At 72.2% G+C, this 93247-nt stretch carries 85 protein-coding genes (1 of these 85 cut by a window edge); 32 read left to right on the top strand and 53 right to left on the bottom strand.

Features of this window, described 5'->3' with window-relative positions:
• Positions 1-83 precede the first annotated feature (83 nt).
• The 4 genes from ACZ7G1_RS10250 to ACZ7G1_RS10235 form a co-directional block, all read right to left on the bottom strand.
• Entirely contained in the window at positions 84-1811 is a 1728-nt protein-coding gene (locus tag ACZ7G1_RS10250) for an ABC transporter substrate-binding protein (protein ID WP_470872549.1), read from the bottom strand.
• Positions 1812-2000: 189 nt separating this feature from the next.
• Positions 2001-2093, bottom strand: coding sequence for an Ms4533A family Cys-rich leader peptide (locus ACZ7G1_RS10245; RefSeq protein ID WP_470872550.1), 93 nt, complete (start codon positions 2091-2093; stop codon positions 2001-2003).
• Between the two features lie 101 nt (positions 2094-2194).
• Positions 2195-3283 (bottom strand): DUF3152 domain-containing protein, encoded by a 1089-nt coding sequence (locus tag ACZ7G1_RS10240; protein WP_470872552.1) that lies wholly within the window; start codon positions 3281-3283, stop codon positions 2195-2197.
• An 879-nt stretch (positions 3284-4162) separates the two neighbouring features.
• Entirely contained in the window at positions 4163-5128 is a 966-nt protein-coding gene (locus tag ACZ7G1_RS10235; RefSeq protein ID WP_470872554.1) for an alpha/beta fold hydrolase, read from the bottom strand.
• 140 nt (positions 5129-5268) lie between these two features.
• On the opposite strand from ACZ7G1_RS10235, the gene ACZ7G1_RS10230 reads away from it, so the two are divergent.
• The 4 genes from ACZ7G1_RS10230 to ACZ7G1_RS10215 all read left to right on the top strand — a co-directional run bounded on the left by ACZ7G1_RS10230 (position 5269) and on the right by ACZ7G1_RS10215 (position 7083).
• The gene (locus ACZ7G1_RS10230; protein ID WP_470872556.1) at positions 5269-5484 is read left to right on the top strand and encodes a hypothetical protein; all 216 of its coding nucleotides are present in this window, start codon (positions 5269-5271) and stop codon (positions 5482-5484) included.
• Between the two features lie 146 nt (positions 5485-5630).
• Entirely contained in the window at positions 5631-6290 is a 660-nt protein-coding gene (locus ACZ7G1_RS10225; RefSeq protein ID WP_470872558.1) for a TetR/AcrR family transcriptional regulator, read from the top strand.
• 127 nt (positions 6291-6417) lie between these two features.
• On the top strand, positions 6418-6645 hold the full coding sequence (locus ACZ7G1_RS10220) for a DUF3107 domain-containing protein (RefSeq protein WP_402471575.1): 228 nt from the start codon (positions 6418-6420) through the stop codon (positions 6643-6645).
• Between the two features lie 168 nt (positions 6646-6813).
• Entirely contained in the window at positions 6814-7083 is a 270-nt protein-coding gene (locus tag ACZ7G1_RS10215; protein ID WP_470872560.1) for a hypothetical protein, read from the top strand.
• Between the two features lie 87 nt (positions 7084-7170).
• Here ACZ7G1_RS10215 and ACZ7G1_RS10210 read toward each other — a convergent pair whose 3' ends face one another.
• Positions 7171-7893, bottom strand: coding sequence for a ferritin-like fold-containing protein (locus ACZ7G1_RS10210; protein ID WP_470872562.1), 723 nt, complete (start codon positions 7891-7893; stop codon positions 7171-7173).
• A 485-nt stretch (positions 7894-8378) separates the two neighbouring features.
• Between ACZ7G1_RS10210 and ACZ7G1_RS10205 the strand changes: the two genes are divergently transcribed.
• Both ACZ7G1_RS10205 and ACZ7G1_RS10200 read left to right on the top strand, forming a co-directional pair.
• The gene (locus ACZ7G1_RS10205; RefSeq protein WP_470872564.1) at positions 8379-11441 is read left to right on the top strand and encodes a DEAD/DEAH box helicase; all 3063 of its coding nucleotides are present in this window, start codon (positions 8379-8381) and stop codon (positions 11439-11441) included.
• A 121-nt stretch (positions 11442-11562) separates the two neighbouring features.
• Positions 11563-12456 (top strand): alpha/beta fold hydrolase, encoded by an 894-nt coding sequence (locus ACZ7G1_RS10200; RefSeq protein WP_470872566.1) that lies wholly within the window; start codon positions 11563-11565, stop codon positions 12454-12456.
• On the opposite strand, the gene ACZ7G1_RS10195 is transcribed toward ACZ7G1_RS10200, so the two are convergent.
• Positions 12440-13369 carry an NYN domain-containing protein gene (locus ACZ7G1_RS10195; RefSeq protein ID WP_470872568.1) on the bottom strand — a complete coding sequence of 310 codons (930 nt, stop codon included), beginning with the start codon at positions 13367-13369 and terminating at the stop codon, positions 12440-12442. The two genes, ACZ7G1_RS10200 and ACZ7G1_RS10195, sit on opposite strands and share 17 nt — an antisense overlap.
• A 175-nt stretch (positions 13370-13544) precedes the next feature.
• On the opposite strand from ACZ7G1_RS10195, the gene ACZ7G1_RS10190 reads away from it, so the two are divergent.
• Positions 13545-13697: a hypothetical protein gene (locus ACZ7G1_RS10190; protein ID WP_017239951.1), complete on the top strand. Its 153-nt coding sequence runs from the start codon at positions 13545-13547 to the stop codon at positions 13695-13697.
• A 104-nt stretch (positions 13698-13801) separates the two neighbouring features.
• Here the strand turns inward: ACZ7G1_RS10190 and ACZ7G1_RS10185 are convergent, their stop codons facing one another.
• The 4 genes from ACZ7G1_RS10185 to ACZ7G1_RS10170 form a co-directional block, all read right to left on the bottom strand.
• Entirely contained in the window at positions 13802-14407 is a 606-nt protein-coding gene (locus tag ACZ7G1_RS10185; protein WP_470872570.1) for a MarC family protein, read from the bottom strand.
• Between the two features lie 312 nt (positions 14408-14719).
• Positions 14720-15580 carry a PHP domain-containing protein gene (locus ACZ7G1_RS10180; RefSeq protein WP_470872571.1) on the bottom strand — a complete coding sequence of 287 codons (861 nt, stop codon included), beginning with the start codon at positions 15578-15580 and terminating at the stop codon, positions 14720-14722.
• Positions 15581-15703: 123 nt separating this feature from the next.
• A complete protein-coding gene (locus ACZ7G1_RS10175; protein ID WP_470872573.1) occupies positions 15704-16342 on the bottom strand; it encodes a DUF6758 family protein in 639 nt (212 codons plus the stop codon).
• A gap of 124 nt (positions 16343-16466) precedes the next feature.
• Positions 16467-17051 carry a suppressor of fused domain protein gene (locus ACZ7G1_RS10170; RefSeq protein WP_470872575.1) on the bottom strand — a complete coding sequence of 195 codons (585 nt, stop codon included), beginning with the start codon at positions 17049-17051 and terminating at the stop codon, positions 16467-16469.
• 421 nt (positions 17052-17472) lie between these two features.
• On the opposite strand from ACZ7G1_RS10170, the gene ACZ7G1_RS10165 reads away from it, so the two are divergent.
• Positions 17473-18600 (top strand): magnesium and cobalt transport protein CorA, encoded by a 1128-nt coding sequence (locus tag ACZ7G1_RS10165; protein WP_470872576.1) that lies wholly within the window; start codon positions 17473-17475, stop codon positions 18598-18600.
• A 13-nt stretch (positions 18601-18613) separates the two neighbouring features.
• A complete protein-coding gene (locus ACZ7G1_RS10160) occupies positions 18614-19123 on the top strand; it encodes a hypothetical protein (protein WP_470872578.1) in 510 nt (169 codons plus the stop codon).
• On the opposite strand, the gene ACZ7G1_RS10155 is transcribed toward ACZ7G1_RS10160, so the two are convergent.
• Positions 19120-19878 (bottom strand): hypothetical protein, encoded by a 759-nt coding sequence (locus ACZ7G1_RS10155; protein ID WP_470872580.1) that lies wholly within the window; start codon positions 19876-19878, stop codon positions 19120-19122. The two genes, ACZ7G1_RS10160 and ACZ7G1_RS10155, sit on opposite strands and share 4 nt — an antisense overlap.
• Positions 19879-20170: 292 nt before the next feature.
• Between ACZ7G1_RS10155 and ACZ7G1_RS10150 the strand changes: the two genes are divergently transcribed.
• From ACZ7G1_RS10150 to ACZ7G1_RS10140, 3 genes are read left to right on the top strand one after another with little or no spacing between them, the layout of a single operon-like run.
• Entirely contained in the window at positions 20171-21454 is a 1284-nt protein-coding gene (locus ACZ7G1_RS10150; RefSeq protein ID WP_470872581.1) for a magnesium transporter MgtE N-terminal domain-containing protein, read from the top strand.
• Positions 21444-22007, top strand: a complete 564-nt coding sequence (locus ACZ7G1_RS10145) for a DUF1003 domain-containing protein (protein WP_470872583.1) — start codon at positions 21444-21446, stop codon at positions 22005-22007. Before ACZ7G1_RS10150 ends, ACZ7G1_RS10145 begins: the two co-directional genes overlap by 11 nt.
• 44 nt (positions 22008-22051) lie before the next feature.
• Positions 22052-23185, top strand: a complete 1134-nt coding sequence (locus ACZ7G1_RS10140; RefSeq protein ID WP_470872585.1) for an Mrp/NBP35 family ATP-binding protein — start codon at positions 22052-22054, stop codon at positions 23183-23185.
• A 54-nt stretch (positions 23186-23239) separates the two neighbouring features.
• Here the strand turns inward: ACZ7G1_RS10140 and ACZ7G1_RS10135 are convergent, their stop codons facing one another.
• The 5 genes from ACZ7G1_RS10135 to sigE all read right to left on the bottom strand — a co-directional run bounded on the left by ACZ7G1_RS10135 (position 23240) and on the right by sigE (position 27921).
• Positions 23240-23866 carry a hypothetical protein gene (locus ACZ7G1_RS10135; RefSeq protein ID WP_470872586.1) on the bottom strand — a complete coding sequence of 209 codons (627 nt, stop codon included), beginning with the start codon at positions 23864-23866 and terminating at the stop codon, positions 23240-23242.
• 74 nt (positions 23867-23940) lie between these two features.
• Entirely contained in the window at positions 23941-24384 is a 444-nt protein-coding gene (locus ACZ7G1_RS10130) for a sec-independent translocase (RefSeq protein WP_470872588.1), read from the bottom strand.
• A gap of 91 nt (positions 24385-24475) precedes the next feature.
• A complete protein-coding gene (locus ACZ7G1_RS10125) occupies positions 24476-26188 on the bottom strand; it encodes a S1C family serine protease (RefSeq protein ID WP_470872590.1) in 1713 nt (570 codons plus the stop codon).
• A 75-nt stretch (positions 26189-26263) separates the two neighbouring features.
• Positions 26264-27166, bottom strand: a complete 903-nt coding sequence (locus ACZ7G1_RS10120; RefSeq protein ID WP_470872592.1) for an anti-sigma factor family protein — start codon at positions 27164-27166, stop codon at positions 26264-26266.
• On the bottom strand, positions 27163-27921 hold the full coding sequence (gene sigE, locus ACZ7G1_RS10115) for an RNA polymerase sigma factor SigE (RefSeq protein ID WP_470872594.1): 759 nt from the start codon (positions 27919-27921) through the stop codon (positions 27163-27165). Before sigE ends, ACZ7G1_RS10120 begins: the two co-directional genes overlap by 4 nt.
• A 142-nt stretch (positions 27922-28063) precedes the next feature.
• On the opposite strand from sigE, the gene ACZ7G1_RS10110 reads away from it, so the two are divergent.
• A complete protein-coding gene (locus ACZ7G1_RS10110; protein WP_017239935.1) occupies positions 28064-28729 on the top strand; it encodes an O-methyltransferase in 666 nt (221 codons plus the stop codon).
• 146 nt (positions 28730-28875) lie between these two features.
• On the opposite strand, the gene ACZ7G1_RS10105 is transcribed toward ACZ7G1_RS10110, so the two are convergent.
• Positions 28876-29043, bottom strand: a complete 168-nt coding sequence (locus ACZ7G1_RS10105) for a DUF3117 domain-containing protein (RefSeq protein ID WP_009997451.1) — start codon at positions 29041-29043, stop codon at positions 28876-28878.
• Between the two features lie 309 nt (positions 29044-29352).
• On the opposite strand from ACZ7G1_RS10105, the gene chcB reads away from it, so the two are divergent.
• The gene (gene chcB / locus ACZ7G1_RS10100; protein ID WP_470872597.1) at positions 29353-30156 is read left to right on the top strand and encodes a 2-cyclohexenylcarbonyl CoA isomerase; all 804 of its coding nucleotides are present in this window, start codon (positions 29353-29355) and stop codon (positions 30154-30156) included.
• A gap of 21 nt (positions 30157-30177) precedes the next feature.
• Here chcB and ACZ7G1_RS10095 read toward each other — a convergent pair whose 3' ends face one another.
• Both ACZ7G1_RS10095 and ACZ7G1_RS10090 read right to left on the bottom strand, forming a co-directional pair.
• Positions 30178-30762, bottom strand: coding sequence for a DNA-3-methyladenine glycosylase I (locus tag ACZ7G1_RS10095; protein ID WP_470872599.1), 585 nt, complete (start codon positions 30760-30762; stop codon positions 30178-30180).
• Entirely contained in the window at positions 30759-31088 is a 330-nt protein-coding gene (locus ACZ7G1_RS10090) for a hypothetical protein (RefSeq protein WP_470872601.1), read from the bottom strand. Before ACZ7G1_RS10090 ends, ACZ7G1_RS10095 begins: the two co-directional genes overlap by 4 nt.
• Positions 31089-31191: 103 nt before the next feature.
• Here ACZ7G1_RS10090 and folP point away from each other — a divergent pair, with 103 nt between their 5' ends.
• Positions 31192-32052, top strand: coding sequence for a dihydropteroate synthase (gene folP, locus ACZ7G1_RS10085; protein ID WP_470872602.1), 861 nt, complete (start codon positions 31192-31194; stop codon positions 32050-32052).
• 37 nt (positions 32053-32089) lie between these two features.
• On the opposite strand, the gene ACZ7G1_RS10080 is transcribed toward folP, so the two are convergent.
• Positions 32090-32839 carry an LOG family protein gene (locus ACZ7G1_RS10080; RefSeq protein WP_017239929.1) on the bottom strand — a complete coding sequence of 250 codons (750 nt, stop codon included), beginning with the start codon at positions 32837-32839 and terminating at the stop codon, positions 32090-32092.
• Positions 32840-32948: 109 nt separating this feature from the next.
• Positions 32949-34043 carry a succinyl-diaminopimelate desuccinylase gene (dapE, locus tag ACZ7G1_RS10075; protein WP_470872605.1) on the bottom strand — a complete coding sequence of 365 codons (1095 nt, stop codon included), beginning with the start codon at positions 34041-34043 and terminating at the stop codon, positions 32949-32951.
• Positions 34044-34080: 37 nt separating this feature from the next.
• Between dapE and ACZ7G1_RS10070 the strand changes: the two genes are divergently transcribed.
• Together ACZ7G1_RS10070 and ACZ7G1_RS10065 are read left to right on the top strand one after the other, a co-directional pair.
• Positions 34081-35091 (top strand): VldE C-terminal domain-containing protein, encoded by a 1011-nt coding sequence (locus ACZ7G1_RS10070; RefSeq protein WP_470872606.1) that lies wholly within the window; start codon positions 34081-34083, stop codon positions 35089-35091.
• Positions 35092-35393: 302 nt separating this feature from the next.
• The gene (locus ACZ7G1_RS10065; protein ID WP_470872607.1) at positions 35394-35867 is read left to right on the top strand and encodes an ATP-binding protein; all 474 of its coding nucleotides are present in this window, start codon (positions 35394-35396) and stop codon (positions 35865-35867) included.
• A gap of 71 nt (positions 35868-35938) precedes the next feature.
• Here ACZ7G1_RS10065 and ACZ7G1_RS10060 read toward each other — a convergent pair whose 3' ends face one another.
• Together ACZ7G1_RS10060 and fdxA are read right to left on the bottom strand one after the other, a co-directional pair.
• Positions 35939-37036: a bifunctional succinyldiaminopimelate transaminase/glutamate-prephenate aminotransferase gene (locus ACZ7G1_RS10060; RefSeq protein ID WP_470872609.1), complete on the bottom strand. Its 1098-nt coding sequence runs from the start codon at positions 37034-37036 to the stop codon at positions 35939-35941.
• An 89-nt stretch (positions 37037-37125) separates the two neighbouring features.
• On the bottom strand, positions 37126-37446 hold the full coding sequence (gene fdxA, locus ACZ7G1_RS10055) for a ferredoxin (RefSeq protein ID WP_030207635.1): 321 nt from the start codon (positions 37444-37446) through the stop codon (positions 37126-37128).
• Between the two features lie 112 nt (positions 37447-37558).
• On the opposite strand from fdxA, the gene ACZ7G1_RS10050 reads away from it, so the two are divergent.
• From ACZ7G1_RS10050 to ACZ7G1_RS10030, 5 genes are all read left to right on the top strand, one after another.
• A complete protein-coding gene (locus ACZ7G1_RS10050) occupies positions 37559-38560 on the top strand; it encodes a GNAT family N-acetyltransferase (protein ID WP_470872611.1) in 1002 nt (333 codons plus the stop codon).
• Complete coding sequence (locus ACZ7G1_RS10045; RefSeq protein WP_470872613.1) at positions 38545-39462, top strand: transglutaminase family protein; 918 nt, start codon at positions 38545-38547, stop codon at positions 39460-39462. The genes ACZ7G1_RS10050 and ACZ7G1_RS10045 overlap by 16 nt, the downstream gene beginning before the upstream one ends.
• A 66-nt stretch (positions 39463-39528) precedes the next feature.
• The gene (locus tag ACZ7G1_RS10040) at positions 39529-41103 is read left to right on the top strand and encodes a serine/threonine-protein kinase (protein ID WP_470872615.1); all 1575 of its coding nucleotides are present in this window, start codon (positions 39529-39531) and stop codon (positions 41101-41103) included.
• Positions 41100-42677 (top strand): serine/threonine-protein kinase, encoded by a 1578-nt coding sequence (locus ACZ7G1_RS10035; RefSeq protein WP_470872617.1) that lies wholly within the window; start codon positions 41100-41102, stop codon positions 42675-42677. Before ACZ7G1_RS10040 ends, ACZ7G1_RS10035 begins: the two co-directional genes overlap by 4 nt.
• Positions 42678-42782: 105 nt before the next feature.
• A complete protein-coding gene (locus ACZ7G1_RS10030; RefSeq protein WP_470872619.1) occupies positions 42783-43007 on the top strand; it encodes a hypothetical protein in 225 nt (74 codons plus the stop codon).
• Positions 43008-43074: 67 nt separating this feature from the next.
• Here ACZ7G1_RS10030 and ACZ7G1_RS10025 read toward each other — a convergent pair whose 3' ends face one another.
• From ACZ7G1_RS10025 to ACZ7G1_RS10010, 4 genes are all read right to left on the bottom strand, one after another.
• Complete coding sequence (locus ACZ7G1_RS10025; protein WP_470872620.1) at positions 43075-45240, bottom strand: peptidoglycan binding domain-containing protein; 2166 nt, start codon at positions 45238-45240, stop codon at positions 43075-43077.
• A 175-nt stretch (positions 45241-45415) separates the two neighbouring features.
• Positions 45416-45889, bottom strand: a complete 474-nt coding sequence (locus ACZ7G1_RS10020; RefSeq protein WP_470872622.1) for a DUF6113 family protein — start codon at positions 45887-45889, stop codon at positions 45416-45418.
• On the bottom strand, positions 45886-46776 hold the full coding sequence (gene mshB / locus ACZ7G1_RS10015; protein WP_470872624.1) for an N-acetyl-1-D-myo-inositol-2-amino-2-deoxy-alpha-D-glucopyranoside deacetylase: 891 nt from the start codon (positions 46774-46776) through the stop codon (positions 45886-45888). The genes ACZ7G1_RS10020 and mshB overlap by 4 nt, the downstream gene beginning before the upstream one ends.
• Before the next feature lie 61 nt (positions 46777-46837).
• Positions 46838-47032 (bottom strand): hypothetical protein, encoded by a 195-nt coding sequence (locus ACZ7G1_RS10010; protein WP_367822525.1) that lies wholly within the window; start codon positions 47030-47032, stop codon positions 46838-46840.
• Positions 47033-47212: 180 nt separating this feature from the next.
• Between ACZ7G1_RS10010 and ACZ7G1_RS10005 the strand changes: the two genes are divergently transcribed.
• A complete protein-coding gene (locus ACZ7G1_RS10005) occupies positions 47213-49375 on the top strand; it encodes a S9 family peptidase (protein ID WP_470872626.1) in 2163 nt (720 codons plus the stop codon).
• A gap of 1 nt (position 49376) precedes the next feature.
• On the opposite strand, the gene ACZ7G1_RS10000 is transcribed toward ACZ7G1_RS10005, so the two are convergent.
• The 7 genes from ACZ7G1_RS10000 to ACZ7G1_RS09970 form a co-directional block, all read right to left on the bottom strand.
• Positions 49377-50414, bottom strand: a complete 1038-nt coding sequence (locus ACZ7G1_RS10000) for a hypothetical protein (protein ID WP_470872628.1) — start codon at positions 50412-50414, stop codon at positions 49377-49379.
• A gap of 206 nt (positions 50415-50620) precedes the next feature.
• Positions 50621-51727 carry an ABC transporter ATP-binding protein gene (locus ACZ7G1_RS09995; protein ID WP_470872630.1) on the bottom strand — a complete coding sequence of 369 codons (1107 nt, stop codon included), beginning with the start codon at positions 51725-51727 and terminating at the stop codon, positions 50621-50623.
• Entirely contained in the window at positions 51720-52703 is a 984-nt protein-coding gene (locus ACZ7G1_RS09990) for an ABC transporter ATP-binding protein (protein WP_470872632.1), read from the bottom strand. Before ACZ7G1_RS09990 ends, ACZ7G1_RS09995 begins: the two co-directional genes overlap by 8 nt.
• A 6-nt stretch (positions 52704-52709) precedes the next feature.
• Positions 52710-53705, bottom strand: coding sequence for an ABC transporter permease (locus ACZ7G1_RS09985; protein WP_470872634.1), 996 nt, complete (start codon positions 53703-53705; stop codon positions 52710-52712).
• Positions 53698-54621, bottom strand: coding sequence for an ABC transporter permease (locus tag ACZ7G1_RS09980; protein ID WP_470872636.1), 924 nt, complete (start codon positions 54619-54621; stop codon positions 53698-53700). Before ACZ7G1_RS09980 ends, ACZ7G1_RS09985 begins: the two co-directional genes overlap by 8 nt.
• A 92-nt stretch (positions 54622-54713) precedes the next feature.
• Complete coding sequence (locus ACZ7G1_RS09975) at positions 54714-56339, bottom strand: peptide ABC transporter substrate-binding protein (RefSeq protein WP_470872638.1); 1626 nt, start codon at positions 56337-56339, stop codon at positions 54714-54716.
• A 120-nt stretch (positions 56340-56459) separates the two neighbouring features.
• A complete protein-coding gene (locus tag ACZ7G1_RS09970) occupies positions 56460-57533 on the bottom strand; it encodes a peptidoglycan recognition protein family protein (protein ID WP_470872640.1) in 1074 nt (357 codons plus the stop codon).
• A 199-nt stretch (positions 57534-57732) separates the two neighbouring features.
• Between ACZ7G1_RS09970 and ACZ7G1_RS09965 the strand changes: the two genes are divergently transcribed.
• A complete protein-coding gene (locus tag ACZ7G1_RS09965; protein WP_470872642.1) occupies positions 57733-58116 on the top strand; it encodes a peptidoglycan-binding domain-containing protein in 384 nt (127 codons plus the stop codon).
• Positions 58117-58185: 69 nt separating this feature from the next.
• Here ACZ7G1_RS09965 and ACZ7G1_RS09960 read toward each other — a convergent pair whose 3' ends face one another.
• The 7 genes from ACZ7G1_RS09960 to ACZ7G1_RS09930 all read right to left on the bottom strand — a co-directional run bounded on the left by ACZ7G1_RS09960 (position 58186) and on the right by ACZ7G1_RS09930 (position 69106).
• On the bottom strand, positions 58186-59271 hold the full coding sequence (locus ACZ7G1_RS09960) for an ABC transporter ATP-binding protein (protein WP_470872644.1): 1086 nt from the start codon (positions 59269-59271) through the stop codon (positions 58186-58188).
• Positions 59264-60322, bottom strand: a complete 1059-nt coding sequence (locus ACZ7G1_RS09955; RefSeq protein ID WP_470872645.1) for an ABC transporter ATP-binding protein — start codon at positions 60320-60322, stop codon at positions 59264-59266. Before ACZ7G1_RS09955 ends, ACZ7G1_RS09960 begins: the two co-directional genes overlap by 8 nt.
• A gap of 14 nt (positions 60323-60336) precedes the next feature.
• On the bottom strand, positions 60337-61290 hold the full coding sequence (locus ACZ7G1_RS09950) for an ABC transporter permease (protein ID WP_470872646.1): 954 nt from the start codon (positions 61288-61290) through the stop codon (positions 60337-60339).
• The gene (locus ACZ7G1_RS09945; RefSeq protein ID WP_470872789.1) at positions 61283-62215 is read right to left on the bottom strand and encodes an ABC transporter permease; all 933 of its coding nucleotides are present in this window, start codon (positions 62213-62215) and stop codon (positions 61283-61285) included. The genes ACZ7G1_RS09950 and ACZ7G1_RS09945 overlap by 8 nt, the downstream gene beginning before the upstream one ends.
• 171 nt (positions 62216-62386) lie before the next feature.
• Positions 62387-64027, bottom strand: a complete 1641-nt coding sequence (locus ACZ7G1_RS09940; protein ID WP_470872648.1) for a peptide ABC transporter substrate-binding protein — start codon at positions 64025-64027, stop codon at positions 62387-62389.
• Positions 64028-64559: 532 nt separating this feature from the next.
• Positions 64560-66461, bottom strand: coding sequence for a translational GTPase TypA (gene typA / locus ACZ7G1_RS09935; RefSeq protein ID WP_470872649.1), 1902 nt, complete (start codon positions 66459-66461; stop codon positions 64560-64562).
• A 272-nt stretch (positions 66462-66733) separates the two neighbouring features.
• Positions 66734-69106 (bottom strand): ABC transporter family substrate-binding protein, encoded by a 2373-nt coding sequence (locus tag ACZ7G1_RS09930; RefSeq protein WP_470872651.1) that lies wholly within the window; start codon positions 69104-69106, stop codon positions 66734-66736.
• A 247-nt stretch (positions 69107-69353) separates the two neighbouring features.
• Between ACZ7G1_RS09930 and ACZ7G1_RS09925 the strand changes: the two genes are divergently transcribed.
• Genes ACZ7G1_RS09925 through ACZ7G1_RS09910 form a run of 4 tightly spaced genes read left to right on the top strand, consistent with a single transcriptional unit; the run spans position 69354 to position 73099 of the window.
• Positions 69354-69581 (top strand): hypothetical protein, encoded by a 228-nt coding sequence (locus ACZ7G1_RS09925; protein ID WP_470872653.1) that lies wholly within the window; start codon positions 69354-69356, stop codon positions 69579-69581.
• Positions 69582-69613: 32 nt separating this feature from the next.
• Entirely contained in the window at positions 69614-70444 is an 831-nt protein-coding gene (locus ACZ7G1_RS09920; RefSeq protein ID WP_470872655.1) for a hypothetical protein, read from the top strand.
• Positions 70445-70454: 10 nt separating this feature from the next.
• Positions 70455-72332, top strand: a complete 1878-nt coding sequence (locus tag ACZ7G1_RS09915; RefSeq protein WP_470872791.1) for a fumarate reductase/succinate dehydrogenase flavoprotein subunit — start codon at positions 70455-70457, stop codon at positions 72330-72332.
• Positions 72329-73099: a succinate dehydrogenase/fumarate reductase iron-sulfur subunit gene (locus ACZ7G1_RS09910; protein ID WP_470872657.1), complete on the top strand. Its 771-nt coding sequence runs from the start codon at positions 72329-72331 to the stop codon at positions 73097-73099. The genes ACZ7G1_RS09915 and ACZ7G1_RS09910 overlap by 4 nt, the downstream gene beginning before the upstream one ends.
• Here ACZ7G1_RS09910 and ACZ7G1_RS09905 read toward each other — a convergent pair.
• Entirely contained in the window at positions 73080-73919 is an 840-nt protein-coding gene (locus tag ACZ7G1_RS09905; RefSeq protein WP_470872658.1) for a transglutaminase-like domain-containing protein, read from the bottom strand. The genes ACZ7G1_RS09910 and ACZ7G1_RS09905 overlap by 20 nt on opposite strands.
• 88 nt (positions 73920-74007) lie before the next feature.
• Complete coding sequence (locus ACZ7G1_RS09900) at positions 74008-75144, bottom strand: glycoside hydrolase family 18 protein (RefSeq protein WP_470872660.1); 1137 nt, start codon at positions 75142-75144, stop codon at positions 74008-74010.
• A 12-nt stretch (positions 75145-75156) separates the two neighbouring features.
• Between ACZ7G1_RS09900 and ACZ7G1_RS09895 the strand changes: the two genes are divergently transcribed.
• Positions 75157-77265 carry a TPM domain-containing protein gene (locus ACZ7G1_RS09895; RefSeq protein ID WP_470872661.1) on the top strand — a complete coding sequence of 703 codons (2109 nt, stop codon included), beginning with the start codon at positions 75157-75159 and terminating at the stop codon, positions 77263-77265.
• A gap of 74 nt (positions 77266-77339) precedes the next feature.
• Positions 77340-78047: a PspA/IM30 family protein gene (locus ACZ7G1_RS09890; protein WP_470872662.1), complete on the top strand. Its 708-nt coding sequence runs from the start codon at positions 77340-77342 to the stop codon at positions 78045-78047.
• Between the two features lie 83 nt (positions 78048-78130).
• Here the strand turns inward: ACZ7G1_RS09890 and ACZ7G1_RS09885 are convergent, their stop codons facing one another.
• The 6 genes from ACZ7G1_RS09885 to ACZ7G1_RS09860 form a co-directional block, all read right to left on the bottom strand.
• Positions 78131-80701: a SpoIIE family protein phosphatase gene (locus ACZ7G1_RS09885; RefSeq protein ID WP_470872664.1), complete on the bottom strand. Its 2571-nt coding sequence runs from the start codon at positions 80699-80701 to the stop codon at positions 78131-78133.
• Positions 80702-80845: 144 nt separating this feature from the next.
• Entirely contained in the window at positions 80846-81268 is a 423-nt protein-coding gene (locus ACZ7G1_RS09880) for an ATP-binding protein (protein WP_470872666.1), read from the bottom strand.
• 143 nt (positions 81269-81411) lie between these two features.
• Complete coding sequence (locus tag ACZ7G1_RS09875; RefSeq protein WP_470872668.1) at positions 81412-81867, bottom strand: (deoxy)nucleoside triphosphate pyrophosphohydrolase; 456 nt, start codon at positions 81865-81867, stop codon at positions 81412-81414.
• A 40-nt stretch (positions 81868-81907) separates the two neighbouring features.
• Positions 81908-82087, bottom strand: coding sequence for an SPOR domain-containing protein (locus ACZ7G1_RS09870; protein WP_470872669.1), 180 nt, complete (start codon positions 82085-82087; stop codon positions 81908-81910).
• A gap of 155 nt (positions 82088-82242) precedes the next feature.
• Positions 82243-84000 carry a purine-cytosine permease family protein gene (locus ACZ7G1_RS09865; RefSeq protein ID WP_470872671.1) on the bottom strand — a complete coding sequence of 586 codons (1758 nt, stop codon included), beginning with the start codon at positions 83998-84000 and terminating at the stop codon, positions 82243-82245.
• A 233-nt stretch (positions 84001-84233) separates the two neighbouring features.
• On the bottom strand, positions 84234-84986 hold the full coding sequence (locus tag ACZ7G1_RS09860; RefSeq protein WP_470872673.1) for a GntR family transcriptional regulator: 753 nt from the start codon (positions 84984-84986) through the stop codon (positions 84234-84236).
• Between the two features lie 239 nt (positions 84987-85225).
• Between ACZ7G1_RS09860 and ACZ7G1_RS09855 the strand changes: the two genes are divergently transcribed.
• Complete coding sequence (locus tag ACZ7G1_RS09855; RefSeq protein WP_470872675.1) at positions 85226-86554, top strand: glycoside hydrolase family 18 protein; 1329 nt, start codon at positions 85226-85228, stop codon at positions 86552-86554.
• 89 nt (positions 86555-86643) lie between these two features.
• Here the strand turns inward: ACZ7G1_RS09855 and ACZ7G1_RS09850 are convergent, their stop codons facing one another.
• Entirely contained in the window at positions 86644-87810 is a 1167-nt protein-coding gene (locus tag ACZ7G1_RS09850) for a DUF4190 domain-containing protein (protein ID WP_470872677.1), read from the bottom strand.
• A 148-nt stretch (positions 87811-87958) separates the two neighbouring features.
• On the bottom strand, positions 87959-89533 hold the full coding sequence (locus ACZ7G1_RS09845) for a S8 family peptidase (protein ID WP_470872678.1): 1575 nt from the start codon (positions 89531-89533) through the stop codon (positions 87959-87961).
• 217 nt (positions 89534-89750) lie between these two features.
• On the opposite strand from ACZ7G1_RS09845, the gene ACZ7G1_RS09840 reads away from it, so the two are divergent.
• Positions 89751-90875: a threonine synthase gene (locus ACZ7G1_RS09840; protein WP_470872680.1), complete on the top strand. Its 1125-nt coding sequence runs from the start codon at positions 89751-89753 to the stop codon at positions 90873-90875.
• A gap of 19 nt (positions 90876-90894) precedes the next feature.
• Here the strand turns inward: ACZ7G1_RS09840 and ACZ7G1_RS09835 are convergent, their stop codons facing one another.
• Positions 90895-91656, bottom strand: a complete 762-nt coding sequence (locus ACZ7G1_RS09835; protein WP_470872682.1) for a DUF4232 domain-containing protein — start codon at positions 91654-91656, stop codon at positions 90895-90897.
• A 99-nt stretch (positions 91657-91755) separates the two neighbouring features.
• A protein-coding gene (locus ACZ7G1_RS09830; RefSeq protein WP_470872684.1) for an AfsR/SARP family transcriptional regulator crosses the window boundary here: on the bottom strand, positions 91756-93247 show its 3' portion. It continues 1154 nt past the right edge of the window; the window shows 1492 of its 2646 coding nt (coding positions 1155-2646); its start codon lies off the right edge, out of view; the stop codon is at positions 91756-91758.

Genomic DNA, 93247 nt, shown 5'->3' with positions numbered 1-93247 from the left:
TTCACGCCCCCCCCCCCGCTCCCCACGGTCCGCCCCGTGGCGGGCGCCCCCCCCCCCCCCCCCCGGGGCGTCGGTCAGTGTGGTCACTTGACCGCGACCTGCGAGATGTCGAGGACGCCGGTCCAGTCGCTGATGACGACGTTCTTGATGTCCTTGCCGACGAGCCGCTTGTAGACGGGGTGGAAGAGCGGCACGTCGAGGGCCTGCTCGCCGATCTTGCTGTCGAGGGCGCCCCAGCGGACGGCGGCGGCCTTGAGGTCGGTCAGCTTGTTGATCTCGTCGATCTCCCGGTTGACCGCCGGGTCGTTCAGCTGCGCGTGGTTGTAGTTGGAGCCGTTGGTGACGATCTGGCGACCATCGAAGATCGGCGCGAGGAACGGGCCGCCGGCCGGCCAGTCGGCGCCCCAGCGGGAGAGGAAGAAGCCGGGGGCGCCCTTGACGCTCCAGCGCTTCTCGTTGAACGAGTTGGGCTGCTGGCCGTCGAGCTTCACGGTGATGCCGGCCTTGCCGAGCGCCTCCTGGACGGCGGTGGCGACCTCGGGGCTGGTGGCGCGGTTCTGGGCGGTGGAGTGCAGCAGGGTGATGGTCAGCCCGTTGGGGTAACCGGCCTCCTTCAGGACCTGCTTGGCCTTCTCCGGGTCACCGGTCTTGCCGGCCGGGAAGTGGTCGTACGGCGTGTAGCCGAAGGCCTTCTGGTTCGGCAGGAAGGTGGTGGCGGCCTCGGCGAGCGCGGAGCCGCCGGCCGCGTTGACGACGCTGGTGCGGTTGATCGCGTACGAGATGGCCTGGCGCACCTTGGGGTTGTCGAAGGGCTTCACCTTCGGGTTGAACGCCAGGTAGTTGGTGTAGCCGAAGTGGCCGGTGCCGACCCGGGCGGCGAGCGCCTTGTCGGAGCCGACCTGGGCGAGTTCGGCCGGGCCGAGGTTGGTGTCGGTGGTGACGGCGGCGGAGTCGGCGCCGGACGAGGTGGCCAGGCGCTGGTTGATGACGGCCTCGTCGAGCCCGGACCTGACGTCGATCCTGTCCGGGTAGGCCTTGCGCTCCTCGTCGGTCTTCGGGTCCCAGTGCGGGTTGCGCTCCAGGACGAGCCGCTCGCCGTCGTTCTTGTTCTCGACGACCTTGTACGGGCCCGAGGAGACCGGGTGCTCCTCGTACTTCGCGCCGGTGTCCTTGGCCTTCGGGACCGGGGCGAACTGGGTCTGGGTGGCCACGAAGGGGAACTCGCCCTCGGGCTTCCTCAGCTTGAAGACGAGGGTCCGCGCGTCGGGGGTGACGATCGAGGCGAGGCCCTTCTTGTCCTTGTACGGCCCCTGGTAGGTGTCGCCGCCGACCAGCCAGTCACGCAGGTACGGGGCGCCGCCGGACAGCTCGGCCGCGAAGGAGCGCTCGATGCCGTACTTGACGTCGGCGCTGGTGATGGGCGTGCCGTCCTCGAACTTCAGGCCCTCCTTCAGCGTGTACGTCCACTCGGTGGCGTCCTTGTTGGGGCGGCCCGTGTCGGTGGCGAGGTCCGGGACGACCTGGGTGCCGGCGGCGCCCGCCTCACGGTTGCGGGTGGTGAGCGTACGGAAGACGAGCGAGGGGACGTTGCCGCCGCCCGAGGTGTAGAGCCGGGCCGGGTCGAAGTCGCTCTGCGCCTCGCTGTTCAGGACGGTCAGCGTGCCGCCCTTCTGCGGGGCGCCCCCGGCCTTGCCGGAGGTACCGCCCTTGGCGCCGGCGTCCTCGGGACCGCAGGCGGCGGTGCCCGAGGCCAGGACGAGACTGACGGCTGCCACTGCCACGCGGCGCGAAATGACGGACGGTTGACGCATCGGAGATTACCTCTCGGAGGACTGCGGAAAGGGAAAGGAGAATTCCCCGCGGGCAGCGGCGATCGGCATCGTCCGGACATCACGTCGAACACGGGAAAGAGCCACGCCTGCGGGGAGGGAAAACCCGGGCGCGGTGAATCATCGGCAACGCGAAAACGCGGGAAAAGCCGACGAACGCTCGGGTGGACGTCAGCTACAGAGAATGTCGGACACGGTATGTGCGGTCACGCCGATGAGCGCCAGCTCAATGGCGGCGCGATCGGAGACGTGACGGGGCGACATGCCGAGAAATATGGACGAACACGCGAGCGATGTCAACGCGATTCGCGTCAGAAGTGAGACACCGGTCTCGGCATGTGATCACGCCGAGACCGGACGGGGCGTCAACTGCCGGGGTGCACCCACGGGTTGGGGCGGCACGGAATCCCGTCGATGTTCAGGGACTTCGTCTGCTGCTGCATCACCGGAGCCAGCGAGCCGGCGGTACGGCAGCTCACATGGCCGTGCCCGAGCCGGTGGCCGACCTCGTGGTTGATGAGCATCTGGCGATAGGCGTGCATGGCCTTCGGTCCGAAGGTGTCCGACCCCTGCGCCCATCGGAAGGCGTTGATCATCACGCGGTCGGTGGAGGCGGAGTCACAGGACACGTTGTCGACGGTGGTGTCGAGACCGGACTTCTTGCACCACGCGCCGGTGGTGCCCGGGCTGGCGAGCGTGATGACGAACTGCGGGTCTCCACTCGAAATCCGCTCGAACTTCATCTCGCCGTTGCCGGCCCAGCTCCGTTTGTCGTTCAGGGTCTTCTGCACGGCGTCGGCGAACAGCTTCGCGTCGAGGCCGATTCCCTTCTCGACGTCGATCCGGTAGCGGATCAGCCGCCCCTTGCCCGGCGCCTTGTCGAAGCCCGCCACCGCCTCGAACTCCCCGGAACCCTTCAGCTTCGGATCGATCGGGAACTGCCGGGTCATCAGCTGCTCGTACGTCACCGGCGTCACAGCCGGAGCCGGGGTCGTCGGCACGCCCCGCTCGTCCGAACGCGAGGCGGACGTGTCGTCCGTCGGCCGCTCCGTCGGACCCTCAGCCGCGTGCGTTACCGGCGGCGTGTCCTCCCGCTCCCCAACCTGACCTGCGACGACGACCGCCAGGACGGTCACGACCCCCACGGCCGCCACCCCGGTCAGCGTCCGCCCCAGCCCACCGGGCCGGTGCGCCGCGCCCTCGCCCTCCGGCCCCCTCGAACCACTCTCACGCCGGGGCGCGGGAATGAACGCCGTCTGCCCCTCTGCCCGTTCCTGCGCCGGCGCCGGCGCCCGGTGCGCCCCACGCCTCCCCCCGTGCCCGCCCGGCGGCGCCGCGCCCACCGCCTCGTCATGCTCCGGATGCCCGCCCCGCACCGGCGTCCGATAGGCCGGAATGCCATGCGCGGGCGTGCCGGGCGTGCCGTGCGCCGGCGTATCGAAGCCCCCGCCCACATACACACCACTGCCGTGCGTGACACCTCCCCCCACGCCGCCGCCGGACGCACGACCGCCACCCGCACCGGCGCCGCCCGGGCGGCCGGGGCCGCCGGGGCCGCTGTACGTGCCGTAGCCGAAGGTCGGGGTGCCGTGGGCGGGGGTGCCGGGAGCCGGGGTGCCGTGGGCGGGGGTGCCGGGAGCCGGGGTGCCGTGCACGGGGGTGCCGTGAGCCGGAGTCCCGTACCCGAGGGTCCCGTGGGCCGGAGTGCCGTACCCAGGGGTCCCATGCCGGGGAGTCCCGTGAGCCGGGGTGCCGGGAGCCGGAGTGCCGTGAGCCGGGGTGCCGTGCCCGGGGGCCCCGTGGGCCGCAGTCCCATAGCCAGGGGTCCCGTGAGCCGGAGTCCCGTGCCCGGGGGTCCCATGGGCCGGAGTCCCGTACCCGGGGGTCCCATGGGCCGGGGTGCCGTACCCAGGGGCCCCATGCCGGGGAGTCCCGTGAGCCGGGGTGCCGTACGCGGGGGTGCCGGGAGCCGGAGTCCCGTACCCCGGAGTCCCGTGGGCCGGGGTGCCGTACATAGGGGTGCCGTGGGACGGGGTGCCTGCAGCGTCCTGGCCGCCCACGGCGCCGGGGGCCCGGCGACGGCGGCCCGTGCCCGGGGCGGGGGACGGGCCCTGCGGCTGGGCCTGGGCCGACGGCTGGGCCTGGGTCGGCGCCTGAGTCCGGGCCTGGGCCGACGGCTGGGCCTGAGCCCGGGTCTGGGCGGCCGACGGCTGGGCCTGGGCCGGAGCCTGGGCCCGTGGCTGGGCCGACGGCTGGGGCCGGGCGGCCGCCGGAGGGGCGGGGGGCGCGGCGGGGGCGGAGCTCTTGCGGCTGTGTCGTCCCACGGTCCCGGATCAGCTCCCGCCGTGGTCGGCGATCAGGTCCCGCGCGGCCTGGGCGACCGTTTCGGGGTACTCCATCATCGCCACGTGCCCCGCGTCGGGGAGGGTGAGGAGGCGGGAGCCGCGGAAGGCGGCGGCCGCCTTGCGGGCCATCCGGTACGAGACGAGCCGGTCGCGCCCGCCGTAGACGAGGAGGGTCGGGGCGAGGACGCGTTCGGCCTGGCGCCACAGCCCGTGCTGGCCGCCGAGGGTGTAGGCGTCGACGATGCCGCGGGAGGAGCGGGCCATGGCGTCCCAGAAGTACGGGAGCTCAAGGCGCCGCTCCATCTCCTCGACGGCGTGCAGGAGGCCTTCGTCGGTGACGCGGCCGGGGTCCCCGTAACAGAGGGAGAGGACGCCGCGGACGCGCTGCTCGGGCGTCCAGTCCCGGGAGAGCTTCGCGAAGAGGGAGGCGACGCCGGGCACCGCGAGCATCACGGTCGGCCAGGCGGTGCGCTGGGCGCGCAGCTCGGGCAGGGCCGGGGAGATGAGGGTGAGGGTGCGGACCAGGTCGGGCCTGGCGGCGGCGACGCGGGTGGCGACGGCGCCGCCCAGCGAGTTGCCGAAGAGGTGCACGGGCCCGCGTCCGCCGGCGTCCAGGAGCCGGATGACCGCGCGGGCGTGGCCGGTGACCGAGTAGTTGCCGTCGTCGGGCGGCGGGGAGTCGCCGAAGCCCGGCAGGTCGACGGCCTCGCCGTCCACCTGGTCCGCGAGCAGCGGCATCAGGGTGGACCAGTTCTGCGAGGAGCCGCCGAGGCCGTGCACGTACAGCGCGGGCGGCAGGCCGGGCCGGTTCCCCGGCCGGGAGCGCACGGTGAGGGTGAGCCCGGGGAGCTCGACGGAGCGGAGCTCCTCGCCGTCGGCGACCCTCACGGCGCGGGTGCGCGCCGCGGGCGGTGCGGCGGCGGTCCGTTTTTCCGGCAGCTCGGTCGAGGACATGGCCGCAATATTACGAGACGATCACGCGGCTCCGCGTGTGGGTGGCGTCACAAGTGCGTGTGCGGCGGGGCGCGTGTGCTCCTACGCTCGAAGAGAGGGCCATCGGAGAGGACCGCGACCCGCATGCCGGAAGGAACCGCATGACTGTCGATCCGACCGAGCCGGACACATTCGCCGAGGAAGAGGTCGTCTTGCTGGAGCAGGAAATCCCGGAGGCCGACGCCGCCGAGCAGCACACCGAACTGCAACAACGCGAGGACGAACCCCTCACCCATATCGAGCACGAGTCGGCGAACGAGGCCGACGCGTCCGAACAGGCGCGCGTCGTCGCGCTGGACGAAGACGACTACCGCTGATTTGTTCGGTTTAATCTTGAATCGACTGTCGACCCGGACGTCCGGTCCGTGAAATTCTGCGTTCGCACCGCGCACAGCCGGGTTACCCAAAAGTACGATGGCGGCGCGGCGCGACAGCGCGCATGGATCGATTCTTGGGAGGCCGCGTGAGCGCCATCGAGCAGACAGAGGCAGCACGCCCTCGGGGCACGCGCCTGCCGCGACGTGCCCGACGGAACCAGCTGCTCGGCGCGGCCCAGGAGGTTTTCGTCGCCCAGGGGTACCACTCGGCCGCGATGGACGACATCGCCGAGCGGGCCGGCGTCAGCAAGCCGGTGCTCTACCAGCACTTCCCCGGGAAGCTGGAGCTCTACCTCGCCCTGCTCGACCAGCACTGCGAGTCCCTGCTCCTCGCGGTGCGCACCGCCCTCGCCTCCACCACGGACAACAAGCTCCGGGTCGCGGCGACGATGGACGCCTACTTCGCCTACGTCGAGGACGAGGGCGGCGCCTTCCGTCTGGTCTTCGAGTCGGACCTCACCAACGAGCCCGCGGTACGCGAGCGCGTGGACCGGGTCAGCCTGCAGTGCGCCGAGGCGATCTCCGACGTCATCGCCGAGGACACCGGCCTGTCCAAGGACGAGTCGATGCTGCTCGCCGTCGGCCTCGGCGGCGTCTCCCAGGTCGTCGCCCGCTACTGGCTGTCCAGCGAGTCCAAGATCCCCCGCGACAGGGCGGTCGGACTGCTCACCTCGCTCGCGTGGCGCGGCATCGCCGGCTTCCCGCTGCACCCGGTGGACGGCCTGCTGAGCGCCGAGGGCCACTGAACATTCCTGCGGGCTGTTCGCTCCTGGCGTGCCGCCGCTGCGCCGTGCGCGTCCCCTCACCGGGCTAATGTGTGCAGCGTACGGCGCAAACAATCGCGCAACGCTGACCGTTCGGAGGGACATAGCCGTGGAGGTCAAGATCGGCGTGCAGCACGCACCCCGGGAGATCGTTCTGGAGAGCGGGCAGTCCGCCGAGGAGGTGGAGCGCGCGGTGGCCGACGCACTGTCCGGCACGTCGCAGCTGCTCAGTCTCTCGGACGAGAAGGGCCGCAAGGTCCTCGTTCCCGCCGAGAAGATCGCGTACGTGGAGCTCGGCGAGCCCGCCGTCCGCCGCGTGGGTTTCGGCGCGCTCTGAGCCCAGGATCGTGAGGAAGGCCCGGTGGGACCGATGAGGTCCCACCGGGCCTTCCGTATGCCCGTATGGCCACGTCAGGGGGTACGGGAGGATTGCGTTCCGGCGCTCAGGGGTAGGAGGTCAGCGACCGCACCACCCGCCCCGCAGCACCCCGCGAGGTGATCCGCCGTGTTCCTGGAAGCCCTCGGTTCCGCCCTGCTCGGTTTCGCCCTGGCCTGGGTCGCCGTGCAGCGGCTCGCCGACCGCCTCCCCGTCCGGGGGAGGGTCCTCGCCACCGGCACGGTCGGCGGCGTCTTCGGCGCCCTCGTCACCCACGGGGCCCTCGGCCCCGGCCACTTCCTCGCCACCCTCATCGGCGCGGCCGCCGTCGCCGCGGTACTGCTGTCCCTCCTGATCCGCCCGGCCGGCCGCCACCTCCGCCGCTCAGCGGCCGCGTGAGGAGCGCGGCGCGGTCCATCCGGCCCTGGCATACGTGAGGGCCCGCGCTCAGATCGCGCGGGCCCTTCGTCGTACCGGTGCGGAGTCCTAGGCGGCGAGGCCGAGGGCGGCCATGCGCTTGGTGTGGGCCTCGGTGATACGGGAGAACATGCGGCCGACCTCGGCCAGGTCGAAGCCGTCCGCGACACCGCCGACCAGCATCGTCGAGAGCGCGTCGCGCTCGGCGACCACGCGCTGCGCCTGCGAGAGCGCCTCGCCCATCAGGCGGCGCGCCCAGAGCGCGAGCCGGCCGCCGACGCGCGGGTCGGCGTCGATGGCCGCGCGGACCTTCTCCACGGCGAAGTTGCCGTGACCGGTGTCGTCGAGCACCGAGAGGACGAGGCCCCGCGTGTCGGAGTCGAGCCGCGCCGCGACCTCCCGGTAGAAGTCGCTGGCGATGGAGTCGCCCACGTACGCCTTGACCAGGCCTTCGAGCCAGTCCGACGGCGCGGTCAGCCGGTGGAAGTCGTCGAGCGCCTTGGCGAAGGGCTCCATCGCCGCGGTCGGCTCCGCGTCGACGGCGGCGAGCCGGTCCCGCAGCTGCTCGAAGTGGTGGAACTCGGCCGCGGCCATCTTCGCCAGCTCCGCCTTGTCCGCGAGGGTGGGCGCCAGCTTGGCGTCCTCGGCGAGCCGCTCGAAGGCCGCCAGCTCTCCGTAGGCGAGGGCGCCCAGGAGGTCGATGACGGCGGCGCGGTACTGCGGCTCGGCGGATGCCGTGGCCCAGTCCTCGGCGGCGATCCCGGTGGGTGTGGCGTTGTCAGGCGTCTCCATGGAGCGCACAATAGCCCGCTCGCGGCCCCGGGAAGGCCCTGGTCAGTCAGTGTGACCGTGCCCTCATCACGTTTTCTCCCAACACACATGCGCGAATCCGGGGTACAGTGATAAAGCGCCTGCTGAGTATGCGGACATGCTTTCGCACGTTCGGACGTACCCGGTGGGCCGACTCATGAATGAGGATGCCCGGTCGGTGGCCCGATCGGCTCCGGCCCGACAGCCCTTCCGGCGGACCCGCGGAAGGGTCACCCTCAGCGGTACGACGCTCGAGCGACGGCAGTGGTCCCGTGCCACCCGGCAGTGATCTCCACGATCCGGCCGGAAGGTTCCCGGCACGGTACGACCCCCTTCGTTCGCCTCGCGCCGCGTCTCACAGAAGAGGCAGCACCCTGACTACGACTTTCCGAGAGCTCGGAATCCTCCCTGAGACGGCCGAGGCCCTGGAGGCCGTCGGTATCGTCAACCCCTTCCCCATCCAGGAGATGACCCTTCCGGTCGCCCTCACCGGCACCGACGTCATCGGCCAGGCCAAGACCGGCACGGGCAAGACCCTCGGTTTCGGCCTGCCCATCCTGGAGCGCGTCACCGTCCCCATGGACGTCGAGGTCGGCCGGGCCAAGCCCGAGCAGCTGACCGACGCCCCGCAGGCGCTCGTCGTCGTCCCCACCCGCGAGCTGTGCCAGCAGGTCACCAACGACCTCCTGACCGCCGGCAAGGTGCGCAACGTCCGCGTGCTCGCCATCTACGGCGGCCGGGCGTACGAGCCCCAGGTCGAGGCGCTGAACAAGGGCGTCGACGTCGTCGTCGGCACCCCCGGCCGCCTGCTCGACCTGGCCGGCCAGCGCAAGCTCGACCTGTCGAAGGTCAAGGTCCTCGTCCTCGACGAGGCCGACGAGATGCTCGACCTGGGCTTCCTGCCCGACGTCGAGAAGATCATGAACATGCTTCCGGCGAAGCGTCAGACCATGCTGTTCTCGGCCACCATGCCGGGCGCGGTCATCGGCCTGGCCCGCCGCTACATGTCGCAGCCGACGCACATCCGCGCCACCTCGCCCGACGGCGAGGGCGTGACCGTCGCCAACATCAAGCAGCACGTCTACCGCGCGCACTCGATGGACAAGCCGGAGATGGTCTCCCGCATCCTGCAGGCCAACGGCCGCGGGCTCGCGATGATCTTCTGCCGCACCAAGCGCACCGCCGCCGACATCGCCGAGCAGCTGGAGCGGCGCGGCTTCGCCTCCGGCGCCGTCCACGGCGACCTCGGCCAGGGCGCCCGCGAGCAGGCGCTGCGCGCCTTCCGCAACGGCAAGGTCGACGTCCTCGTCTGCACCGACGTCGCCGCCCGTGGCATCGACGTCGAGGGCGTCACCCACGTCATCAACTACCAGTCCCCCGAGGACGAGAAGACCTTCCTCCACCGGGTCGGCCGCACCGGCCGCGCCGGTGCCAAGGGCACCGCGGTGACGCTGGTCGACTGGGACGACATCCCGCGCTGGCAGCTCATCAACAAGGCGCTCGGCCTCGACTTCCACGAGCCGGTCGAGACCTACTCCAGCTCCCCGCACCTCTTCGAGGAGCTGGACATCCCCGCGGGCACCAAGGGCATCCTGCCCCGCGCCGAGCGCACCCGCGCCGGTCTGGGCGCGGAGAAGCTCGAGGACCTCGGCGAGCCCGGCGGCCGCCGTGCCCGCGGCCCGAAGCCGGCCGAGCGGACCGAGGAGCGCCCCGAGCGCACCCGTACCCCGCGTCAGCGCCGGCGCACCCGCGGCGGCGCGGCGGACGAGGTCCCCGCGTCGGTGGCCCCCGCCGTCGAGACGCCCGCCGTCCCCGCCACGGACGAGGCCCGCTCCGAGTCCGTGACCCGCACCCCGCGCCGCCGTCGCCGCACCCGCGCCGTCGTGCCGGCCGCCGTGCAGGCGCCCCAGTCCGCCGCCGCCGGCCAGGACGCTCCGGCCGCCCAGGCGCCGCAGGCCGCCCCGGCGGACGAGGCCGCTCCCGCGCGCCAGTCCGCCCCGGCGACCCAGGCCGCTCCGGCGACCCAGACCGCTCCGGCCGCCCAGTCCGCCCCGGCGACCCAGGCCGCTCCGGCCGCCCAGGCCGAGAAGGCCGCTCCGGCGGGCGAGGCGCAGCAGGCCGCTTCCGCGGGCCGGGCCGCCCGGGCCCCGCAGGCCACCCGGACCACCCAGGCCGCTCCGGCGCGCCAGGCCGCCGATGCCGCTCCGGCCGCCGCCGAGGAGTCGCGCGCGCCGCGTCGCCGTGGCCGTGCGCCTCGGCAGGAGTCGGTGACGGCGGCGCCCGCGGCGCAGCCGGCGGTGTTCCAGGAGCCGGCGCCGGCTCCGCGTCGCCGCAGGCCGCGCGTGGCGCGTCCGGTGGAGGACACGGGTTCGTTCCAGACGGTCGAGACGGCCGCCGCCGCGCTGCGCGCCGCCGCTCCGGCCGCCGCCGTCGCGGTCGAGGCGCCGGTGGAGGAGTCGGAGAAGGCTCCGCGCCGTCGGGCGACGCGCAAGGCCGCCGGTTCGCCGGTCGCCGAGCAGGTCGTGGCGCAGGCCGCCGCGCCGGTCGTCGAGGCCCCCGTGGCCGAGACGGCCGAGGTTCCGGCCCCGCGTCGCCGCCGTCGCGCGGTCCGCCCGGCGACCAACACGCCGGTCGAGGCCCCTGTGGCCGAGGCACCCGTCGTCGAGGCGCCCGTCGCCGAGCCGGTGGCCGAGCCCGTCGTCGAGGAGGCCCCGAAGGCTCCCCGTGGTCGCCGCACGGCCCGCCGGCCCGCCGGTTCCCCGGTGACCGCCGAGGCCCCCGCGGCCGAGGTGATCGTCGCCGAGCCGGTGGCCGAGCCCGTCGTCGAGGAGGCCCCGAAGGCTCCCCGTGGTCGCCGCACGGCCCGTCGGCCCGCCGGTTCCCCGGTGACCGCCGAGGCCCCCGCGGCCGAGGTCGTCGTCGTGCCCGCGCCGGTCGCGGAACCGGTCGTCGAGGAGGCCCCCCGCGCCCGCCGCACCGCCCGCAAGGCCGCCGGTTCCCCGGTGACCGCCGAGGCCCCCGCGGCCGAGGTCGTCGTGGAGGAGGCCCCCAAGGCTCCGCGCGCTCGCCGTACGACCAAGAAGGCCGCGGCCGCCGAGGCCGAGGCCCCGGTGGCGGAGGCCCCGGTCGTCGAGGAGGCCCCGAAGGCTCCCCGTGCGCGCCGTACGACCAAGAAGGCCGCGGCCGCCGAGGCCGAGGCCCCGGTGACCGAGGCCCCGGTGGCTGCGGCCCCGGTCGCCGAGGAGGCCCCCAAGGCCGCCCCGCGTCGCCGTACGGTCAAGAAGGCCGCCGCCGAGGCCCCGGTGGCCGAGGCTCCGGCCGCGGAGGAGGCCCCCAAGGCTCCGCGTCGCCGGGCGACCAAGAAGACGGTCGTCGCGGAGGCGCCGGACGCTTCCGAGCCGAAGACGCCGACGCGTCGCCGTACGACGAAGAAGGCGGCCGCCGAGGCCGAAGCGCCGGCGGCCGAGGAGGCCCCGAAGGCTCCTCGCCGACGCACCACCAAGAAGGCGGCGGCCCAGCCGGAGAGCTGATCCACCGCCCCACCCGTCACACCCGTGCGGCCCGTCCCCTTCTCAGGGGGCGGGCCGCACGGCGTCGGGCCCCCTCCCGGCCCGTTCTGCCACCCCCCTCCCCCGCCGTTACAGTCCAGATATGAGCAAGCCCCTTTCTCTCGCGCTGCCGCCCCACACCCGAGCGCGGCGGCTGGTCACCGCGCGTGGCGACTTCGCCGTACTGGACACGGCGGCGGGGGGCGAGCGGCGGGGGACGGTGCTGCTGCTGCCGGGGTACACGGGGAGCAAGGAGGACTTCCTCGAGCTCCTGGGGCCACTGGGCGAGGCCGGGTACCGGGCGGTGGCGGTGGACGGGCGTGGGCAGCACGAGAGCCCGGGGCCGCGGGGCCGGAGGGCGTACCGGCGCAGGGAGCTGGCGCTCGACGCGGTGGCGCAGGCGGCGGCGCTGGGCGAAGGGCCCGTGCATCTGGTGGGCCACTCGTTCGGTGGCCTGGTGGCGCGGGCGGCGGCGGCGCTGGCTCCGGGCGCGTTCCGCTCGTTGACGCTGCTGTCGTCGGGGCCCGGCCGGGTGGCCCGGCCGCAGCGGGTCCGGCTGCGGGTGCTGCGCGGGGCGCTCGCGGTGCTGCCGAAGGACCGGGTGTGGGACGCGATGTGCCGGCTCGACAGCCGTGGCGAGGAAGCGGCCGAGGCGGACGCGCCGGAGCTCACGGAGTTCCTCCGGCGACGCTGGATGCGGACCCGGATCGCCCAACTCGCGGGAGCGGGGCGGCTGTTGTCGAGTGGTCAGGACGGTACGGAGGAGCTGGCGGCGCTGCGGATCCCGCTGCACATCGCGTACGGGACGGACGAGGGCGTGTGGGCGCCCGCGGATCTGGCGGCGACCGCGGCCCGCACAGGCGCGCACCACACGGTGGTGGCGGGCGCGGGCCACTCCCCCAACGTGTCGCACCCGCGGGAGCTCGCGGACCGGCTGGCCGCCTTCTGGGCGCGGGTGGACGCCCCGGCCGCCGCCGAGGTCAGTACTGCGCTTTGAGGTGCTGCCAGAAGCCGTCCCTGAGGGCGCGCCGCAGTGAGGCGTGGCCGCGCAGGGAGCGGCTGAGCAGGCGCTCCGCCTCGACGAGCAGGTCCTGGTCGACGCCGCCCGGCAGGTAGGGCGCGCCGGGCAGGAGTTCGGCGAGCCGGTCGCGGCCGCGTTCGGCGAGCCAGGTCGCGGCGATCTGGGCGCCGACGAACCGGACCTCTTCGCGGGAGGGCGGCGGCTCGCCCTCGTTCTCGTACGTGGTGACGGGGCGGCGGGTGACGTAGGGGCGGCAGAAGTCGAGGTCGAAGGTGCGCTGGCTGTCGACCTCCCAGAGGAGCGCCTCGGCCTGGTTGCGGCCTTCGGCGGCCTCGATGCCCCAGAGGTGGACGCGGGCGCCGTAGCCCTGGGCGGCCTCGACGGCGGAGACGAGGTCCTCGTCGCCGCCGACGAGGGCGGCGTCGCTGATGGCGCGGTGGCGGGCGAGGGACTCCAGGTCGGTGCGGATGAGGGAGTCGACGCCCTTCTGCTGGTTGTTGGCGTTGAGGTTGCCGAGGCGGACCTTGACGTCGGGGAGCTCGGCGATGGCCTGCTGCTCGGGGGTGTGGATGCGGCGCCTGGCTCCGTCGTACCAGTAGACGCGGAGGAGGCGGCTGTCCGCGAAGATCGTGCGGGCCTTGTCGATGAAGGCCTCGATGAGGCCCTCGGCGTCGAGGTCGAAGGAGCGCCGGTCCTCGGTTCCCGTCACAAGCAACCCGGCCGCAGCATGGACGTAACCCGCGTCGACGAAGATGGCGTGGGTGGAAGGGGTTTTGGCGACCTCGGCCAGCATCCGCTGCAGGAGCTCGTTGGTGCGCTCCAGGCGTGCGTCGAGTGCGCGCAGGCGGGTGTCGGTCTCGGTCACCTGAGTGGTCTCTGCGTCGTTCATACGGGGCTCATTGTCCGCCGCCGGCGACGTGGCCGCCACCACCCTCTACCCGCCAGTAGTTAGTCATCCGAAAATTTTCCTTAGCGTAAGGAATGTTTGCAGGGTGCAGCTCGTTGGATCCATACGTAACGCAGTTCTCCATCAGGAGGATCAACTCAGACGAAGGGAGAAGCCCATGCGCTTCGAAATCCTGCGACTCGACGACATCGACGGCACGCCCGTCGACCGCACCGTCGTGGACGCCTCCTCCGTCAACCGGATCGTGCAGCAGGCCGCCGCGATCGGCCAGCGCATCTGGATCCGCCCCGCCGAGACCTCGGCCTCGTAACAGGTCGGGTACACACCACGCACCGCGCCCCCGCACGGACTTCGCTCAGCGGAATCCGTACGGGGGCGCAGTGGTGTCCGGGGGCGGCCGCCCCCGGCGACCGGTCAGGCGTTCTGGATCACCTGGGTGATGCCGTTGATGATCTGCTGGACCGCGATGGCGGAGAGCATCATGCCCGCGAGCCGGGTGACCAGGACGACGCCGCCGTCCTTGATGATCCGGATGATCACCAGCGAGTACCGCATGGTCAGCCACAGCACGACGTGCATGGCGGCGATGGCGGTCCAGACGGAGACCTGCGAGGCGACGCTGTCGGCGTTCTGCACGGCCAGGATGACCGAGACGATGGCACCGGGGCCGGCGAGCAGCGGCATGCCGAGCGGGACCAGGGCGACGTTGACGTCCTTGGTCTGCTTCGGCTCGTCGGTCTTGCCGGTGAGCAGGTCGAGCGCGATGAGCAGCAGCAGGAGACCGCCCGCGATCATCAGCGCGGGGACGGAGACGTGCAGGTAGTCGAGGATCTGCTGGCCCAGCAGACCGAAGACGGTGATGACGCCGAACGCCACGGCGACGGCCTGCCAGGCCATCCGGCGCTGCACCTTGGCCGGGCGGCCGGAGGTGAGGGCGAGGAAGATCGGGGTGATCCCGGGGGGATCCATGATCACGAAGAGGGTCAGGAACAGCGAGCCGAAGACGGCGACGTCGAACACGGTGGGGTGCCTTGCGGGTGAGGTCGAACAAACGGGGTGTACCCGCCCGGCGGAACGTGGGATTCCGGGGGCAGGGCAGGAAGAACGCCACCCCGCGCACGGCACGGAGCCGTACGGGGGTGGACCAGGACGAAAGGGACCCTGGACGGGAAGCGGCGGGCACGACGGCCGGCCGCCGTCACGAGGGACCGGCGGAAAGGGCCCGGACCGGCCAGGGCCCGCCCGGCGGTTCACAGCCGGGTTCGCGGACCTGAACCGCGGGACGAGCCCCAGGGCCTGTCCGGCCCTGATCCGCCGGACGGGCCGACGGGCCTAGCGGATTCCCCCCGCGCCGGGGACCGGGAAGGCCCCCGCCGCACGGCGGGTGATCTCGCCGTAGATCTCGGGGTCGGTGGTGTACTCGCCGAGGCGGCAGGTCTTGCGGCTGCCGTGGTAGTCGCTGGAGCCCGTGGTCAGCAGCCCGAGCTCCTTCGCGAGCCCGCGCAGCCGCGCCCGCGTCGCCTCGTCGTGGTCCATGTGGTCGACCTCGATGCCGTCGAGTCCGGCCTCGGCGAGCCGGGCTATCGAGGCCTCGGGCAGCACCTGGCCGCGCTTGACGGCGAGCGGGTGCGCGAAGACGGTGACGCCGCCGGCCGCCTTCACCAGACGGATCGCCTCGACGGGGTCGAGCTCGTGCTTCCCGACGTACGCCCGGCCGCCGTCGGCGAGCCACTCGGGCGTGAACGCCCCCGACACATCCGGTACGACTCCGAGCTCGACCAGCGCCTCCGCGACGTGCGGCCGGCCCACGGAGCCGTCACCGGCGATCCGGGCGACCTGCTCCCAGGTGACCGGGACGCCGAGCTCCTGGAGCTTGCCGACCATGGCGCGGGCGCGCGGCACCCGGTCGTCGCGGACCAGCTCGCGCTCGGCGAGCAGCGCCGGCTCGGTCGGGTCGAAGAGGTACGCCAGCATGTGCAGGCTGATCCCGTCGACCCGGCAGGACAGCTCGGCCCCGGTGACCAGCGTCAGCCCCTCGGGCAGCGCCTCGATCGCCTCGGCGTGCCCGCGGGTCGTGTCGTGGTCCGTCAGCGCGACGACGTCGAGACCGGCCGCGGCCGCGTTCCGTACGAGCTCCGCCGGCGAGTCCGTGCCGTCGGACGCCGTGGAGTGGGTGTGCAGATCGATGCGCACGCGGTACTCCGGGGGCTAGGCACGGACGAGGGACGCTCCAGCATAACGGGCGAATCGAACACGCCCGTACGGAACGTCAGACGGTCACCACCGGGCGGGAGCCGGGCGGGAGCCGCGCAGGACCTAGCCGAGGAGCCTCGGGGTGAGCGCCCCGCACGGCAGGAGTTCGACCTCGGCTCCGGCGTCACGGAGGTCGGTGAGGACGAGCTCGTCGTACATGAGGAGGCCGGACTGCTCGGGCCAGACGATCGCCCACAGCCACATGCCGCGCGCCTCGCCCGCGAAGACGGCGCGGTCGTGCGGGGCGCCGTTGACGTGCCAGAGCGGGGTGGGACGGCCGGCGGCGAGCACCTTGGTCTGGGGCGGCTTGTCGATGGACATGCCGGGGCCGGGGTCCGGGCCGTCGATGCCGGCGTACCTGGCGCCGAGGCCGACGCCCAGCTCCTCGGCGACGAGGACCAGCTCGCCGATCCCGCCGAGCGGACCGGGACCCGAGCAGGCGACGGCCGTCGCGCGTCCGCCGCTGCGGTCGTCTCCCGCGTACGCGACCCCGGTGAAGAGCCAGCCGACGGGCAGGGGCCACGGCATCCACACCGGCACGTGGGACCGGTTCACCACGACTCCGAGCGCCTCGACGCTGGGCGGGATCACGGGCTGGAGCGGGTACACCGAGCCGTGTACGTCACACTGCCAGGAGTCGGCGAAGAGACCGGGCGCCCTGACCCGGCCACCGCACTTCGGACAACTGGGTTCGCCCCTCATAGGGCTCAACGGTCCTAGCTCTGCCGCCCCGCGTCAAGGACGTCGGCGGACGATCACCCGTCCGGCCGGGGCCGCTCACCCTCGGTGGGCGTACGCCCCGGTTCGGGCGGATTCGGGACCGCGCTCAGTCCAGGTTCACCGAGCCGCGCAGGGGGTCGCGCAGGTCCGTCCCCTTGGCCAGCCAGCGTTCCTCCAGGGCCTGCGCCCCGTGGACCCGCTTCCAGGCGGCCTCGTTCGGCGTCATCGGCAGCAGCGGCAGGAAGCGGACCGGGTCCATCGGCTCGTCGAGCTCCAGGTCCTCCACCAGACCGCCCGACTCGGCGACGAGCACCGAGCTGAAGCCGGCGCCGGGCCACAGCGGGTCGCCGACGTCGAGCGAGGCGCCGGGCGCCACGACGACACCCTCGACCTGCGGGGTGGCGGCCAGCACGGCGAGCGGCCGCAGCACCTTGTCGGTGTCGGCGAGCCCGGCCCGCACGGTGAGGACGAGTTCCGCGCGCGGACCCTTCACCGGGTCGGCCAGCGCGGAGGTGGGGTCGGTCATCGGCTGCGCGGACATGCCGAGGGTCGCGTACCGCACGAGATCCCCGTCGATGAACCGGAGCACCTCGATCCGGTCCGTGCCGAGAAACGTCACCGCGGCCCGCGCGTCCGGTTCTCCGAGCGCCGTCCGCAGCCGGGCCTCGACCAGTGCAAGAACTTCTCCCATGCGGGGAGCATAGATCGCGTATGGAACGGGCAAAGTAAGGGATTGACCCTCTGTCGGCTGATAGTGTTGGCCACTGGTCGGGATTCCCGACTGCTCGTCACACGTCATCCCCGACAGGGGACCGGCCGGAGGAGGTGGGACTGCGATGGACCGAAGTCGATCGGGCAGTACCAGCAGCTCTTCCGCCGCTCCGCACCCCCACCCGGTGCGCCCTCTCCGGTGACGTCCGGGTCCGGCACGGACCCGCCCCTCCGGCATCTCGCACGACGGAAGAGCAACTTTCGCCTTTCCCTGTCTGTAGCGACCGCCGTCGAACGCGCCCCTCCGGTGCCGCCCGCTTTGTGGACGACGTACCTCTCCGTCCCCATTCCGGGCTGCGCCACGCTTCGCGCCGACGGCCGATCCGTGAAGGAGCACAGCCGTGTCGATGATCCGTGACCTCACCGCTGCCGTCCGCCCGAGCCTGCGGCACAGCCTGCGCAAGACGCCCACCACGTACACCGCGTACGACCCCACCCGCGACCACTCGGCCTCCAGCGCCGTCGTCGACTGCGCGGTCTACCGCGACGGGCGGCGGATCGACGACCGCGAATGCCTCACGCCGCGCGGCGCGATGCGCCAGGTGCGGGAGAGCGGCGGCTTCGCCTGGATCGGCCTCCACGAGCCGACCGAGGCCGAATTCGCCGGTATCGCCGCCGAGTTCGGGCTGCACCCGCTCGCCGTCGAGGACGCCGTCCACGCCCACCAGCGGCCCAAGCTGGAGCGGTACGACGACACGCTCTTCACGGTCTTCAAGACCATCCACTACGTCGAGCACGCCGAACTCACCGCGACCAGCGAGGTCGTCGAGACCGGCGAGGTCATGTGCTTCACCGGGCCCGACTTCGTCATCACCGTCCGGCACGGCGGCCAGGGCTCCCTGCGCAACCTCCGCCACCGCCTCCAGGGCGAGCCGGAGCTCCTCGCCAAGGGCCCCTCGGCCGTGCTGCACGCCATCGCCGACCACGTCGTCGACGGCTACATCGCGGTCGCCGACGCCGTCGAGCTCGACATCGACCAGCTGGAGATCGACGTCTTCTCGCCCGCCGCCAAGGGCTCCACCCGCGGCACGGACACCGGCCGGATCTACCAGCTCAAGCGCGAGGTCCTGGAGTTCAAGCGGGCCGTCACCCCGCTCCTCCGCCCCATGGCGCTCCTCTCCGAGCGCCCCATGCGGCTCGTCGACCCCGACATCCAGAAGTACTTCCGCGACGTCGCCGACCACCTCGCCCGCGTCCAGGAACAGGTCGTCGGCTTCGACGAACTCCTCAACTCGATCCTCCAGGCCAACCTCGCCCAGGCGACCGTCGCCCAGAACGAGGACATGCGCAAGATCACCTCCTGGGCCGCCATCGTCGCCGTCCCCACCGCCGTCTGCGGCGTCTACGGCATGAACTTCGACCACATGCCCGAGCTCCACTGGAAGTACGGCTACCCGATGGTCCTCACCGGCATCATCGCCGTCTGCTTCACCATCCACCGCACCCTGAAGCGCAACGGCTGGCTCTAGATAGGCTTCGGCCATGACCGACACGCTGCTCACCGGCGCCCTCGTCGAGGAGGCCACCAAGAAGTCCGGCCTCGTGTGGGTGCGGGGCTCCGGCCCGGCCCGCGCGCTCTGGCACGTCTGGCACGACGGGGCCGCGCATGTCGTCGGCGACGGGCCGGGCGAGCAGCCGCTCCCCGGGCTGGTCGACGGAGGTACGGCCGAGGTGACCGTCCGGAGCAAGGACAAGGGCGGCCGGCTGGTCGCCTGGACCGCCTCGGTGCGGGAGCTCGCCGCCGGTACGGAGGAGTGGGAGGCGGCGGTCGCCGAGCTGAAGGGCAAGCGGCTCAACGCTCCCGACGGCGAGGCCATGCCGGCCCGCTGGGGCCGCGAGTGCCGGGTGCTGCGCCTCGAACCGCGCGCCTCGACCACCGAACTGCCCGACGGCTCCCTGGCCGCCGTCCCGCTGCCCACCGGGGCCACCACCCGCCACCCGGTCCCGGCCGCCCTGCCGAAGCTGCTGCTCAAGCGGCGGCGTAAGAACTAGGTGCGGGGCAGCTGCTTGCCGTAGTCGAGGGTCTCCTCCTTCGAGGGCTCCGCGAGGGGGAAGTCCTTGTCCCACTCGGAGAGCACCACGACGCCCGCTCCCCCGCCCCGCGCGAACTGCACGGGGTACGGCTGACCGTCCAGGGACACGTCGAGCGTGCCGCCCTCGCCGTCCGTGCCGCCCTTGACCTTGACCGTGCGGACCCCGCCGATCCGGTCGCGGTCGCCCTTGACGGCCTCGCCGTGCAGGCCGATCAGGCCGTCGAGGAGCAGGCCCATGTCGGTGAAGCCGCGCAGCTGCTTGTACGAGGGATCGCCCTGCGGCACCTTCACGTACATGTCGTCGAGCTTGTCAGCGGCCTCGGTGCCCGCCTCCGTGGGGGCCTCGGTCGCCTTCTCCTCGTGCGCCCAGAAGCCCGCGTCGGCCTTCAGGTAGAGCGCGTCGCCGACCCGCAGCAGCTCGAAGGTGCTGTTCTTCGTCGTCACCGAGCCGGTGGCGCCGTCCTGCTTGAGGCGCATGTTCAGCTTGTAGGTGCCGCCCTTGCTGACCAGGGTGCCCGAGAGGCGTACCGCCTTGGCCGCGTCCGCCGCCGTCTGCGCCTTCCGCTCGATCTCGGGCGCGGAGAGCTTCCCGACCCCGTTCGTCCCCTCGTCCGGATCGGCGGCGCAGGCCGTGAGTCCCACCGTCAGTCCGGCGCAGAGCGCCAGGGGCGTGACAGCCCTGCGGATACGCGATGACGGGATGCGGACGGTCATCTGCGCTGCCTCTCGTGTCGTGGGGGCGACGGGATCTGGCCCGTACGGGGTGCCGGTGGGGCGGCCGCGTGGCCGGCCGGGCGGAACGGCCGGGTCCGGTGCGGGGCGCCGATGGGGGGACGGCAGTCCGCAGCGTACCCGGGCCGGGTGAAGGACCCCGCAGGCAGCCGTACGGAGGCGCTGCCAGGGCGGTCCTGAACGGCACGGGCTAGCCTGAACCCGGCAAAGCTCTGCAATCACCGGCAAAGCTCTGCGACGACTCGAATCGTGCGGCACCGAGGAGGCGCGTGGCATGGCGGCAGGCGCCCCCCGGATCTTCGTCTCCCATCTGGCGGGGGTTCCCGTCTTCGACCCCGTCGGCGACCAGGTCGGCCGGGTCAGCGACCTGGTGGCCATGCTCCGGGTGGGCCGCCGGCCGCCCCGGCTCCTCGGCATGGTCGTGGAGGTGCTGAGCCGCCGCCGGGTCTTCGTGCCGATGACCCGGATCACGGGCGTCCAGTCCGGTCAGGTCATCACCACCGGCGTGGTCAACATGCGCCGCTTCGAGCAGCGCCCCACCGAGCGGCTGGTCCTCGGCGAGCTCCTCGACCGGCGCGTGCGGCTCGTGGAGAGCGACGGGCGGGAGGGCGAGGAGGTCACCGTCCTCGACGTCGCCATCCAGCAGCTGCCCGCCCGCCGCGACTGGGAGATCGACAAGGTCTTCGTCCGCAAGGGCAAGAGCGGGGTGCTCGGCCGCAAGGGCGAGACGCTGACGGTCGAGTGGTCGGCCGTCACCGGCTTCTCCCTCGAGGAGCACGGGCAGGGCGCCGAGAACCTGGTCGCCACCTTCGAGAAGCTGCGCCCGGCCGACCTGGCCAACGCGCTGCACCACCTCTCCCCCAAGCGGCGCGCCGAGGTGGCGGCGGCCCTCGACGACGACCGGCTCGCCGACGTCCTCGAAGAGCTTCCCGAGGACGACCAGGTCGAGATCATCGGCAAGCTGAAGGAGGAGCGCGCGGCCGACGTCCTGGAGGCGATGGACCCGGACGACGCGGCCGACCTGCTGTCCGAGCTGCCCGAGGAGGACCAGGAGCGGCTGCTCACCCTGATGCGGCCGGACGACGCCGCCGACGTGCGCCGGCTCCTGGCGTACGAGGAGCGCACGGCGGGCGGTCTGATGACGACCGAGCCGATCGTGCTGCGCCCGGACGCCACGGTGGCGGACGCGCTGGCCCGGGTCAGGCAGCAGGACCTGTCGCCGGCGCTGGCCGCGCAGGTGTACGTGTGCCGGCCGCCGGACGAGACGCCGACCGGCAAGTACCTGGGCACGGTGCACTTCCAGCGGCTGCTTCGCGATCCGCCGTTCACGCTGGTGAGTTCGCTGGTGGACAGCGATCTGCCGCCGCTCGGGCCGGACACCCCGCTGCCCGCCGTGACCAGTTATCTGGCCGCGTACAACATGGTGGCGGCGCCGGTGGTCGACGAGAGCGGCTCGCTGCTCGGCGCGGTCACCGTCGACGACGTGCTCGACCACCTGCTGCCGGACGACTGGCGGGAGACCGAGTTCCACGAGGAGGGGGCCCGGCATGGCCGCTGAGCGCACGCAGGACCGGGAGCGGGAGCGCGAGCGGCCGGTTCCCCGCATCCGGCTCGACCTGCCGCGGGAGCGGCGGGCCAGACTGCTGCCCGAGTACGACCCGGAGGCGTTCGGGCGGCTCTCGGAGCGGATCGCCCGGTTCCTGGGGACGGGGCGGTTCCTGGTCTGGATGACGCTGACGATCATCGTCTGGGTCGCGTGGAACATCTTCGCGCCGGCCTCGCTGAAGTTCGACGAGTACCCGTTCATCTTCCTGACGCTGGCGCTGTCCCTCCAGGCCTCGTACGCGGCTCCGCTGATCCTGCTCGCGCAGAACCGGCAGGACGACCGCGACCGGGTCAATCTGGAGCAGGACCGGAAGCAGAACGAGCGGTCGATCGCGGACACCGAGTACCTGACGCGGGAGATCGCGGCGCTGCGGATGGGCCTCGGCGAGGTCGCGACCCGGGACTGGATCAGGTCGGAGCTCCAGGACCTGATCAAGGAGCTGGAGGAGCGCCGGGATCTATTCCCGTCGGCGGACGGTCGCGGAAGTGACGTACCCGACCGTTGACAGGCCTTTCATGGGCCGGTGGTCGGCGCCGTACCATCGTCGGTATGGCTACGGAAGACGCGGTGCTCGAAGCACTGGCGACGGTGAACGACCCTGAGATCAACAAGCCGATCACTGAGCTCGGCATGGTCAAGTCGGTGGAGATCGATCCGGACGGCAGGGTCGCCGTCACGGTCTACCTGACCGTCTCCGGCTGCCCGATGCGCGACACCATCACGCAGCGCGTGACCGAGGCCGTCTCCCGGGTCGAGGGAGTCAGCGGCGTCGACGTCTCGCTGGACGTGATGAGCGACGAACAGCGCAAGGAACTGGCGGCGGCGCTGCGCGGCACCGGCGCCGAGCGCGAGGTGCCGTTCGCGAAGCCCGGTTCGCTGACCCGGGTGTACGCGGTGGCCTCCGGCAAGGGCGGTGTCGGCAAGTCGTCCGTCACCGTGAACCTGGCCGCGGCGATGGCCGCCGACGGTCTGAAGGTCGGTGTCGTCGACGCCGACATCTACGGTCACAGCGTGCCCCGCATGCTGGGCGCGGACGGCCGTCCCACCCAGGTCGAGAACATGATCATGCCGCCGTCGGCGAACGGCGTGAAGGTCATCTCCATCGGCATGTTCACGCCGGGCAACGCCCCGGTCGTGTGGCGCGGCCCGATGCTGCACCGCGCGCTCCAGCAGTTCCTCGCGGACGTGTACTGGGGCGACCTGGACGTCCTCCTCCTCGACCTGCCGCCGGGCACCGGCGACATCGCGATCTCGGTCGCGCAGCTGGTGCCGAACGCGGAGATCCTCGTCGTCACCACCCCGCAGCAGGCGGCCGCCGAGGTCGCCGAGCGGGCCGGCTCGATCGCCGTCCAGACCCACCAGAAGATCGTCGGCGTGGTCGAGAACATGGCGGGCCTGCCGTGTCCGCACTGCGACGAGATGGTCGACGTGTTCGGCACCGGCGGCGGCCAGAAGGTCGCGGACGGTCTGACCCAGACCACCGGCGCGACCGTCCCCGTCCTCGGCTCGATCCCGATCGACGTACGGCTCCGCGAGGGCGGCGACGACGGCAAGCCCGTCGTCCTCTCCGACCCCGACTCCCCGGCCGGCGCCGCCCTGCGCGCCATCGCCGGCAAGCTGGGCGGCCGTCAGCGCGGCCTCTCGGGCATGAGCCTCGGCATCACGCCCCGCAACAAGTTCTAGCCGTCGTACGCCGAAGGGGCACCCGGATCGTCCGGGTGCCCCTTCGGCATGTCGTCACGCGTACGCGTCGAGGTCCTTGATCTGGGAGAAGCCGAGCCCGTACGCGCTCATGCCCCGCCCGTACGCCCCGATGTGGACCCCGGGCGCGGATCCGGCGAGGACCCAGCCGAACTCGGACTCGCGGTAGTGGAAGGCGACCGGGACGCCGTCCACCGGGAGCGACAGCGTCGACCAGGCGGGCCCGGCGAGGTCGTCGGCGAGCTCGAAGGCGGTCTCGGTCTGCTGGTCCAGCCAGTTGTCGCGGGTCGCGTGGTCGAGCGACGCGGGCCAGGTGTGGACGAGCAGCCCGGAGCCGGCCAGCCAGGCCGCCGAGGAGACCGTGGTGGCGTCGAGGACGCCCGTGCCGTCGCCGGTGCGCCGCACCGGGCTCGCCGCGACCGTCACGACCACGGCGAAGCGCTCCTTCTCCACGCCGCTCGCGTCCGACTTTATGGACGGGGCGTCACCGTGCCCGGTCGATCCGTGCTGCACGCTGCCGTCCGCCGCCGTGCCGACCTGCATCAGCCAGCGGGGCCCGGTGAAGGCCTCGTCGAGGCCGTACCAGGCGAAGGGCGCCCGCAGGTAGCCCTCGGGGGTCCGCCGGGCCGTGGGCACGCTCTCCGCCCGACTCGTGGTCTCCATCTCGGCCGCCTCCTCGTTCCGTCAACAGAGGGAGGATAGCCACCGGGACGCGTCCGGTCGGTGACAGCCCGTCGTCAGGTCGCGTCGGAGTCGTACGGCGGGCGCTCGCCGGTGTCCGGCTTGTCCTGCTTCTTGAGGAGGTCCGGAGTCCCGTTGACGGACGAGCCGTTGACCGCTGCGGGCGCGCTCGCGCGGCCGTGGACCGCGTCGGCGACCTCGTTCATCTCCTTCTTGAGGTCGAAGGTGCCGCCGAGCTCCTTGAGCTCCTTGAGGTCCTCGTTGCTCTCCAGCTGCTTGCGGAGGAACGCCTTGGGGTTGAGGTCCTCGAACTCGAAGTCCTTGAACTCCGGGCCCAGCTCGCTGCGGATGTCCTCCTTCGCGCTGTCCGAGAAGTCACGCACCTTCCGGATGAAACGCGAGACGTCCTGGATGACCTTCGGGAGCTTGTCCGGCCCGAAGACGAGCACGGCGAGCACCACAAGGGCCACCAGCTCGAGTGCGCCTATGTCGCTGAACACCTAGTAGCTCCTTCACGCCGGTCCAGGGCCCGGTCCACGGTACCCGTCGAAACTGCCGGACGGGTACCTTGCGGCAGCCGTCACATGGCCCTCAGGTGCCCTGGGAGGAGCCGAGGGTCAAGGTCTTTGTCAGCTCTTTGCCGTTCCGGGTCAGCGTGAGCTCCAGCTTGTCGCCGGGGCGGTGGGCCCGGATCTTCACGATGAGTTCCTCGCCGTTGTGCACGCGCTGGCCGTCGACCTTGGTGATGACGTCGCCCGGGAGCAGTCCGGCCTTGGCGGCCGGGCCGCCGGCGGTGACCGAGGCGGAGCCGTCCTTGCCCTTCTCGCCGACCCGCGCGCCGTCGCCGTTGAACTGCATGTCGAGGCTCACGCCGATGACGGGGTGGGTCGCCTTGCCGGTGTTGATGAGCTCCTCGGCGACGCGCTTGCCCTGGTTGACCGGTATGGCGAAGCCGAGGCCGATGGAGCCGGGCTGGCTCGCTCCCGCGCCCTCGCCCTCTCCTGAACCGCCGCCGGCGGCGCGGATCGCGCTGTTGATGCCGATGACCCGGGCCTTGGAGTCGAGGAGCGGGCCGCCGGAGTTGCCCGGGTTGATGGGCGCGTCGGTCTGGAGGGCGTCGACGTAGCTGATGTCGCTGCCGTCGCCCTTCTCGCCGCCGGCGGTGATCGGGCGCTCCTTGGCGCTGATGATCCCGGAGGTGACCGTGTTGGAGAGGTCGAAGGGGGCGCCGATGGCGACGACGGGGTCGCCGACCCGGACGTTGTCGGAGTTCCCGAGCGGCAGCGGCTTCAGGCCGGAGACGCCGGTGACCTGGACGACGGCCAGGTCGTAGCCGGTGTCCTTGCCGACGAGCTTGGCGCGGGCGGTCTCGCCGCTGGAGAAGGTGACCGAGATGTCCTCGGAGGACGCGGCCCCGTCGACGACGTGGTTGTTGGTGAGGATGTGGCCCTTGGTGTCCAGGACGAAGCCCGTGCCGGTGCCGGAGGAGCCGTTGCCCTTCACGTGCAGGGTGACCACGCCGGGCAGCGCGCTCGCGGCGATCCCCGCGACGCTGTCGGGGGCGCGGTCGGTGTCCCCCGCCTCGGCCTGCGGCAGCTCGACGGTGGTGAGGCCGCCGTTGCGCTCGACGTACGCGCCGATCCCGCCGCCGATGACGCCGGTGACCAGCGCGAACACCAGGGCGCCCGCGACCGCGAGGCCCTTCCTGGACTTCTTCGGCCGCGCCGGCTCGAACGTGAACCCGGGCCCGCCGGCCCCCCACGGGTCGTACTGCCCCCAGGCCGACCCCCCGCCGCCCTGCGGCGGCACGGGCCCCTGCGGGTGCGGGTGAGGGTGCTGCTGGTGCGGCTGTGCCGACGGCGCGGCGGGCACGGCGGTCTGCTGCGCCGGTACGGGCGCCGCCGGGTGCTGCACGGGCGGCGCGGGCGCCCACGGCCCCGGCTCCCCGTAGGGCGGCGTCCGGTACTCGTCGGGCGCGTGCAGCGGCTGCGCCGCGGGCTGCGCGGTCGCCGGCTCGGCCGGGACGGGCTGGGGCCGCGGCTCGGCGGACGCGGGCTCGGCCGGGGCCGGGGCGGGCTCCGGCGGGAGCGGCTCGGCCGTGAGCGGCTGGGGTTCGGAGGGTTCGAAGGCGGGGGTGGGGGCCGTCTTCGTCAGGTCGGCCGCCGGCCCCGGCTCGGCCGGGGGCGCCTGGGGTGCGGGCAGGGGAAAGTCACCGTCGGCGTCGGCCGGCGGCGGCGTGGGTATCCGCGCCGCCTCCGGTGTGCTCGACGGCCGGCTCCACCAGTTCGGCTTCCCGTTGTTCATGCTCTCCCCGCAACGCTGACCCGTCCGCGCCCCTGGGTCGGGCGCCCGTGTCCCTGGATTCAACCAGGTCTCGGGTCAGCGTCGGGCGACGAGCGGTACGGCCGTCGGACTCGGCCCCTGGGTGGGGCCGGGCGCGAAGGCCAGCCGGAGGGCCGGAGCGGTCGGTCGTATGAACGGCGAGAGGGCGACGAGCGACTGCGTGGACGGGCCGCGGACCCCGGCGGCCATCAGCGGGGTGTCCTCGGTGCGCAGCATGCCCGGGGGCGCGGCCGCGACGGGCCCGTGCGGGACTCCGGCCGTCGGCGCGAGCGCCTCGGTGTCCACGGACTGGGCGCCGTAGCGCTCGCCGGAGCGCGTGCCGCGTGCCGCGGTGGTGGCCGTACCCGTGCCCGTGCCGCCGCCGGTGGGGGCGCGGAGCGGGGTGACGGCGCTGCCGGTGCCCTGGCCGCCGCGGGCGCCCGCGTTCACGGAGGTGTCCATCGGCAGGGTGCCGCCGAGGGCGATCGCCGCGAACGAGACGGCGCTGGCCGCGGCGAAGGCGAAGCGGCGGCCGCGTCCGGACGTGCCGGGGCGGTCGCCGACGTCGTGGATGCGGAAGCCGGTGCCGCCGCCCGTGCCGGGGCGCGGGGTGACGACGGCGGCGGTGGCGAAGCCGTCGGACTTCACTCCGCCGGCGAGCAGTTCCTCGAGCGGGCTCCTGGGCAGGCCGGGGCCGCCCGAGCCGCCGGGGGGCTCGCCGGGGAGGCCCTGGAGGCGGGCGAGGAAGCCCTCGGAGGGGGGCGGGGGCGCCGCGGAGGCGAAGACGCTCTTGAGGGTGCGCTGGGCGTCCGCCTCCGCTTTGCAGCGGGGGCAGGTCGCGAGGTGCGCGAGGACCCGCTCGCGGGCGTCGTGGCCGAGCTCGCCGTCGACGAGCGCGGCCAGCCGGTCCCCGAGGTGGTGTTCCGCGGGGGTCGGCTGCGAGGGACGTGTGCCGCTCACGCTGTCCCTGCCTCCCATCCGACGGTGGCCAGCGCACGCTCCGCCCGGGCCTCGGGCGAGCGGTGCTTGAGCGCCTTGCGGAGGTGGGAGCGGCCGCGGTGGATGCGGCTGCGCACGGTGCCGAGCTTCACGCCGAGGGTCGCGGCGATCTCCTCGTACGACAGTCCTTCGATGTCGCAGAGGACGACCGCGGCACGGAACTCGGGCGCGAGGGTGTCGAGCGCCTGCTGCACGTCGGCGTCGAAGTGCGTGTCGTTGAAGACCTGCTGCGGCGAGGGCTCGCGGCTGGGCAGCCGCTCGGCGGCGTCGTCGGCGAGCGCGTCGAAACGGATGCGCTGCTTGCGGCGGACCATGTCGAGGAAGAGGTTGGTGGTGATGCGGTGCAGCCAGCCCTCGAAGGTGCCCGGCGTGTACGTCGACAGCGAGCGGAAGACGCGGACGAAGACCTCCTGGGTGAGGTCCTCGGCGTCGTGCTGGTTGCCGGTGAGCCGGTAGGCGAGCCGGTAGACCCGGCCGCTGTGCGTGCTGACGATCTCCTCCCAGGTGGGCGGAGTCCACGCCTGCGATTCCGCGTCCGATGCGAAGGTCGCGGTGGTGGGTGCGGAGTCGGTGGTGCGGATTCGTTCAGCGGTGTTTGTCACGGATTTCGGCTCACCCGCTGACCTGAGAAGACGCCGGAGCACTCCTCCCCGATCCACAGGCGCAGCCGCACCTCCCCTGTCGGCTCTGGTGGTGTCCAGTGGAGCCCCTACCATAGCCACCCCGCCCGTTAGCTCCGGATAAGAATCTTTACGCGAATTTGGAACCGGCTCGCCCGGCTGCCTCCTGTCGCGTCCTTCCCCTGGTGAACGCCCGGTCCCATCTGCGGGTTCCCACGGTCAGCGGATACAGTCACCGTTGCGTCAACTACGGGGACAGGAGAGGGCCATTACCGCCAACCGGCAGACGAGCTGGTCGTTCGCCGACGCCTTCGTCGCCGAGGACGAGGCTCTGCGCTGGGCCCGGGAGCGGGCCCGGGAGGCAGGGCTGCCTTCGGTGTCCCCGGGCACCGGTGGCGCGCTGCGTCTGCTCGCCGCGACGGCGGACGCCAAGGCGGTGGCGGAGATCGGGACCGGTACGGGCGTGTCGGGCATCTACCTGCTGCACGGGATGCGGCCGGACGGCGTGCTGACGACGGTGGACCTCCAGCCGGAGCGGCAGCAGCTCGCCAAGACGGCGTTCCGGGCCGCGGGCTTCGCGGGCAACCGGGCGCGGTTCATCCCGGGCCGTGCCCTCGACGTGCTGCCGCGGCTCGCGGACGGCGGGTACGACCTGGTGTTCTGCGACGGTGACCGGCTCGAGTACCTGGACTACCTCGCTGAATCGTTGCGCCTGCTGCGACCTGGTGGTCTCGTCTGCTTCGAAGGGGTCTTCGCGGACGGCCGCACGGTCGACTCCGGCGCCCAGCCCCCCGAGGTCCAGCGGCTGCGCGAGCTGCTCCGCGCCGTGCGCGAGAGCCAGGAGCTGGTCGCCTCGATGCTCCCGGTCGGCGACGGCCTCCTCTGCGCGGTCCGCCGCGGCTGACCGCCGCCCCTCCGGCGTCCGCCGTCCGACGCCGCCCCGGGCCGCGCGGCCCCGTCAGGCGCCCGGCACAGCGCCCCCGGACACAGCGCTGCCCCGGCACGGTGGACCGTACCGGGGCAGCGGATGGAATGCGTGGGAGGGCCGAGTCAGCCGACGACCTTCTTCAGGGCGTCGCCCAGTGCCTCGGCCTCGTCCGGGGTCAGCTCGACGACAAGCCGACCGCCGCCTTCGAGCGGTACGCGCATGACGATGCCCCGCCCCTCCTTGGTCACCTCGAGCGGGCCGTCACCCGTCCGCGGCTTCATGGCCGCCATGCTTGTTCCCCTTCCTGAAACCAGCTCATCGTCAGCCGGGCAGCTCCTTGAGGAGCACGCGTCACCGGCTTCGAACACATTGCTTCCAGGTCATTATCCCGCATCACAGGACCCGATGACCAACATCGATCTGCATCGCTTGCGCAACGCGCTTCCGCAAAACCCCACAATTCGGCGACCGGCCTGCGATACTTCGCCGCTCGGCGTCGGACCGAGGACCTCCGTTCTTTGACGCAGCTCACATGTGCGGGAGGCGTGATCTCCGCCATGCTGGGCTGGTCAACCACGCAATGAGGCGAAGGGATCCCGATGGCCGACACGGTGCTGTACGAGGTGAGCGAGGGTCTCGCCACCATCACGCTCAACCGGCCCGAGGCCATGAACGCGATGAACGTGGCGACGAAAGTCGCCCTCAGGGACGCCGCCGAGACCGCGGCGGCCGACCCCGCCGTTCGGGCGGTGCTGCTCACGGCGGCGGGCGACCGGGCGTTCTGCGTGGGCCAGGACCTGAAGGAACACGTGGGCCTGCTCCTCGCGGACCAGGAGTCCGGTTCGCACCAGACCATGAACACGGTCCGCGACCACTACAACCCGATCGTCAAGGCGCTCACCGGCATGCGGAAGCCCGTCGTGGCCGCCGTGAACGGTGTGGCGGCGGGCGCCGGCTTCGGCTTCGCGCTGGCGGCCGACTACCGGATCGTCGCCGAGACGGCCGCCTTCAACACCTCCTTCGCGGGCGTCGCGCTCACCGCCGACTCGGGCATGTCCTGGACCCTGCCGCGGCTGATCGGCGCGAGCCGCGCGTCCGACCTGCTGCTCTTCCCGCGGTCGATCTCCGCCCAGGAGGCGTACGAGCTCGGCATCGCCAACCGCCTGGTCCCCTCCGCCGACCTCGCCGCCGAGGCCCTCAAGGTCGCCCGCACCCTCGCCGAGGGCCCCACCGTGGCCTACGCGGCGCTCAAGGAGTCCCTCGCCTACGGCGCCGACCACTCCCTCACCGAGGCCCTGGAGAAGGAGGACGAGCTCCAGACCCTGGCCGGCGCCTCGGAGGACCACACCATCGCCGTCCGCGCCTTCATCGCCAAGGAGAAGCCCCGCTACCTGGGCCGCTAGTCCCTTGTCCGGGGCGGTCGGTCAGCGGCCGCCCCGGGCCACGCAGCCCGTGACGTGGTCGTCGACGAGGCCGCAGGCCTGCATGAGGGCGTAGGCGGTGGTGGGGCCGATGAAGCGGAGGCCGCGCTTCTTGAGGGCCTTGGAGAGGGCGGTGGACTCGTCGGTGACGGCGGGGACGTCGGAGACCGTGCGCGGGGCGGGGCGGGTCGCGTGATCGGGGGCGTACGACCAGATCAGGGTGTCGAGTTCGCCCGGGGACCAGTCGGCGAGCAGCTTCGCGTTGGCGAGGGTGGCGTCGATCTTGGCTCGGTTGCGGATGATGCCCTCGTCGACGAGGAGGCGCTCGCGGTCGGCTTCGCCGAAACCGGCGACGGACGCGATCTCGAAGTCGGCGAAGGCGCGCCGGAAGCCCTCGCGGCGGCGCAGGATGGTGATCCAGGAGAGGCCCGACTGGAAGGCCTCAAGGCACAGTCGCTCGAAGAGGGCGTCGTCGCCGTGGACCGGGCGGCCCCACTCCTCGTCGTGGTACGCCACGTAGTCCTCGGTCGACAGGCCCCAGGGGCAGCGGAGCCGCCCGTCGGGGCCGGGAATCGCCTCGCCCGTCACTGCTGCTCGTCCCCTTCGCGCCGCCCGCCGGCGACGGCGCCCGCGAGCGCCTCCTCCAGCTCGGCGATCCGCGCGTCGCGCTCGGCGATCTCCGCGCCGAGGCGGACCAGGACGTCGTCGACGTCCGCCATGCGGTAGCCGCGGGCGGCGACCGGCAGGCGGAGCGCCTCGACGTCGGCGCGGTCGACCGGCCGGGCCGTCGGAAGGGGGTCGACGAGCTGCTCGGGCGCCACCTCGGGCAGCACCTCGCTGTCGCCGCCGCCGACCACGGCCAAGGTCACCGCGGCCACGACCACGACCATCGTGATGAGCAGAAACCAGAACACCTGCGCGCCTCTCCCCGGAGTGGAAAACGTCCCGAGCCGATCGTGCCATGCGCCACCGACGGTTAGGGTCACAGGCGAACGGACGCGAGGGAGGACAAAAGGGATGCTGCGCTTGGGACGGCGTGAATTCGGGCCGCACGAGCCGGTGATCATGGCGATCGTGAACCGGACCCCGGACTCCTTCTACGACCAGGGCGCGACCTTCCGGGACGAGCCGGCGCTCGCCCGGGTCGAGCAGGCGGTCGCCGAAGGCGCGGCGATCATCGACATCGGCGGGGTCAAGGCGGGCCCCGGCGAGGAGGTCACGGCCGAGGAGGAGGCGCGCCGCACGGTCGGCTTCGTCGCCGAGGTACGCCGTCGCCACCCCGACGTGGTGATCAGCGTCGACACCTGGCGCGCCGACGTCGGCGCGGCGGTCTGCGAGGCCGGCGCGGACGTCCTCAACGACGCCTGGGGCGGCGTCGATCCCGGCCTTGCCGAGGTCGCCGCCAAGTACGGCGCCGGGCTCGTCTGCACCCACGCCGGCGGCGCGGAGCCGCGGACGCGGCCGCACCGGGTCGCGTACGAGGACGTCATGGCGGACATCCTGCGCGTGACCGTCGGGCTGGCGGAGCGGGCGGTCTCGCTCGGCGTACGGCGGGACGCGATCATGATCGACCCGGGTCACGACTTCGGGAAGAACACGCGGCACAGCCTGGAGGCGACCCGGCGGCTCGGGGAGATGGCCGAGACGGGGTGGCCGGTGCTGGTGTCGCTGTCCAACAAGGACTTCGTCGGCGAGACGCTCGACCGTCCGGTCAAGGAGCGGGTCCTCGGGACGCTGGCCACGACGGCCGTGTCGGCGTGGCTGGGCGCCCAGGTGTACCGGGTGCACGAGGTCGCCGAGACCCGGCAGGTGCTGGACATGGTGGCGTCCATCGCCGGGCACCGGGCGCCGGCGGTCGCCCGGCGCGGGCTGGCGTAGTCGGGCCGCCGCCCGCGACCGGCCGACCGCGGCCGTCCTACTTGCCGGTCTCCTTGGTGACCAGCGCCACCGCCTCTTCCACGTCGTCCGTGACGTGGAAGAGGAGGAGGTCGCGTTCGGAGGCCTTGCCGCCGGCCACGACGGAGTCGCGGAGCCAGTCGACGAGGCCCTTCCAGTACTCGGTGCCGAAGAGGACGATCGGGAACCGGGTGACCTTGCGCGTCTGGACGAGGGTGAGGGCTTCGAAGAGCTCGTCGAGGGTGCCGAGGCCGCCGGGGAGGACGACGAAGCCCTGCGCGTACTTCACGAACATCGTCTTGCGGACGAAGAAGTAGCGGAAGTTGACGCCGATGTCGACGTGCTGGTTCAGGCCCTGCTCGAAGGGGAGCTCGATGCCGAGGCCGACGGAGACGCCCTTGGCCTCGCGCGCGCCCTTGTTGGCGGCTTCCATGGCGCCGGGTCCGCCGCCGGTGATGACGGCGAAACCGGCTTCGACGAGCGCGCGGCCGATCCGTACGCCCGCCTCGTACTCGGGCGAGTCCGGCTTGGTGCGGGCGGAGCCGAAGACGCTGATGGCGCTCGGCAGTTCGGCGAGGGCGCCGAAGCCCTCGACGAACTCGGACTGGATGCGCATGACGCGCCAGGGGTCGGTGTGCACCCACTCCGAGTCGCCCTCGGTGTCGAGCAGCCGCTGGTCCGTCGTACCGGGCTGGACCTGGTCCCTGCGCCTGAGCACCGGACCGAGACGCTGCTCCTCGGGCTTCGCCATTCCCTCGGGAATGCCCATGGCCTGCTCCCTCCGCCGATCGGCGATCAGCCGGCGGCGGACCGCCAACTGATCTTCTGGTCCGGTCAGAGTAGGACGACAGAGGTGACGAAACGCGAAATTACGGAAGTCAGGCAGTGAGCCAGTCGCGGAGTCGTGCCTCGCAGTGGTGGATCCGGTCGACGGGGACGTGCTCGTCGCGCTTGTGCGCGTAGATCGGATCGCCGGGGCCGTAGTTGACGGCGGGGACGCCGAGGGCGCTGAAGCGGGCGACGTCGGTCCAGCCGAACTTGGGCTGGGCGCTGCCGCCGACGGCCTTCATGAAGGCCTCGGCGGCCGGGTGGGAGAGGCCGGGCAGGGCGCCGGGGCTCTCGTCGTCGACGACGAACTCGGAGATGTCGCAGCCGTCGAAGAACTCGCGGACGTAGGCGAGGGCCTCGGCCGGGGAGCGGTCGGGGGCGTACCGGTAGTTGACGGTGACGGAGCAGGCGTCCGGGATGACGTTGGTGGCGACGCCGCCGCCGATCGCCACGGCGTTGAGGCCCTCGTGGTACTCCAGGCCGTCGATGACCGGCTTGCGCGGCTCGTAGGCGGCGAGGCGGGCGAGGATCGGGGCGGCGGTGTGGATGGCGTTGGAGCCCATCCAGGAGCGCGCGGAGTGGGCGCGCTCGCCGGCGGTGTGCAGGATCACGCGCAGGGTGCCCTGGCAGCCGCCCTCGACCTGGGCGTCGGAGGGCTCCAGGAGGACGGCGAAGTCGCCTTCGAGCCAGTCGGGGTGCGCGTCGGCGATCTTGCCGAGGCCGTTGAGGTCGGCGGCGACCTCCTCGTTGTCGTAGAAGACGAAGGTGAGGTCGCGGTTGGGCTCGGTGACGGTCGCGGCGATCCGCAGCTGGACGGCGACGCCGGACTTCATGTCGGAGGTGCCACAGCCCCACAGGATGCCGTCCTCGTCGAGCCGCGAGGGCACGTTGTCGGCGATCGGCACGGTGTCGATGTGGCCGGCGAGGACGACCCGCTCGCCGCGGCCGAGGTTCGTCCGGGCGACGACGTTGTTGCCGTACCGGTCGACGGTGAGGTGCGGCAGGAGGCGCAGGGCCTGCTCGATCGCGTCCGCGAGCGGCTGCTCGGTCCCGCTGACGGACGGGAAGTCGACGAGGGCGGCGGTGAGCGCGGCCCCGTCCTGGAACAGGTCGAGGGGGCCGTCGAGCGGGGTGATGTCTGCCATGTGCCGACCCTAACGCGCCCTCCAGTACGGTGGGCCCGTGTCCGAGCCCACCCGTACCCGCCGTCGCGGCCGCCTCGCCCGTTCCGCGGCCGCCTTCGCCGTGCTCCTCGGCCTCGCCTCGTACGTGGCCGTCCACCAGATGACGGGGAGCAAGGGCGCGCCACGCTGCACCGTGGGCAGTGGCGAGAACCGGTACGAGTTCACTCCGGAGCAGGCGTCCAACGCGGCGACCATCTCGGCGGTGGGGACGAGCCGGGGGCTGCCGGAGCGTGCGGTGACGATCGCGCTGGCGACGGCGCTCCAGGAGTCGGCGCTGCGGAACATCGAGCACGGCGACCGGGACTCGCTGGGTCTCTTCCAGCAGCGGCCCTCGCAGGGCTGGGGGACGCCGGCGCAGATCATGGACCCGGTCTACTCGGCCGGGAAGTTCTACGAGGGCCTGGAGAAGGTCCCGGGCTATTCGCGGCTGCCGCTGACGGTGGCGGCGCAGAAGGTGCAGCGCAGCGGCTATCCGCAGGCGTACGCGAAGCACGAGCCGGACGCCACGCTGCTCTCGGCGGCGCTGACGGGCCGGTCGGCGGCGGCGCTGGTCTGTACGACGAGCCGGATGGAGGGCCCTCCGGGCGATCCCGAACTGTTCCGGAAGGAGCTGGTGCGGGCCTTCGGCGCGAAGGCGGCGCCGAAGGCGGTGACGGGCGGTCCGAGCGCGGGCCGGTCGGCTTCGGAGCCCGTGGTGTTCTCGCTGCCGGTGCGGTCGGGCGCGGGGGCGGCTCCGGCGGGCGCGGGGGCGGACGAGCGGCGCGGCTGGGAGCTGGCGCAGTGGGCGGTGGCGCGGGCGGACGAGCTGCGCGTCGCGGAGGTCGCGTACGGGGGCCGGGTGTGGCGCGCGGGCGAGGCCGACGGCGGTTGGTCGAAGGTCTCGGGCGCGGGTGCCGCGGGCGGCGGGGCCGGGGGAACCGCCGGGAAGCCGGACTCCGGCGGGAAGTCGGACGGGAAATCCGGTGGCGATTCCGTTGGTGATTCCGTCCGCGTACGGCTCGCTCAGTAGCCGGTCACGCGTACGGCCGTTCACTCGGCGGTGGCATGACGCAGGTGCGGGGCGCGAGAAATTCCGCGCGCCTTGAGGACCGAATTCCCGTGCGTCTTCCGACCCCCGCAACTCCCTTATGGGACAAGGGAAGTGACGGTTCGGCAGGCCTTCACGCAATGACACGTTCGTCCGTTTTCCTCCCCACCCGACAATACGACGCATTGCCAACTCTTTACCTTCGACCTCCGCAACCTCTCCCGCCCCAGGGCCGGTTGTCACTGCGTCCGAACGAAAACGTCGCACCTCGTCGAAGGAGCACCATGTCCCTCCCCCTGACCCGCCGGATCGCCCGCGCCGCCCTCCTGATCGCGGCCGGAGCAGCCCCCGTGGTCGGTGCGGCCGGCTCCGCGAGCGCCCTGGACCAGGGCATCGTCCCGACCGGCGCGCTCGGCGGCGTCACCGCCCTGGACGCCGCCGGCGCGGGCACGGCCGTCGACAGCGCCGCCCAGACCACCACCGGCGTCGTCGGCGCCACCGGCGGCCAGGCCGTCGGCACCGCCGTCCCCGCCGCGGGCAAGGCCGTCGGCGCGGCGGGCAAGACCGCCGCCCCGGCCGCCCAGCAGGTGGCCGGCGACACCGCGGGCAGCGCGGGCGAGGTCGTCGGCAAGACCGCCGGCGCCGCCGCCGAGGGCGCCGAGGCGCCGACCGGGGGCGCCCTCGGCGGCGGCCTCGGCAGCCTGCCGACCGGCCAGGCGCTCGGTGCCGCGCCGCTGGGCTCCCTGCCCATCGGCTGAGCCTGACCGCGACACGAGGAGGGCCCGGAGAGCGAAAGCTCTCCGGGCCCTCCGGCCGTGCTCCCGCCAGGTCAGCCCAGGCGCTTCACGGCGGCGTCGACGCGCTCGTCGGTGGCCGTGAAGGCGACGCGGACGAACCGCTCGCCGGCCTCGCCGTAGAAGTCGCCGGGCGCCACCAGGATGCCCTTCTCGGCCAGGTAGGCCACGGTGTCCCAGCAGGGCTCGTCCCGGGTCGCCCACAGGTAGAGGCTGGCCTCGCTGTGCTCGATGCGGAAGCCGTGCGCCTCAAGGGCCGCCCGCAGCGCCGCGCGCCGGGCCGCGTACCGCTCGCGCTGCTCGGCCACGTGCGCGTCGTCGCCGAGCGCCGCGACCGTCGCCGCCTGGACCGGCGCGGCGGTCATCATGCCGCCGTGCTTGCGGATCTGGAGCAGCTCGCCGAGGACGGCCGCGTCGCCCGCGATGAACGCGGCGCGGTAGCCGGCCAGGTTGGAGCGCTTGGAGAGCGAGTGGACGGCGACGATGCCCTCGTACGAACCGCCGCAGACGTCCGGGTGCAGCACCGAGACCGGGTCGGCCTCCCAGCCGAGCTCCAGGTAGCACTCGTCGGAGAAGACGAGGATGCCGTGCTCGCGCGCCCAGGCGACGATCCGGGTCAGCTCGTCCTTGCCGATGACCTTGCCGGTCGGGTTGGACGGGGAGTTGAGCCAGAGCAGCTTGACCGAGGCCGGGTCGAGGTCGGTCGTCGGGTCGTCGTAGACGACGGGCGTCGCGCCGCAGAGCCGCGCGCCGACCTCGTACGTCGGGTAGGCGAGCCGCGGGTAGGCGACGACGTCGCCGGCGCCGAGGCCCAGCTGCGTCGGCAGCCAGGCGACCAGCTCCTTGGAGCCGACCACGGGCAGGACGTTCTCGTGCGCGAAGTCCACCGCACCGAGCCGCCGCTCGCACCAGCCGGTGAGTGCGTCCCGCAGTTCCTTCGTGCCCCAGACGGTGGGATAGCCCGGCGAGTCCGCGGCCGCGACCAGGGCGTCCTGGATCAGCGCGGGGACCGCGTCGACGGGGGTGCCGACGGAGAGGTCCACGATTCCGTCCGGGTGCGCCAGGGCCGTCGTCTTGTACGGCTCCAGCTTGTCCCAGGGGAAGACGGGCAGACGCGAGGAGACTGCGCTCACGGTTGGGCTCTCACTTCCTGTACGTACGGGAAAACGCCTCGGTCCCGTACGGCGGCCGAGGCCGTACGGGACCGGGGGCGGTCGATCAATCAGCCGTTCTGCGGCGGCAGGGCGGCGATGAAGGGGTGGTCACGCTCGATCTCGCCGAGCTTGGAGGCGCCACCGGGCGAACCGAGGTCGTCGAAGAACTCGACGTTCGCCTTGTAGTAGTCCTTCCACTCCTCCGGGGTGTCGTCCTCGTAGAAGATGGCCTCCACGGGGCAGACCGGCTCACAGGCCCCACAGTCGACGCATTCGTCCGGGTGGATGTACAAGGACCGCTTGCCCTCGTAGATGCAGTCGACGGGGCACTCCTCGATGCACGCCTTGTCCTTCACGTCGACACAAGGCTGCGCGATGACGTAGGTCACGCTGTCGTTCCTCCTCGATAGGGCTGGTCTGCGCGGGAGCGCGGCGTCGTCGATGCCCGCCCCTAGTATCTCCGTTCTTGGGGGCGATCCGAACAGGAGGGGCGGAGAAGCTGTGGAATTCACCGGCGGAGGACGTCTTGAAGTCCGTATCACCAGCGCTGACGTGGGAAAACGTGTCTCCGTTCGGTGCGTGACGGAGGCTCCTGAAGCGGGCGGAAAATACACCGATGCGGTCGGAGTTCTCACATCATGGGACGCCGGTGTGCTCCTGATCACACGAAAGGGCGGCGAGAGCGTCAGGATCGCGGAGTCCTCGCTGGTCGCGGGGAAGGTCGTGCCCGCCGCCCCGGCCCGCCGCCGCGGCCCCGCCGCCACCTTCCCCGAGCTCGCCAGGGCCACCGCGCGCGCGTGGCAGCCGGTCGAGAGCGAGGCCCTCGGCGAGTGGACCCTGCGCGCGTCCGACGGATTCACCCGCCGGGCCAACTCGGCGCTCCCGCTCGGTGATCCCGGCAGGCCGGTGGCCGAGGCGCTGACCCTCGTACGGGAGTGGTACGCGGCCCGCGGGCTTCCCGCGTACGTCCAGACCGCGACGGGCGCCGAAGGGGCCCAGGAGCTGCTGTGCGGGGAGCTCGACCGGCACGGCTGGCGGCGCGAGGTCTCCGCCGAGGTGCGGATCGCCTCGCTCGCGCCGATCGGGGACCTGGACGCCGACGTCTCCGCCGTTCGCCTCTCGCGGACGGTCGACGACGGCTGGCTCGGCCGCTACCAGCGCTCCGGCGAGGCGAGCCCGGCCGTGCGGGCCGTCCTCGCCTCCGGTCCGAGTGTGTGGTTCGCGTCCGTGGCGGGCACGGGAGGGGTACCGGCGGCGATCGGCCGCTGCGTCGTCGACGGGCGCTGGGCCGGCTTCATGGCGGTCGAGGTCGACCCGGCCCACCGGCGCCGCGGCCTGGCGACGTCCGTCATGACCGCGCTCGCCCGGCAGGCCCTCGACGAGGGCGCGTCGGCGGCCTGGCTCCAGGTGGAGACGGACAACGACGGCGCCCGGGCTTTGTACGACGGGATGGGCTTCGCGGCCCATCACCACTACCACCACTACCGATGGGTGGACGCGTGACGGAGGAAGGACCACCGGACCCGGCGGACGGATCGTCCCCGCCGGAGGACCGGGAGGACGCCGTGACCGGCGGTGCGGACGAGGTGGTCGACTGGCGGCGGGAGTTCGCCGAGGAGGCGCGGGCCGAGCGGCCCGACCTGGCACGGCTCTGTCTGCTCGTCGGGGCGGTGGCCGATCCCACCGTGACCCGGCGCGTCCTCGACGAGGCCGAGATCGAACTCGACCGGCTGGCCGGGCTCGTCCCGTACGCCACCCGGATCACCGGCGGCTGGGCCGCCGAGCTCGCGGCGCTCCTCGGCGTCCACGAGGGCTTCGAGGGGGTGGCGGCGGACTACCAGCGCCTGGAGTCCTCGCTGCTCCACGAGGTGCTGCGGCGCCGCCGCGGGCTGCCGATCCTGCTCTCCGTCGTCTGGATGGAGGTCGCCCGCCGGGCCGGGGCGCCGGTGTACGGGCTCGGGCTGCCCGGCCACTTCGTCGTGGGTTTCGGCGACCCGGCCGAGCTGAACCTCGCCGACCCGTTCGCGGGCGGACGCGCCATGACCGGCGCCGACGCCGAGCTCCTGGTGGCGAGCGCGACGGGCGAGGCGCTCGACCGCTCGATGCTCCGGCCCGCCGAGCCGGGCGCGATCGTGCTGCGCATCCTGAACAACATCCGCGCCTGGGCCGCCTCCCGGCCCGAACGCTCCGACGTGGCCCTGTGGGCGGTGGAGCTCTCCCTGCTCCTCCCCTCCCACCCGGCCAGGCTCCGCTACGAGCGGGCCGAACTCCTCGTACAGCGGGGTGAGTTCCTCACCGGCGCGGTGGAGATGGAGGCGTACGCGGAGGTGATGGACGCGGTGGACCCCGAGTCGGCGACCACGATCCGGCGCCGCGCGATGGCCGCCAGGGCGCTGCTCAACTAGCCGACCCCCCGGGCCGGATGGCCTACCCACTAGGATCCCTTCCGCACTTCGGGGGAGGGTGACGAGATGGAGCCATGCGGGCCGGACGACCCGTCGCGGGTGGGGCCGTTCCAGGTGCTCGGCGTGCTCGGGCAGGGCGGAATGGGCCGGGTGCTGCTCGGCACGGCGGCGAACGGACAGGTCGTCGCCATCAAGCGGGTCCACGCCGACCTGGCCGACGACGACGGCTTCCGGGCCAGGTTCCGGCGCGAGGTCGACGCCTCCCGCCGCGTCTCCGGAGCCTTCACGGCCCCGGTGGTCGACGCCGACCCGGACGCGCCGACGCCCTGGCTGGCCTCGCTGTTCCTGGCGGGCCCGACCCTGAGCGAGGCCGTGGCCGGGGGTGTCCTGCCCGAGGACGCGGTACGGCGGCTCGCCGCGGGCCTCGCCCAGGCGCTCGCCGACATCCACCGGGTGGGCCTCGTCCACCGCGACCTCAAGCCGTCGAACGTCGTGCTGACGGCCGACGGCGTCCGGGTGATCGACTTCGGCATCGCCAGGGCCGCCGACCACCTGACGAAGCTGACGCACACCGGCGCGCTGGTCGGCTCCCCCGCCTTCATGGCGCCCGAGCAGATCAGGGGCGAGAACCCGGGCCCGGCCGCCGACGTCTTCGCGCTCGGCGCGACCCTGGCCGTCGCCTGCACGGGCAAGGTCCCCTTCGACGGCGACTCGGCCCCCGCGCTCATGTACGCCATCGCCCACCAGGACCCCGACCTCGACGCCGTACCGCCCGCCCTGCGCGGTCTCGTCGGCGCCTGCCTCGCCAAGGAGCCCGGGCGGCGGCCCTCGGCCGCCGACGTCCTCGCCCTGGTCGGCCCCGTGCCCCCGGCCCGCCGGCCCTGGCCGCCGCGCGTCGACGAGCGGATCGCCGCACAGCAGGAGCGGGTGGAGCGGCTGGTGCGCGCCCTCCCCGCTCCCCCGCCGCCGGCCCAGCCCGTACGCGCTCCGCGGCGCCGCCGGCGGTGGATCACCGCCACCGCCGTCGCCGCCGGGTTCCTCGCGGTCGCCTGCGCGGTGTCCGCGGCGACCGGGTGGGCGGCGGACGCGTACTACCTGTTCGCGGACGAGCCCGTGCCGACGCCGGGGAACGTACCGCTGAGCCAGGTGACCGACTGGTACGCGGAACCCCTGAAGTCCTGTGCCCAGGTGTACGAGGCGATGACGATGCCGCCCGGCTTCGTCGCGCGGCCGGCCGGGGACGACGGGCGTCCGCCCACGAAGTACATGGGCGCGTGGACGAACCAGTGCGACTGGAACACCCGCTCCGGCGACAAGGTCTCCGTCGCCTGGGACCTCTTCACGGCCGAGCCGGGCGGCGCGACCGGCGCCGAGCAGGCGAAGCGGCACCACGAGGGCTACTACATCCGCGGCGAGACCCGGCGGGTCTTCGACCTCGGCTTCGCCGAGGAGGCCCTCTGGTACAAGCCCGAGGGCAACCGCTGCGTCCTGTACGCCCGCGATGTGAACCTGGCGGTCTTCGTCCTCGTCCAGGGGCCCTCCTACCCCGTGGGCTCCTGCGAGAAGCTCACCGAGGCGAGCGCCCTGCAGGCCGTGGCGACGACCCGGAGGACGACCGACAAGAAGGCGGCGAACCCGTGACCCGGCCCCTCGGTCCCTCCGACCCGCGGGCGGCCGGCCCCTACCGGCTGATCGCCGAGCTCGGGCGCGGCGGCATGGGCCGGGTGTTCCTCGGCGCGGCGCCGGACGGACGGCTCGCGGCCGTCAAGCAGGTGCACGCCCGGCTCGCCGCCGACGGGGACTTCAGGGCGCGCTTCCGCCGCGAGGTCGAGGCCTCCCGCAAGGTGTCCGGCGCCTGCACGGCCGCCGTGATGGCGGCCGACGCGGACGCTCCGCGGCCCTGGCTGGCCTCGGTGTTCGTCGCCGGGCCCTCGCTCGGCGCGGCCGTGCAACGCTCCGGGACGCTGCCCGTCGGGACCGTGCGACGGCTCGCCGTGCAGCTCGCGACGGCCCTGGAGGAGATCCACCGGGCGGGGCTCATCCACCGCGACCTCAAGCCCGAGAACGTCCTGCTCTCCGAGGAAGGCGCCCGGGTCATCGACTTCGGCATCGCCCGCGCGGCCGAGGGCGGGAACCTGGCCGAGCTCACCGCGACCGGACTGGTCGTCGGCTCACCGCCCTTCATGTCCCCGGAGCAGGCCGAGGGCAAGGAACTCAGCCCGGCGAGCGACGTGTTCTCGCTCGGCTCCGTCCTGGTCCTCGCCGCCACCGGCCGCAGCCCCTTCGCCGGCCCCTCGACCCTCCAGGCGCTCTACAACGTCGTCCACACCGAGCCCGACCTCGGCGCCGTGCCGGACGAACTGCGCGGGCTCGTCGCCCGGTGCCTGGCCAAGGACCCCGCCGCCCGTCCCACCGCCGCCGCCCTGCTCGCCGCGCTCGGCCCCGCGGCGCCCGCCGCCCGGCAGTGGCCGCCCGCCGTCCACGCGCTGATCGCCAACCAGCGGCGGGCCGTCGAGCACCTCCTCGGCCGCCCCGACGACCCCGAACGCACGGTGGTCCTCCCTCCGGACGGCGGCGACCCGGCCCGCACGGCCGTCGCCACCCGGCTGTCCGCCCCTTCCGCCCCGCCCGCGAGGCCCCGCGGGCGCCGCGGCCCGGCCGCCGTCGCCGCCGCGGTCGCCCTCTGCGTCCTCGGCGCGGGCGCCTGGTGGTCCCTGCGCGACGACAAGGCCGGCCCGCCCGACCTGTACGTCACCATGCCGGTCTGCGCGGACGTGGCCGGCGGCCTGCCGCTGCCGGCGGCGGACCGCAGGACCGACCAGGACGTCTACACCGAGTACTCGGACTCCGCCGAGACCAGCTGCTCCTGGTACCCCAGGGACGCCACCGTCGGCGGCGGCTGGGACCGCTACGCCCACGCCATGGTCCGCTGGCACCTCCGCCGCACCGCCGGCACCGACGAGAACGCCACCACCCGTCAGGAAGCCGAGTTCGCCGACGACGCGGAAGGCGAACGGCCCACCTCCGTCCCCTTCGCCGACGAGGCCTTCTGGAGCGCGCCCTCCGACGAGAACACCACCTGCACCCTCTACGTCCGCAAGGGCAACCTCATCCTCTACGTCTCCCTCGGCGGCACCCCCCACCCCGCCGCCGGCTGCGAGCGGGAGGCCACCGAGATCTCCCGCGCGGCCCTGGCCGCGATGCCCGGCTCCTGAACCGCGCCCCTGACACACCCGCCCCGCCTCGGCCGGGCCCGGCGCCCGCGACGGCAGAATGCGGGCGCGGGCTCCGCACGGCGCGGGCGGAGAGGAAGGGTGGAGATGGGGACGTCTCACGGCACGGGCAGCTTCGTCGCCCACACCGGGACCGATGTGTACGGGCCGGGCAAGGTGATCGGGGTGGACGGGGTGCAGCGGCGGGTCCGCTTCACCCGCTTCGTCGCCACGATCAGGGCGGAGGACCTGCGCGCCGCCTCGGGCGCCGAGCGGCGCGAGATCGAGGCCTGGCTGCGGGCCCGGAAGGAGCGGTACGGGGGCGAGTGGTGAAGGCCCCGTACGCGGCGAGCCCCCGTCCCTGGGAAGGGCGGGGGCTCGGGCGCTCGGGGGCGGGCCGTCAGCCGTTGCCGCTGAGGTCGATCGTCTTGGTGCGCTCGGCGAGGTTCTTGCCGCGGAGGGCGTCGCGCATGACGAAGGCGACGTCGTCGGCGGAGACCTGGTGCTTGGTGCCGTCGCCCTTGGTGATCATGACGCCGTCGAAGGCGCCGTCGAGGAGCCGCTCGATCGCCTTCTTGTCGTAGACCTCGACCAGCCGGCCGTCGACGGCCTTCATGGAGAGGATCTGCGGCAGCGACCGCGCCGGGCCGAAGTCGATCTTCTTGCCGCCCGCCTGGATCCGGATCAGGCCGGACATGGCGGGGGTGGCGAACTCCTTCATCGCCCGGTCGAGCTCGGCCTGGGTGATGGACGGCTGCCGGGTGGTGACGGGCAGTTCGACGAGCTTGCCCTGGCCCGTCTCGACCTGGGCGCGGAAGGCGTCCTGGACGGAGATCATCGAGCGCTGGACGTCGAGGCCCTTGCCGGGCTTGCCCGGGACGGGGGTCACCTTGTTCGGCGCGAAGAGGATCGTGCCCTCGGTCGCCGAGGCGGAGTTGCCCGCCAGGTCCGTGAGGGCGACGGCCAGCTTCTCCTTGTCGACCGGGAAGACCGGCCTGGCGATCCGCTCGCCGCCGAAGAGGGAGCCGATGACGGAGACCGGGTTGTAGTCGCTGCCGGCCGCCGCGCGGACGGTCTCCTGGCTGTCGAGACCCAGACCCGCCTTGTCGGGGGCCAGCTGGACCTTCTGGCCGCCGACGCTGAGCTGGAGCGGCGCGTGGGCGCGGGCGCCGAGGGCCTTCTCCAGCTTGTTGACGGCCTCCTCCTTCGTGCCGCCGCCGATGTCCACGCCGAGCACGGTGGTGCCCTTCGGGACGTCGGAGTGGTTGAGGAGCAGTCCGGCGCCGTAGGCGACGCCGGCCAGGCCGACGACTCCGGCGGCGGCGAGGACCAGCTTGGAGCGGCCCTTCTTCGCCGGGGCGCGCTCGGCCGCGGGGGCCGGGCGCGGCGCCGGTGCGGGCGCGGGCTTCAGCTGCTCGTCGAGGCGCGGGGTGAGGTTCGGCCGGGCGGCGCCCGGCGGGACCACGGGGATGCCGCTGGTCAGCGTGTCCCCGGAGACGTGTCCGGCACCGCCGTCGGCCGCCGTGCCCTGGCCGGGCGCGGTCGTCCGTCCGGGCCCCGGGGCCGGCGCGGGTGCCTGCGGCGTCAGGATCGCGGTGTCGTCCGACATGCGGGGCGCTCCGCCGCCGGGGAACGGCGAGCCCGCGCCCGGGCCCCTGAACGGGCCGGGCCCGCCGAGGGTGGCGGTTCCGGTGACCGGGCCCGTCGTGGGTCCGGTCGGCGCGGCGACGGCCGGTCCGGGGTAGGCGGGCGTGCCGCCGGCGGGTGTCCCCGGGTACATCGGGGTTCCGGCGGCGGGGGTGCCGTCGTACATCGGGACGCCGCCCGCGGGGGTGCCGTCGTACCTGGGGGTGCCGCCCGCGGGGGTCCCGTCGTACCTCGGGGTGCCCCCCGAGGGCGTCCCGTCGTACCGGGGGGTGCCGCCGGCCGGGGTCCCGTCGTACATCGGGACGCCGCCGGCGGGGGTCCCGTTCTCGTAGAGGGGGTTGGCGGTGACGGGGCGGCTGGAGGGGGTGCTGCCGACCGTGGGGACGCCGGAGGTGGCGGAGCCGGCGAAACCGGTGCCCTGGGTGTCGGGGCCGGTGGCCTGCGGGGAGGCCTTGAGGGTGGGCGCCGGGGCGGCCGGAAGCGCGGGGGCGGAGGGCGCCGGGGCCGCGGCCTTGCGGGGCGCGAACCAGTCGCTGGTCTCCTTCGGCTTCGGCGCCTCCTCGGCCTGCGGCGGCTCGGGGGCCGCCACGGGCGCGGGCTCCGGCTCGGCGACGGGCGACGGCTCCGGCTCGGCGTCCGGGGCGGGCGTCTCGTTGACCGTCTGCCGGACGACGACCGGCGGGATCGGCCGCGAACCCGGGATGTTGATCCGGATCCGGGTCGTCAGGGTCGTCTCGGTCTTGGGCTCCTCGGGCGGAGCGGACGCGACGGGGGTCTCCTCCGGCGCGTCCTGCGTGGGGTGGAGCGACGGATACTGGCGGGATCCGTACGGCGGGGTACCCGAGGGGTACGCGGCTCCACCGCGCCCCTGGGCGCCGGAGGACGAACTGTCAGTCTCTCGACCAGATTCACGACTCAAAGCAGGATCTCCCGGTTGGCTCCACCGCCCGCTCTTGCAGATGCTCGTGTTACCCGGGCGGTTCGGCGGCGCGCACCACCATACTGGCCGCCGCCGTCTCGTACCCGATCCCCGGGTGACGTACGACGGTCATTCCGGCCGAAGTCAGGACGTGCCGGTGCTCAAGTCGCGCTGATCACGGGGTGGGACGCGGCAAGCGGAAGAGCGTGGTGCACATCACAGCGACCGCCATTCCGCCGAAGAGGAAGAGCAGCTCTCCGACGCCTCCGCCGAACACCCCGTCGCCCTCGGGGCGTCCGAGGCTGAGCAGCACGATCGCGAGGAGCCAGCCGCCGCCGGCCGCGCCGACGGAGACCTGGGTGCCGGTGGCGCGCAGCCCGCCGTAGAAGAGGCCCGCCGACGCGAGGAGGGCGAGGAGCAAGCCGCCGGGGAACCAGGCCGCTTGGACGAGGGCGCCGGCGGTCCCGACGAGGGCGCCGAGCACGACCAGGACGCCGTACCAGGCGTACCGGACGGCCGGCGACGGCATCGCCTCGGGCGCGGGCGCGGGCTTCGGAGCCGGCTTCGGGTCGGCCGCCTTCGCGCCCGGCCGCGAGTTCGCCTTGGCACCGCGCTTCGGGTCCGGCGTCGCGGACGGGGAGGCGCTCACGCGGTCACCCCCGCGAAGAGGTCGGTCTCGCGGGTGCCGGCGGGGGCGCCCGGCGTGCCCTGGACCAACTCGTAGTACTCGGTGGTGAAGATCGGCTGACCGAGGTCGTTGGAGAGGGCGAAGAAGGGACCGTCGACGGCGACTTGGGTGACGTGCGCGGCCATCGCGGCGCTCTTGCGGGCCGCGTGCTCGGGACGCGCCTCGATCTCGGCGGTGATGCGGTCCTCGTCGACGACGCCGGGGACGTCGTCGAGGGCGGCGACGGCGGGGAAGGCGGAGCCCTCGGCGCGGAGCCGGGCGAAGCCGGCCTCGGCGACCGGGCGGGGCACCCGGTTCCAGTAGATCTTGGCGATCGGGTGGGCGGGGCCGAGGTCGGGCCGGTACGCGGGGTCGGCGGCGAGTTCGGCGGCGCGGGTGGCGACCCGGTGGGCCTGGATGTGGTCGGGGTGGCCGTAGCCGCCGTCGGGGTCGTAGGTGATCAGGACCTGCGGGCGGGTCTCGCGGATCACTTCGACGAGGTAGGGGGCGGCGGTGTCGACGTCGGTGTTCCAGAAGGCGTTGTCGCGCTTGTTCTGCTCGACGCCCATCATCCCGGAGTCGCGGAAGCGGCCGGGGCCGCCGAGGAACCGGTGGTCGGTGACGCCCAGCTCGCGCATCGCGGCGGCGAGTTCGCCGACCCGGTGCGGGCCGAGCCGGTCCTCCCGGTCGGGGGCCAGGTGGGCGAGGCCGGGCGGGATGACCTCGCCCTCCTCGCCGAGCGTGCAGGTGACCAGGGTGACAAGGGCGCCCTCGGCCGCGTACCTGGCCATGGTGGCGCCGTTGTTGATCGACTCGTCGTCCGGGTGCGCGTGCACGAGGAGCAGACGACGGGCGGGGAGATCGGTCATGTCCCCACCCTACGAGACCCCTCCCGCCCGGGCTCCGGAACCCGGGCGGTACCCCGCGGGGTCAGAACTTGAGGCCGCCGATCATGCTCGCCACGTTCGTCGTCAGGGTGCTGATCGACGAGGCCATGGACGAGCTGGCCAGGTAGAAGCCCAGGAGCGCGCAGACCGCCGCGTGGCCGGCCTTCAGCCCGGATTTCCGGATCAGCAGGAAGACGACGATCGCCAGCAGCACCACCGCCGAAATCGAGAGTGCCACGGCGGTTCACCTCCACACTTCGGTCGGATATTCGAGCGGATCGGGCAGCGAGCATGTGCCAGACGGCGGCACACAAGGGACTGCATACCCACCTAGCGCTACGGATCATAACTATCCGTGCCATCGCATCGATCGGCGGACGGAGGCACGAGGGGGGCGCACGGCGCTACTTTCAGCCTCATGATCTCGACGCCACAGCAGCAGGCCACACCCCAGGCCCCGCTCTCCTTCCCGCGCCAGCTCGCCCGCACCCAGCGCTTCACGCTGGGCGTTCCGCGGGGATTCTCGGTGTCACCCGACGGGGAGCGGGTCGTGTTCACGCGCTCCGGCTCGGGGACGGACCGCTCGCACCGGCTGTGGGTTCTCGACCTGCCGTCGAGCGGGACTCCGGCGGAACGCGTGGCCGCCGACCCGGCGGTGCTGCTCGCGGGAGCCGAAGAGGAGCTGTCCCCGGAGGAGCGGGCGCGCCGGGAGCGGAGCCGCGAGGGCTCGGCCGGCATCGTGGCGTACGCGGTGGACGCGGCGGTGGAGCTGGCGGCGTTCGCCCTGTCGGGACGGCTTTTCACGGCGGAGCTGCGGGCCGGGACGGCACGGGAGCTGCCGGTGCCGGGGCCGGTGATCGACCCCCGTCCCTCGCCGGACGGGCGCCTCGTGGCGTACGTGGCGGAGGGCGCGCTGCGGGTGGTCGGCGCGGACGGTTCGGGCGACCGGGAGCTCGCCGGTCCCGAGGACGGGCACGTCTCCTACGGATTGGCCGAATTCATCGCCTCGGAGGAGATGAGCCGCGACCGCGGCTACTGGTGGTCCCCGAGTGCGGACCGACTGCTCGTGGCGCGGGTGGACGACCGGGCCGTGCGGCGCTGGTGGATCGCCGACCCGGCGCATCCGGAGCGGGAGCCCCAGCGGGTGGGGTATCCGGCGGCGGGCACGGCCAACGCCGAGGTGCGGCTGTTCCTGGTGGGGCTCGACGGGGCGCGCACCGAGGTGGTGTGGGACCGGGAGCGGTATCCGTACCTGGGGCGGGTGCACTGGTCGGCGGCCGGGGCGCCGCTGCTGCTCGTACAGACCCGGGAGCAGCGCGAGCAGCTGTTCCTCGCGGTGGACGTGGCGACGGGGACGACCTCGACCGTACGGGCGGAGGCGGACCCGGCGTGGCTGGAGCTGCACCGGGGCGTGCCCGCCTGGGGGCCGGGGGACGGGCTCGTCCGGATCACGGACGGCGGCGGGGCGCGGGCCCTGGCCGTCGGGGACGAGGCGTGGACGGGCGCGGACCTGCACGTGCGGGCGGTGCTCGACGTCGGCGCGGACGACGTGCTCGTGACGGCGTCGGCGGGCGAGGCGGCGGCTGATCCGGAGACCGGCGCGATCCACGTGTACCGGGTGTCGGCGGCGAAGGGGGCCGAGCGGCTCTCGGAGGGCGCCGGGGTGCACGGGGCGGTGCGCTCCGGGGCGGTCACGGTCCTGGTGTCGGCGAGGCCCGGGGAGCCGGGGAGCGTGGCCCGGGTGCTGCGGGACGGCGAACAGGTCGCGGTGGTGGCCTCGTACGCGCAACGGCCGGTGATCACCGCCCGGGTGCGGCTCACCGAGGCGGGGGCCCGGCGGATCCCTTGCGCGGTGCTGCTGCCCTCGGGGTACGAGGAGGGCGACGGGCCGCTGCCGGTCCTGATGGATCCCTACGGCGGGCCGCACGGGCAGCGGGTGCTCGCCGCGCACAACCCGTATCTGACCGCGCAGTGGTTCGCCGACCAGGGCTTCGCGGTGGTCGTCGCGGACGGGCGTGGCATGCCGGGCCGCTCCCCCGCCTGGGAGAAGGCGATCCTGCGCGATCTGACGCCGACGCTGGACGACCAGGTGGACGCGCTGCTCGGGCTCGCCGGGCGGTTCCCGCTGGACCTCGGGCGGGTGGCGGTGCGCGGCTGGTCGTACGGCGGGTACCTGGCGGCCCGTGCGGTGCTCCAGCGGCCCGATGTCTTCCACGCGGCGGTGGTGGGCGCGCCGGTGACGGACTGGCGGCTGTACGACACCCACTACACGGAGCGGTACCTCGGCACCCCGCAGGACGATCCCGAGGTGTACGCGGCGCAGTCGCTGCTGACCGACGACGGTCTCACGGCGCCCGAGGGGCCGGCCAGGCCGATGATGATCGTGCACGGTCTCGCCGACGACAACGTCGTGGTCGCGCACGCGCTGCGGCTCTCCTCGGCCCTGCTCGCGGCGGGCCGGCCGCACGAGGTGCTGCCGCTGTCGGGGGTCACGCACATGACGCCGCAGGAGCAGGTGGCGGAGAACCTGCTCCTGCTCCAGGTGGACTTCCTGAAGCGCTCGCTCGGTCTGGCGGGGTGACTCACCAGCCGGGCGGCGGCGGGGAGGGCGGGGCCGGCGGCACGGCCCCCGCCTGCCCGTAGGACCCGTAGGACCCGTAGGACCCGTAGGGACCGGGCTGGCCGTAGGGACCGGGCTGCCCGTAGGGGCCGGGGGAGCCGTACGGGCCGGGGCGGCCGTACGGGGTGGGTGCGGGGTCCTGGGTGCCGCGCGGGGCGAGCAGGAAGAGCACCGCGAGGCCGCTCAGCAGGTCGAAGACGCCGGTGAGCAGGATCAGCTGCTGGACGTAGGGCAGTTCGCCGAAGTGGGCGAGCTGCTCGTAGCGGACGGCCCGCGCGACCTCGGCGAGGCCGCCGGCGGCCAGGAACCCTCCGGCGAGCAGGCCGAAGGCGCGGCTGTGGCGGGCGCGGGCGAAGGCCGAGCCGGCGGCCGTCCCGTACAGGCCGACGAGCATGACGGCCTGCCAGCCGGGCGGGGTGGCGAGGGCGGGTTTGACGATGGACCGGCCGCCGGTGAGCCGGTCGACGGTGATCTCCACGGGCAGTTCGGTCGCCCAGTACACCTCCCACAGGGCCACGACGACGGCGGCGACGCCGAGGAGGACCCCGGCGGCGACGGCGCGGCCCGTGCGGGGCCGGGTGGGGAGCTGTTCGTACGCGGCGGCCGGCGGGCGGCGGCCCGCGGCGGCGGTGACGACAAGTCCCGCGGCCAGCGCCAGTTCGACGAGCGCGGTGACCAGCGCCCCGCTGTCCGGCGCCCAGAGACCGGGCAGCCGCAGCGCGAGGGTGACCGTGCCGGTGGCGGCGAGTGCGGAGGCCGCGTGCCGGGAGCGCAGGGCGGCGACGGCGGCCGCCGCCGAGACGACCAGCAGCACCGGGTCGGTCAGCGAGGTCGCGGACCGTCCCCGCATGAGGAAGAGGTGGTCCCCGGCCCAGTACCAGGCGAGGTCGACGGGCGACCCGAGCGCGGCGAGGTCCTTGAGGATCCACACGGCGGCGATGAGTGCGAGCGCGGCGCACAGCGCGGCGCCCGTGAGACGTGCCGGTCGTGTCACAGTCACGGACCCGATACTCACGGTCGCGACCGACCGAAACAAGCGGTTCCGCATGTACGGGGGAAGTCGGGTGGGAATCAGACAGCCGGCCGGGGCGCTTGGGGCGTCCCGGCCGGCTTACGGCACCCGCACGGCCGTACGGTGAGGAGCCTGCCGTCGTCGTATATCGGAGGGGCTTCCGTCGAGTTGCCCGGAGGTTAAAGCGGCTGGCGTCAGAGGGACTTGGGTTCGGGGCCGCCGCTGCCGTCCACGTCGTCGCCGTGACGGTCGCCGTTGTCGCCGTCGCCGCCGTTCTCCGGGGGGACGACCTGCTTCTCCTCGGCGAAGTGGCAGGCCGAGTCGTGCTTGGCGGGGCTGTCGGTGAGGCGGAAGACGGCGGGGACGGCGAGGAGCGGGACCTCCAGGGTGCAGCGCTCCTGCGCCTTCCAGCAGCGGGTGCGGAAGCGGCAGCCGGAGGGCACGTTGGCCGGTGAGGGGACGTCGCCGGCCAGGATGATCCGCTCGCGGTGCGCGCGGGCCTCCGGGTCGGGCACGGGCACGGCGGAGAGCAGCGCCTGGGTGTACGGGTGGGTGGGGTGGTCGTAGATCTGGGCGTCGCTGCCGATCTCGACGATCCGGCCGAGGTACATGACGCCGACCCGGTCGGAGATGTGCCGCACGATCGAGAGGTCGTGGGCGATGAACACGTACGAGAGGGAGAACTCGCTCTGGAGCTTCTCCAGGAGGTTGACGACCTGCGCCTGGACGGAGACGTCGAGCGCGGAGACCGGTTCGTCGGCGACGATGATCTCGGGCTGGAGCGCGAGGCCGCGGGCGATGCCGATGCGCTGGCGCTGGCCGCCGGAGAACTGGTGGGGGTACCGGTTGATGTACTCCGGGTTCAGGCCGACGACGTCCAGGAGGTCCTGGACCTTGCGGCGCCGGTCGCCCTTGGGGGCCACCTCGGGGTGGATCTCGTAGGGCTCGCCGATGATGTCGCCGACGGTCATGCGGGGGTTGAGCGAGGTGTACGGGTCCTGGAAGACCATCTGGATGTTGCGGCGGACGGCCTTGAGCGCGCGCGGGGAGAGCTTGCCGATGTCCTCGCCCTTGTAGCGGATCTCGCCCGAGGTCGGCCGTTCGAGGTTGACCAGCATCTTGGCGACGGTCGACTTGCCGCAGCCGGATTCGCCGACGATGCCGAGGGTCTCGCCGGCGGCGAGGTCGAAGTCGACGCCGTCGACGGCCTTGACGGCGCCGACCTGCTTCTTGAAGAGGATGCCCTGGGTGAGCGGGTAGTGCTTGTGGAGGTCCCGGACTTCGAGAATCGCCTCAGCCATGGAGGCACTCCTTCCAGAAGTGGCAGGCGCTGGAGCGCGGCACCGGGGACTCGGTCACGTCGTAGAGCGGGGGGACGTCGGTGCGGCAGACGTCCTGGGCGAGCGGGCAGCGCGGGTTGAAGGCGCAGCCGGGCGGGATGTCGAGCAGGTTGGGGGGCAGGCCCTTGATCGCGTACAGCTCCTGGCCCTTCTGGTCCAGGCGCGGGATCGATTCGAGGAGGCCCTTGGTGTAGGGGTGGGCGGGGGCCTTGTAGATCTCGTGGACGGGGGCCCGTTCGACGATCCGGCCGGCGTACATGACGGCGATCTTGTCGGCGACGTCGGCGACGACGCCGAGGTCGTGGGTGATCAGGATGAGGCCCATGTTCAGTTCGCGCTGGAGCTCGGCGAGGAGGTCCATGACCTGCGCCTGGACGGTGACGTCGAGGGCGGTGGTGGGCTCGTCGGCGATGATCAGCTGGGGTTCGAGGGCGAGCGCCATCGCGATCATGATGCGCTGGCGCATGCCGCCGGAGAACTGGTGGGGGTACTGGCCGACGCGTTCCTTGGCGGCGGGGATGCGGACCCGGTCCATGAGTTCGACGGCCTTGGCCCGGGAGTCCTTGCGGGACATGCCCTTGTGGACCTGGAACATCTCGCCGAGCTGGTCGCCGACGCTGACGACGGGGTTGAGGGAGGACAGGGCGTCCTGGAACACCATCGCCATCTTCGCGCCGCGGATCTTGCGCCGCTCCTCCTCCTTGAGCTTCAGGAGGTCCTGGCCCTGGAAGAGGATCTCGCCCTGGGTGATCTTCCCCGGGGGGATGTCGAGGATGCCCATGACGGCCTGGGCGGTGACCGACTTGCCGGAGCCGGACTCGCCGAGGACGGCGAGGGTCTCCCCGGCGTCGACGGAGTAGTCGACGCCGTTGACGGCCTTGGCGACCCCGTCCCGGGTGTGGAACTCCACGTGCAGGTCGCGCACTTCGAGCAGCATGGGTCCCTACCTCAGCTTCGGGTCGAGGGCGTCGCGGACGGCGTCGCCGAGCATGATGAAGGCGAGCACGGTGACGGCGAGCGCGCCGGCCGGCCAGAGCAGCATGTGGGGCGCGTTCCGGATGTACTGGGACGCCGAGGAGATGTCGATGCCCCAGGAGACGGTCGGCGGCTTCAGGCCGACGCCGAGGTACGACAGGGTCGCTTCGAGCGCGATGTACGTGCCGAGGGCGATGGTGGCGACGACGATCACGGGGGCGATCGCGTTGGGCGCGATGTGGCGCAGCAGCATCCGCGAGTTGGAGGCGCCGAGGGCCCGGGCCGCCTGGACGTAGTCGTTCTGTTTGGCGGTGATGACGGAGCCGCGGGCGATCCGGGAGAGCTGCGGCCAGCCCAGCAGCACCATGAAGCCGATGACGGGCCAGACGGTGGCGCTGGTGACCACGGAGAGGAGCACCAGGCCGCCGAGGACGACGGGGATGGCGAAGAAGACGTCGGTGATGCGGGAGAGGATGCCGTCCCAGACGCCGCCGAAGAAGCCGGCGAGTCCGCCGAGGATGCTGCCGAGGACGGCGACGCCGAGGGTGGCGAGGACGCCGACGGTCACGGACGTCCGGGCGCCGTAGACGGTGCGGGTGTAGACGTCGCAGCCCTGGCCGTTGAAGCCGAAGGGGTGGCCGGGCTGGGAGCCTTCCTGGGCCTTGGACAGGTCGCAGTCGAGGGGGTCTCCGGAGGCGATCAGGGAGGGCCAGATGGAGATGACGACCAGGAAGAGGATGACGAGCCCCGACACGATGAAGATCGGGTTGCGGCGCAGGTCGTGCCAGGCGTCGGACCACAGGGAGCGGGGCTTCCTGTCGGGGCCGGTGCCCAGCGGGCCGCCCGGGGTCTTCTCCAGCGTTTCCGCTTCGGCCGTCGCGAGGTCGGCCGCGCCGCCGGCGCCGGTCGGGGCGATGGCTCGGCCGTCGTCGTAGGACTCAAGCGGCTCGGGCTGCTCAGGCATAGCGAATCCTCGGGTCAAGGACGGCGTACAGGAGGTCGACCAGGAGGTTGGCCAGCAGGAACACCAGGACGAGGATGGTCACGAAGCCGACCACGGTCTGGGTGTTCTGGCGGACGATGCCCTGGTAGAGCTGGTAGCCGACGCCGTGGATGTTGAAGATCCGTTCGGTGACGATGGCTCCGCCCATGAGGGCGCCGACGTCGGCGCCGATGAACGTCACCACGGGGATGAGGCTGTTGCGCAGCAGGTGGCGGCTGATGACCCGGTGGCGGGGCAGGCCCTTGGCGACGGCGGTGCGGACGTAGTCGGCGCGCTTGTTCTCGGCGATCGAGGTCCGGGTGAGCCGGGTGACGTACGCGAGGGAGACGGAGGCCAGCACCAGGCCGGGGACGATGAGCTCGTCCCAGTTGGCCTCCGGCGAGACGGCGGGCTTGATCCAGCCCCATTTGACGCCGAGGAGCAGCTGGATGAGCAGGCCGGTCACGAAGGTCGGGACGGAGAGCACGACCAGGGTCAGCAGCAGGACGGTGGTGTCGACGGGGCGGCCGCGCTTGAGGCCGGTGACGACGCCGAGGCTGATGCCGATGACGATCTCGAAGATGATCGCGACGATGGTGAGCCTGATGGTGACCGGGAAGGCGGTGGACATCAGCTCGGTGACGGGCTGGCCGTTGAAGGCGGTGCCGAAGTCGCCGGTGAAGACGTTGCCCATGTAGGTCAGGTATTGCTGCCAGACCGGCTTGTCGAGGCCGAACTCCTTCTTGAGCTGTGCGGCGGTGGCCGGATCGCAGGCGCGGTCGCCGCAGAGTCCGGCGATGGGGTCGCCCATCACGTTCACCATCAGGAAGATCAACAGCGTGGCGCCGAAGAAGACCGGGATCATCTGCAGCAGCCGCCGGATCACGTATCGACCCACGGAGGCCTCCAGGGTGGGTGGGTTGCGGGACGGCGTACGGCCCGGTGCGGGGGTCCGCGGCCCGGGCCGTACACCGCCTGTCCGCTACGGCGTCAGTTGACCTTGATCTGGTCGTAGACCGGCACGCTGAAGGGGTTCAGGGAGACGTTGGAGACGCGCTCCGAGTAGCCGGCGCTGCCGTTCTGGTACCAGAGCGGGATGGCGCCCATGTCGTCGCGGAGGACGCCCTCGGCCTGCTGGAAGAGGTCGACGGCCTTCTTGGTGTCGGCCTCGGCGTTGGCGTCGTTGACGAGCTTGTCGAACTCGGGGCTCGAGTACTTGCCGTCGTTGGACGAGGCGTTGGTGTAGTACAGCGGCTGGAGGAAGTTCTGGATGAGCGGGTAGTCCATCTGCCAGCCGGCCCGGAAGGGGCCTTCCATCTTCGACTGGGTGACCTGGTTGCGGTAGTCGGCGAAGGTGCCGACCGGGTTGCCGACGCAGGCCTTGTTGTCGCCGAGGGCGCGGTTGATGGAGTTGCAGACCGCGTCGACCCATTCCTTGTGGGAGCCGGTGTCGGCGTTGTACGAGATCTTCATCGTGCCGCCGGGGATGCCGCCGCCCTCGGCGACGAGCTGCTTGGCCTTCGCGGCGTCGTACTTGCAGAACTCGCCGCAGAGGTCCTTGTAGCCGCCTTCGGCGCCGAGGACCGGGGAGGTCCAGTCGACGGCGGGGGTGCGGGTCTTCTGGAAGATCGTCTCGGTGATCTGGTTGCGGTCGATCGCCATGGAGAGGCCCTGGCGGAGCTTCTCCTGTCCCGGCTTGTTCCAGTCCGCGTCGTAGAACGGGAAGGACAGGGTCTGGATGATGCCGGCGGGGACGTTGATGTACCGGTCGCCGAGGTCGGCCGCGACGTTCTTGAGCTGGGAGGCGGGCACGTCGTCGACGAGGTCGAGGTTGCCGGCCGTCAGGTCCGTGTAGGCGGTGTTGTTGTCGGTGTAGACCTTGAGGGTGATGCCGCCGTTCTGGGCCTTGTCGCTGCCGGGGTAGGCGTCCCAGCGCTTGAGGGCCATCTGGGAACCCTTGGAGTACGAGTCGACGGTGTACGGGCCGTTGCCGACGGGCTTGGAGAGCCAGGCCGCGTGGTCGTCGAAGAAGGCCTTGGGCAGCGGCGAGAAGGCCGAGTAGCCGAGGGTGATCGGCCAGGTGGAGAACTTCTGGGTGAGCTTGACCGTGAAGGTGCGGTCGCCGGTCACCTTGAGGCCGGACATGGTCTCGGCGGTCGGTTCGCCCTTCTCGGGGTGGACCTTGTCGTAGCCCTCGATCTGCCCGAAGAAGTACGCGTTCTTCTGGTTGTTCTTCAGATGGGCGCCGTAGTTCCAGGCGTCGACGAAGGACTTGGCGGTGACCTTCTCGCCGTTGGAGAAGGTCCAGCCGTCCTTGACCGTGATCGCGAAGTTCGTCGAGTCGGTGGTCTCGATCTTCTCGGCGAGCATGTCCTTGGCCTCGCCGGTCTTCGGGTCGTACTGCTTGAGCCCGCGGAAGATCATGGAGAGGACCTTGCCGCCCTGGACCTCGTTCGTGTTCGCGGGCTCCAGCGGGTTCTGCGGATCGCCCCACGAGGAACTCACGATGCCGTCGGCACCTCCGCCGCCGCCGCTGTCGTCACCACCGCAGGCGGTCGCCGCGAGGGCGACGGCGGTGGCCAGTGCGGCCCACTTGGCGTGCGTGGCTCCGCGCATGGAGTGCCTCCCATATGTCCCTAAGTGTTACTTAGGCCCCAATATGGACTGAAGGCACGAGACGTGCATGTTGTCGGCGGCCATTGGTGCGAGGGCGGCCGGCCGGGATCTGGGGCGGGGTCAGGCGAGGAGGCGGCTCAGGGTGCGGGTGTCGGTGAGGCCGTCGGCGGGGAGGGCGGTGGAGTTCTGGAAGGCGGTGACGGAGGCGAGGGTGCCGGGGCCGAAGGCGCCGTCGACGGTGGTCGGGAAGCCCTTGCCGGTGAGGAGGAGCTGGACGGCCTTGACGGCCTCGCCGGTGTCGCCGGAGCGCACGGGGAGGGCGAGTTGGTGCCAGGTCTGGTTGCCGGCGTAGCCGTCGGGGGTCGCGGTCACGAGGGTCTGGAAGTCGCGTACGGCGCCCTCGGTGGCCGGGCCGAAGGCCCCGTCCACGGTGATCGTGGCCCCTCGGCGCACGAGCAGGTGTTGGAGGGCGCGCACCCGGTCGCCCGAGTCGCCGTTGTGCAGCAGGGGCCATACGGGCGCGGTGGGGTCGCCGCCGATGCGGGCGGCGACGTCCCGCCGGAGCTGCGGGAGCAGCGCGTAGAGGCGGTCGCCGGGGCACTGGGTGGCGTTGAAGTCCCGGTGTCCGTAGATCTGGTAGGCGCGGAGCCCGTACTGGCGGCAGATGTGCGCGCACAGCTCGACCAGCGCGGCGTACTGCTCGCCGCGCGGGTCGACCGTGAGGTAGGTGCCCTCGTTCTCGATGCCGATGGCGACGGTGTTCTGCCCGACGCAGTGGGCTGACTCGACCGTCTGCGTGCCGCCCTGGAGCGCGGCGAGGCTGCCGTGCCGGCCCTCCACGACGTGGGCGCCGCGGCTGATGGTGAAGTGCTGGGCCGTGTCGATCCAATGGCGTTCGTCCATCGCCCAGTTCTGCATCGAGTGGGCGAGCCGGAAGGCCTGGGCCTGCGAGTAGTCGGTCACGTTGTCCGTGGCCGTATGGTGCACGATGATCTTGTGCGGCGGGGCCGGGAGGACGCGCACCGGACTGCTCGGCGGGCGGGCGCCCCACGCGGTGGTGTCCGCGACGGCCGGTCCGTCCGCGGCGCGCGCCCGGCCCGCCGCCCACAGGGGCGTGACGGCCGCGGCGCCGAGGGCGAGCCCGCCGGTGAGCAGGGTGCGGCGACGGGGGTTCGCTTCGTTACCCGAGGTCATGCTGGAGCCCTCAGTTCAGTAGGAGCCGGTTGCCTCCACGCTAGGAGCGGCCCCCGTCGTCCCACCACGCCGTGGCGTCCCAGGGACGCGGCGGGACGGCCCAACGGCGCCCCGCGACTCTAGAGTTGCGTGCATCGACGGCATGGACATGCCCTGTCGAGTCCCCTTGCCGCAACTTCCCCGGAAGACGTGAACCGCCATGCTCCAGAAACTCGCCACCCGCGTCGCCGGCGTCGCCGCCGCGACGGCTCTGGCCGCGCTCGCCCTGTCCGGAACCGCCCAGGCACAGCCCGGAGTTCCGTACATCGGCTACGGCCAGGCCAACAACGCCATCGGCGTGAAGTGCGTACAGAACGGCCTCAACCACATCATCTCCGAGCGCTTCGCCACGGAGCACGACCTGATCAGCGTCGACGGCCTCTTCGGCCCCGAGACGGACGAGGCGATCCGCTACGTGCAGTACCGGATACTGGGGGCCGGCGAAGCCGACGGCATCGTCGGACCGAAGACCGGCGACCTGGTCATGCGCTACGAGTACGGCTGGGCCGTCTCCTGCTACCCGTACGTCCCCACCAGCCGCTGACACGACGAAGGGCGCCCCGATCCGTGCGTACGGATCGGGGCGCCCTGTCCTGCTCGGTGCGTCGGTGCGTCAGTGCACCGGGACGACCTGCTTCTCCTCGGCGAAGTGGCACGCCGAGAAGTGCGCCGCCGGGGTGTCCTGCCCCTTGAAGCGCTCCGGGATCGCGAGGAGCGGAGCCTCCTGCGAGCACTTCTCCTGCGCCTTCCAGCAGCGGGTGCGGAAGCTGCAGCCCGACGGCGGGTTGGCCGGCGAGGGGACGTCACCGGTGAGGATGATCCGCTCGCGGTGCGCGCGGGCCTCCGGGTCCGGCACCGGCACCGCGGAGAGCAGCGCCTGGGTGTAGGGGTGCGTCGGGTGCTCGTAGATCTGCTCGTCCGTACCGATCTCGGCCATCTTGCCGAGGTACATGACGCCGACCCGGTCGGAGATGTGCCGGACGATCGACAGGTCGTGCGCGATGAAGATGTAGGACAGGTTGAACTCGTCCTGGAGCTTCCCCATCAGGTTGATGACCTGCGCCTGGACGGAGACGTCCAGGGCCGAGACCGGCTCGTCGCAGATGATGATCTCCGGGTTGAGCGCGAGGCCCCGGGCGATGCCGATGCGCTGGCGCTGACCGCCGGAGAACTGGTGCGGGTACCGGTTGATGTACTCCGGGTTCAGACCGACGACGTCGAGCAGCTCCTGCACCTTGCGGCGCCGGTCGCCCTTCGGGGCCACCTCGGGGTGGATGTCGAAGGGCTCGCCGATGATGTCGCCGACCGTCATGCGCGGGTTCAGCGAGGTGTACGGGTCCTGGAACACCATCTGGATGTTGCGGCGGACGGCCTTCAGGGCGCGCCCGGACAGCTTGGTGATGTCCTGGCCCTTGTAGAAGACCTCGCCGGCGGTGGCCCGCTCCAGGTTCATCAGGAGCTTGGCGACCGTGGACTTGCCACAGCCGGACTCGCCCACGATGCCGAGGGTCTCGCCCTGGTAGAGGTCGAAGGAGACCCCGTCCACGGCCTTGACCGCGCCGACCTGCTTCTTGAAGAGGATGCCCTGCGTCAGCGGGAAGTGCTTCTGCAGGTTGCGCACCTGGAGGATCGGCTCGCCTCGGCCCACGGGGGCCTCAAGGGCGGCGGCCACGGCGTCCTCGTTGTTGATGTCAGCCATGGATCGTCTCCTTCCAGAAGTGGCAGGCGCTCTTGCGGCCCGGGAGGTCGGTGCCGTCCAGCTCGGTGATCGGCACCAGCGCCGGGACATCCGTACGGCAGAGGTCGTCGGCCTTGGGGCAGCGCGGGTTGAAGGCGCAGCCGGTGGGCACCTTGAGCAGGTTGGGCGGCAGGCCCTTGATCGCGTAGAGGTCCTGGCCCTTCTGGTCCAGGCGCGGGATCGAGTCCAGCAGGCCGCGGGTGTACGGGTGCGCGGGGCGCTTGTACAGCTCGTGCACCGGCGCCTGCTCGACGATCCGGCCCGCGTACATCACGGCGATCTTGTCCGCGACGTCGGCGACGACGCCGAGGTCGTGGGTGATCAGGATCAGACCCATGTTGTACTCGCGCTGGAGCTCCGCGAGGAGGTCCATGACCTGGGCCTGGACGGTCACGTCGAGAGCCGTGGTGGGCTCGTCGGCGATGATCAGGTCCGGCTCCAGGGCGAGCGCCATGGCGATCATGATGCGCTGGCGCATACCGCCGGAGAACTGGTGGGGGTAGTCGCTGACCCGCGCCTTGGCGGCGGGGATCTTGACCTTGTCCATCAGCTCGATGGCCTTGACCTTGGCGTCCTTCTTGGACATGCCGTGGTGCACCCGGAACATCTCGCCGAGCTGGTAGCCGACGGTGAGGACCGGGTTGAGGGAGGACAGCGCGTCCTGGAAGATCATCGCGATCTTCCGGCCGCGGATCTTCCGGCGCTCCTCCTCGGACATCTTGAGCATGTCCTCGCCGCGGAACAGGATCTCGCCGTGCGGGATCTTGCCGGGCGGCATGTCGAGGATGCCCATGATGGCCTGCGCGGTGACGGACTTGCCGGAGCCGGACTCGCCGAGGACGGCGAGCGTCTCGCCCGCGTCCACCGAGTAGTTGACGCCGTTGACCGCCTTGGCCACACCGTCACGGGTGTGGAACTCGACGTGCAGGTCGCGGACTTCGAGCAGCGGGCCGTTGTGGTCGGCTCCGTCGCGCGGCGCGGGGACGGCCGCGGTCTTGTCGATGATGCTCATCTTTTACGCCCTCCTCAGCGCAGCTTGGGGTCGAGGGCGTTGCGGACGGCTTCGCCGAGCATGATGAACGCCAGAACGGTGATGCTCAGCATGATCGAGGGCCAGAGCAGGACGTGCGGGGCCACTCGGATCTGGGCGACACCGGCGGAGATGTCGACGCCCCACGAGACGGTCGGGGCGGCGAGGCCGAGACCGAGGTAGGACAGGGTCGCCTCGGCGGAGATGTAACCGCCGAGCGCGATGGTCGCGACGACGATGACGGGGGCCATGGCGTTCGGCAGGATGTGCCGGAAGAGGATCCGGGTGGTGCCGGCGCCGAGGGCCTTCGCCGCGTGGACGTAGTCGGCCTGCTTGATGGTGATCACGGCACCGCGCATGACGCGGGTGATCTGCGTCCAGCCGAGGAACGCGAGGGCGAAGACGACGACCCAGACGGTCCGCTCGACGAACGCCTGCAGGACGACCATGGCGCCGAGCAGGAACGGGATGCCGAAGAAGACGTCGGTGAGCCGGGACAGGACGGCGTCGATCATGCCGCCGAAGTAGCCCGAGATCATGCCCATGATGCCGCCGACGACGGTGACGATCGCGGTGACCGCGATGCCGACCGTGACCGAGGCGCTGGTGCCGTGGATCAGTCGGGCGTAGACGGAACGGCCCTGCTGGTCATAGCCCAGCCACTCCGGCGAGCCGATCTTGCTGAGCTCGGGCTTGCTCAGGAAGTGGTGGACCAGGTCACCGGCGGTCGGGGACGCGCTGGTGAAGAGGGTCGGCCACACGGAGATCAGCAGCAGCAGCGCGATCAGCACGGACGACACGATGAAGTACGGGTTGCGGCGCAGGTCGGCCCAGGCGTCGCCCCAGAGGGAGCGGGCCTTCTCCGGCTTCTCCACCGGCGCGGAGGCGTCCACCGAGGGGGTGGCGACGGCGTCCTCGACGGTGGCGGCGGTCTTGGTCACGTCAGGCATACCGGATCCTCGGGTCCAGGACCGCGTACAGCAGGTCGATGAGCAGGCTGGTGACGAGGTAGACGATCACCAGGATGGTGACCAGGCCGACCAGGGTGGCGCCTTCACGACGGGAGATCGATTCGGCGATGACACCGCCGACACCCTTGATGTTGAAGATCGACTCGGTGACGATCGCGCCGCCCATGAGGGCGCCGATGTCGGTACCGAGGAAGGTGATCACGGGGATCATCGAGTTGCGCATCAGGTGGACGCCGATGACGCGGCGGCGCGGCAGGCCCTTGGCGACGGCGGTGCGCATGTAGTCGGCGCGCAGGTTCTCCGCCATCGAGGTACGGGTCAGTCGGGCCACGTACGCGAGGGAGAGGCAGCCGAGCACGATGGCCGGCGCGAGCAGCTCGCCCCACTGGGGCTGGGTGCTGACGTTCGGCTCGATCCAGCCCAGGTTGAAGGCGAAGACCATCTTGATGATGAAGCCGAGGACGAAGACCGGGACCGAGATGATCAGCAGGGTGAAGATCAGGATCAGGTTGTCCGCGAGACGGCCGGCCTTGAGGCCGCCGATGATGCCCAGGCCGATGCCGAAGATCAGCTCGATCGCGAAGGCCAGGGTCGCCAGCTGGAGGGTGATGGGGAACGCGTCGCCCAGCACGTCGGTGACCGGCAGACCGTTGCGGATCTGGGTACCGAAGTCCAGGTGCAGGAGCATGTCCCGCATATAGATGAGGTACTGCTGCCATGTCGGCTTGTCGAGACCCAGCTCGTGGCGCTTGGCGGCGAGCGTCGCCGGGTCGGCGCCCTTGTCGCCGAACATCGCCAGCACGGGGTCACCGGGCAGGCTGTGCACCATGAGGAAGATCAGCAGGGTGGTCCCGAGGAATACCGGGATCATCTGGAGCAGTCGTCGTGCGACATAACGCCCCATCATGCCTCCGTTGAGATGTGACAGCGGCAACCAACGGGCCCTCCCCCGACAAGGCATGCCCGGATAGGGCATGGGTTGTCGTGGAAGGGCCCCCCGGCCGCTGCGTAAGGCACCGTCACGGGGCTGACGTCGCGTCAGCCCCGGATCGGCGTGCGGACTACGCTTGGGTGATTACTTCTTGACCTCGACGGCGTCCAGGATCGGGTCGCCGTCCTGGCCGTACGTCACACCGGAGATCTTCTCCGAGAAGCCCGCGTTGACCTTGTAGTACCAGAGCGGGATGGAGGGCATGTACTTCACGAGCTCCTTCTCCACCTCCTGGTACTGCTTCACCGACTGCTCGAGGCTGGGAGCCGAGTCCGCCTTGAGGATCTTGGCGTCCAGCTCCTTGACGGAGAAGCCACCCTGGTTGCCCGCCGCGGTGCTCAGGAACAGGTCCTTGATGAAGTTCGCGTTCACCGGGTAGTCGAGCGACCAGGCGGAACGGTACAGGGACTTGACCTGCTTCGTCTTGCGAGCGGTCAGGTCGGCCTGGAAGTCCGTCTTGCTGTCGCCGACGCACTCGACGCTGGTGGACTGGGTGATGCTGTTGCAGACAGCGTCGACCCACTCCTTGTGACCGCCATCCGCGTTGAACTGGATGAAGATCTTGTTGCCGGGGACGCCGCCACCGGCCTTGATGAGCTCCTTGGCCTTGGCCGGGTCGAACTTCGTGACCTCACCCGCGGCGTTCTCCTGGTAGCCCAGGATGCCCTTCGGGACCCAGCCCGTCGCCGGCTCACGGGTGCCCTGGAGCACCGTCTTCGTGATGGTGGCGCGGTCGATCGCCATCGAGAGGCCCTGGATGACGCGGACGTCGACCGGCTTGGGCTTCTTCCACTGGTCCGCGTAGAACGCGACACCGATGGACTGGATGGCGGCGTGGTCGGCGTCGACCGCGCGGTTGCCCAGGTCCTGGTGGTAGACCGGGAGGTCCTTCGGACCGATCTGGCGGATGACGTCGAGGTTGCCCGACTTCAGGTCCTCGTAGGCGGTCTCGAGGGTGGTGTAGTTCTTGAAGATCACACCACCGTTCTTCGCCTTGTTCGGGCCCTTGTAGCCGTCGAAGCGGACGATCTCGATCTGCTTCTTGTGGTCCCAGCTCTTGAACTTGTAGGGACCGTTGCCGACCGGCTTCTCGGCGGCGGCCTTCGGGTTCGCGTAGAAGGACGCGGCGAGCGGCGCGAACGGCGTGTACGCGAGCTTGTGGCCGAAGTACGGGACGGCCGCGGTCAGCTCGATGGTGAAGGTGTTGTCGTCCTGCACCTTCAGGCCGGCCAGGGTCTTGGCGGTCGCCTTGGCGCCCTCCGCCTCCGGGTGGACCTTGTCGTAACCGACGATGTCGGAGAACCACGAGGAGAGGCCCATGGCGTTGTCGATGTGGGCGTTCCAGTTCCACGCGTCCACGTAGGACTTCGCGGTGACCGGGGTGCCGTCGTGGAAGGTCCAGCCCGGCTTGAGCTTGACCGTCCAGGTCTTCGAGTCGGTCGTGGTGAGCGACTCGGCGTTGACCATCTCCAGCGAACCATCGGCCTTGTAGGCGACGAGGTTCGAGTAGATCGCCTTCATCACGCCGGCACCGTTCGACTCCATGGTGTCGCCGGTGTAGAGCAGCTTCTCCGGCTCGCCCAGGTCGGTCGTGAAGATCCCGTTCGGGTCCACAGCGCCCTTGGCGTCCGAGCCGCCTTCACTCTTGCCCCCGCCACAGGCGGTAGCAGCCAGGGCGACGATGATCGCGCCCGTTACCCACTTGGCGCTCTTGGCACCGCGCATGGGTTCCTCCTCATGAGTCCACTATGTCGCTACATGGGGGGCACTTCGAGTCTCGCCGACACCCCTGACGGCGTTGCACTCATGTGCCCCGAGTGTGCTCGTGAGTCGGCACTCCCCACAGTGCGTGACCCATTGACCCGAGCTCAATGGAGCCAACTATTAAGTACGTCCGGGCTGTAAACCACACTTAAGCGGTCTCGTTTTGACAACATCACCGGGGCTCGGGATACCGAAATCCGGACAAAGTGAGTTCAGACAGACACCCCCGAAACGGACTGTTAATACACGTTCCGGAGAGCGACGCCCGATATCCGGACAACCGGTCCTCGTATTGGACTTGACGTCCGACCCTACAGCCGCGCACCCCTGACGTGGTGTCGGACGTCACATTCCGCCGGAAGCCCGGCATCCCCTGAGGGATGCCGGGCTTCCGAACGCCGGTGCTCCCGGCGGGTTTCGGCACACGGCCGGGCCCCGGCGGAAAGCCGCCGGGGCCCGGTCACATGAGCGTGCGTGTCCTACCGGACCCGCATCAGCCGTTCTTGGCGCGGGAGGACGCCCGGCCACGCGCGTTCTGGTCGAGGATGACCTTGCGGATGCGCACGGCCTCCGGGGTCACCTCGACGCACTCGTCGTCGCGGCAGAACTCCAGGGACTGCTCCAGGGAGAGCTTCCGCGGCGGGACGATCGCCTCGAAGGAGTCGGCGGAGGAGGAGCGCATGTTGGTGAGCTTCTTCTCCTTGGTGATGTTCACGTCCATGTCGTCGGAGCGGGAGTTCTCGCCGACGATCATGCCCTCGTACACCTCGGTGCCGGGGTCGGTGAACAGGACGCCGCGCTCCTGGAGGTTCGTCATCGCGAAGGCGGTGACGGCGCCGGCGCGGTCGGCGACCAGCGAACCGTTGTTACGGGTCGTCAGCGTGCCGAACCACGGCTCGTGGCCCTCGTGGATGGAGTGGGCGATGCCCGTACCGCGGGTGTTGGTGAGGAACTCCGTACGGAAGCCGATGAGGCCACGGGACGGAACGACGAACTCCATGCGCACCCAGCCGGAGCCGTGGTTCGACATGTTGTCCATGCGGCCCTTGCGGACGCCCATGAGCTGCGTGACCGCGCCCATGTGCTCCTCGGGGACGTCGACCGTGAGGCGCTCGACGGGCTCGTGGACCTTGCCGTCGACGAGCTTGGTGACGACCTGCGGCTTGCCGATGGTGAGCTCGAAGCCCTCGCGGCGCATCTGCTCGACCAGGATGGCGAGCGCGAGCTCACCGCGGCCCTGGACCTCCCAGGCGTCGGGGCGCTCGGTGTCGAGGACGCGGAGCGAGACGTTACCGATCAGCTCGCGGTCCAGACGGTCCTTGACCTGGCGGGCGGTGACCTTGCGGTTCTTGACGGCGGACTTGGCGTCCGCGCCCTTGCCCGTGCCACCGCGGCCGACGAGCGGCGAGGTGTTGGTGCCGATGGTCATGGAGATGGCCGGCTGGTCGACCGTGATCAGCGGGAGCGCGATCGGGTTCTCCGGGTCGGCCAGGGTCTCGCCGATCATGATGTCCGGGATACCGGCGACGGCGCAGATGTCACCGGGGCCGGCGACCTCGGCCGGCTTGCGGGTGAGCGCCTCGGTCATCATCAGCTCGGTGATGCGGACGTTGGAGATCGTGCCGTCACGCTTGATCCACGCGACCGTCTGGCCCTTGCGCAGCTCGCCCTGCTCGACGCGGAGGAGCGCGATGCGGCCGAGGAAGTTGTCGGCGTCCAGGTTGGTGACGTGGGCCTGGAGGGGGGCCTCCTCGTCGTACACCGGGGCCGGGACGTGCTCCAGGATGGCCGAGAAGAACGGCTCCAGGTTGTCGCTGTCCTGCGGGACCGTGCCGTTCTCCGGCTTGGTCAGCGAGGCGATGCCGTCACGGCCGCAGGCGTAGACGATCGGGAACTCGATCTGGTCCTCGTCCGCGTCCAGGTCGAGGAAGAGGTCGTAGGTCTCGTTGACGACCTCGTCGATCCGGGAGTCCGGGCGGTCCGTCTTGTTGATGCAGAGGATGACGGGCTTGCGCTGCTGGAGGGCCTTGCGCAGCACGAAGCGGGTCTGCGGGAGCGGACCCTCGGAGGCGTCCACGAGGAGGACGACCGCGTCCACCATCGACAGACCGCGCTCGACCTCGCCACCGAAGTCGGCGTGACCGGGGGTGTCGATGATGTTGATCGTGATCGGGGCCCCGCCGTCCTTGGGGTGATACTTCACCGCCGTGTTCTTGGCGAGGATCGTGATGCCCTTCTCACGCTCCAGGTCGTTCGAGTCCATCATGCGGTCGTCGAGCTGCTGGTGGGCGGCGAAGGCACCGGCCTGCTTGAGCATGGCGTCGACGATGGTCGTCTTGCCATGGTCGACGTGGGCGACGATGGCGACGTTACGGATGTCGTGGCGCGTGGGCATGGGTGCTTGCGCTTCTCTCGGATCGTGGGATGCGGCGTCAGTTCCTCGTACGCCCGCCGGGCGGACGCGCCACGGCTATGTCCTATGGTACGGGGCTGCCGCGCAAGGGGCTTCCCCGCCCGCTGTCCGAGAGGGTCTACTGAGAGTTTTCAAGGGTGTGGGGAACGTCATGGCGCCCGGGTCAAGGGCCGACGCGATCCTGCCCGCCGGGTTCGCCGGCGGGCAAGGAAGTTGAGCTGCTTCTGAGGTTGTGACCAGCGACTTCGGAGGTTTCAGCGCTTTCGTTCCGCGCCTTTGGAGGTTTCGGCCTTCCGGAAGCCGATGTCCTGGAAGCGGGGGGCCGCCAGGCCCCAGGCTCCCGCGTTCACCAGATCGGCCTTCGCGGCGACGAGCTGGGGGCGCTGGTAGAGGGGGATGGAGCCGGCCGCGGCCCAGATCCGGGCGTCGGCCTGGCGGACGAGCTCGCGGGCCTCCTCCTCGTCGAGCGTACCCGCGGCCTGGTCGAAGAGCTGGTCGATGCGGTCGGTGCCGACCCGCGAGTAGTTCTGCTCGACCAGGAGGGAGCCGTCCGAGGCGGGCTCGGGCTTGGCGAAGATCGGCCGGGCGTCGGTCGCGGGGAAGGCGGAGGCGGGCCAGGAGTAGAGGGCGAGGTCGTAGTCGCCGGCGGCGATGTGGTCCTTGAAGAAGCTGTCGTCCGAGACCTTGGTCACTTCGGTACGGATGCCCACGGCGTCCAGCATCCGCACGATCCGGTCGCCGACGGCACGGAGCGACTCGGAGCCGGGCCCGGAGGGCAGGACGAAGCGGAGGCTGAGGGCCTTGCCGTCCTTGCCGAGGGCCCGGACGGCCTCGGGGGCGGTGACGGGGGCGGCGGTGCCGCGGGGGGCGTAGGCGCCGGCCACGCCCCGGTCCGGCTTGACGGCGGAGTGGACGCCGGTGCGGGCGCCCGAGCCGGTGCCGGTGTCGAGGGCCTCGGCGCGGGCGAGGAGCGCGGCGCTCTGGCGGGCGGCGGCGGGGGCCGGGGCGAGGATGTTGGTGCCGTTCTCGGGGCCGCCCGCGCCGATGACGGGGGCGGGGACGGCGCGGCGGTCGCCGGGCTTGTCGTCGCCGACGATGTAGAGGCCCTCGTCGGACGCGGTGTCGCCCGCCCGCTTCTTGGCGTCGCCGGCGTCGGCTTCGCCCTTGGCCGCCTTGGCCTTCTTCTCGGCCTCGCTGCCCGCCTTCGTACCGGCGGGCTTCCTGGCGGCGCCGCCGGGGACCCAGCCCGCGTCGGCGAGCAGGGCCCGCGCCTCCTTGGTGTCCTGGTCGCCGAGCGCGTCGCTGCTGTCGGCGTAGGCGGCCTGGCCGGCGAGGGCCAGGTGGCTGCCGGGGGGTTCGGCGGGGAGGCCGAGCGGCTTGAGTACGGATTCGGCCAGCTCCTGGCGGTTGATGGTGCGGGCCACCGCGCGCCGTACCCGCTCGTCGGCGAGGGGTCCGGATTCGCCGTTGAGCGAGAGCTGGGTGTAGGCGGGTTCGAGGGACTTGCGGACGCGGTATCCGGCCAGGGTGTCCTGGGCGGCCGCGTAGCGGGCGATGGCCTGCTGGTTCTTCTTCCGGGCGGCCTGGACCTCCTCGGCCTTCTCCTCGTCGGAGCCGTGGGCGAGCGCCCAGGACTTCAGCGCCTTGGAGGGGGTGATCCCGGAGCCGGGGCCGTGGGCGAGGGCGGCCTGCGCGCCGTTGCGGCCGGCGCCGGCGTCGCGGAGCGCGAGGGAGATCCGTTCGGCGGTGGACCGGTCGATCTCGGCCAGGTCGAGCTTGCCGGCGGCGAGGGCGGCCGCCCGCTCGGCGCGGGGGACGGCGGCGAGGACGATGCTGTCGAGCTTGGCGCCCTGCCCCCACCAGCGGGGGTTGCGGGTGAGCGTGACGTTGCCGCCCTTGCGGTCGAGCGACTTCAGCAGGAACGGTCCTGCAGTGGCCTTGAGGGTGGTGCGCGCCCCGTCGTTGAAGGAGCCCGGAGACCCCATCACCTGCTTCGGGTAGAGCGGGGTGAAGAGGGACCGCCAGTCGGCGTAGGGCTTGGCGAAGGTGACCCGTACCTCCAGGTCGTTCTTGCCGCGCTCGATCTTCTCGATCCGCTCGTACCCGGAGTTGCGGGCGGTCCAGTACGCGGTGTCGCGGCCGCTCAGCGCCCGCCACTGGGCCACGAAGTCGGGCGCCCCGATCTCGCGTCCGTCGCTCCACACCGCCTGCTGGTTGAGCTTGTAGAGGACGACCTGCCGGGGCTCGGTCTCGATGACCTCGGCCGACTCCAGGTAGTCGGGGTTCCGCTGCGGCCGGCCGCGCTCGTCGAGCGTGTAGAGGGCCGGCAGCACCGCGGCCGCGATGCGGGCGGTGGCGCCGTCGGCGTCGGCCTGGAAGCTGTTGAGGGTGCTGGGCATCGCGTCGACGGCCCAGCGCACGGTGCCGCCGTCGGCGACCCGGTCGCGCGCCGCGGGCGCGTTGTCCAGCGCGGCGGCGCGGGACTCGTCGCCCTCGTCGCCGGAGCCGCAGCCCGCGAGCACGGTGACGGCGAGGACCGCACTGGTGAGGGTCGCGACGGAGCGGAGCGTGCGGGAGCGGGGGCTCCTGGAGCATGTCCTCCCGCGAGGGGCGCCGATCTGGGACATGACGTGTACCCCTTCGTCCAGATTTATTCCATTTGGAGATGATCAGACCTATTGCTCATACACTGAAAAGGACGGAGCGGATCCGGCCACGGCGACACGGCGGCACGTCCGGCAAAGCCCACTCGTGCGGCGCAACGCCCGCCGCCCGGGCGCTCCGGACGAGTGGAATCCCGTGCACATGGCTTCCCAAGCGGGATGTGACGCGCGACACTCCTGCCGAAGCCGCTCGCGGAAGTGAGGGCAACCCATGTCCGTTCAGGACGATCTGGCGGCCGTCAAGCGCCGTCTGCAGGACCTGGAGCACACGGTCGAAGAGCTGGAGCGCCGCGTCGGGGCGGAGCGGGGCACGGCTCCCGCGCCGGCCGGCGGCCGCGCCGAGAGCCTGGTGACCATCCCCGACACCCCGTACGACAGCGGACTGTGGACGGACACCGACGACGAGGGACTGGGAGCCCGCGACCGCCACGCGCCCTAGGACGTACCGGCACCCGACCGTAGGAGGCCCTGTTGGCCGCAGGTACGCAGCCCCCGTCGAGTCCCCGGGCGGTGACGGGGGTCCGCTCCCCCGGACGCGCCGCCATCACCGCCCGCCATCTGCGCACCGACCGCTGGTGGCTCGCCCCCGCCGCCACCGCGGCGGGGCTGCTCGCCTTCGTCGCCTACTCGACCTGGCGGGCCTTCGCGAACGCCGACTACTACGCCGCCCCCTACGTCTCCCCGTTCTACTCGCCGTGCCTCGCGGAGAACTGCGTCCCGATGCGCGGCGGACCGAACGCGGAGCTCTTCGGCAGCTGGTGGGGCCTCTCCCCCGCCCTGCTCATCCTGGTCTTCCCGCTGGGCTTCCGGCTCACCTGCTACTACTACCGCAAGGCGTACTACCGGGGGTTCTGGGCGTCTCCCCCGGCCTGCGCGGTCGCCGAACCCCACCGCGCGTACACCGGCGAGACGCGGTTCCCGCTGATCCTGCAGAACGTCCACCGGTACTTCTTCTACGCGGCGGTGCCGGTCGCCGGAATCCTCACGTACGACACCGTCCTCACCTTCCGCGACGCCTCCTACGGCTGGGGGCACGCGGGCCTCGGAACCCTGCTCTTCCTGCTCAACATCGCCCTCATCTGGGCGTACACCCTCTCCTGCCACTCCTGCCGGCACATCGTCGGCGGCCGGCTGCGGCACTTCTCGAAGCACCCCGTCCGCTACCGGCTGTGGACCTGGACCGGGCGGCTCAACCGGCACCACATGCGGCTCGCCTGGGCCTCGCTGATCAGCGTCGCCGTCTGCGACCTGTACGTCTACCTGCTCGCCACCGGCGCCTTCGACGACCCGAGGTTCTTCTGACATGAGTCCTGTGAGCTCCGTGGAACGGCAGCGGTGGGACGTGGTCGTGGTCGGCGCGGGCGGCGCCGGACTGCGGGCCGCGATCGAGGCGCGCCGGGCCGGCGCCCGCACCGCCGTCGTCTGCAAGTCCCTCTTCGGCAAGGCGCACACCGTGATGGCCGAGGGCGGCATCGCCGCGTCCATGGCGAACGCCAACGAACACGACGACTGGAAGACCCACTTCCGCGACACCATGCGCGGCGGGAAGTTCCTCAACCAGTGGCGGATGGCCGAGCTGCACGCCCAGGAGGCCCCCGAGCGGGTCTGGGAGCTGGAGACCTGGGGCGCGCTCTTCGACCGCACCCCGGACGGCCGGATCGCCCAGCGCAACTTCGGCGGCCACGAGTACCCGCGGCTCGCGCACGTCGGCGACCGCACCGGCCTCGAACTGCTCCGGACCCTCCAGCAGAAGGCCGTCTCGCTCCAGCAGGAGGACCACCGCGACACCGGCGACCACGAGGCACACCTCAAGGTCTTCCAGGAGTACACCGTCACCCGCATCCTCAAGGACGCCGCCGGGAAGGTCGCGGGCGTCTTCTGTTACGAGCGGGAGACCGGGCGCTTCCTCGTCCTGGAGGCGCCCGCGGTCGTCCTCGCCACCGGCGGCATCGGCAAGTCCTTCAAGGTCACCTCGAACTCCTGGGAGTACACCGGCGACGGCCACGCGCTCGCCCTGCTCGCCGGGGCGCCCCTGGTGAACATGGAGTTCGTGCAGTTCCACCCGACCGGCATGGTCTGGCCGCCGTCGGTGAAGGGCATCCTCGTCACCGAGTCCGTACGCGGTGACGGCGGCGTCCTGCGGAACTCCGACGGCAAGCGGTTCATGTTCGACTACGTCCCCGACGTCTTCAAGGAGAAGTACGCGGAGACCGAGGAGGAGGGCGACCGCTGGTACGAGGACCCCGAGAACAACCGGCGCCCGCCCGAACTGCTCCCCCGCGACGAGGTCGCGCGGGCCATCAACTCCGAGGTCAAGGCCGGCCGCGGCTCCCCGCACGGCGGGGTGTTCCTCGACGTGTCGACCCGGCTGCCCGCCGAGGCCATCCGGCGCCGGCTGCCCTCCATGTACCACCAGTTCAAGGAGCTGGCCGACGTCGACATCACCGCCGAGGCCATGGAGGTCGGGCCGACCTGCCACTACGTGATGGGCGGCGTCGCCGTCGACTCGGAGACGGCGGCCGCCGTCGGCGTCCCCGGGCTCTTCGCCTGCGGCGAGGTGGCCGGCGGCATGCACGGCTCCAACCGGCTCGGCGGCAACTCCCTCTCCGACCTGCTCGTCTTCGGCCGCCGGGCCGGACTCCACGCGGCGGCGTACGCGGTGGCCGAGGCGGGCGACGGGATCCTCCCGGCCGACGTGGAAGCCGCGAGGGCGGAGGCCCTCGCCCCCTTCGACGGCGGCGGGGAGAACCCGTACACCCTCCACCAGGAGCTCCAGCAGACGATGAACGACCTCGTCGGGATCATCCGGCGGGAGAGCGAGATGGCCGAGGCCCTGGAGCGGATCGACGCCCTCCGCGAGCGGGCCGCGCGGGTCGCCGTCGAGGGACACCGGCAGTTCAACCCCGGCTGGCACCTCGCCCTCGACCTGCGGAACATGCTGCTCGTCAGCGAGTGCGTGGCCCGGGCGGCCCTGGAGCGCACCGAATCCCGCGGCGGGCACACCCGCGAGGACCGTCCCGTCATGGAACGCTCGTGGCGGCCGGTGAACCTGCTGTGCCGGATCGCCGGAGGAGGCGCGGGCATCGCCTTGGAACGGGTCCGCACCGAGCCCGTACGGGCCGATCTGCTCGCGCTGTTCGACAAGGAAGAGCTGGCGAAGTACCTGGCGGAGGAGGAGCTGGAGGCATGAGCACCTATCAGGCCCACTTCCGGATCTGGCGGGGCGACGCCGGGGGCGGCGAGCTGACCGACTACACGGTCGAGGTGCACGACGGCGAGGTCGTCCTCGACATCGTCCACCGGCTCCAGGCCACCCAGACCCCGGACCTGGCCGTGCGCTGGAACTGCAAGGCGGGCAAGTGCGGCTCGTGCTCCGCCGAGATCAACGGGCGGCCGCGGCTGATGTGCATGACCCGGATGTCGGTCTTCGGGCCGGACGAGGTGATCACCGTGACCCCGCTGCGGGCCTTCCCCGTCATCCGCGACCTGGTCACGGACGTCTCCTTCAACTACGCGAAGGCCCGGGAGATCCCCGCGTTCGTCCCGCCCGCCGGGGTCGCCCCCGGCGAGTACCGGATGCGGCAGGAGGACGTGGACCGCTCGCAGGAGTTCCGGAAGTGCATCGAGTGCTTCCTGTGCCAGGACACCTGTCACGTCGTGCGCGACCACGAGGAGAACAAGGAGGCCTTCGCCGGGCCCCGCTTCCTGATGCGGGTCGCGGAGCTCGACATGCACCCCCTGGACGCGGCGGAGGAGGTCGGCATCGACCGGCGGCGGACCGCCCAGGACGAGCACGGCCTCGGCTACTGCAACATCACGAAGTGCTGTACGGAGGTGTGCCCGGAGTCCATCCGGATCACCGACAACGCGCTGATCCCGCTGAAGGAGCGGGTCGTGGACCGCAAGTACGACCCGCTCGTCTGGCTCGGGAAGACGATCAGGCGGCGGAGCTCCTAGCCGCGCCGTCCGCCGTCCCGCCCGCACCCGCGCTCCATCGGCCGAGGACCGGCTCGGCGAGGGTGCGGGCCGTGCGGCACATCGTCTGGCCGTGCCGGGCGAAGAGCTCGTCGCGCGAGGAGAAGCGGCCGAGGTCCGTCCTGAGGTGCGCGGACAGATCGCAGGGGGCGGAGCCGGCGCAGGCGGCCGGCGCGTCCCAGTCGACGGTGGTCCGGGCGACGGCCTCGAAGAGCGTCTCCGCGCCGGAGTTGGTGAACCCGCCGCCGTGCTCGGCCGGGTCGAGCCCGGTGAACAGCTCGGCGATCGGCACCCAGGTGCGCTCGGCGCCGGCCGAGGTCCCGGCCGCGTCGAGGTGGAACTCCGGCCAGGCGAGCAGGACTTCCTCCGGGACGAAGGCGCGGAGCTTCGGGAACCTCGGGTACCAGAAGGTGCCGTCGACGAGCAGGCCCCGCACCCGGGTCGCCACCCCGAGGGACCGGGCCACCGCTTCCAGGACCGCCATCCGCTGGCTGCACGAGCCGCGGCCGAGCCGCAGCGTGCGCGACACCCGGCGCAGGTCCTCCACGGAGTAGACCGGCCGGATCGCGGTGACGAGGATGCCGTGCGCCACCTGGAGCCGGGCGCGGTCGGTGACCGCCCCGCGCGCCTCGGACTCGCGCAGCACCCGCTCCACCAGCGCGGTCACCAGCGGGTGCTCACGGTCGAGGATCGGTGTGGGCTCGGTGGACCCGGCGACCTCCGGCGCGCCCTCCGGCGCTTCCCCGGTGCGGGCGTTGGCGGACCTGGCAGGCCTGACGGGCATCAGCAGACGGCTGGTCATGACGTACTCCCCCTCGGTCACGGCCCACCCGGGCCGCTCGGCCCCATCCTCCTCCGCCCCGCGCGCCCCCGACAGCCGGGGTCCCCGCTCAGTGCCAGCCCTCGCGGTAGGCGGCCCAGTCGGCCTCGCGGGCGGCGAAGTCGACGTAGAGGGCGAGGCCGAAGCGCTCGCGGCCGGGGTCCGTACGGCCGAGGCCGAGGCGCGCGCCCCGGACGGCCGCGGCGACGGTCTCCGCGTCGTCGTGGTGGCCGAGGTCGTCCTCGTGGAAGAACGGGAGCCCCATGAGCAGGTCGGTGGACTCGGGGGTGACTTCCAGGGCGAGGCTGGTCTGCTGGGCGACGTACCCGCCGTAGAGGCTCTCCAAAGGCATCCAGGTGTCGTACGACATGAGGGCTATCTGGTCGACGCGCCGGGCGACCTCGCCGAAGAACTCCTGCGACCACCACTTCTCGCTGCCGCTGAGCGCGCCGTTCACCGCGTGGGCGCCCGGCAGCGGGTCTATCTGGTGGGCGGCGACGGAGAGCTGGGCCTTGCGGGGGCGGGTCAGCTTCCCGAGGTCGTCGAGGAGGGAGAGGTAGTTCCGGTCGTCGGAGTGCAGGGGTTCCAGGTCGAAGTGGACGCCGTCGAAGCCGGCGTCGAGGATCTGCCGGGCCGAGCCGGTCACCGCCCGCCGCGAGCCGGCGTCCTCAAGGCGCAGCCCCACGGGTCCCTCGGTGGCCAGGACGTCGCCGAGCCAGGCCTGGACCCGTATCCCCGGCATGGTCCGGTGGACCCCGTCGATCAGCCACTTCGCCCGGGGGTAGCGCGCCGCCGGGAGCGTGCCGTCGTGTTCGAGGGGTCCGGCGTGCACGTACAGGTCGCGTATCCCCGTGCCCTTGAGCCGGGCGGCCAGCGCCGTGAGGTCGGCGTCCTTCTTCCGTCCGTCGACCCAGGCGTGGCCGATCCAGAAGGCGTCCTTGCCGCGCGTCCTGGCGTCGTCCCTGAGGTCTCCGGCGTAACTGACGCGGAGGGCGAGGGCGCCGAAGAGCGGGGGCACGACGAGGAGCAGGACGAGGCCGAGGACCCACCAGCGTCCCCGCCGCCACCACCGCCGCAGTCGTCCGTTCAACCCGAGCCCCCCGAAGGTCGTCGCGCCACTGGAACCACCGTAGGGGCGGCCACTGACAGTGACGCCGTGGGGAAGGGAACGGTTTCCGTCCGGTCGCGGCGCCCCATAGCCGGACATAACCTCCCCTTTGTGACGCGAATAGCCACCCGAGCCCTTCTCGCAGCACTGGTGGCGGCGTGGTGGCTCCTCGTGCCCGCCGTTCACGGTGCCCGCGCCGACGACCCCGTCGACCTGTCCCGCGACGGCCAGATCACCGACCGGGTGGGCGCCCTCGGCGACCGCCGCGCCTCGGTGGTCCAGGCCCTCGACGGGCTGTACGACGACCGGCGCGTCCAGCTCTTCGTCGTCTACGTGCGGGACTTCTCCGGGCGTACGGGCCAGGGCTGGGCCGACGCCACCGCCGAGCGCAACGGCCTCGGGGCCGAGGACGTCCTGCTCGCCGTCGCCACCCACGACCGGCAGTACGGCTACTCCGCCGACCCCGACTCCCGCTTCACCCAGGCCCAGCTGGACGACGTGGCGCGCACCGCGATCGAACCCGCGCTGCGGCAGAACGACTGGGCGGGCGCCGCCATCGGCGCCGCGAACGGCTACTCCGCCGTCCTCGCCGGACAGCCTGTCCCCGTCCCCGCCATCACCTCCGGCCCCGCCGACCCCGGTGCCGCCGCCGACGACGGAACCTCGGGCTCCGACCTGATCCTGCCGGTGGTCCTCGTCGGCGGCGCCGGAGCCGTGGCGGCCTACGCGTACGCCAAACGGCGCCGGCGCACCGAGACCCGCACCACCCCGCGCGGCGGCCAGGGCTGGGGCGCCCCGCAGGAGCCCGCGCCGCCCAGCCTGGACGAGCTCGACGGCCGGGCCCGCCACGCCCTGGTCGCCACCGACGACGCCGTACGCACCAGCCAGGAGGAGCTCGGCTTCGCGTCGGCCCAGTTCGGCGAGGAGGCGGTCCGCCCCTTCACCGAGGCCGTCGGCTTCGCCAAGGAACAGCTGACGGCCTCGTTCCGGCTGCGGCAGAAGCTCGACGACGCCTTCCCCGAGGACGACCCCACCCGCCGGGCCATGCTGGAGGAGATCCTCCGCCGCTGCGCCGAGGCCGACGCCCGGCTCGACGCCGAGACCGAGGACTTCGACCGGCTCAGGGCCCTGGAGCGGACCGCGCCCGAGGCGCTGACCACGGTCGAGGCGGCCTTCCGGGAGCAGACCGGACGGGTGGGCATGGCCGAGGCGGCGCTGACCGCCATGCGCGAGCGGTACGCCGAGACGGCCGCCTCCCCGGTCGCCGGCGACGTCGAACAGGCGAAGGACCGGCTCGTGTTCGCGACGACCCACGTCAACCAGGCCCGCCAGATGATCGACGGCGGCGACAACGGCGGCGCCGCCGTCCACATCCGGGCCGCCGAGGGAGCCGTCGACCAGGCGGCCCGGCTGATCGAGGCCGTGGACCGCAGGGCGCAGGAGCTCGCGGAGGCGGTGGGCAAGCTGTCGGGCGCCCTGTCGGAGACGGACGCCGATCTGGCGGACGCCCGCGGCCTGCTCGGCGGCACCGCCGAGGGCGTGTCCACGGCCGACCTCCGGGGCCGGATCGCCCGCGCCGAGTCGGTCGTCGCCGAGGTGCGGCGCGCCGTGGACGCCGGGCGGTACGACCCGATCGACGCTCTGCGGCGGGTCGAGGAGGCCGACACGGCGCTCGACGAGGCCCTGGAGGGCGCGCGGGAGCGCGAATCGGGCAGCCGGCGCGCCCGCGCGCTCCTCGACCAGGCGATGCTGACGGCCCGTTCGGCGATCGGAGCGGCCTCGGACTACATCACCACGCACCGGGGCGCGGTGGGCAGCGAGGCCCGTACGCGCCTGGCCGAGGCCCAGCGCCGCTGGGACGAGGCCCAGTCCCTCACGGCCGCCGAGGACCCGCAGGCCGCGCTCGCGCAGGCCCAGCAGGCGGACGCGCTGGCCCGCCGCGCCCAGGACCTCGCCGAACAGGACGTCCGCCGGTATGGGAACCCGAACGGCCTGGGCGGTGTATCAGGAGTGGGAGGAAGCGGTGGCGGCGGGCTCGGCGGGGCCGTGCTCGGCGGCATCATCCTCGGCGGACTGTTCGGAGGGGGACGGGGAGGCGGACATGGGGGGTTCGGTGGAAGTTCGGGCGGGGGTTTCGGGGGCGGTGGCTTCGGCGGCGGGCCCGGCAGCTTCGGCGGCAGCGGCACGCGCGGCCGGCTGGGCGGCGGCGGGCGTTTCTGAGGGATGCCGTCGCCCTCCCCTCTCCCTCTCACCCAAGGACCTCAAGGGCCTCAAGGACCTCAAGGAGAAATGCCATGAGCAAGCAGACCATTCTCGGCCGTGTCACCCAGCTGGCGAAGGCGAACATCAACGCACTCCTGGACCAGGCGGAGGACCCGCAGAAGATGCTGGACCAGCTGATCCGGGACTACTCCAACAACATCTCGGAGGCCGAGGAGGCGGTGGCGGCGACCATCGGCAACCTCCGGCTGATGGAGCAGGACCACCAGGAGGACGTGGAGGCCGCGAAGGAGTGGGGCGGCAAGGCCCTCGCCGCGAGCCGGAAGGCGGACGAGCTGCGGAGCGGCGGGCAGACCGCGGAGGCGGACCGCTTCGACAACCTGGCGAAGGTGGCGCTGGGCCGCCAGCTCCAGTCCGAGAAGGAGGCGAGGACGGCGGAGCCGACGATCGCCGCGCAGACCGAGGTGGTGTCGAAGCTCAGGACCGGCCTCGACCAGATGAAGGCCAAGCTCGGCGAGCTCCAGGCCAAGCGCGACGAGCTGGTCGCCCGCGCCAAGTCGGCCCAGGCGCAGAACCGCATGATGGACGCGGTGAAGAGCATCGACGTGCTGGACCCGACGAGCGAGCTGAACCGCTTCGAGGACAAGGTGCGCCGCGAGGAGGCGAAGGCCCTGGGCAAGCAGGAGCTCGCCGCCTCTTCCCTGGACGCCCAGTTCGAGCAGCTGGACGCGCTCGGCGACAGCGCCGAGATCGAGGCCCGGCTGGCCGCGCTCAAGGGCTGATCCGGCGGCTCCTGCGGCGCCTGTCCGGACGCGCCTCAGGCCCTGCCTCCGGACGTGCCTCAGAACATGCCTCCGGACGCGTCTCAGAACATGCTGAGGAGCTGCTCGACGGTGGGTTCGGCCGCGCCCTCGCCGTCCGGCAGGTCCAGTTCGAACCAGACGGTCTTGCCGCGCGGGGTGCGGCGGGAGCCCCAGGAGGAGGAGAGCAGGCCGACGAGCTGGAGGCCGCGGCCGCCTTCGTCGGTGTCCCGGGCCCGCCGCCGGCGCGGCTGGACCAGGCCCGCGTCCCAGACCTCGCAGACGAGGGTGCGGTCGCGCAGCAGCCGCAGCCTGATCTCGCCCTCGCCGTACCGCAGCGCGTTGGTGACGAGTTCGCTGACGAGGAGTTCGACGGTGTCGACGAGCGCTTCGAGGTCCCAGGCCGCGAGCTGGGCGCGGGCGAGTTCGCGGGCCCGGCCGACCGAGCGGGGTTCCCTGGGGAGCTGCCAGTCGCCGACGGCCTCGCTGGGGAGTCCCTGGATCCGGGCCATCAGGAGGGCGATGTCGTCCTCGCCGTGGCCGGTGTTCAGGCTGGTGAGGACCCGGTCGCAGACGTCCTCCAGCGGGCGGGCCGGGTCGGTGAGGGCGCGCCGGAAGGCGTTGAGGCCCTCGTCCAGGGGATGGTCGCGGGATTCGACGAGCCCGTCGGTGTAGAGGGCGAGCAGGGCTCCTTCGGGGAGTTCGACCTCGACCTCCTCGAAGGGTTCGCCGCCGACGCCGAGCGGCATCCCGGGGGGTACGTCGAGCAGCATGGCCTCCTCGCCGGGTTCGACGAGCACCGGCGGGAGGTGTCCGGCGTTGGCGAAGGTGCAGCGTCGGGTGACGGCGTCGTAGACGGCGTAGACGCAGGTGGCGAGGTAGACCTCGGAGAGTTCGGGGCCCCGGGACTTCTGGCTGCGGGACTGCTGGGCGCCGATGGGCGCGCCGAGGCCGCGGGCGATCTCGTCGAGGTGGGAGAGGACCTCGGCCGGCTCCAGGTCGAGCTGGGCGAGGGTGCGGACGGCGGTGCGCAGTTCGCCCATGGCGACGGCGGCGCGCAGGCCGCGGCCCATGACGTCGCCGATGACGAGGGCGGTGCGGTGGCCGGGGAGTTCGATGACGTCGAACCAGTCGCCGCCGACCTCGGTGGCCGCGGTGCCGGGGAGGTAGCGGCAGGCGATGTCGAGGCCGGCTGCCTCGGGGTCGCCGGGCGGGAGCAGGCTGCGCTGGAGGATGAGGGCCCGTTCGTGCTCGCGGCGGTAGAGGCGCGCGTTGTCGATGCAGACGGCGGCGCGGGCGGCGAGTTCGACGGCGAGGGCCCGGTCGCGTTCCCCGAAGGGTTCGCTGCCCTTGGTGCGGGAGAACTGGACGAGGCCGACGACGATGTCGTGGGCGACCATCGGGACGACCAGGGTGGACTGGACGAGTTCGCCGTCGGTGCCCGGCACGGTCCGGACGCGGCCGGTGCGCAGGGCTCCGGCGCACGGCGAGTTGAAGGGGTAGCGGTGGACGGCCCCGACCTCGATGGGGACGGGTCCGCAACAGCCGCTGTCGGCGGTGTGGCCCTCGTCGGTTCTGAGGGGGGTGTCGGAGACGGCGCTGGCGAAGGCGACCCTGCGGAGTTCGGCGCTGCCCGCCCCGTAGCCGACGTCGTGGGAGCTGCCCCAGCGGCCGGGCGGGGCCTCGTCGCCGGTCAGCAGGCCCTGGTAGAGGTCGACGGAGGCGAGGTCGCAGAAGCCGGGGACGGCGACGTCGAGCAGCTCGCGGGCGGTGGCCTCCAGGTCGAGGGAGTTGCCGATGCGGGCCCCCGCCTCGTTGAGGAGGGCGAGGTTGCGGCGGGCGCTGGCGGCCTCGCGGGCCGCGTTGTGGCGGCGGGTGACGTCGATGCCGAGGCCGGCGACGCCGACCGGACGGCCGGAGCCGCTGTGGACCCGGTAGAGGTTGATGGACCAGTGGCGGCGGTCCCGGGCGCCGGGGGCGGCGCCGACGATCCGGAAGTCGGTGACGGACTCCCCGGTGTCCAGGACCCGCTGGAGGGCGGTGGTCATCCGGTCGGCCTCGGGGCGGGTGAGGTAGTCGTGGACGGTGCGGCCGCGGTGGTCGTCGGCGGAGCCGCCGAAGACGGTGGCGAAGCGCCGGTTGGCCCGCTTGACCGTGAGATCGGTGCCGAAGAGGAGAAAGCCGAAGGGAGATTGGCCGAATATCGCCTGGGAGGCGGCGAGGTCCGTCTCGATGCGGCGGAGGGCGCGCACATCGACGACGATGCACAGCGCGGCCCGCTCGCCGGTCTGGGTCTCGCTCGGCATCACGTACATCTCGGCGATGCCGTGGGGCTGCTCCTCGCCGGGCAGACGGAAGGGGACGAGTCCCGTCCACTCCTTGCCGTCGAGGATCTCCTTGACGCGTCGGTGGCCGCGCTCGCGCAGGTCGGCGGGCATGAAGGCCTCGACGGGGTCCTTGCCCCTGGCTTCCTCGGCGGTGACTCCGAAGAGGTCCACGGCCCGTCGGCTCCACTGCTCGACGAGGCCGTCGGGCCCGATCGAGAAGGAGGCGACCCGGATGTAGTCATAGATGGAGCCGGGCGGGCTGCTCTGCCACACGACGCCGCCGCTCGCCGTCTCGGATATCTCGCTCACGCGACCGTCCCCTCCAGCTCACCGCACCGGATCGGCCATGCCCGCAGTATTCAATACGGCAGGCCCCGACGGCACGACGTTCCCGATCACAGGGTGGTCTCGGTCGTCCCGTGCCGAGTACCGGTGATCGTTGTCCCTCCCTGTTTACTCACCAGGGAGAGCCAGCTCGAACCATACGGTTTTGCCCGTCCTTCCTTTACGGGTCCCCCAGCGGCGGGCGGAGCAGGCCACGAGGCCCAGGCCGCGGCCGCCTTCGTCCTCGGGTCCCGGGGCGCGCGCGGTGGGCGGATCCGGAAGCGGATCGGAAACCTCCACGAGGAGGGCCGGCGGGTGGGCGGGGTCGCCGCCGGCGTGCGGGGGCCGGACGAGCCGGACTCCGATCGGGCCGGACGCGTACCGCAGGGAGTTGGTCACCAGCTCGCTGACCAGCAGGACGGTCACATCGCCGAGGGCCGCGTCGAGCTCCCAGGCACGGAGGGTCTCGCGCACCGCGTGGCGGGCCGTACGCACGGCGTTCGCCTCCGCGGGGAAGTTCCACTCGGCGCGGTCGCCGTCGGTGTCGATCACACCCGATCACTTCCCCAGCCGTGTGTCAGCAGGAAGGGCCACGTCCCCTTTCCAGGGATCAATCTGGACATACCCGATATTCGGGGCGAGATATCGCTCCGGTGGCAGCAGTGGGCGCACGGTGGCACGAACGGCGTAGAGACTCAGCCCCGCGCTCCGTCGGAGGGCACCTCCGGAAGCCTGAGCCCGGCCTCGGCGACGGCGGGGCGGTCCTGGTCGAGCCAGTCGACCGCGTCCAGCTCGTGCCGGGCGAGCCAGCGCAGGGCGTCGTGGTCCTCCAGCGGGCGCGGCGTGCCGGAGATCAGCGTGGCCGTCCAGACCCGCAGGACGTATCCGGGCTTCAGCGGCCATTCGCCGGGGATGCGCTCACCCGGCTCGACCTCCACGCCGAGCTCCTCGCGGAGCTCGCGCACCAGCGCCTGCTCACCGGTCTCGCCGGGTTCGAGCTTGCCGCCGGGCAGTTCCCAGCGGCCGGCGAGTTCGACGGGGGCGCTGCGGCGCGCGGCGAGCAGCCGCCCCCCGTCGTACAGGGCTCCCGCGACGACCACCACGGCCTCGGGCTCGTGGGGCGGGGCGGGGTCGGTGGTGCGTTCGGTCATGGGCGCGAGCGTAGCCCGGCCCGGCCGGCGGCCACCGCGCTCAGAGCGCGGGGCTGCCGATGTGCTCGACCCAGTAGAGCTGCTTGTGGCCGCGGTCGTCGAGACTGTCCGCGATCTTCTGGGCCTCGTCCTTGGTCGCGTACCGCCCCACGCGGTAGCGATTGCCGTTGTCGTCCTGCCGTATGACCAGCCAGGGGAGAAGGGGGCCACCGTCGGTCATCTGGCTGCTCCTTCCGCCGGTCCGTGCGCCGTCGTGGATCTCCGGGAAACCGCAATCCGCATATGCCGGAGCTTACGCCTGACCTTCACACAGCGGATATGTGTTTTCACAAAGAGATACGGATCGGCCGGGAACCGACGGAAGGAGGCCGAAGCTCACACCCCGGGCGTCCCGCCGGGAACGGTCGGCACCGGCATCAGGACGGGACCGCCCGCGCCCCGCGGGTCCTTGCGGCAGACGTCCCCGCAGGTGGCGTCGAGCGAGCAGCACAGGGAGCAGACGGGTCCGGAGCGCACCGGGCAGTCGGCGATGTCGGGCAGCTCGTAGGCGATCTCGCACTCCGCGCAGGTGTGGGTGGCCCGCTCGTCGGCGACCTCCGCCGTGGGGCCGTTCACCGTGTTCGGACGGGCCAGGTAGTAGCGCCCCCGGGTGGCCCAGGCGATGAGCGGGCAGAGGACGAGGGCGAGTCCGGCGGCGATGAAGGTGGAGAACGCCTGGGCGTAGGTGCCGAAGAGACCGAAGAAGGCGAGGATCGAGACGACGGAGGCGATGACCATGGCGCCGAAGCCCGCCGGGTTCACGGCGTAGAGGTAGGCCCGCTTGAACTCGATGTACGGCGGGCTCCAGCCGGCCCGCTTGTTGATGACGAGGTCGGCGGCGACCGCCGCGATCCAGGCGATGCCGACGTTGGAGTAGAACCCGAGCAGCTTGTTCAGGGCCGCGAACATGTTCATCTCCATCAGCGTCAGCGCGATGGCGAGGTTGAGGAAGATGTACCAGACGCGCCCGGGGTGACGGTGGGTCACGCGGGAGAAGAAGTTCGACCAGGACAGCGAGCCGCTGTAGGCGTTGGTGACGTTGATCTTGATCTGGGAGACGATCACGAAGAGCGCGGCGGCCGGCAGGGCGAAGGAGCCGAGCCACGGCTTGAGCGCCTCGATCTGCGGGGCGATCGGTTCCAGGGCGTGGGTCTTGCCGACGGCCTCCAGGGCGACGAAGGCGAGGAAGGCGCCGCCGAGTTGCTTCGCCGCGCCGATGATCACCCAGCCGGGGCCGGCGGCGAGCACGGCGAGGTTCCACCGGCGCTTGTTCGCCTCGGTCTTCGCGGGCATGAAGCGCAGATAGTCGGCCTGCTCGCCGATCTGGGCGATCAGCGAGAGCGCGACGCCCGTCCCGAGGCCGAAGCCGATCCACGAGAAGCCCGCCCCCGCGCCCTCCGTGCCGCCGAAGGAGGCGAAGGCGCCCCAGGCGTCGGGGGCCTCGAAGGCCAGGACGGCGAAGGGCAGCACGAGACCGATGAGCCAGATCGGCTGGGTCCAGGCCTGCACCTTGGCGAGCGCGCCCATGCCGCGGAAGACGATCGGGATGACGATCAGTGTCGTGACCAGATAGCCGATCTCGACCGGCAGTCCGACGGCCTGGTGCATGGCCTGGGCCATGATCGAGCCTTCGAGCGCGAAGAAGATGAAGGTGAAGGAGGCGTAGATCAGCGAGGTGAGGGTGGAGCCGAAGTAGCCGAACCCGGCGCCCCGGGTGATCAGGTCCATGTCCAGCCCGTACTTCGCGCAGGCGCGGGCGATGGGGATGCCGGTGAGGAAGATGAGCGTGGCGGCGGTGAGGATCGAGGCCAGCCCGCTGCCGAAGCCGTAGGTGAAGACGATCGAGGCGCCGATGGCGAAGTCGGCGAGGTAGGCGATGCCGCCGAGCGCCGTCCCGGCCACGGTCGCCGGCGACCAGCGGCGGAACGCATGCGGCGCGTACCGCAGGGAGTAGTCCTCGCGGCTCTCGTCCGCGGCCAGCTTGGCGTAGCTCCGCCGGGGCCCGGAAGGCGGCGCGCCCTCCTCCGGCCCCGTGAGGTCCTCGGGCGCGTCCCCGCCCGATTCGGCGGCGGGTGTGGTGAACGTGTCCGTCATGTGGCTTCCTGTCGTCCGACCGGATCGCGGGTACGGCCAGGAAGCTAGGAGCCGGGCGTGACGCCCACGGTGGGTCGGCGATTGCCGCCCGGTTACACGACCTGACGCCCAGTTAACTCCGCGTCACACCCGCCGGACACCGCACCCCGCTGAGCGGGCTCCCACCCGGAGCACGGCCGCCGGACCGGCGCGTGACCTTCGGGCCGGCGCGTGACCTTCGGACCGGCGCACGGTCAGCGGACCGGCAAGTGGTAGGCGATGCGGTAGCGGTCGGCGGGGACGACGACGTCGGCGGTTTCGACGGGGCGGCCCGAGGCGTAGTAGGTGCGCTCGACGACCATGACGACGTGGCCGGGGACGCCGCCGAGGGCGAGGAGTTCCTCGGCGAGGCCAGGGCGGGCGCCGACCTCCTCCACGACGTTGTCCACGACGACGTCGATGGCGGCCATCCGCTCGACGACGCCACAGCCGCCGAGGGGCCCTTCCTCGGGGAGCATGACGGGGGTGCGGCCGGTGACGGCGAGCGGCTCCCAGGAGGTGGAGACCATCATGGCCTCGCCGCCGTCCCGGTAGACGTACCGCGTGCGCATCACCCGCTCCCCCGGCTCGATGCCGAGCCGCTCGGCGACCTCGGCACTGGCGGGTTCCTGCTCGCTGTTCGACTCCCAGGTGCCGCGGGCCCCTTCGGCGGCCTGCTCCTGGCGGAACGGGGAGGCGCCGGTCGCGGGCCGGTAGCCGGAGCGGGCGATGCGGCGCGGGACCGGGCGCTCCCGCACATAGGTCCCGGAGCCGGAGCGTCCTTCCACGAGCCCCTCGGCCATGAGCACCTTGCGGGCCTCCAGCGCGACGGTGTCCGACACCCCGTACTCCTCGCGGATGCGTGCCTGCGAGGGGAGGCGGGTATGCGGCGGAAGCGAGCCGTTGGCGATCTTCTCCCGCAGATCGCTCGCCACGCGCAGATAGGCGGGCTGCTCACCGAACGTCACTGGACACTCCCCTCAGGTTGACTGACAGCTACAGACTGACAACCGACGGTGTCGATTCGCAAGCATGGGCCAAAGTTTCACCCGATGTGATGACACCCCGACGGGAGCTCTTGCTACCCGCGGTCACCCCGGATAGGGGGCATCAGACCCCTTGACCCCATTGGTCCAGACCAATACGTTCCTGCCTGAACCTCCGGAACCACCGCACGCTCCCTCCCGCCTCGCACAGGAACGAGCCCATGCGTCCCAGAGCCATGACCCAGCTGACCTTCGGCGCGGCCGCCGCCGCCACCCTCGGTCTCCTCGCCACCCTCGCCCCGACCGCCGACGCGCACGAGCCGTCCGCACGGCAGCCCGCGCACCAGCAGGACCTCAAGCGCGTCGGCTACTTCACCCAATGGGGCATCTACGGAAGGAACTTCCAGGTCAAGGACCTGGAGTCGAGCGGCACCGCCGCCAAGCTCAGCCACATCAACTACGCCTTCGGCATCGTCGGTTCGGACGGCAAGTGCGCCAGCGCCGACACCTGGGCCGACTACGTGCGCCCGGTCGACGCGGCCAACTCGGTGGACGGCGTCGCCGACAACGCCGAGCAGCGCCTGGCCGGCAACTTCAACGAACTGCGCGAGCTCAAGGCCGCGAACCCCGGCCTCAAGGTCATGATCTCCCTTGGCGGTTGGAGCGGATCGGCGCACTTCTCGGACGCCGTGCGCACCGAGGCCGGACGCAAGGCCCTGGTCGCCTCCTGCATCGGCCTCTTCCTCAAGGGCGACCTCCCCGCGGACGGCGCGCGCGGTGGCGCCGGAGCCGGCGCGGGGGTCTTCGACGGCATCGACCTCGACTGGGAGTGGCCCGGCTCCGAGGGCAACCCAGGGAACGTGATCCGCCCCGAGGACAAGCCCAACTTCACCAAGCTCGTACGGGAGTTCCGGACCCAGCTCGACGCCTACGGGCGCTCGCTCCCGCAGCGCAGGCACTTCGACCTCAGCGCGTACGTGCCGACCGCGCCCGCCAAGATCGACGCCGGCTTCGAAGTCGCCAAGATCATGCGGGACTTCGACTTCGTGAACCTCCAGGGCTACGACTTCCACGTCTCCGGCGAGAAGACCACCGCCCAGCAGTCCGCGCTCTTCGCCAAGAACGACTTCAGCGTCGACCAGACCGTCAAGGCCTGGCTGCGCCGCGGCGCCCCCGCCCGCAAGCTCGTCGTCGGCATGCCGTTCTACGGCCAGGGCTGGACCGGCGTCACCGGCGGCGGCGACGGCCTCGGCCAACCCGCCACCGGCCCCGCCCCCGCGACCTGGACCGCCGGCACCGAGGACTACAAGCACCTGAAGAAGCTGGCCGATTCGGGGACGTACACGCTCTACCGGGGAGCGCGCGGCGGCCACGCCTGGCTCTTCGACGGCACCACCCTGTGGACCTACGACGACCCCGCCGTCCTGCGCACCAAGGCGTCCTACGTCCGCCGCAACGGACTCGGCGGCGCCATGGTCTGGTCCCTCGACGCCGACACCCCGGACGGCGAGCTCATCACCGCGATCGACCGGGGCCTGACGCGTCGCTGATCCACCGTCATGTCACTGCGCGAGAAGCATCGCTGACCGGTCGTCAGCAGAAGCCCGAGCCGCCGCCGGGTGACCCGCACCCCGGCGGCTCAGGCCGAGGTGCCCTCGCCCTCGGGGACGGTGCCGGTGAGGCCGAGGGCGGTCCGCGCGTCCGCGCCGAGGTCTTCGGGCAGGGCCTCCCAGACGGCGTCGTAGGCCGCCCAGTACGCGTCGGCGTCGGCCGCCGTCGCCAGCTTGGACCACTTCGGCGAGGCCGCGTCGAGCGTGCTGCCGAGCTCCGCGACCGGGCCGGTCGCGGCGGCGGGCCAGTGGCCGCGCTTGAGGACCTCGCGCGCCCCGTCGACCGCCTTCAGCACCTCCCCGGCCCAGGCCTTGTTGGCCGCCAGGTCCTGGTCCGGGTCCGCCTCCGGTTCGGCGTACACCGCCGTCTCGATCGGGTTGACGGCCCCCAGGAACGCCGTCTGGTCCGCGTTCAGGGTGGTCTCGTCGGAGCGGACCGAGCCCTTGTAGGGCTTGCCCTCGGTGGCGTACGCGCAGATCACGGTCCGGTCGCCGGCCCGCCAGGTCTGGCTGCTGGGCAGGTAGTAGTACGTCCAGACGTTCCTCGGGACGGCCCAGGTGTCCAGCGCGTAGGCCGTGTTGATCGTGTCGCAGCGCTTCTCCGCCAGCGTGTCGAGCGCGTCGTCGCCGGGCCACTTGCCGATGCCGGTGATCTCGAAGCGGCCGGTCGTCTCGCCGTCGTGCGGGAGGTCGCAGTCGACGACCTTGACGTCCGTCGCGTACTCCTTCAGCTTCTCGTCGTCCTCGAAGCACTGCCCGGTGCGCAGCGTCTCCGGGGACTTCGAGCGCGCCGCCTCGTCCATGCCCTCCTTGAAGCCCCGCCACATGCCCTCGAAGCCGCCGGTCACGAGGCCGAGGACGAGCAGCAGGCAGCTGAGCGAGGAGAGCACGATGCCCGCGATCGCGAAGCCCTTGCCCGCCTGCCCCTTCTTCCTGATCTGCGGGAGGGCGACGAGTCCGAGCACCAGGCCGAGCGGCGGAAGGCAGCAGACGATGCCGGAGACGAGCGAGCCGACGGCGAGGCCGTTGGTGGTGCGCCGCGGCGGCATCCCGTAAGGGGTGCCGGGCGCGCCGGGCTGTCCGTACGCCGCGTACGGCATGCCCGGGGAGGTGTACGGGCCCGGGGTGGCCCATCCCCCCGGCTGCGGCGCGCCCTCGGGGGACGGGGGCGGCGGGGTCGGCTGGGTCGGCTCCACGGGTACGAGCTCCTGTTTCGGGGCGGCGCGAACAAACGATCGAGCGCGCATCGTACGCGGCCTAGGGGGTGAGCCGGCCATCCGGGGGCGAACACGGGCCGAGGGGCGGCCGCCCGCAGGCGACCGCCCCCCGTGATGTCACTCGGGATCAGAACTGGAGCGCCCAGGAGTCGATCTTCCCGGTGTCGATGGCCGCGTTGTCCGTGACCCGCAGCTTCCACGTGCCGTTGGCGACCTCCGAGGAGGCGTTCACGGTGTACGTGGTGTTGATGTTGTCCGAGCTGCCGCCGGTGCCGAAGCCCTTCAGGGTGTAGGCCGAGCCGTCGGGGGCTATCAGCTGGACCTGGAGGTCACCGATGTAGGTGTGGACGATGTTCACCGGGACCTGGAGGGCGGCGGGCGCGTTGCCCGTGACGCCGCTGACGGTGACCGGGGACTCGACGGTCGCGTTGTCGTTGATCGCGTAGTCCGCGGTGTTCTCGAACTTCGGGCCGGTGGGCGGCTGGGTGGTGCCGCCGCCGACGTTCAGCAGCCGGTTCGGGGAGCCGCTGCCGGGGCTGGTGACGACGTTCGGCGTGGCGGCGTTCACGAGGGCCGTGGAGACCTGCGCCGGGGTGGCCGTCGGGTTGTCCGCCAGGTAGAGCGCGGCGGCGCCGGCGACGTGCGGGGTCGCCATCGACGTACCGGAGATGGTGTTGGTGGCGGTGTCGCCGGTGCCCCAGGACGAGGTGATGGAGGAGCCGGGGGCGAAGAGGTCGAGGCCGCTGCCGTAGTTCGAGTAGCTCGCCTTGGCGTCGCTGGACGTCGTGGCGCCGACGGTGATGGCCTCGGCCACGCGCGCGGGCGAGTGGTTGGCGGCGTTGTCGGTCTCGTTGCCGGCGGCGACGGCGTACGTGATGCCGGCGGCGATCGAGTTGCGGACGGCCTGGTCGAGGACGGAGTCGACGCCGCCGCCGAGGCTCATGTTGGCGACGGCCGGCTTGACGGCGTTCCGGGTGACCCAGTCGATGCCCGCGACGACCTGCTCGGTCGTGCCGGAGCCGGAGTTGTCGAGGACGCGGACGCCGACGATCTTCGCCTTCTTGGCGACGCCGTAGGAGGAGCCCGCGACGGTGCCGGCGACGTGGGTGCCGTGGCCGTGGCCGTCCTGGGAGGTGTTGTCGTTGTCGATGGCGTCGAAGCCGTCGACGGCGCGGCCGCCGAAGTCGGTGTGGGTCTTACGGACGCCGGTGTCGATGATGTACGCCGTGACGCCCTGGCCCGCGGAGTCCGGGTAGGTGTAGCTCTGGTTCAGCGGAAGGGCCCGCTGGTCGATCCGGTCGAGGCCCCAGGACGGCGGGGACGGCTGGGTGGCGTCGATGTGGAAGACGCGGTTCTGCACGACGGACTTCACGGCCGGGTCGGCCGCGAGCTTCCGCGCCTGCGCCTCGGAGAGCTCGACGGAGTAGCCGTTGACCGCCGAGGTGTAGGTCCGCTTGATCTTGGCGCCGAACCGGGCGGCGACGGCGCGGCCCTTGGCGGTCTCCGCCGGCGCGGACTCGTCGAGGGTGACGATGTAGCTGCCCGCGACGGTGCCCTCGGCGCCGGCGTTCTCGATGACGCCCTCCGGGGCGGCCGGCGCGGCGGCGGCCGGGAGGGCGGAGAGGGAGCCGAGGGTGAGGGCGGCGGCCGCGATGGCCGCGGCGGTGGCGATTCGACGGCGTGCGTCGCGCGTCACTGACATGAGGTGGGTCCTCCTCGTGGGGGGTGGGTGCTGCGGTGGAGGTACGACAGCGAGGCCGAATATGACGAGGACATGACAAGCACACCTGACGAACTCACGACGAGCCCGTCCGTCCCCGCCGGCTCCGACGCCCGGCTGACGACCGAAAGATTGGCGGATCCATAGGAATCCCACAAGAGCTCCCGACGACCCGTCATATCCGCGACACACCGCTGCCATGCTGGGCCCCATGACCGCCTACGTGTGCCCCCGTTGCCAGGTCCGGACCCCCACGTCCGCGCTCACCTGGTGTTGTCCGAAGTGCGCAGGCCCCTGGGATCTCGACTTCGCGACCGCGCCGGTTCCCCTCGCGTCACTGGCGTCACGTGTGAATTCATTGTGGCGTTACACGGAGGCACTGCCTCCGCTGCCGTGCGCGCCCGAGGTCACCCTCGGGGAGGGCCGTACGCCCCTCGTCCCCCTCACCGACTCCGTTTCGGCCAAACTCGACTTCCTCATGCCGACCCTGTCCTTCAAGGACCGCGGCGCCGTGATGCTCGCCGCGCACGCGCTGCGGCTCGCGCGCGCCGGAGCCCTCGAACGGGTCGTGGCCGACAGCAGCGGCAACGCCGGCACGGCCGTCGCCGCCTACGGGGCGCGGGCCGGGCTCGACTGCCTCGTGTACGTCCCCGAGGGCACGTCCCCGAAGAAGCTGGAACAGATCCGGGCGCACGGGGCCCGGGTCGTCGAGGTGCCCGGCGACCGCGAGGCCACCGCGCGGGCCGCCCGCGAGGCCGCCGACGAGCCCGGCACCTTCTACGCCTCGCACGTGTACAACCCGTACTTCACGCAGGGCACCAAGACCTATGTGTACGAGCTGTGGGAGGAGCTCGGCGGCCGGCTCCCCGACACGATCGTCGTCCCCGTCGGCAACGGCACGCTCCTGCTCGGCGCCGCCCTCGCCGTCGACGAGCTGCACCGCCACGGCCTCGTGGACACCCGGCCCGCCCTCGTCGCCGTCCAGGCGGAGGCCGTCTCCCCGCTGGCCGCCGCCTTCCACGCGGGCGCGTCCGAGCTCGTCGCCCCCGCCGCCGCCCGCCCCACCCTCGCCGAGGGCATCGCCATCACCGCCCCGCCCCGCGCCGCCCAGATCCTGCGGGCGGTACGGGAGACGGGCGGCACGTTCCTGACGGTGACCGAGGAGCAGATCGGCACCGCCCAGCGGGACCTGGCCCGCCGCGGCCTCTTCGTCGAGGCCACCGGGGTGGCCTGCTGGGCCGCGGTCACCGCCGCCCCTCCCCGCCCCGGCCTCACCGTGGTCCCGCTGTGCGGCGCGGGCGCCAAGACCGGCCTGACGCCCTGACGCCCGTGCCCGCGGCGGATCAGAACTCGTCGGCGCCGTTGCGGAGCTCGTAGGTCCAGTAGCCCGTCTTCGCGGCGGCCTCGTCGACGGCGAGGCCGCCGGCCGGGGCCTTGACGACGACGCTGCCCTCGGCGGGGCCGTCGGCGGCGAAGAGGTTCACGTTGAAGGTGGTGACGACCTTGTTGTCCTCGTGGGCGCCGCCGAGGGCGATCCGCACGTTGGCGTAGGCGGGCGCGCCCGGGTTCAGGACGACCGGGGCGGCCGGCTTGCTCTTCGCGACGGCCGGGACGTCCTTGGCGGTCTGGATCGGGCCGAAGGCGATCAGCGGGTACTGGAGCAGGGTGCAGGAGCGGCCCGAGGTGTTGGTCGCGGTGAGGACGATGTGCTCGGTCGGGACCTCGTCGGCCTTCTTCGCCGTGATCCTGACGTCGCCGTAGGCGCAGGCGGGGGTCTTGCCGGAGGTCTTCGAGCCGCCGGTGGAGCCCGCCTTCGCGCCCGTGGAGCCGGACGAGCCGGTGGAGCCGGAGGCGGTCGAGGAGCCGCCGGTGGACGCCGCCGTGGTGCTGGAGCCGCCGGCCGAGCCGGAGCCCGAGCCGTTCTGGGTGGCGGTCTGGTCCGCCGTACCGCCGGCGGCGGCCGAGGCGCCGGCCGACTGCGCGGCGGAGGCGCTGCCCGCGTCCTTGGCGCCCGCGGTGTCCTCGCCGCCGCAGGCCGTGAGGCCCAGGGAGAGGGCGGCGACCGCGGCGGCGGCCAGGACGGTGTTCTTGCGGATGTTGCGCATGGTGGAGTTCCCCCGTTGACGCGGTCGGCCGGCGCACGTGTTCGTGCTCGGTGCTGTATCCAGCTTCCGGTCTCGCGCTGCCGTCCCGCTTGCGTACCGCTAACGATCCGCTGACAGCCGCGAAAGCCGCTCCGTGGCGCGTACCGAACCTTCCGTGAAGCCCGCCTTGTCGGATGCCGCGATCGCCCGTTCGAGCTGGTCAGCGGCCTCGTCCAGCCGGCCGATGCCGGCGAGCGCCTCGCCGCGGGTGATCTGCAGCTGCGCCTGCACGACCACCGCGTCGGCGGGAACCAGTTCCCCGGCGCGAACGATGTGCGTCAGCGCCCCCGCGTAGTCCTCCGCCCTCAGGCAGTACCCCGCCAGGTGCTGGAGGGTCAGGACCTGGGTGGAGGGGTGGTTGGTGCGGTCGGCGAGCGAGACCGCGTGCAGCATGAGCAGCCCGGCGCGCTCGTGCTCCCCGGTCGCCTCCAGGACGGCCGCGTAGTTGACGTACGCGATGGCCTCGCTGATGGCGTCGCCCGCGCGGGCCGCGAGACCCGGCGCCTTCTCCAGGTGGACGAGGGCCTCGGCGTCCCGGCCCTCCTCGTGCAGGATCCAGCCGAGCAGCGCCCGGGACCGCGACTGGGCGTCGAGGTCGCCGGCCCGCTCGGCGGAGACGAGACCGGCCTCCAGGATCGGCGTCCAGCCGTCCCCGATCCGCATGAGCATCAGCGGCCACTGCACGAGGGCGAGCCGCCAGGCCCGGTCGTGCAGCCCGAGGGCCGCGGCGGCGGCCACGGCGCCCTCCAGGGCGGGGCGCTCGGCCGCGTACCAGTCGAGGGCCGCCGTACGGTCCTCGAACTCCCTGGTCGCGGCGGGCCGGCGGGCGTCGGCGGGCAGCGAGTAGCAGGGCTGGGAGCCCGGCTCGGCGGCGGCGTCGGCCGCGAGGCCCGTGTACAGGTAGTGGTCGAGGAGGCGGATCAGCCCCTCGGGGTCGGCCTGCGGGGCGAGGTGGCGGGCGTACAGGCGCACCAGGTCGTGCGGGGTCCAGCGGCCCGGCACGGACTCGGTCAGCAGATGGGCGGCGGCCAGCCGGTCCAGGTCGACGGAGGCCTGTGTCGGAGACGTACCGACGAGCGCCCCGGCCGCGAAACGGTCCAGGTCGGAGCCCGTGTGCAGACCGATCGCGCGGAACAGGCGGGCCGCGGACTCGGGCAGCTGCTGCACGGTGAGGTGCAGCGCCGCCGACACCCCCCGGTCCTCCACGTCGAGCAGGGCCAGCCGGCTCTGCTCGTCGGCGAGCTCGCCGACCATCGCGTCCAGCGTCCACTGCGGCCGCTCCGCGAGCCGCGCCGCCGTCACCCGCAGCGCCAGCGGCAGCCCGTCGCACAGCCCGGCGAGCCGCGCGGCGGCCTCGGGTTCGGACGCGACCCGCTCCGCGCCGAGCACGGTGGTGAGCAGCGCCGTCGAGTCGGCGGCCGGAAGGTGCCGGAGCGGCACGGGCCGCGCGGCGTCGGAGGCGATCAGGCCGCCGAGCCGGTCACGGCTGGTGATCACCGTCGTGCAGTGGTCGCCGCCCGGCAGCAGCGGCCTGACCTGCTCGGAGGAGCGC

This window comes from Streptomyces sp. NPDC037273, assembly GCF_055603625.1.
Note: the sequence above shows the minus strand (reverse complement) of the source record. Positions and strands in the feature narration are given on the sequence as shown.

Bases quoted from the DNA above. Each gene is read 5' to 3' on its own strand.
- ACZ7G1_RS09940 (WP_470872648.1), bottom strand. From the start codon at position 64,027: ATGCGCGGTGCCAAGAGCGCCAAGTGGGTAACGGGCGCGATCATCGTC.
- ACZ7G1_RS10230 (WP_470872556.1), top strand. From the start codon at position 5,269: ATGACTGTCGATCCGACCGAGCCGGACACATTCGCCGAGGAAGAGGTC.
- ACZ7G1_RS09995 (WP_470872630.1), bottom strand. From the start codon at position 51,727: ATGGCTGAGGCGATTCTCGAAGTCCGGGACCTCCACAAGCACTACCCG.
- ACZ7G1_RS09960 (WP_470872644.1), bottom strand. From the start codon at position 59,271: ATGGCTGACATCAACAACGAGGACGCCGTGGCCGCCGCCCTTGAGGCC.
- ACZ7G1_RS09845 (WP_470872678.1), bottom strand. From the start codon at position 89,533: ATGTCAGTGACGCGCGACGCACGCCGTCGAATCGCCACCGCCGCGGCC.
- ACZ7G1_RS10250 (WP_470872549.1), bottom strand. From the start codon at position 1,811: ATGCGTCAACCGTCCGTCATTTCGCGCCGCGTGGCAGTGGCAGCCGTC.
- ACZ7G1_RS09855 (WP_470872675.1), top strand. From the start codon at position 85,226: ATGCGTCCCAGAGCCATGACCCAGCTGACCTTCGGCGCGGCCGCCGCC.
- ACZ7G1_RS10080 (WP_017239929.1), bottom strand. From the start codon at position 32,839: ATGGGCATTCCCGAGGGAATGGCGAAGCCCGAGGAGCAGCGTCTCGGT.
- ACZ7G1_RS10135 (WP_470872586.1), bottom strand. From the start codon at position 23,866: ATGGAGACCACGAGTCGGGCGGAGAGCGTGCCCACGGCCCGGCGGACC.
- ACZ7G1_RS10190 (WP_017239951.1), top strand. From the start codon at position 13,545: ATGCGCTTCGAAATCCTGCGACTCGACGACATCGACGGCACGCCCGTC.
- ACZ7G1_RS09905 (WP_470872658.1), bottom strand. From the start codon at position 73,919: ATGACCAGCCGTCTGCTGATGCCCGTCAGGCCTGCCAGGTCCGCCAAC.
- ACZ7G1_RS09835 (WP_470872682.1), bottom strand. From the start codon at position 91,656: ATGCGCAACATCCGCAAGAACACCGTCCTGGCCGCCGCCGCGGTCGCC.
- ACZ7G1_RS09955 (WP_470872645.1), bottom strand. From the start codon at position 60,322: ATGAGCATCATCGACAAGACCGCGGCCGTCCCCGCGCCGCGCGACGGA.
- ACZ7G1_RS10235 (WP_470872554.1), bottom strand. From the start codon at position 5,128: ATGTCCTCGACCGAGCTGCCGGAAAAACGGACCGCCGCCGCACCGCCC.
- ACZ7G1_RS10245 (WP_470872550.1), bottom strand. From the start codon at position 2,093: ATGTCGCCCCGTCACGTCTCCGATCGCGCCGCCATTGAGCTGGCGCTC.
- ACZ7G1_RS09870 (WP_470872669.1), bottom strand. From the start codon at position 82,087: ATGACCGACGGTGGCCCCCTTCTCCCCTGGCTGGTCATACGGCAGGAC.
- ACZ7G1_RS10170 (WP_470872575.1), bottom strand. From the start codon at position 17,051: ATGGGAGAAGTTCTTGCACTGGTCGAGGCCCGGCTGCGGACGGCGCTC.
- typA (WP_470872649.1), bottom strand. From the start codon at position 66,461: ATGCCCACGCGCCACGACATCCGTAACGTCGCCATCGTCGCCCACGTC.
- ACZ7G1_RS09910 (WP_470872657.1), top strand. From the start codon at position 72,329: ATGAGCACCTATCAGGCCCACTTCCGGATCTGGCGGGGCGACGCCGGG.
- ACZ7G1_RS09975 (WP_470872638.1), bottom strand. From the start codon at position 56,339: ATGCGCGGAGCCACGCACGCCAAGTGGGCCGCACTGGCCACCGCCGTC.
- ACZ7G1_RS09890 (WP_470872662.1), top strand. From the start codon at position 77,340: ATGAGCAAGCAGACCATTCTCGGCCGTGTCACCCAGCTGGCGAAGGCG.
- ACZ7G1_RS09950 (WP_470872646.1), bottom strand. From the start codon at position 61,290: ATGCCTGACGTGACCAAGACCGCCGCCACCGTCGAGGACGCCGTCGCC.
- ACZ7G1_RS09945 (WP_470872789.1), bottom strand. From the start codon at position 62,215: ATGGGGCGTTATGTCGCACGACGACTGCTCCAGATGATCCCGGTATTC.
- ACZ7G1_RS10205 (WP_470872564.1), top strand. From the start codon at position 8,379: ATGACCCTTCCGGTCGCCCTCACCGGCACCGACGTCATCGGCCAGGCC.
- ACZ7G1_RS09970 (WP_470872640.1), bottom strand. From the start codon at position 57,533: ATGACCTCGGGTAACGAAGCGAACCCCCGTCGCCGCACCCTGCTCACC.
- chcB (WP_470872597.1), top strand. From the start codon at position 29,353: ATGGCCGACACGGTGCTGTACGAGGTGAGCGAGGGTCTCGCCACCATC.
- ACZ7G1_RS10200 (WP_470872566.1), top strand. From the start codon at position 11,563: ATGAGCAAGCCCCTTTCTCTCGCGCTGCCGCCCCACACCCGAGCGCGG.
- ACZ7G1_RS10065 (WP_470872607.1), top strand. From the start codon at position 35,394: ATGTCCCTCCCCCTGACCCGCCGGATCGCCCGCGCCGCCCTCCTGATC.
- ACZ7G1_RS10195 (WP_470872568.1), bottom strand. From the start codon at position 13,369: ATGAACGACGCAGAGACCACTCAGGTGACCGAGACCGACACCCGCCTG.
- ACZ7G1_RS09930 (WP_470872651.1), bottom strand. From the start codon at position 69,106: ATGTCCCAGATCGGCGCCCCTCGCGGGAGGACATGCTCCAGGAGCCCC.
- mshB (WP_470872624.1), bottom strand. From the start codon at position 46,776: ATGACCGATCTCCCCGCCCGTCGTCTGCTCCTCGTGCACGCGCACCCG.
- ACZ7G1_RS10125 (WP_470872590.1), bottom strand. From the start codon at position 26,188: ATGAACAACGGGAAGCCGAACTGGTGGAGCCGGCCGTCGAGCACACCG.
- ACZ7G1_RS09990 (WP_470872632.1), bottom strand. From the start codon at position 52,703: ATGCTGCTCGAAGTGCGCGACCTGCACGTGGAGTTCCACACCCGGGAC.
- ACZ7G1_RS10150 (WP_470872581.1), top strand. From the start codon at position 20,171: ATGGCGGCAGGCGCCCCCCGGATCTTCGTCTCCCATCTGGCGGGGGTT.
- ACZ7G1_RS09875 (WP_470872668.1), bottom strand. From the start codon at position 81,867: ATGACCGAACGCACCACCGACCCCGCCCCGCCCCACGAGCCCGAGGCC.
- ACZ7G1_RS10030 (WP_470872619.1), top strand. From the start codon at position 42,783: ATGGGGACGTCTCACGGCACGGGCAGCTTCGTCGCCCACACCGGGACC.
- dapE (WP_470872605.1), bottom strand. From the start codon at position 34,043: ATGGCAGACATCACCCCGCTCGACGGCCCCCTCGACCTGTTCCAGGAC.
- ACZ7G1_RS10105 (WP_009997451.1), bottom strand. From the start codon at position 29,043: ATGGCGGCCATGAAGCCGCGGACGGGTGACGGCCCGCTCGAGGTGACC.
- ACZ7G1_RS10145 (WP_470872583.1), top strand. From the start codon at position 21,444: ATGGCCGCTGAGCGCACGCAGGACCGGGAGCGGGAGCGCGAGCGGCCG.
- sigE (WP_470872594.1), bottom strand. From the start codon at position 27,921: ATGGTAGGGGCTCCACTGGACACCACCAGAGCCGACAGGGGAGGTGCG.
- ACZ7G1_RS09865 (WP_470872671.1), bottom strand. From the start codon at position 84,000: ATGACGGACACGTTCACCACACCCGCCGCCGAATCGGGCGGGGACGCG.
- ACZ7G1_RS09965 (WP_470872642.1), top strand. From the start codon at position 57,733: ATGCTCCAGAAACTCGCCACCCGCGTCGCCGGCGTCGCCGCCGCGACG.
- ACZ7G1_RS10040 (WP_470872615.1), top strand. From the start codon at position 39,529: ATGGAGCCATGCGGGCCGGACGACCCGTCGCGGGTGGGGCCGTTCCAG.
- ACZ7G1_RS10005 (WP_470872626.1), top strand. From the start codon at position 47,213: ATGATCTCGACGCCACAGCAGCAGGCCACACCCCAGGCCCCGCTCTCC.
- folP (WP_470872602.1), top strand. From the start codon at position 31,192: ATGCTGCGCTTGGGACGGCGTGAATTCGGGCCGCACGAGCCGGTGATC.
- ACZ7G1_RS09925 (WP_470872653.1), top strand. From the start codon at position 69,354: ATGTCCGTTCAGGACGATCTGGCGGCCGTCAAGCGCCGTCTGCAGGAC.
- ACZ7G1_RS10045 (WP_470872613.1), top strand. From the start codon at position 38,545: ATGGGTGGACGCGTGACGGAGGAAGGACCACCGGACCCGGCGGACGGA.
- ACZ7G1_RS10175 (WP_470872573.1), bottom strand. From the start codon at position 16,342: ATGAGGGGCGAACCCAGTTGTCCGAAGTGCGGTGGCCGGGTCAGGGCG.
- ACZ7G1_RS09840 (WP_470872680.1), top strand. From the start codon at position 89,751: ATGCTGGGCCCCATGACCGCCTACGTGTGCCCCCGTTGCCAGGTCCGG.
- ACZ7G1_RS10140 (WP_470872585.1), top strand. From the start codon at position 22,052: ATGGCTACGGAAGACGCGGTGCTCGAAGCACTGGCGACGGTGAACGAC.
- ACZ7G1_RS10160 (WP_470872578.1), top strand. From the start codon at position 18,614: ATGACCGACACGCTGCTCACCGGCGCCCTCGTCGAGGAGGCCACCAAG.
- ACZ7G1_RS09985 (WP_470872634.1), bottom strand. From the start codon at position 53,705: ATGCCTGAGCAGCCCGAGCCGCTTGAGTCCTACGACGACGGCCGAGCC.
- ACZ7G1_RS10155 (WP_470872580.1), bottom strand. From the start codon at position 19,878: ATGACCGTCCGCATCCCGTCATCGCGTATCCGCAGGGCTGTCACGCCC.
- ACZ7G1_RS10210 (WP_470872562.1), bottom strand. From the start codon at position 7,893: ATGGAGACGCCTGACAACGCCACACCCACCGGGATCGCCGCCGAGGAC.
- ACZ7G1_RS09900 (WP_470872660.1), bottom strand. From the start codon at position 75,144: ATGTCCGGCTATGGGGCGCCGCGACCGGACGGAAACCGTTCCCTTCCC.